Source organism: Cupriavidus sp. 207A1 (genome assembly GCF_057798955.1).
Genome location: NZ_JBYOJO010000004.1, coordinates 56,488 through 171,830 on the forward strand (window position 1 = coordinate 56,488; position 115,343 = coordinate 171,830).

Annotated in this window: 91 protein-coding genes and 2 pseudogenes (2 of these 93 only partly in view); 51 read left to right on the plus strand and 42 right to left on the minus strand. The window is 67.5% G+C overall.

Features of this window, described 5'->3' with window-relative positions; translation table 11 throughout:
• Nucleotides 1–1,330, minus strand: the 5' portion of a protein-coding gene (locus tag AC3FMM_RS08420; RefSeq protein ID WP_488686427.1) for a glycosyltransferase. Its footprint begins 815 nt before the window's first position; the window shows 1,330 of its 2,145 coding nt (coding positions 1–1,330); it begins with the start codon at nt 1,328–1,330; its stop codon lies beyond the left edge, outside the window.
• 337 nt (nt 1,331–1,667) lie between these two features.
• Between AC3FMM_RS08420 and AC3FMM_RS08425 the strand changes: the two genes are divergently transcribed.
• The 5 genes from AC3FMM_RS08425 to AC3FMM_RS08445 all read left to right on the plus strand — a co-directional run bounded on the left by AC3FMM_RS08425 (nt 1,668) and on the right by AC3FMM_RS08445 (nt 7,732).
• Entirely contained in the window at nt 1,668–2,657 is a 990-nt protein-coding gene (locus AC3FMM_RS08425; RefSeq protein ID WP_326346494.1) for a sigma-54 interaction domain-containing protein, read from the plus strand.
• 195 nt (nt 2,658–2,852) lie between these two features.
• A complete protein-coding gene (locus tag AC3FMM_RS08430) occupies nt 2,853–4,214 on the plus strand; it encodes an acyclic terpene utilization AtuA family protein (RefSeq protein ID WP_326346493.1) in 1,362 nt (453 codons plus the stop codon).
• A 26-nt stretch (nt 4,215–4,240) separates the two neighbouring features.
• Entirely contained in the window at nt 4,241–4,612 is a 372-nt protein-coding gene (locus AC3FMM_RS08435) for a DUF4387 domain-containing protein (protein WP_326346536.1), read from the plus strand.
• 109 nt (nt 4,613–4,721) lie between these two features.
• Nucleotides 4,722–5,750, plus strand: coding sequence for a tripartite tricarboxylate transporter substrate-binding protein (locus AC3FMM_RS08440; RefSeq protein ID WP_115713799.1), 1,029 nt, complete (start codon nt 4,722–4,724; stop codon nt 5,748–5,750).
• 125 nt (nt 5,751–5,875) lie between these two features.
• The gene (locus tag AC3FMM_RS08445) at nt 5,876–7,732 is read left to right on the plus strand and encodes an ABC transporter ATP-binding protein (RefSeq protein WP_115683534.1); all 1,857 of its coding nucleotides are present in this window, start codon (nt 5,876–5,878) and stop codon (nt 7,730–7,732) included.
• Nucleotides 7,733–7,764: 32 nt separating this feature from the next.
• Here the strand turns inward: AC3FMM_RS08445 and AC3FMM_RS08450 are convergent, their stop codons facing one another.
• The 4 genes from AC3FMM_RS08450 to AC3FMM_RS08465 all read right to left on the minus strand — a co-directional run bounded on the left by AC3FMM_RS08450 (nt 7,765) and on the right by AC3FMM_RS08465 (nt 12,285).
• Nucleotides 7,765–8,571: a sterol desaturase family protein gene (locus tag AC3FMM_RS08450; RefSeq protein WP_116314054.1), complete on the minus strand. Its 807-nt coding sequence runs from the start codon at nt 8,569–8,571 to the stop codon at nt 7,765–7,767.
• A 139-nt stretch (nt 8,572–8,710) separates the two neighbouring features.
• Complete coding sequence (locus AC3FMM_RS08455; RefSeq protein WP_115713802.1) at nt 8,711–10,090, minus strand: MFS transporter; 1,380 nt, start codon at nt 10,088–10,090, stop codon at nt 8,711–8,713.
• A 158-nt stretch (nt 10,091–10,248) separates the two neighbouring features.
• Nucleotides 10,249–11,523, minus strand: a complete 1,275-nt coding sequence (locus tag AC3FMM_RS08460; RefSeq protein ID WP_115713803.1) for an iron-containing alcohol dehydrogenase — start codon at nt 11,521–11,523, stop codon at nt 10,249–10,251.
• Nucleotides 11,524–11,559: 36 nt separating this feature from the next.
• A complete protein-coding gene (locus AC3FMM_RS08465; RefSeq protein WP_488686428.1) occupies nt 11,560–12,285 on the minus strand; it encodes an alpha/beta fold hydrolase in 726 nt (241 codons plus the stop codon).
• A 136-nt stretch (nt 12,286–12,421) separates the two neighbouring features.
• Here AC3FMM_RS08465 and AC3FMM_RS08470 point away from each other — a divergent pair, with 136 nt between their 5' ends.
• Entirely contained in the window at nt 12,422–13,135 is a 714-nt protein-coding gene (locus AC3FMM_RS08470; RefSeq protein WP_326346489.1) for a GntR family transcriptional regulator, read from the plus strand.
• A gap of 109 nt (nt 13,136–13,244) precedes the next feature.
• Here the strand turns inward: AC3FMM_RS08470 and AC3FMM_RS08475 are convergent, their stop codons facing one another.
• Entirely contained in the window at nt 13,245–13,571 is a 327-nt protein-coding gene (locus AC3FMM_RS08475; RefSeq protein ID WP_115713805.1) for a hypothetical protein, read from the minus strand.
• A 32-nt stretch (nt 13,572–13,603) separates the two neighbouring features.
• Nucleotides 13,604–14,485, minus strand: coding sequence for a helix-turn-helix domain-containing protein (locus AC3FMM_RS08480; RefSeq protein WP_115713806.1), 882 nt, complete (start codon nt 14,483–14,485; stop codon nt 13,604–13,606).
• 241 nt (nt 14,486–14,726) lie between these two features.
• On the opposite strand from AC3FMM_RS08480, the gene AC3FMM_RS08485 reads away from it, so the two are divergent.
• The 9 genes and pseudogenes from AC3FMM_RS08485 (at nt 14,727) to AC3FMM_RS08525 (ending at nt 24,778) form a co-directional block, all read left to right on the plus strand.
• The gene (locus AC3FMM_RS08485; protein ID WP_115713807.1) at nt 14,727–15,965 is read left to right on the plus strand and encodes an MFS transporter; all 1,239 of its coding nucleotides are present in this window, start codon (nt 14,727–14,729) and stop codon (nt 15,963–15,965) included.
• Between the two features lie 71 nt (nt 15,966–16,036).
• A complete protein-coding gene (locus AC3FMM_RS08490) occupies nt 16,037–16,885 on the plus strand; it encodes a dihydroorotate dehydrogenase electron transfer subunit (RefSeq protein WP_116314048.1) in 849 nt (282 codons plus the stop codon).
• The gene (locus AC3FMM_RS08495) at nt 16,878–17,828 is read left to right on the plus strand and encodes a dihydroorotate dehydrogenase (protein ID WP_116314047.1); all 951 of its coding nucleotides are present in this window, start codon (nt 16,878–16,880) and stop codon (nt 17,826–17,828) included. Before AC3FMM_RS08490 ends, AC3FMM_RS08495 begins: the two co-directional genes overlap by 8 nt.
• 16 nt (nt 17,829–17,844) lie before the next feature.
• A complete protein-coding gene (locus AC3FMM_RS08500; RefSeq protein ID WP_488686546.1) occupies nt 17,845–19,116 on the plus strand; it encodes a hydantoinase/carbamoylase family amidase in 1,272 nt (423 codons plus the stop codon).
• Nucleotides 19,113–20,156: a dihydroorotase gene (gene pyrC / locus AC3FMM_RS08505; RefSeq protein WP_116314046.1), complete on the plus strand. Its 1,044-nt coding sequence runs from the start codon at nt 19,113–19,115 to the stop codon at nt 20,154–20,156. Before AC3FMM_RS08500 ends, pyrC begins: the two co-directional genes overlap by 4 nt.
• A gap of 31 nt (nt 20,157–20,187) precedes the next feature.
• The gene (aspA, locus tag AC3FMM_RS08510; protein WP_488686429.1) at nt 20,188–21,609 is read left to right on the plus strand and encodes an aspartate ammonia-lyase; all 1,422 of its coding nucleotides are present in this window, start codon (nt 20,188–20,190) and stop codon (nt 21,607–21,609) included.
• A gap of 14 nt (nt 21,610–21,623) precedes the next feature.
• Nucleotides 21,624–22,301: an orotate phosphoribosyltransferase gene (locus AC3FMM_RS08515; RefSeq protein WP_116314747.1), complete on the plus strand. Its 678-nt coding sequence runs from the start codon at nt 21,624–21,626 to the stop codon at nt 22,299–22,301.
• 85 nt (nt 22,302–22,386) lie between these two features.
• Nucleotides 22,387–23,649, plus strand: a pseudogene (locus tag AC3FMM_RS08520) (malic enzyme-like NAD(P)-binding protein); the annotation flags it as partial.
• Nucleotides 23,650–23,710: 61 nt separating this feature from the next.
• Nucleotides 23,711–24,778 (plus strand): porin, encoded by a 1,068-nt coding sequence (locus tag AC3FMM_RS08525; RefSeq protein ID WP_488686430.1) that lies wholly within the window; start codon nt 23,711–23,713, stop codon nt 24,776–24,778.
• A gap of 49 nt (nt 24,779–24,827) precedes the next feature.
• Here the strand turns inward: AC3FMM_RS08525 and AC3FMM_RS08530 are convergent, their stop codons facing one another.
• The 4 genes from AC3FMM_RS08530 to AC3FMM_RS08545 are packed head-to-tail and all read right to left on the minus strand — an operon-like array spanning nt 24,828 to nt 33,338.
• Complete coding sequence (locus tag AC3FMM_RS08530) at nt 24,828–25,856, minus strand: tripartite tricarboxylate transporter substrate binding protein (RefSeq protein WP_488686431.1); 1,029 nt, start codon at nt 25,854–25,856, stop codon at nt 24,828–24,830.
• 42 nt (nt 25,857–25,898) lie between these two features.
• Complete coding sequence (locus AC3FMM_RS08535; RefSeq protein ID WP_488686432.1) at nt 25,899–28,370, minus strand: CaiB/BaiF CoA-transferase family protein; 2,472 nt, start codon at nt 28,368–28,370, stop codon at nt 25,899–25,901.
• Nucleotides 28,371–28,414: 44 nt separating this feature from the next.
• Complete coding sequence (locus AC3FMM_RS08540) at nt 28,415–31,732, minus strand: acetyl-CoA carboxylase family protein (RefSeq protein ID WP_488686433.1); 3,318 nt, start codon at nt 31,730–31,732, stop codon at nt 28,415–28,417.
• Between the two features lie 55 nt (nt 31,733–31,787).
• Complete coding sequence (locus AC3FMM_RS08545) at nt 31,788–33,338, minus strand: acyl-CoA carboxylase subunit beta (protein WP_473704846.1); 1,551 nt, start codon at nt 33,336–33,338, stop codon at nt 31,788–31,790.
• Between the two features lie 185 nt (nt 33,339–33,523).
• On the opposite strand from AC3FMM_RS08545, the gene AC3FMM_RS08550 reads away from it, so the two are divergent.
• The 5 genes from AC3FMM_RS08550 to AC3FMM_RS08570 all read left to right on the plus strand — a co-directional run bounded on the left by AC3FMM_RS08550 (nt 33,524) and on the right by AC3FMM_RS08570 (nt 40,694).
• A complete protein-coding gene (locus tag AC3FMM_RS08550) occupies nt 33,524–35,278 on the plus strand; it encodes a sigma-54 interaction domain-containing protein (protein ID WP_414248624.1) in 1,755 nt (584 codons plus the stop codon).
• A gap of 322 nt (nt 35,279–35,600) precedes the next feature.
• Entirely contained in the window at nt 35,601–37,199 is a 1,599-nt protein-coding gene (locus AC3FMM_RS08555) for an FAD-binding oxidoreductase (RefSeq protein ID WP_115713818.1), read from the plus strand.
• 28 nt (nt 37,200–37,227) lie between these two features.
• Nucleotides 37,228–38,451, plus strand: a complete 1,224-nt coding sequence (locus AC3FMM_RS08560; RefSeq protein WP_488686434.1) for a CaiB/BaiF CoA transferase family protein — start codon at nt 37,228–37,230, stop codon at nt 38,449–38,451.
• 61 nt (nt 38,452–38,512) lie between these two features.
• Nucleotides 38,513–39,496: a tripartite tricarboxylate transporter substrate binding protein gene (locus tag AC3FMM_RS08565; RefSeq protein ID WP_116314037.1), complete on the plus strand. Its 984-nt coding sequence runs from the start codon at nt 38,513–38,515 to the stop codon at nt 39,494–39,496.
• Nucleotides 39,497–39,671: 175 nt separating this feature from the next.
• Entirely contained in the window at nt 39,672–40,694 is a 1,023-nt protein-coding gene (locus tag AC3FMM_RS08570; RefSeq protein WP_115713821.1) for a LacI family DNA-binding transcriptional regulator, read from the plus strand.
• 151 nt (nt 40,695–40,845) lie between these two features.
• Here the strand turns inward: AC3FMM_RS08570 and AC3FMM_RS08575 are convergent, their stop codons facing one another.
• The 5 genes from AC3FMM_RS08575 to AC3FMM_RS08595 all read right to left on the minus strand — a co-directional run bounded on the left by AC3FMM_RS08575 (nt 40,846) and on the right by AC3FMM_RS08595 (nt 47,045).
• Nucleotides 40,846–41,820, minus strand: coding sequence for a Bug family tripartite tricarboxylate transporter substrate binding protein (locus tag AC3FMM_RS08575; protein WP_115713822.1), 975 nt, complete (start codon nt 41,818–41,820; stop codon nt 40,846–40,848).
• 23 nt (nt 41,821–41,843) lie between these two features.
• Nucleotides 41,844–43,529, minus strand: a complete 1,686-nt coding sequence (gene ilvD / locus AC3FMM_RS08580) for a dihydroxy-acid dehydratase (protein ID WP_115713823.1) — start codon at nt 43,527–43,529, stop codon at nt 41,844–41,846.
• Nucleotides 43,526–44,860 carry an FAD-dependent oxidoreductase gene (locus AC3FMM_RS08585; RefSeq protein WP_116314034.1) on the minus strand — a complete coding sequence of 445 codons (1,335 nt, stop codon included), beginning with the start codon at nt 44,858–44,860 and terminating at the stop codon, nt 43,526–43,528. The genes ilvD and AC3FMM_RS08585 overlap by 4 nt, the downstream gene beginning before the upstream one ends.
• Before the next feature lie 105 nt (nt 44,861–44,965).
• A complete protein-coding gene (locus tag AC3FMM_RS08590) occupies nt 44,966–45,973 on the minus strand; it encodes a LacI family DNA-binding transcriptional regulator (RefSeq protein ID WP_115713825.1) in 1,008 nt (335 codons plus the stop codon).
• A gap of 196 nt (nt 45,974–46,169) precedes the next feature.
• A complete protein-coding gene (locus tag AC3FMM_RS08595) occupies nt 46,170–47,045 on the minus strand; it encodes a LysR substrate-binding domain-containing protein (RefSeq protein ID WP_018008210.1) in 876 nt (291 codons plus the stop codon).
• A gap of 131 nt (nt 47,046–47,176) precedes the next feature.
• On the opposite strand from AC3FMM_RS08595, the gene argH reads away from it, so the two are divergent.
• Nucleotides 47,177–48,682 carry an argininosuccinate lyase gene (gene argH / locus AC3FMM_RS08600; RefSeq protein ID WP_115713826.1) on the plus strand — a complete coding sequence of 502 codons (1,506 nt, stop codon included), beginning with the start codon at nt 47,177–47,179 and terminating at the stop codon, nt 48,680–48,682.
• Nucleotides 48,683–48,743: 61 nt separating this feature from the next.
• Nucleotides 48,744–49,712, plus strand: coding sequence for a Bug family tripartite tricarboxylate transporter substrate binding protein (locus AC3FMM_RS08605; protein WP_116314032.1), 969 nt, complete (start codon nt 48,744–48,746; stop codon nt 49,710–49,712).
• Between the two features lie 105 nt (nt 49,713–49,817).
• On the opposite strand, the gene AC3FMM_RS08610 is transcribed toward AC3FMM_RS08605, so the two are convergent.
• A complete protein-coding gene (locus AC3FMM_RS08610; RefSeq protein ID WP_488686435.1) occupies nt 49,818–51,539 on the minus strand; it encodes an amidohydrolase in 1,722 nt (573 codons plus the stop codon).
• A 379-nt stretch (nt 51,540–51,918) separates the two neighbouring features.
• On the opposite strand from AC3FMM_RS08610, the pseudogene AC3FMM_RS08615 reads away from it, so the two are divergent.
• From AC3FMM_RS08615 to metC, 7 genes and pseudogenes are all read left to right on the plus strand, one after another.
• Nucleotides 51,919–52,176, plus strand: a pseudogene (locus AC3FMM_RS08615) (tripartite tricarboxylate transporter substrate-binding protein); the annotation flags it as partial.
• A 159-nt stretch (nt 52,177–52,335) separates the two neighbouring features.
• Entirely contained in the window at nt 52,336–53,166 is an 831-nt protein-coding gene (locus AC3FMM_RS08620) for a transporter substrate-binding domain-containing protein (RefSeq protein WP_414248699.1), read from the plus strand.
• Nucleotides 53,167–53,336: 170 nt separating this feature from the next.
• Nucleotides 53,337–54,080 (plus strand): amino acid ABC transporter permease, encoded by a 744-nt coding sequence (locus AC3FMM_RS08625; protein ID WP_115713833.1) that lies wholly within the window; start codon nt 53,337–53,339, stop codon nt 54,078–54,080.
• Complete coding sequence (locus AC3FMM_RS08630) at nt 54,070–54,882, plus strand: amino acid ABC transporter permease (protein ID WP_488686436.1); 813 nt, start codon at nt 54,070–54,072, stop codon at nt 54,880–54,882. The genes AC3FMM_RS08625 and AC3FMM_RS08630 overlap by 11 nt, the downstream gene beginning before the upstream one ends.
• On the plus strand, nt 54,869–55,741 hold the full coding sequence (locus AC3FMM_RS08635) for an amino acid ABC transporter ATP-binding protein (RefSeq protein WP_115713835.1): 873 nt from the start codon (nt 54,869–54,871) through the stop codon (nt 55,739–55,741). The genes AC3FMM_RS08630 and AC3FMM_RS08635 overlap by 14 nt, the downstream gene beginning before the upstream one ends.
• Nucleotides 55,738–56,361 (plus strand): cysteine dioxygenase family protein, encoded by a 624-nt coding sequence (locus tag AC3FMM_RS08640; protein ID WP_414248610.1) that lies wholly within the window; start codon nt 55,738–55,740, stop codon nt 56,359–56,361. The genes AC3FMM_RS08635 and AC3FMM_RS08640 overlap by 4 nt, the downstream gene beginning before the upstream one ends.
• The gene (gene metC, locus AC3FMM_RS08645) at nt 56,358–57,539 is read left to right on the plus strand and encodes a cystathionine beta-lyase (protein WP_488686437.1); all 1,182 of its coding nucleotides are present in this window, start codon (nt 56,358–56,360) and stop codon (nt 57,537–57,539) included. The genes AC3FMM_RS08640 and metC overlap by 4 nt, the downstream gene beginning before the upstream one ends.
• Before the next feature lie 29 nt (nt 57,540–57,568).
• On the opposite strand, the gene AC3FMM_RS08650 is transcribed toward metC, so the two are convergent.
• On the minus strand, nt 57,569–59,800 hold the full coding sequence (locus AC3FMM_RS08650) for a rhodanese-like domain-containing protein (RefSeq protein ID WP_488686438.1): 2,232 nt from the start codon (nt 59,798–59,800) through the stop codon (nt 57,569–57,571).
• Between the two features lie 223 nt (nt 59,801–60,023).
• Between AC3FMM_RS08650 and AC3FMM_RS08655 the strand changes: the two genes are divergently transcribed.
• Together AC3FMM_RS08655 and AC3FMM_RS08660 are read left to right on the plus strand one after the other, a co-directional pair.
• On the plus strand, nt 60,024–61,013 hold the full coding sequence (locus AC3FMM_RS08655) for a tripartite tricarboxylate transporter substrate binding protein (protein ID WP_488686439.1): 990 nt from the start codon (nt 60,024–60,026) through the stop codon (nt 61,011–61,013).
• 25 nt (nt 61,014–61,038) lie between these two features.
• The gene (locus tag AC3FMM_RS08660) at nt 61,039–62,676 is read left to right on the plus strand and encodes a rhodanese-like domain-containing protein (protein WP_414248607.1); all 1,638 of its coding nucleotides are present in this window, start codon (nt 61,039–61,041) and stop codon (nt 62,674–62,676) included.
• Nucleotides 62,677–62,736: 60 nt separating this feature from the next.
• Here the strand turns inward: AC3FMM_RS08660 and AC3FMM_RS08665 are convergent, their stop codons facing one another.
• The 3 genes from AC3FMM_RS08665 to AC3FMM_RS08675 form a co-directional block, all read right to left on the minus strand.
• On the minus strand, nt 62,737–63,165 hold the full coding sequence (locus AC3FMM_RS08665) for a RidA family protein (protein ID WP_115713842.1): 429 nt from the start codon (nt 63,163–63,165) through the stop codon (nt 62,737–62,739).
• The gene (locus AC3FMM_RS08670; protein ID WP_488686440.1) at nt 63,155–64,300 is read right to left on the minus strand and encodes a DSD1 family PLP-dependent enzyme; all 1,146 of its coding nucleotides are present in this window, start codon (nt 64,298–64,300) and stop codon (nt 63,155–63,157) included. Before AC3FMM_RS08670 ends, AC3FMM_RS08665 begins: the two co-directional genes overlap by 11 nt.
• An 85-nt stretch (nt 64,301–64,385) precedes the next feature.
• Nucleotides 64,386–65,045: an HAD family hydrolase gene (locus AC3FMM_RS08675; RefSeq protein WP_488686441.1), complete on the minus strand. Its 660-nt coding sequence runs from the start codon at nt 65,043–65,045 to the stop codon at nt 64,386–64,388.
• 111 nt (nt 65,046–65,156) lie between these two features.
• Here AC3FMM_RS08675 and AC3FMM_RS08680 point away from each other — a divergent pair, with 111 nt between their 5' ends.
• Nucleotides 65,157–66,104 carry a LysR family transcriptional regulator gene (locus tag AC3FMM_RS08680; protein WP_488686442.1) on the plus strand — a complete coding sequence of 316 codons (948 nt, stop codon included), beginning with the start codon at nt 65,157–65,159 and terminating at the stop codon, nt 66,102–66,104.
• A gap of 139 nt (nt 66,105–66,243) precedes the next feature.
• Here AC3FMM_RS08680 and AC3FMM_RS08685 read toward each other — a convergent pair whose 3' ends face one another.
• A complete protein-coding gene (locus AC3FMM_RS08685; RefSeq protein WP_115713846.1) occupies nt 66,244–67,068 on the minus strand; it encodes a substrate-binding domain-containing protein in 825 nt (274 codons plus the stop codon).
• 185 nt (nt 67,069–67,253) lie between these two features.
• On the opposite strand from AC3FMM_RS08685, the gene AC3FMM_RS08690 reads away from it, so the two are divergent.
• Nucleotides 67,254–68,156, plus strand: coding sequence for a LysR family transcriptional regulator (locus tag AC3FMM_RS08690; protein ID WP_115713847.1), 903 nt, complete (start codon nt 67,254–67,256; stop codon nt 68,154–68,156).
• A gap of 258 nt (nt 68,157–68,414) precedes the next feature.
• Nucleotides 68,415–69,359 carry a DUF808 domain-containing protein gene (locus tag AC3FMM_RS08695; protein ID WP_115713861.1) on the plus strand — a complete coding sequence of 315 codons (945 nt, stop codon included), beginning with the start codon at nt 68,415–68,417 and terminating at the stop codon, nt 69,357–69,359.
• Nucleotides 69,360–69,627: 268 nt separating this feature from the next.
• Here the strand turns inward: AC3FMM_RS08695 and AC3FMM_RS08700 are convergent, their stop codons facing one another.
• From AC3FMM_RS08700 to AC3FMM_RS08715, 4 genes are all read right to left on the minus strand, one after another.
• Nucleotides 69,628–69,768, minus strand: coding sequence for a hypothetical protein (locus tag AC3FMM_RS08700; RefSeq protein WP_172581850.1), 141 nt, complete (start codon nt 69,766–69,768; stop codon nt 69,628–69,630).
• A gap of 132 nt (nt 69,769–69,900) precedes the next feature.
• Entirely contained in the window at nt 69,901–71,103 is a 1,203-nt protein-coding gene (locus tag AC3FMM_RS08705) for a hypothetical protein (RefSeq protein WP_115713862.1), read from the minus strand.
• Between the two features lie 139 nt (nt 71,104–71,242).
• A complete protein-coding gene (locus AC3FMM_RS08710) occupies nt 71,243–73,171 on the minus strand; it encodes a CHASE2 domain-containing protein (protein ID WP_488686443.1) in 1,929 nt (642 codons plus the stop codon).
• Nucleotides 73,159–74,514 (minus strand): FecR family protein, encoded by a 1,356-nt coding sequence (locus tag AC3FMM_RS08715; RefSeq protein ID WP_147299351.1) that lies wholly within the window; start codon nt 74,512–74,514, stop codon nt 73,159–73,161. Before AC3FMM_RS08715 ends, AC3FMM_RS08710 begins: the two co-directional genes overlap by 13 nt.
• 215 nt (nt 74,515–74,729) lie before the next feature.
• Between AC3FMM_RS08715 and AC3FMM_RS08720 the strand changes: the two genes are divergently transcribed.
• Nucleotides 74,730–75,449: a Crp/Fnr family transcriptional regulator gene (locus tag AC3FMM_RS08720; RefSeq protein ID WP_111516780.1), complete on the plus strand. Its 720-nt coding sequence runs from the start codon at nt 74,730–74,732 to the stop codon at nt 75,447–75,449.
• On the opposite strand, the gene AC3FMM_RS08725 is transcribed toward AC3FMM_RS08720, so the two are convergent.
• The 10 genes from AC3FMM_RS08725 to AC3FMM_RS08770 all read right to left on the minus strand — a co-directional run bounded on the left by AC3FMM_RS08725 (nt 75,413) and on the right by AC3FMM_RS08770 (nt 90,546).
• The gene (locus AC3FMM_RS08725) at nt 75,413–77,842 is read right to left on the minus strand and encodes a glycosyltransferase family 4 protein (RefSeq protein ID WP_488686444.1); all 2,430 of its coding nucleotides are present in this window, start codon (nt 77,840–77,842) and stop codon (nt 75,413–75,415) included. The genes AC3FMM_RS08720 and AC3FMM_RS08725 overlap by 37 nt on opposite strands.
• A 48-nt stretch (nt 77,843–77,890) precedes the next feature.
• Nucleotides 77,891–78,916 (minus strand): glycosyltransferase family 4 protein, encoded by a 1,026-nt coding sequence (locus AC3FMM_RS08730; RefSeq protein ID WP_488686445.1) that lies wholly within the window; start codon nt 78,914–78,916, stop codon nt 77,891–77,893.
• Complete coding sequence (locus AC3FMM_RS08735; protein ID WP_488686446.1) at nt 78,913–80,511, minus strand: methyltransferase domain-containing protein; 1,599 nt, start codon at nt 80,509–80,511, stop codon at nt 78,913–78,915. Before AC3FMM_RS08735 ends, AC3FMM_RS08730 begins: the two co-directional genes overlap by 4 nt.
• Nucleotides 80,501–81,781, minus strand: a complete 1,281-nt coding sequence (locus tag AC3FMM_RS08740; RefSeq protein ID WP_326346461.1) for an ABC transporter ATP-binding protein — start codon at nt 81,779–81,781, stop codon at nt 80,501–80,503. Before AC3FMM_RS08740 ends, AC3FMM_RS08735 begins: the two co-directional genes overlap by 11 nt.
• A gap of 1 nt (nt 81,782) precedes the next feature.
• A complete protein-coding gene (locus AC3FMM_RS08745; RefSeq protein WP_115713869.1) occupies nt 81,783–82,562 on the minus strand; it encodes an ABC transporter permease in 780 nt (259 codons plus the stop codon).
• A gap of 35 nt (nt 82,563–82,597) precedes the next feature.
• A complete protein-coding gene (locus tag AC3FMM_RS08750) occupies nt 82,598–84,076 on the minus strand; it encodes a mannose-1-phosphate guanylyltransferase/mannose-6-phosphate isomerase (RefSeq protein ID WP_488686447.1) in 1,479 nt (492 codons plus the stop codon).
• Nucleotides 84,063–85,559, minus strand: a complete 1,497-nt coding sequence (locus tag AC3FMM_RS08755; protein ID WP_488686448.1) for a TolC family outer membrane protein — start codon at nt 85,557–85,559, stop codon at nt 84,063–84,065. The genes AC3FMM_RS08750 and AC3FMM_RS08755 overlap by 14 nt, the downstream gene beginning before the upstream one ends.
• Entirely contained in the window at nt 85,559–86,902 is a 1,344-nt protein-coding gene (locus tag AC3FMM_RS08760; RefSeq protein ID WP_115713872.1) for an HlyD family type I secretion periplasmic adaptor subunit, read from the minus strand. The genes AC3FMM_RS08755 and AC3FMM_RS08760 overlap by 1 nt, the downstream gene beginning before the upstream one ends.
• Nucleotides 86,903–86,913: 11 nt before the next feature.
• Nucleotides 86,914–88,686 (minus strand): type I secretion system permease/ATPase, encoded by a 1,773-nt coding sequence (locus AC3FMM_RS08765; protein WP_240987784.1) that lies wholly within the window; start codon nt 88,684–88,686, stop codon nt 86,914–86,916.
• A gap of 702 nt (nt 88,687–89,388) precedes the next feature.
• Nucleotides 89,389–90,546 carry a glycosyltransferase gene (locus AC3FMM_RS08770; RefSeq protein ID WP_116314009.1) on the minus strand — a complete coding sequence of 386 codons (1,158 nt, stop codon included), beginning with the start codon at nt 90,544–90,546 and terminating at the stop codon, nt 89,389–89,391.
• Nucleotides 90,547–90,670: 124 nt separating this feature from the next.
• On the opposite strand from AC3FMM_RS08770, the gene AC3FMM_RS08775 reads away from it, so the two are divergent.
• The 8 genes from AC3FMM_RS08775 to AC3FMM_RS08810 all read left to right on the plus strand — a co-directional run bounded on the left by AC3FMM_RS08775 (nt 90,671) and on the right by AC3FMM_RS08810 (nt 100,586).
• Complete coding sequence (locus AC3FMM_RS08775; protein WP_240991365.1) at nt 90,671–91,888, plus strand: glycosyltransferase family 4 protein; 1,218 nt, start codon at nt 90,671–90,673, stop codon at nt 91,886–91,888.
• Between the two features lie 98 nt (nt 91,889–91,986).
• Nucleotides 91,987–92,217 carry a hypothetical protein gene (locus AC3FMM_RS08780; protein WP_172581853.1) on the plus strand — a complete coding sequence of 77 codons (231 nt, stop codon included), beginning with the start codon at nt 91,987–91,989 and terminating at the stop codon, nt 92,215–92,217.
• Nucleotides 92,214–92,651: a GtrA family protein gene (locus AC3FMM_RS08785; protein ID WP_488686449.1), complete on the plus strand. Its 438-nt coding sequence runs from the start codon at nt 92,214–92,216 to the stop codon at nt 92,649–92,651. The genes AC3FMM_RS08780 and AC3FMM_RS08785 overlap by 4 nt, the downstream gene beginning before the upstream one ends.
• A 44-nt stretch (nt 92,652–92,695) precedes the next feature.
• Nucleotides 92,696–94,327 carry a DUF6311 domain-containing protein gene (locus tag AC3FMM_RS08790; protein ID WP_488686450.1) on the plus strand — a complete coding sequence of 544 codons (1,632 nt, stop codon included), beginning with the start codon at nt 92,696–92,698 and terminating at the stop codon, nt 94,325–94,327.
• A 5-nt stretch (nt 94,328–94,332) separates the two neighbouring features.
• Complete coding sequence (locus AC3FMM_RS08795) at nt 94,333–95,382, plus strand: glycosyltransferase family 2 protein (protein WP_488686451.1); 1,050 nt, start codon at nt 94,333–94,335, stop codon at nt 95,380–95,382.
• 985 nt (nt 95,383–96,367) lie between these two features.
• A complete protein-coding gene (locus tag AC3FMM_RS08800) occupies nt 96,368–96,742 on the plus strand; it encodes a helix-turn-helix domain-containing protein (protein ID WP_115713878.1) in 375 nt (124 codons plus the stop codon).
• A gap of 287 nt (nt 96,743–97,029) precedes the next feature.
• Nucleotides 97,030–100,218: a hypothetical protein gene (locus AC3FMM_RS08805; protein WP_488686452.1), complete on the plus strand. Its 3,189-nt coding sequence runs from the start codon at nt 97,030–97,032 to the stop codon at nt 100,216–100,218.
• A gap of 128 nt (nt 100,219–100,346) precedes the next feature.
• Nucleotides 100,347–100,586, plus strand: coding sequence for a hypothetical protein (locus tag AC3FMM_RS08810; RefSeq protein ID WP_115713880.1), 240 nt, complete (start codon nt 100,347–100,349; stop codon nt 100,584–100,586).
• A 51-nt stretch (nt 100,587–100,637) separates the two neighbouring features.
• Here the strand turns inward: AC3FMM_RS08810 and AC3FMM_RS08815 are convergent, their stop codons facing one another.
• The 5 genes from AC3FMM_RS08815 to AC3FMM_RS08835 all read right to left on the minus strand — a co-directional run bounded on the left by AC3FMM_RS08815 (nt 100,638) and on the right by AC3FMM_RS08835 (nt 105,270).
• On the minus strand, nt 100,638–101,561 hold the full coding sequence (locus tag AC3FMM_RS08815; protein ID WP_414248595.1) for an SMP-30/gluconolactonase/LRE family protein: 924 nt from the start codon (nt 101,559–101,561) through the stop codon (nt 100,638–100,640).
• Between the two features lie 17 nt (nt 101,562–101,578).
• A complete protein-coding gene (locus tag AC3FMM_RS08820) occupies nt 101,579–102,550 on the minus strand; it encodes a Bug family tripartite tricarboxylate transporter substrate binding protein (protein WP_488686453.1) in 972 nt (323 codons plus the stop codon).
• A gap of 85 nt (nt 102,551–102,635) precedes the next feature.
• On the minus strand, nt 102,636–103,571 hold the full coding sequence (locus tag AC3FMM_RS08825; RefSeq protein WP_414248594.1) for a hydroxyacid dehydrogenase: 936 nt from the start codon (nt 103,569–103,571) through the stop codon (nt 102,636–102,638).
• Complete coding sequence (locus tag AC3FMM_RS08830) at nt 103,568–104,251, minus strand: RraA family protein (protein WP_115683607.1); 684 nt, start codon at nt 104,249–104,251, stop codon at nt 103,568–103,570. Before AC3FMM_RS08830 ends, AC3FMM_RS08825 begins: the two co-directional genes overlap by 4 nt.
• Before the next feature lie 41 nt (nt 104,252–104,292).
• Nucleotides 104,293–105,270, minus strand: coding sequence for a Bug family tripartite tricarboxylate transporter substrate binding protein (locus AC3FMM_RS08835; RefSeq protein ID WP_115713884.1), 978 nt, complete (start codon nt 105,268–105,270; stop codon nt 104,293–104,295).
• Between the two features lie 96 nt (nt 105,271–105,366).
• On the opposite strand from AC3FMM_RS08835, the gene AC3FMM_RS08840 reads away from it, so the two are divergent.
• The 3 genes from AC3FMM_RS08840 (at nt 105,367) to AC3FMM_RS08850 (ending at nt 109,049) form a co-directional block, all read left to right on the plus strand.
• Nucleotides 105,367–106,140 (plus strand): IclR family transcriptional regulator, encoded by a 774-nt coding sequence (locus tag AC3FMM_RS08840; protein WP_115713885.1) that lies wholly within the window; start codon nt 105,367–105,369, stop codon nt 106,138–106,140.
• Between the two features lie 273 nt (nt 106,141–106,413).
• On the plus strand, nt 106,414–107,793 hold the full coding sequence (locus AC3FMM_RS08845; protein WP_115713886.1) for an amino acid permease: 1,380 nt from the start codon (nt 106,414–106,416) through the stop codon (nt 107,791–107,793).
• Nucleotides 107,794–107,888: 95 nt separating this feature from the next.
• Nucleotides 107,889–109,049, plus strand: coding sequence for a glycosyltransferase (locus tag AC3FMM_RS08850; protein ID WP_240991366.1), 1,161 nt, complete (start codon nt 107,889–107,891; stop codon nt 109,047–109,049).
• A gap of 9 nt (nt 109,050–109,058) precedes the next feature.
• On the opposite strand, the gene hpnA is transcribed toward AC3FMM_RS08850, so the two are convergent.
• A complete protein-coding gene (hpnA, locus tag AC3FMM_RS08855; RefSeq protein WP_488686454.1) occupies nt 109,059–110,066 on the minus strand; it encodes a hopanoid-associated sugar epimerase in 1,008 nt (335 codons plus the stop codon).
• 218 nt (nt 110,067–110,284) lie between these two features.
• Here hpnA and ispH point away from each other — a divergent pair, with 218 nt between their 5' ends.
• The 5 genes from ispH to hpnK form a co-directional block, all read left to right on the plus strand.
• On the plus strand, nt 110,285–111,292 hold the full coding sequence (gene ispH / locus AC3FMM_RS08860; protein ID WP_488686455.1) for a 4-hydroxy-3-methylbut-2-enyl diphosphate reductase: 1,008 nt from the start codon (nt 110,285–110,287) through the stop codon (nt 111,290–111,292).
• 20 nt (nt 111,293–111,312) lie between these two features.
• Entirely contained in the window at nt 111,313–112,485 is a 1,173-nt protein-coding gene (gene hpnH, locus AC3FMM_RS08865; protein ID WP_488686456.1) for an adenosyl-hopene transferase HpnH, read from the plus strand.
• Between the two features lie 10 nt (nt 112,486–112,495).
• Nucleotides 112,496–113,707: a bacteriohopanetetrol glucosamine biosynthesis glycosyltransferase HpnI gene (gene hpnI, locus AC3FMM_RS08870; RefSeq protein ID WP_414248592.1), complete on the plus strand. Its 1,212-nt coding sequence runs from the start codon at nt 112,496–112,498 to the stop codon at nt 113,705–113,707.
• Entirely contained in the window at nt 113,704–115,128 is a 1,425-nt protein-coding gene (gene hpnJ / locus AC3FMM_RS08875) for a hopanoid biosynthesis associated radical SAM protein HpnJ (protein WP_326346450.1), read from the plus strand. Before hpnI ends, hpnJ begins: the two co-directional genes overlap by 4 nt.
• Nucleotides 115,129–115,190: 62 nt before the next feature.
• Nucleotides 115,191–115,343, plus strand: partial view of a hopanoid biosynthesis-associated protein HpnK gene (gene hpnK, locus AC3FMM_RS08880; protein WP_473704682.1) — the beginning only. It continues 663 nt past the right edge of the window; only the first 153 of its 816 coding nucleotides appear in the window; it begins with the start codon at nt 115,191–115,193; the stop codon falls past the right edge of the window.

The window sequence follows — 115,343 nt, forward strand, 5'->3', positions numbered from 1 at the left end:
TGCTCGCGGCGGCCACGGCACAGAGCACCAGCAGCGGCGACAGCCATAGCCACATCTTGCCGGTCTGAGACATCTGCTTGTCGGTCACGACAAACGGGATATTTTTGCGGAACAGCCCGACACTGGTCGACATGAACGCAAAGAACCGCGCCATGGCGTACTGCTCGCTCAGGAACAGCGAGTTGTAGCCGCGCCCGAGTTCCAGGTGCACCAGGATCGAAAGCAGGTAATACAAGCAGAACAGCAGCAGGAAATTGTCCAGCGGCGAGATGATCGGCAGCACACCGGTCAGGAACACCACGGGTGGGGTCAGGAAAAAGATCAGCTTCTGCCAGCCTTCGAAGAAGAACAGTGCCGAGGCCAGGTAATTCAGGCGCTGCCCGAGGGTGAGCCCGCGGCTGAACAGGATGTTCTCGCGCCGGAACACCTGCATCGCCCCCATGCCCCAGCGCATGCGCTGCTTCAGGTAGGTGTCGATGCTATGCGGCGCCAGCCCGAACGCCAGCGAGTCGGCGTGGTATACGGACTGGTAGCCGAGCTTGTGCAAGCGGATCGCGGTGTGCACGTCCTCGGTCACCGTTTCCGTCGCGAAGCCGCCGATCCGCGCCACCGCGTCGCGCCGGATCACGGCACAGCTGCCGCAGAAGAACGCGGCATTGAGCGCGTCCTTGCCGCGCTGGATCACCTTGAAGAACAGCGCCTGCTCATCCCACACCCGCCTCTTGCCCAGGCGGTGGTTGAACGAATCGATGTTGAAGAAATCCTGCGGCGTCTGCACGAACGCCACGCGCGCGTCGCGGAAATAGCCCAGGGTCTTGACCAGGAAATCCTTGCGCGGCGCGTGATCGGCATCGAAGATCGCAATGAAGTCGCCAGTGCTGTGCCGCAGCGCATGGTTCAGGTTGCCGGCCTTGGCGTGGGCGTTATCGCCGCGCGCGAGATAGCGGCAACCCAGTTCCTGCGCCAGCGCGCGCATCGATTCGCGGCGGCCGTCGTCCAGCAGCCAGGTGACATGCGGATAATCCATGCGCATCACCGCCAGCAGCGTGCGACGGATCAGTTCGACCGACTCGTTATAGGTCGGCACAAAAACATCGACGCTGAGGCCCGGCTCGGGCGGCGGCGCTTGCCGCACCGACAGGCGGTACGTCATCAGCACGAACAGCAGGCCGCTGATATAGCCGTAGACTTCCGCCGCATAAAGCGGGAAGGAAAACAGCGGTGCCGCGAGGTTGATCGTGTCGACGCGCCAGGCCAGGTACGCCAATCCCACCAGCACGTACACCATCACAAGCACCCTGATCGACCGGGTGGGCTGTTCCGTGTTCATATTCTTGTTCTTTGCGCGCGTTGTTCTCACTGGACACGATGACGGGCTGCCAGGAAGGCAAGGGAGCAAGCGGAGTCGATACCGAGGGCATTGGCGAGAGGCCGAAACACCACCCCGTTACAGCATAGAAGATTTGGCACATTCAGTAAGTCGTGCACAGATCTGAAAAACGCTAATCTCAGAATTCAGTGTCTTTGCGGGTTGCATGCTCAGGTAGCATCCACTCTTGCCAGCACCAGGTGGCCACGCCGGCGTGGTCCACACGCCCGTTAAAAATTCTTCGCACGTGCCCGCTCCGTTGGATTTGGCGCGTTTTCCTGTCATCACCCCATGCGCAATGAATGCTCCCCTGGAACTCGTCGGAAACCATCCGTCGGTCGCCGCCCTGCGCGACCTGGTCGCGCGCGTGGCAAGAAGCCAGGCGCGTACCGTCCTGCTCTATGGTGAAACCGGAACCGGCAAGAGCCTGGTGGCGCGCCTGCTGCACCAGCAGTCGAGCCGCGCGGACGCCGAGTTCATCGATATCAATTGCGCGGCAATCCCGGGGCAGTTGCTGGAGTCCGAACTGTTCGGCCACGAACGCGGTGCCTTCACCGGCGCGGTGGGCAAGAAGGAAGGGTTGATCGAGGCCGGCAATGGCGGCACGGTGTTCCTGGATGAGGTGCGGGAGCTCGACCTGGTGATGCAGTCCAAGCTGCTGACGCTGCTGGATACCCGGCGCTTCCGCCGCGTCGGTGCGATCAGGCCGATCAGTGTCGACGTGCGCTTTATCGCCGCCACCAACAAGATCCTGCTCAGCGAGGTCAATGCCGGCAAGTTCCGCGAGGACCTGTACTACCGGCTGCAGGTCATCTCGATCAATATCCCGCCCCTGCGCGAACGCGGCGACGACATCCTGCTGCTCGCGCACAACGCGCTGCAGCGCTACAACCGCCAGTACGGCAGCCGCATGGAGCGGCTGGATCCGGAAGTCGAGCGCATCTTCCGCGCGTACCGCTGGCCCGGCAATGTGCGCGAACTGGAGAACCTGCTGGAGCGCATCTGCCTGCTCGAACCGGGCCACTGCGTGCTGCCGGCCCACCTGCCGGCGCGGATCCTGCGCGAGATGAACCGCGCCGCGGCGGCTCCGGCCGACCTGATGCCCATGACTGCTGCACCGGCCGGCCCGCTGGATTACCACGCCGCCACGGCACAGTTCCAGGCCAGGTTGATCGAACAGGCCCTGACGGCCTGTGGCGGCAATCTCGCCGAAGCCGCACGCCGGCTTGGGCTGAGCCGCCATGCGTTGCGGCACCAGATGGGCAAGCTCGGATTACCCGCCGGCTGACGCGGCGCGCACTTCGCGCAATGGCGTGGAATTCACGCCAAGCAGGCGCGTGAAGATCGCGCGCCACCCCCTGCCCTCGTCACAAGCCTTTGATCTTCAAGGGAAATTTCATCATCGCCCGGCTGGCACAGCTTCTGCGTATTGGGTGTCGCGTGACTCGCTTTAACGAAGCGACACCTAACCGGAGAATGTTGAATGCAGTCGCTGAAGATCATTTGCCCCAATGGCCATCTCGGCTTTGCCCCGCTGCGCACGGGCAGTTTCGAGATCGGCGTGGCCGCCGCACCGCACTACATCGCGGCCGATTCGGGCAGCGATGATGTCGGGCCGGTGCCGCTGGGCTCCGATACCTCCACCAGCCCCGAAGCGTGGCAGCGCCACGATCTCGAGCACATGCTGCTGGCCGCGCGGCGGCTGGGCGTGCCGATGATCATCGGTTCGGCCGGCGATACCGGCACCAACAGCCGCGTCGACCGCTATGTCCAAATCCTGCGCGACCTCGCGCAACGGCACCGCCTGCCGCGCTTGCGCATCGGGTACTTCTATTCCGAAGTGCCGAAGTCGCTGGTGCGGGAGCAAATGGGCGCGGGGGAAACCATCCGCGGTCTCGACGGCTTCGCCGACCTGACCTTGTCCGAACTGGACGCCACCGACCGCATCGTCGCCATGGCAGGCGTCCACCCGTACCTGGAACTGCTGCGCCAGGGCGTCGACGTGATCATCGGCGGGCGCAGCTCCGATGCCGCGGTGTTCGCGGCGCCGGCGCTGCATCACGGCTTTGCCGCCGACCATGCCTACTACCTGGGCAAGGTGCTGGAGTGCGCCTCGTTCTGCGCGGAGCCGTACGGCGGCAAGGAAACCGTGCTGGGCGAAATCACCCGCGACGACGTCCGCGTCACGGCCATGCATCCCGAGCAGCGCTGCACCATTGCCTCGGTGGCCGGACATGCCATGTACGAGCGCTCCAATCCGTTCGAGGAATTCGTCGCCGGCGGCAGGCTCGACATGAGCCAGTGCCGCTACGAGCAGCTCGATCCGCGCACCACCCGCATCACCGGCGCCCGCTTCGAACCCGCGCCGCAGGTGCGCGTCAAGCTGGAGGGCTCGGGCAAGGTGGGCGAGCGCTACGTGGGCCTGTGCGGCATCCGCGACCCGTACACCATCGCCAACGTCGACCGCGTCATTGCCTGGGCGCGCGAACAGGTGCGCGCGCGCTTCGGCGACACCGGCTATTCGCTGCACTACAACGTATATGGACGCGACGGGGTGATGGGCGAACTGGAACCGCTGCGCGACCGCCCCGGCCACGAGCTTTGCGTGATGGTGCAGGGCGTCGCGCCCACGCGCGAGATGGCGGAGGAAGTCGCGATGATCGGCCTGCGCCAGATGTTCTACGCGCGGCTGCCGGATGTGAAGGGCACCGCCGGCTCGGTGTCGTTCCCGCTGGACGAGGTGCTGCACGCCAGCCCCGCCTATCGCTGGACGCTGAACCATACGATGGCAGTGCGCGACCCGCTCGCGCTCTTCCCCACCCATGTCGTCGAAGCCGGCGTTTGACGCGCCCCGTTGCCAAGGAAGCCACCATGACCATTGCCAGCCACCCCTCGCCCTCCCCGGCCGCCGCGCCCACCGCGGCACCGGCGCAGCCGCTGCACGCGCTCGCCAAGACCATCCGCAGCAAGAACGCCGGGGTCAACAAGATCACCTTCGACATCATTTTCCGCGAGCAAGCCGAATATGAACGGGTCAAGCGATCGCGGGCGCTGACCCGCGAAAGCATGGCCGCGCTGTTTCGCGTGCCAGTCTCGCGCATTTCGGATTTCGTCGAGTACGAACCGGCCTTCGCCATCAAGTTCACCATGTACCGCGCGCAGCCCAGCGGCAGCGCGGGCGATGGCGATATCTTCGGCGCGCAGCAATATGCGCCGCTGCTGACGCTGGAGATCCCGGCCTGATCCTTTCGCGCGGCGTGCCGTGGTCCCGGGTGGTCCGGGCCGCGCGCCGGCCGCTTCCGCAGCGTGGCCGCGCTGGCTTGCTGCAACACGACGATTTCCGGAACGACGTATGGACAAGACCTGTTTCAAGCGCATCTGGCACCGGCTGGCATGCCGCCTGCCCGCAGCGGCGGCCGCGGCGGCGATGGCCGCCTCCCCGCTGCCTGCCACCGCTGCGCCGCCCGAGCATGCAGCCACGGTCCCGCCGCTGATGCGCATCGTGGTGCCGTTCTCGGCGGGCGCCAGCAACGACGTGATCGCGCGTGCCATCGCGCCGGCGCTGGCGAAACGCCTGGGCAACACCGTGATCGTGGAGAACCGGCCCGGTGTGGCGGGCGTGCTGGGCGCGGACTACGTGGCCAAGGGGCCGCGCGACGGCTCCGTGCTGCTGCTGACGTCGTCGACCTTCCTGACCGCTGCCGCCACGCAGGCGCGCTCGCCGTATGACCCGCTGGCCGCGTTCGCACCCGTTGCGCTGGTGGCCGACGGTCCGCTGCTGCTGGCGGTGTCGTCCACCAGCGCGGCATCCCGGTCGATCCGCACGCCGGCCGATCTCGTCGCCGCGGCGCGCGCCAGGCCCGGGGCCATCAGCTATGGCTCGGCCGGAGTGGGGTCGCTCGGCCAGCTCGCCACCGAACTGCTGTGCGACACCTCCAAGGTTCAGATGATGCACGTGCCGTACAAGGGCGCGGCCAACGCGCTGATCGACCTGGCCGCCGGGCAGATCGACGTGATGATGTCGAACTACAGCTCGATCGCCACGCAGATCAAGTCCGGCAAGGTCAGGCCGCTGGCGGTGACCTCCGCGGCGCCGAATCCCGCGTTTCCGGACTTGCCGCCACTGGCCGCGTCGGTGCCGGGCTATGGCATCGAGATCTGGGTTGGCGTGCTGGCGCCGGCGGGCGCGCCCGCGGCGCTGGTGCAGCGGCTCAATCGCGAGCTTGCCGAGATCGCCGCGTCGCCGGAGGTGCGCGCGATCCTGGAGCCGGACGGCTCGCGCCCGCTGGCCGCGACGCCCGCGGAGTTCGGCGCGCGCATGAAGCAGGACCTTGCGCAGTGGAAGCGCATCGCCGTGGAACGCAAGATCGTCGCGGAATAGGCGCGGCCCGCCCACGCCCTGCACCACCGCGCTTACGGGGGTAGAATCTGCGCCTCGCACCGAAGAAGGCCGCCCGGTCCGCATGCCGGCTGGATCGCGGGCCTTCTGCCGTTTCGGAGGACCCCGTGCTGCGCGCGTTCGAACGTCTGCTTGATCCTTTCCCTCCCGACGAGGCACCGCCGCCACCCAAGGGCCTGGCGGCCTTCCTGTGGGCCTGCACCCGCGGCACCCGCCGCTACTTCGTCGCGCTGGCGCTGCTGAGCGCCGGCGTGTCGATCTACGAAGCGTGGCTGTTCTCCTTCCTCGGGCAAGTGGTGGATCTGCTGGCGGCGTGGCAGGGTAACCGCGAAGCCTCGGCACAGGAGCAGCGCGTGCTGTGGGGGATCGGCATCGTGCTGGTGACCAGCATCGGGCTGGTGGCGCTGCGCACCATGGTGCAGCACCAGGTGCTGGCGATCAACCTGCCGCTGCGGCTGCGCTGGGATTTCCATCGGCTGATGCTCAGGCAGAGCCTGTCCTTTTTCTCCGATGAGTTCGCCGGGCGCGTCACCACCAAGGTCATGCAGACCGCGCTTGCGGTGCGCGAGGTGCTGTTCACCTTCATCGAGATCGTGCTCGCCATCGGCGTGTACTTCATCACCATCATCGCGCTGGCGGGCGGCTTCGATTTCCGGCTGATGCTGCCCTTCATCGGCTGGATCGCGCTGTTCGGCCTGGCCATGCTGTACTTCGTGCCGCGGCTGGGCAAGGTCGGTCAGGAGCAGGCGCATGCGCGCTCGTCGATGACCGGACGCGTCACCGACGCCTACACCAATATCACCACCGTCAAGCTGTTCTCGCACACCCGGCGCGAGGCGCACTTCGCGCGCGCGGCGATGGAGGATTTCAAGGAAACCGGGTTCCGGCAGATGCGTCTCGTCAGCCAGTTCGAGATCGTCAACCAGGCCCTGGTGGTGGCGCTGATCCTGGCGGCGGGCGGCTATGCGCTGTGGCTGTGGCACGGGGCCGAGATCGGCACCGGCGCGGTGGCCGCGGTCACGGCCATGGCGCTGCGCATCAACGGCATGTCGCACTGGATCATGTGGCAGATGGCCTCGTTGTTCGAGAACATCGGCACGGTGCAGGATGGCATTGCCACGCTGACGCACGTGGCCAAGGTGCAGGACGCACCGGGCGCGCCGGCGCTGCAGATCCGGCGCGGCGAAGTGGAATTCGACCAGGTCCGCTTCAACTACAACGGCGAACGGCAGGTGCTCGACGGCCTCAGCCTGACCGTGCGTCCCGGCGAGAAGATCGGGCTGGTGGGCCGCTCCGGCGCGGGCAAGTCCACGCTGATCAACCTGCTGCTGCGCTTCTACGACGTGGACAGCGGCCGCATCCGCATCGACGGGCAGGACATCGCCCGGGTGACGCAGGACAGCCTGCGCAGCGCCATCGGCATGGTCACGCAGGACACCTCGCTGCTGCATCGCTCGATCCGCGACAACATCGCCTACGGCCGCCCCAACGCCACCGAAGAGGAAATCCGCCACGCCGCCGTGCACGCCCAGGCCGATGACTTTATCCGCCAGCTGAGCGACCAGCATGGCCACACCGGCTACGACACGCTGGTCGGCGAACGCGGGGTCAAGCTCTCGGGCGGACAGCGCCAGCGCATCGCGATTGCGCGCGTGATGCTCAAGAACGCGCCCATCCTGCTGCTGGACGAAGCCACCAGCGCGCTGGACTCGGAAGTGGAGGCCGCGATCCAGGAAAGCCTCGACGAGATGATGGAGGGCAAGACCGTGATCGCGATCGCCCACCGCCTCTCCACCATCGCCGCCATGGACCGCCTGATCGTGATGGACCAGGGGCGCATCATCGAACAGGGCACGCATGCCGAACTGCTGGCGAAGAACGGCACCTATGCGCGGCTGTGGCGGCACCAGAGCGGCGGCTTCCTGGGGGAAGAGCAGGAGGAGGTGCCGGACTCGGTGGAGTAGCGCGGCGGGCGATCGGCAGGCACGCAGAGCGGCTAGGCGGCCATGGCCCGGCGTTCGTCTTCATCGAGCACTGGCCCGTCCAGCGTCACGCGCGAGTGGTCGGTGCGGAATTTCCGGATGATCGGCTTCAGCTCTTCCTTGACGTGCGCTTCGCTGTAGCCGTTGAACAGGTGCCCGAGCAGGCCGCGGCGCAGGTCGGACGTGCCCATGATGTAGTCAGCGATCGGGAACGTCAGGTTCATGTTGTACTTCATCATGATGCCCATGTTGTGATGGGCGGTGTGGTGGCGCCGGATCGTATTGATGAAGGGCATGTTGCGCACGAACCAGTTGTCGTGCACATGGCAGCAATAGTGGAAGGTCTCGTAGATCAGGTACTGCGCCACCATGGTGATGAAGACAAAGTAGCCGGCGTTGGCATTGAAGATCAGCGATGCCAGGTAGCCCAGGCCACCGCCGCCCACGCCGAGCGTTGCCAGCACGCGCCACGGGAAGAACACGATGCGGAATTCGCGCGTGGTGTCGATGGTGGGTTCCTGGTCGGTGAAGTACTGGTGGTGCTGGCGCGTGTGGCGCTCATAGATGGCGCGCAGCGCGAAGACGTCGATGCGGCGGTGCATGACATAGCTGTGCATGAACCATTCCACGAAGTTGCCCGCCAGGAATACCGGCAGGATCAGCGCCCACTCCCAGGTTACGTCGTGCAGCTGCTGGATGGCCCACCACAGCGCGCCGGTGCCGACGCCGTAAATCACGACGATATGCAGCAGGCCGTTGTAGAGCGGGCTGATATCGGCCTTGTATTGCTCCCTGAACTTGCGTTGGCGTTCCGTCATCATGATTGCATCTCCGTCAATCCGCGCCGCACTAACATATCAGTTGGATATAAAAATGCGGCGACCCAAAAAATGCCCCTGGTGGCCAGGGGCGCCAATGCAGGCGCGGCGGGACGCCGCGCGGCGAACCCGCGTCGAACCGTTAATGCGAGACTTCCTCCAGCGCCTTGCCGCGGGTTTCGACGCCCAGCAGCAGGACCACCGCTGCCGCCACCGCAAAGGACAGGGCGCCAAGCGTGAAGACACCGCCCTGCCCCGCCACCGGCAGCAGCACGCCGACCAGGTAGGGTCCTGCCAGCGAGCCGATGCGGCCGACCGATGAAGCAAAGCCGGAGCCGGTCGCGCGCGAGCGTGTGGGGTACAGTTCCGGCGTATAGGCATAGAGCACCGACCACATGCCGAACAGGAAAAACTGCATGCACAGACCCGCGGCGATCAACTGCTCCACCGGCAGCCGGTGCACGGCCGCCTGACCATAGGCATACGCGGCCACGGCGCTGCCGATCAGCATAAGCGCGCAGGTCGGCTTGCGGCCCCACTTTTCCAGCAGCCATGCCGAGAAGATGAAGCCGGGAATGCCGGCCAGCGAGATATAGACCGTGTAGAGCACGGACTTGGTCACGGCGTAGCCCGCTTGCTGCAGCAGCGCCCCGAGCCACGTGGTCAGTCCGTAGTAGCCCAGCAGTGCAAAGAACCAGACCGACCACAGCATGACGGTGCGGCGCGCGTAGGGGCCGCTCCACAGCTCCATGAAGCGCGCCTTGCGGCTCGGCGCCTGCGCGCCGCCGAAGGTGGCGGACACCGCCGGCAGCGGACGGCCCGAGGCGCGTTCCACGCGCTGCTCGATGCCGGCCATCACCGTATCGGCCTCCGACTTGCGGCCCACGTCTTCCAGCCAGCGCGGCGACTCCGGCACCATGCGGCGCACCACGAACACGAACACCGCCGGCACCGCCAGCGCGATAAAGATGCCGCGCCAGCCGATCACCGGCAGCAGCAGGTAGGTCAGCGCGCCGGCCGCGATAAAGCCGATCGGCCAGAAGCCCTCCAGGATCGCGACATACTTGCCGCGGCTCTTCGCGGGCACGATTTCCGACACCATCGACAGGCCGATCGGAAACTCCATGCCCATGCCGAACCCGAGCAGCACGCGATAGATCATCAGCGAGGTCACGCTGTCCGCCAGCCCGCACATCAGGCTGCCCACGCCCCAGAAGATCATGCTGACCTGGAACACCGGCTTGCGGCCGAAGCGATCAGCCAGCAGGCCGGCGATGGCCGCGCCCAAAAACATGCCGAGGAAGCTGGAACTGGCCAGCAGGCCGGCCTGCGCCGCGCTCAGGCCGAACTCCGCCTTGATCGAGCCCAGCACGAAGGTCATCAGGCCCAGATCCATCGAATCGAAAAACCACGCCGTGGCGATGATGCCGAACAGCGAGCGCTGGTAGCCGGTCATCGGCAATCGTTCCAGTCGCGCCGCGATACCGGCCTCCAGCCTGAGGGCGCCTGCAGACATGTCCATGGTTGTCTCCTGTGTCAATGAGACGCGCTCTGTGGTGGCGCGCTTTGTAATATATTAGTTGCACATTTCTGATGTGCAAGTAATGGTTTACCGCCAGGGCCAGGCAGCCGCTGGCGGCACGAGCGAGGAAAGCGCCGGATAAATCCCCTGTCAGCGCACTACGCCACCCGGCGCCGCTGCGCCGGAGCGTGCGTTTCAGCCGAGAGCGTGCCCGCCCACGCATTGCGGACGATGGCGGCATAGCGCGCGGGCACGTCCGGCACGGGGAAGGCCTTGGCCAGGCGCGTGACAGCCAGTGCATCGCGCACCAGCGCATCGATGTCGCCCTGCCCGATGCCGCAAGCCTGGAGCGTTGTCGGCAAGCCAACGGCTGCCACCAGTTCGCGCACCACGCCGGGCACCCGTGCCACGGCGATATCGGGATCGCAGTCGGAGACGTCCAGCAGGCGGGCCATCGCCAGCAATTCCTCACGGCGCACGTCGGCCAGCGCATCGAGCACGTACGGCAGCATCACCGCGTTGGTGGTGCCATGCGACAGGTGCGTCAGGCCCGCGACCGCGTAGGCAATGCCATGCACGGCGTTGAGTCCCGCGCTGCCATATGACAGCGCCGCATAGACGCTGGCGTAGCTCATGCCGATGCGCGCTTCGCGGTCAGTGCCGTCCTGGTAGCTGCGCAACAGGTACCGGCCGCACAGGCGGATCGATTCGTGCGCGAACAGCATCGTCAGCGCATTGCGGCCGCTGTAGCCGGGGTCCGCTTCGCCGCCGCGGTCAAAGCTGGCGGAATCGAGCGTCAGGCAGGACTCGATCGCATGGGTCAGCGCGTCGATGCCGGCATCCGCGGTAACCCGCGGCGGACAGGTGTAGGTGAATTCGGGGTCGACCAGCGCCACCGCCGGGCGCAGCCGGTTGTCCATGACCGCCACCTTGGTCGCGTTGTCCGGATCGACCAGGATCGCTCCGGGTGTCGCCTCCGAGCCCGTGCCGGCCGTGGTCGGCATCGCGACCAGCGGCAGGATCGGAGTGCCGGCGTCGATGCTGCCAAGGAAGGCGCGCACGGGCTTGCCGCCAGGCAGGGTCAGGCACAGCGCCTTGGCCAGGTCGATATTGCTGCCGCCGCCCAGTGCGATGACATGGTCGAGCGGCGCGCCGCCGAGCCGCTCCCGCACGGCCGCCGTGGCCGCATCGCACAGCGTGGTGGTGGGATCGGGCATGCCGCCGTCATAGACCAGCAGCTCGACGCCGTGCGCGCGGGCGCCGGCGACGAGTTCATCCACCCACGGTGTGCCACCGGTGAAGAACGTGTCCGTCACCAGCAGGCCACGGCGATAGCCGAGCCGGCGCAACAGCGCAGGCAGCTGCGTACGGCATCCAGCGCCCATGACCAGCCGCGCCGGCGCGCAGAAATATACGAGGTCTTCCACTCTCATGCTGTCTCCTTTGGGGGGATTTCGGCTGGTCGGGCGCTATGCCAGCTGCGCCGGCCAGCGTGCACGCAGATGGCGGGCGATCTCCCGCATGCGTTGCGTCAGCACGCCATGGCCGGCGCCCTGGAGCACGAGCAGTTCGGCGTCGGCAATGCCGTTGGCCAGCATCTCGCCGTGGGCGAGCGAACAATCGTCGTCTTCGCTGCCGTGGATGACCAGCGTCCGGCAACGTATCTGTGCCAGCGCGGCACGCTGGTCGGTGTGGCGGATCGACTGCCAGGTCCACGCCACGGTGCGATGGTCCGCTGCCTCGCGCAGCCCCAGCCGCCGTTCGCGCATGGCAATGGCTTCCAGCAATGCTTCGCTGGTCGCGGCATCGAACCATTGCACCGCGTTCAGCCGCGGCGTGCCGGAGACCAGCAAAAGCTCTGCAGGCATCGGCTGTTCCGGGTGCTTGCGTGCACCGGCAAGATAAGCCAGCGCCACCGATACGCCCAGGCTCCATCCGGCCAGCACGAACGGGCCGCGCACGAACTGGCAGAGCGTGCGGCGCAGCACTTCGGCACCGGCATCGAGCGAGCAAGCCTGGGCATCGGCCGGTGGCATCGCCTTGCCGCGCCCCGGCAGGTTGGGCAGGACGAAGGTACAGCGATCGACGAGCTGTTGCGCCAACGGCATCCACGCGTCGCGCGTGCCCTGGATGCCATGCAGGGCGACCACCGTCACCGGCCCCTGCCCTACGACCAGTACGTCATCGTCCGCCATGCCGCCTCCGCACACATCTAATATATTAGTAGGATAATAGCAGAAAGCAGGGCATGCGCAAGCCTGCGGACACCTGTGTACAGAAGCTGCGTATGGCTCATATACAATGGGCTTCCGAGCTCTCAAACCCTTGGCCATGAACGCAAAAACCGCTACCCGCCCGCGCGCCGCCGCGGCACCAGAGCCTGAAGAGGCAGCCAGCCAGCGCGGCAAGCTGACCGACCTGGCCTACGAGCAGATCGAGGAAGCGATCGTGACGCTGCAGCTGGCGCCGGGCAGTTCGGTATCCGAGCTGCAGCTGAGCGAAATGACCGGCATCGGGCGCACGCCCATTCGCGAAGCGATCCAGCGGCTGGCGCGCGAGCACCTGATCATGGTGCTGCCGCAGCGCGGCTTGCTGATCGCCCCGATCGACGTCGGCAGGCAGCTGCGCCTGCTCGAGACCCGCCGCGAGGTGGAACGCCTGATCTGCCGCAGCGCCGCGCGGCGCGCGACGCCCGAGCAGCGCGATCATTTCAAGCGGCTGGCCAGGGAATTCGAACAGTCCTCACGCAACGGCGACGATGTCGCCTTCGTCCGCGCCGATCGTGAATTCAACGAACTTTGCCTGGTGGCGGCGCGCAATGAATTTGCCGAGGGCGCCATGCGGCTGATGCATGGCCTGTCGCGGCGGTTCTGGTATCTCCACTACAAGGAAGCCGCGGACCTGCCCACCATGTCGAAGCTGCACGCCGCGGTGGCCTCGGCCATCGCGCGCGGCGAGGTCGATGGCGCCGGCACCGCGCTCGACGCGCTGCTGGACAATATCGAGGAGTTCACGCGGGCGACGGTGCTGGGGGACTATCGATAGGTCGCAGGGCGGGCACTCATTTCCGCCCCAGCCACCGTAGCCGCACCGAAGAACTGGCTGGCGAAGTCAGGACTGCCCGGCCCCACCGTTGACAAGCCCCATCCGGCCCTCAAAAGAGTTGGCGCCGGCCATCATAGTCGAGGACGATCCGGTTCATCGCGCCCAGCAGCTCCTTGTCCCCGCCGCTAAGCGACTGCTCGATCGAGCGCATATAGCCCAGCAACTGCGCCTGGGCGGCATTGGCCACATCGGTGGTAATCCCCTCGTCGTCATGCAGGATCACATACGACCGCGCAAAACCGTAGACCAGGAAGTACGCGGCGGCGTGGTCCGGATCGGCGGACATCAGGGCCAGCGATTGCTCCTTGACCTTGAGGAATGCGTCCGTCCCCGGCACGCTGCTGGCAAACTGCTCTGTAACCGTCTTGAAGTCCATGGATAGTCTCTCAGGGGAAAAAAACGAACCGCTCAGACCTGCTGCAGCATGCGCCGCAACAGTCCGGCACCATCGGGGCCCTTGTAGGCGCGTTGCCAGAGTGCCTCGACCATGTTTGTGTAAAGCGATACCGCTTCCGGCGCGGCCGTCACCGAGGCGATGCCCGCCGAAATATTGGGAAATTCGCCGAAGCGGAACGGACTGATGGCCACATAAGAGCCGGTCGGCCGCTCGAAGATCTGGAACGTGGCATTCGGCATGCTCTCGTTAACGATGCCGATCCGCATTCCCGCATGCTGCTGTTCCAACAACACCGCGATGCGCTCCACTTCCGCGCGCGCCGCCAGCGATCGCTCCATGCGCGTCGCGGGGGGCAGGTCCATCCGGCCGACCAGCCCGAAATGGACAAAGCGTTCAAGCTCGCGCAGCCCGATCAGGCTCAGGATCGGCGCCGGGTGCGAGGCATACGATTCCTTGCGCTCGCGCAGCAAGGCCATGACGGCCTGGATGCGGCCGTCGTCGTTGTCGCCGCTCTCCCTGAGCATCTGCTCCAGAAAGCGGTCATAGTCCGGCGAGGTCAGCAGGAACGAAATCGGCTCGAAGTGCGCAAGGATCCGGGTGGCGCCCTGCTCGAGCTGGCGCATGCGTTCGATGTAGGCGATGGCTGACGGGTAGTATTCCGTGCCCGCGCCGAGCAGCGATTCCAGCGAGGTATCGAGGATGCCGGCCAGGCGCTCGAGCGTCTCGATCTTGACGATCTCGCCCTTCTCCATGCGATATACCGCTGCGCGGGAAATGCCCAGCACCTCGGCAATCTGCTCGGCCCGCAGTTGCGCGCCCAGCCGGTAGGCGCGCAGCCGCGCGCCCAGTGCCTCGAAATCGATCCCGCCGGTACCGGTGGCGCGACGTTCCATGTCTGTCTCAATAATTAGATTGATGTCACTATAGCATGGTGCCGGCGCGGCGCACATCCGTCGCTGCGGGGTGTAGGGAAAAACCCGGAAATACCGGAAAAACGCTTGCCATGCCGCGCGAGGCCGCATAGTCTAAAAAAATAGATTTTCACTGATGCCTCGTCGATCCTTTGTGCCATTCGCCACGAGGAAAGCGGCGTAGTGCTTTTTGAGACCCATTCAGTCTAAAAATGGAGACAGCATGACAAGCCAGCCCCTCACCCAACCGGTCGCCGCGACGGAGGCGCCGACTTCGCCGTACGCGTGGAAAGCCCTGGCCGGCTCCGCCATCGGCTACGCCATGGACGGGTTCGACCTTCTGATCCTGGGCTTCATGCTGCCGGCGATCAGTGCCTCGCTTCTGCTGACCACCGGCCAGTCCGGTGCGCTGGTCACGTGGACGCTGGTCGGGGCCGTGGCCGGCGGCATCATTTTTGGTGCATTGAGCGACCGCTATGGCCGCGTCAGGGTGCTGACGTGGACCATCGTCTTGTTTGCGGTATTTACGGGCATGTGTGCCCTGGCCCAGGGCTTCTGGGACCTGCTGGTCTACCGGACCATTGCCGGCATCGGGCTCGGTGGCGAGTTCGGCATCGGCATGGCGCTGGCCGCCGAGGCGTGGCCCGCGAGCAAGCGCGCGCGCGTGTCGTCCTATGTCGCGCTGGGCTGGCAATCGGGTGTGCTGATGGCGGCGTTGCTGACGCCGTTGCTGCTGCCGCTGGTGGGTTGGCGCGGCATGTTCGTGATCGGCGTGCTGCCGGCGCTGGTGGCATGGTTCATCCGCAACCGGCTGCATGAGCCCGAAGTGTTCGTGCGCAGCGCACGCACGGAGAAGAAGCCCAATGCATTCAGGCTGCTGGTCGCGGATGGCAAGACCACTCGCACCAGCCTGGGCATCGTGATCCTGTGCTCGGTCCAGAACTTCGGCTACTACGGCATCATGATCTGGCTGCCCACCTACCTGTCCAAGGCGCTGGGCTTTTCGCTGACCAAGTCGGCCTTGTGGACCTCGGTGACCATCGTCGGCATGATGATCGGCGTCTATGTCTTTGGCCACCTGGCCGACCGCATCGGCCGCAAGCCGACCTTCCTGATCTTCCAGGCCGGCGCGGTGGCAATGGTGCTGGCCTATGCCAGGCTGTCCGATCCCATGACCATGCTGTGGGCCGGCGCCGTCATGGGCATGTTCGTCAACGGCATGATCGGCGGCTATGGCGCGCTGATTTCCGAAGCGTACCCGACCGCGGCACGGGCCACCGCACAGAACGTGCTGTTCAACATCGGGCGCGCCGTCGGCGGGCTGGGGCCCATCGTAGTCGGCGCCATCGCCGCGGCGTATTCGTTCCAGCTGGCGATCGCACTGCTCGCGAGCATCTACGTGATCGACATGATCGCCACCGTCTTCCTGATCCCCGAACTGAAGGGCGTGGAACTGGAATAACGCCGGAACCACGCACCAGCCATTGCTCCGCTGCGCCGCCCGGCGCAGCGCCATCCTCAGGAGTTACCAACATGTGTGCCACCGTGTGTAGCGCGGATTCCGCGGCTACCGTAGCCTCCTATCGCTGTCGAATCGTTGAACATGCCTGGGTCAACCAGCGCTACAAGTACATCCGGCTCGAATCGGAGGCCCCGCTCGCGGCGATGACCCGGCCGGGACAGTTCTACCAGCTCAGCTGTCCCGCCACCGCCGAAGCCCAGCCCTTCCTGCTGCGGCCGATGAGCGTCTATGGCGCCGGCCCGGAAAGCGGGCGCATCGAGTTCCTCTACAACGTCACCGGCATTGGCACACGCGCGATGGCCACGCTCCCGGTCGACGGCCATCTGGACATCGTCGGCCCGCTCGGCAACACGTTCACGTTCGAGCCCTCGTTCCGGCGCATTCTGGTGGTCGCGCGCGGCGTCGGGCTGGCGACGATGGCGCCGCTGATCCGCCAGGCTGCCGACGCCGGCACCGCCATCACCGCGATCATGTCGGCACGCAGCCCGGCCGACCTGATGGAAAAAGAGTTCCTGCGCGGCGCCAGCGCCGAGGTGCACGCCGTGTTCGATGCCGACGGCACCTCCTCGGTCGAGGCGGTCGAGGCCCTGGCCCGCCGCCTGATCGACACGCAACGTCCCGATGCGGTCTACACCTGCGGCTCGCACCGCCTGCTGATGCTGCTCCAGCGGGTACTGGAGGATCACCCTGGCGTCCAGGGCGAGGTCGCGATGGAGCAGCGCATGGCCTGCGGCATGGGCGTGTGCCTGTCGTGCGTGCGGCTGTTCGATTGCGATGGCGACAAGCAGTTCCTGCGCGTCTGCCGCGAAGGTCCCGTTTTCAAGATTCGCGAAGTGGTTGGGGAGGTGGAATTTGGCTAATCTGACTGTACGGGTTGGCGACCTGACGTTGCGCAACCCCGTGATGCCCGCATCCGGCTGCTTCGCCATCGAGTACCGCGAGGCGATGGATCTCAAGCGGCTGGGCGCGCTGGTCATCAAGAGCGTCTCGCCCAGGTCGCGCGCGGGCAACCCCACCCCGCGCGTGGCGGAAACCTTCAGCGGGATGCTGAATTCGATCGGCATTCCCAGCAAGGGACTCGACTACTACCGCCAGGAAGTCCTGCCCGCCTATACGCAATACGACACGCCCGTCGTCGTGTCGATTTCCGCCGATACGGCCGAAGAGTTCGGCGCCGCCTGCGAAGAGATGTCGTTGCCGGAAGTCGCCGTGATCGAGGCCAATATCTCATGCCCCAACCTGGAAGCCGACGGCATGGCCTTTGCCATGTTGCCCGAGACCACCTACAAGGCCGTCTCCGCGATTCGCCGCCGCACCCGGCATCCGTTCTGGGTCAAGCTGACGCCTAACGCGGGCAATATCGCCGCAGTCGCGCGCGCGGCCGAGGAAGCCGGTGCCGATGCGATCGTGATGGGCAACACCGTGCTCGGCATGGCGATCGACATCCGCACGCGCAAGCCCAAGCTTGGCAATGTCATGGGCGGCCTGTCCGGGCCGGCGATCAAGCCGATTGCCCTGCGGCTGGTGCACCAGTGCTATCGCGCCGTGCGCATCCCCATCATCGGCTGCGGCGGCATCCAGAGCGCCGAGGACGCGATCGAGTTCATGCTGGCGGGGGCGTCGGCGATCCAGGTCGGCACGGCCTCGTTCAGGGATCCCGGCATCATGCAGAAGATCATCGACGGGCTCGATGCGTATTGCGAGCAAGCCGGCATCGCCTCGATCCGCGACCTGACCGGGCAGGTGATCCTCGACCGCCAACTCAGCGACCGCTGGCTGCGCTTCGCGCAGCAGTCGGGCTGAGCAACCGGACATGTCCATGGATATCCTGGAACTCAAGCCGCTGGCGGAACAATTGTTCGCCGACATCGGCGCGCTGACGTTCGACGGCGTCGGCATTACCCGCGACAGCTATGGCGCCGGCGAATCGGCCGCGGCCGACCACCTGCGGCGCTTTGCCGGGCAGCACGGGCTGGACGTACGGAGCGATCGCGCGGCCAACCTCGTGTTCGCCCTGCCCGATGAAGACCCTCGTGCACCGGCCGCGTGGGTCGGCTCGCATGTCGACTCTGTGCCGCAAGGCGGCAACTTCGACGGCCTGGCGGGGATCGTCGCCGGCCTGCTGTGCCTGATCGCACGCAAGGCGCAAGGCGGGTCCGGCGCCGCACCGCTGCGCGTGATCGCCTTCCGGGGCGAGGAAAGCGCGTGGTTCGGCAAGGCCTATATGGGATCGGGCGCCGCGCTGGGCAAGCTTGGCGCGGACGACCTCGCGCTGAAGCACCGCAGTTCGGGCAAGACACTTGCCGATTGCATGGCCGCGGTCGGTGCCGACGTCGAGGCCATTGCGGCACAACAGCCCTTGTTTGACCGTGCGGCAGCCGCGGCATACCTGGAACTGCATATTGAACAGGGCCCGGTAATGGTGGCCCGCAAGCTGCCGCTGGCGGTGGTGCCCGGAATTCGCGGGAACATCCGGCACAACCGCATTACCTGCCTCGGCGAACCCGGCCATTCCGGCGCGGTGCCGCGCTGGCTGCGCAAGGATGCGATGTTCGCCGTGGCCGAGCTGATCACGCGGCTCGACGAACACTGGAAGGTGCTGCTCGAGCGCGGCATGGACCTGGTAGTGACCACGGGTGTGGTGTCCACCGACCCCGCGCAACATTCCATTTCCCGGATTCCGGGCAAGGTCGAATTCAGCTTCGAGGTTCGCAGCAAGAGCGTGGACACGCTGGAAGGCTTCTACCAGTTGCTGCGCACGGAGTGCAAGGCCATCAGCCGCGACCGCGGCGTGCATTTCGAATTCGACCGCCGTGTCGAATCGGCCCCGGCGACGATGGACCCGGCGCTGTCTGGCCTGCTGCGCGACGCGTGCGCCGGCGCAGGGCTGCCGACTGAAATGGTGCCGAGCGGCGCCGGACACGACGCCGCGCTGTTTGCCAATGCCGGCATCCCCACCGCCATGCTCTTTGTGCGCAACGAGCACGGCTCGCACAACCCGGACGAAGCGATGGACCTGGACGATTTCATGCTCGGCACCCAAGTCATGTATCGGGCACTCGAAAGCATCCGCGCCGGGAGGCAGCCATGACTGTGCAGACCCTGACCATCCGCCGTCCGGACGACTGGCACCTGCACCTGCGCGACGGCGACCTGCTGCGCGCGGTGCTGCCGGCGTCCGCCGGCCAGTTCGGCCGCGCCGTGGTGATGCCCAACCTGAAACCGCCGGTTACCACGGCGCAGGCGGCCATCGCCTATCGTGAACGTATCGTTGGCGCATTGCCGCCGGGATCCGCCTTCACCCCGCTGATGACCTGCTACCTGTGCGACACCACTGCTGCGGCGGAGATCCGCGACGGGTTCGACGCCGGTGCCTTTGCCGCCGCAAAGCTGTATCCCGCCGGCGCCACCACCCATTCCGAGTACGGCGTGACGTCGATCGACCGTATTGCGGGCGTGCTGGCGGTCATGCAGGACATCGGCATGCCGCTGCTGATCCATGGCGAAAGCACCGATCCGGCGGTCGATGTCTTCGATCGGGAAGCAGCGTTCCTGCAGGCCACGCTGCGGCCCCTGCTGGCCCGCTATCCGCGCCTGAAGGTGGTGCTGGAACACATTACCACCGCCGAGGCGGCCGACTTCGTCCTGCGCGACGCCAGCGGCAGGCTGGCCGCCACCATCACGCCGCAGCACCTGATGTTCAACCGCAACGCCATGTTCGCGGGCGGCATCCGGCCGCACTACTACTGCCTGCCGGTATTGAAGCGCGAGCGACACCGGCTGGCGCTGCGCCGTGCCGCGACCTCGGGCTCGCCGGCGTTCTTTCTCGGCACCGACTCGGCGCCGCACGATACCGAAGCCAAGCAATCCGCATGCGGTTGCGCGGGGATCTTCAGCGCGCCGGTCGCCTTGCAGGCCTACCTGACCGTGTTCGAGGAGGAGCATGCCCTGGATCGCTTCGAGGCCTTCGCCAGCGACAACGGCGCGCGCTTCTACGGCATGCCGCCGAACCAGGACACGATCACGTTACACCGCAGCCCCATGCACGTGCCGCAGCACGTCGAATTGCCGGACGGCCGGCGCATCCGCCAGTTCCTCGCCGGCGAGACGCTGCCATGGATGCTGGCCTAGCCCACGCCAACCCTAATCGGATCCCATCACCATGACCAATACCTATCGCACCGAAGCCGACCTGCTTGGCGAACGCCAGGTGCCGGCCGACGCCTACTACGGCGTCCACACGCTGCGGGCCTGGGAGAACTTCCAGATCAGCGGCACGCCCATCTCGTCGTGGCCGGAGCTGATCATTGCGCTCGCCTCGGTCAAGCAGGCCGCGGCCGAGGCCAATGCCGAACTTGGCCTGCTGCCCGCGAACCTGCGCGACGCCATCCTGGCCGCCTGCCACGACGTGCGCGAGGGCATGCTGCACGACCAGTTCATTGTCGACACGATCCAGGGCGGAGCCGGCACGTCGACGAACATGAATGCCAACGAGGTCATCTGCAATCGGGCGCTCGAGCACATGGGGCACGGCAAGGGCGAATACCGTTTCCTGCATCCCAACGAGCACGTCAACATGGCGCAGAGCACCAATGACGTTTATCCGACGGCATTGCGCATTGCCACGTACTTTGCCATCGAGCACCTGCTCGAAGCGATGGAAGTCCTGCGCGCGGCGTTTGAACGCAAGTCGAACGAATTCTCCGGCCTGCTCAAGCTCGGCCGCACCCAGTTGCAGGATGCGGTGCCGATGACGCTGGGGCAGGAGTTCTCGACCTACGCGGTCATGCTCGAAGAAGACATGGCGCGCCTGCGCGAAAGCGCCCTGCTGATCCGCGAGATCAACCTGGGCGCCACCGCGATCGGCACCGGCATCACCGCACACCCCGACTACGCGCCGAAGGCCTTGGCCGCGCTGCGCCGCATCACCGGCATCGACCTGTGCCTCGCGCCCAACCTGGTGGAAGCCACGCAGGATTGCGGTGCCTTCGTGCAGATCTCGGGCGTGCTCAAGCGCATCGCCGTCAAGCTGTCCAAGACCTGCAACGACCTGCGGCTGCTGTCCAGCGGGCCGCGCGCCGGCTTTGGCGAGATCAACCTCCCGCCGATGCAGGCGGGCTCGTCGATCATGCCGGGCAAGGTCAACCCCGTCATTCCGGAGGTGGTCAACCAGATCGCCTTCGAAGTGTTCGGCAACGACACCACCATCACCTTTGCCGCCGAGGCCGGCCAGTTGCAGCTCAACGCCTTCGAACCGGTGATTGCCGCCAGCCTGCTCCGCAGTTTCCGCCACCTGACCAACGGCTGCCTGACGCTGGCGCACAAGTGCGTCGACGGCATTACCGCCAACCCCGAACGCCTGCGCGAGACCATCGAGCGCTCGATCGCGCTGGTCACGGCGCTCAATCCCGTGATCGGCTACAAGAACGCGACCTCGGTCGCCGCCGAGGCCCATGCCAGGGGCACCACCATCCGCGAAGTGGTGCTGGCACGCGGCCTGATGTCCGCCGAGGCGCTCGACGAGGCCTTGCGCCCCGAAACCCTGATCCGGCCGCGTGCCGACAAGCTCGGCGGCAAGCCATGAACGAGAGCGTCCTCATGCCCCAACATCGAACCATGCCGACGCTGCAGGGGTCCGTCGGCCGCGCGCTGGTCGAGGCCGGCTGCGTCCGCTTTCGCGGCGACGAACCTTTTCGCCTGCCCTCGGGGTGGGCCAGCCCGGTCTATATCGATTGCCGCCGGCTGATCTCCTACCCGGCACTGCGCCGCGCGCTGGTGCAGCGCGGGGTGCAGCTGCTGCGCGAGCGCGGCCGCCTGGACGGCATCGACGTGGTCGCCGGCGCGGAATCCGGCGGCATCGCGTACGCCGCATGGGTGGCCGAGCTGCTCGACGTGCCGATGGTCTACGTGCGCAAGGAAGCGCGCGGCATCGGGCCCAGCGCGCAGATCGTCGGCGAGATCCGCACGGGCGAGCGCGTGCTGCTGGTCGACGACATGATGGCAGCGGGACGGTCCAAGGCCGTCTTCTGCGCCGCACTGTCTGAGGCCGGCGCCGTGGTGCGGGACCTGCTGGTCCTGTTCGACTACGGCACCTTCCCGACGCAAGCGGTCCTGTCGCGCTGGCAGCCAGCCGTCCATGCGCTGGCGACGTGGCGCGAGGTCCTCGACGCACTAAGCGGGTGCGGGGACGTCGCCGACACCGACCTGGCCGGATTGCAAGCCTTCCTGGCCGATCCGCCGGGCTGGTCCGGCAGGCACGGCGGCATCGCCGCGTAGCCCTCAACAACGGATTGTGTGCCGGCCGCTCGCCCGTCATCACGGGCGGTGGCCCCCTTTTGCCCAAAATTTCCCCGAACCCACCATGGACGACGCCTTCAAGCAAAGCGCCCTCGCCTACCACTGCACCCCAACCCCCGGAAAGATCTCGGTCACGCCGACCAAACCCCTCGGCAACCAGCACGACCTGGCGCTGGCCTACTCGCCTGGCGTGGCCGCCGCCTGCGAGGCCATCCACGCCGAGCCCCTGGACGCCCGGGACTACACCGCCCGCAACAACCTCGTCGGCGTGATCACCAACGGCACGGCGGTGCTCGGACTGGGCAACCTCGGGCCGCTCGCCGCCAAGCCCGTCATGGAAGGCAAGGCCTGCCTGTTCAAGCTGTTCGCGGATATCGATGTGTTCGACCTGGAGCTGGCGGAGACGGACCCTGGCAAGCTCGTCGAAGCCATCGCGATGCTGGAGCCGACCTTCGGCGGCATCAACCTCGAAGACATCAAGGCCCCGGAGTGCTTCCAGGTCGAACAGGCGCTGCGCCAGCGGATGCAGATCCCGGTGTTCCACGACGACCAGCATGGCACCGCCATCATCGCCGCCGCGGCGATCCTGAATGGCCTCAAGGTGGCCGGCAAGTCGATCGACCGCGTCAGGCTGGTGTGCTCCGGGGCCGGCGCCGCCGCGCTGGCGTGCCTGGACCTGCTGGTCAGCCTTGGGCTGCCGCGCGGGCACATCGCCGTGCTGGATTCGCGCGGCGTCATCCTGACGGACCGGCAAGCGCTAGATCCCAGCAAGCGCCGCTTCGCGCAGGAACCTGCCGTCTACGCAGCGCGAGCCCTGGGCGAGGCGCTGGAAGATGCCGACGTGTTCCTGGGCTGCTCCAGTGCGGGGGTGCTCAAGCCTGCCATGCTGCGCGGCATGCGCGAGAAGCCGCTGATCCTGGCCCTGGCCAACCCCGAACCTGAAATCCGCCCGGAAGCGGCGCGCCAGGCGCGACCGGACTGCCTGATCGCAACGGGCCGCTCCGACTACCCCAACCAGGTCAACAACGTGCTGTGCTTCCCGTTCATCTTCCGGGGCGCGCTCGATGTCGGTGCGACCACCATCACCGAATCGATGAAGCTGGCTTGCGTACACGCGCTGGCTGCGTTGGCCGAAGAGGCGCCCGGGCCTGAAGTCGCCGCCGCCTACCCCGGCAAGTCCCTGGTATTCGGCCCCGACTACCTGATCCCTACGCCGTTCGATCCGCGCCTGATCACCCGCCTGGCACCGGCAGTGGCCGAGGCGGCCGCCGACGCCGGCGTGGCGCGACGCCCGATCCAGGACATGGCGGCCTATCGCGCGCACCTGGCGGCGCGCCGCCGGCAAGTTTTTCCACACCACACCAACTGAAAACAAGCTGGAGGAGACCATGCAACGAAAACACTCGGCCCTGGCAGCGGCCGCCATGGCCGCGAGCCTTGGACACCCGGCCCTGGCCCAATCCGGCGTCACCCTGTATGGCCAGGTCGACGCCTTCGTCGGCAGCACCCGCGCCTCGGGCGGCGAGCGCACGGCCATCGTCGGCGCGGGCGGCATGCAGACTTCCTACTGGGGCATGCGCGGCACCGAAGATCTCGGTAACGGGCTCAAGGCGATATTCGACCTGAACGGGTTCTACCGCGTCGACACGGGGCGCTTCGGCCGTTCCGACAGCGACGGCTTCCTGACCCGCAGCGCCTATGCCGGGCTGCAATCATCGAAGTACGGCACGGTTCGGCTCGGGCGCAATACCACGCCATATTTCCTGTCGACGATCCTGTTCAATCCGCTGGTCGATTCCTACAACTTTGGACCGTCGATCTTCCATACCTATAGGACGGCGACCGATGGACGCGTGTTCGATCCCGGGATCATCGGTGACTCCGGATGGTCGAACTCGGTCGTGTACTCCTCGCCAACCGCCGGCGGCCTGACGGTGAACCTGATCTACGCGTTTGGCGAGCAGCCGGGCAGCAACGGCCAGAACAAATGGGGCGGCAACCTAACCTGGTTCAACGGCGCCTTCGCCGCGACGGCCGCCTTCCAGCAGGTCAGGTTCAACACCGTCCCCGGCGACGTGACAGCGCCCGCGGCCCTCGCCGGCTTCGACAAGCAGACGGCGGCGCAGCTGGGCGTGACCTATGACTTCGGGGTCGCCAAGCTGTTCGGGCAGGCACAGTACATCCGCACCGCCATCAACGGCGCCCAGGGCGATATCCGGCATGCGAACGGCCAGGTCGGCGCGTCGATTCCGGTCGGGGCGGGCAGTGTGCTGGCCTCCTACGCCTATGGCAACACACGCAACGATGTGGCGGGAATGAGCCGGCATACGGCCGGCATCGCCTATGACTACAACTTGTCAAAGCGGACCGATCTGTATGCCGCGTATTTCTATGACCGCGTAACAGGGCGGCCGCATGCCGGGACCATAGGGGCCGGCATGCGGCATCGGTTCTAGGGTCATTACCGCCGCGGAATCCGCCACTCCCGCCGCGCCGTCTGCCGGCTCAATCGAGCGTGATGGCTTCGCGCTGGATCACCGCCGTCCAGTTGCCTTCCTCCCTTGCCACGCGCTTCGCGAAATTGGCCGGATCTAGCATCACGACATCGCCTTGCTGGCCCAGCGCTGTCTTGGCCTTGCTGTCCTCGAGCAGCCCCTGCGCGACCGCATGGAGCTTCTGGACGATCTGCGGCGGCGTGCCGGCCGGTACCAGCATGCCGATCCAGAAGGTCACGTCGAAGGGCGAGATGCCAAGCTCCTCCAGCGTTGGCACATCCGGCAACTGCGCCATGCGCTTCGGTGCGCTGACGGCGAGGGGCTTGAGCTTGCCCGCTTTTATCTGAGGCAGCGCCGTCCACGTATCGAAGGCAGTATCCAGCTCACCGCTGATCACGGCCAGTTGCGCCTGTGCCGCGGACTTGTACGGAATGTGCGTGGTCTTGATCCTGGTGCGGTTGTTCAGCATGGCAAAGCTGAGATGCGCGATATTGCCCGGCCCGGCCGAGCCATAGCTGACCTTGCCGGGATGCTGCGTCGCGTAGCGCACCAGCTCCGGCACCGAACCGACCCCGTTCTTCTGCGACCAGTCAGGGTTGGTGACGAGGATGAAAGGCGCCTCGAGGACCAGGGTGACCGGCGTGAAGTCCTTCGGCGAATAGGTGCCCTTCTTGTAGATCTGCGGGTTGATGGTGATGCTGCTGGAGTTGGTCACCAGCAAGGTATAGCCGTCGGGCGCAGCCTTGGCGACCTCGCCCACGCCGATCAGTCCGTTCGCGCCCGCCTTGTTTTCCACCACCACAGGCTGGCCGAGGGACTTGGTCAGCCGCTCCGAAAGAACCCGGGCCACGGTATCCGTGAACGACCCCGCCGGAAAGGGAACGATCATCCGGATCGGCTTGTTGGGCCAGCCGGTATTCTGCGCCGCGGCCGGTGCGGCCATCGTGGTGGCCAGGATGCCAAGCGCGGCCGCCGCCACGCTGAGTTTGCCGGCCTTTGCGCCTGCCTGGCAGCGCTGGATCCATGTCGGTTTGTTCATGTCGTCTCCGTATCGTGATTGGTGTGCTGAATGCTTGCCGGCCTATGTCGTTTCCTTCGCGTGCTTTGGTTTCGCGACGGTGCCGGTGATGCCCTGTTGTGCCAGGCTTGCGATCCGGTCCGCGCTGAGCCCAAGCACGCGGCGCAGCACCGCTTTGGTGTGTTCGCCCAGCGTTGGCGCGACATGGCGGATGGGCACGGGGTCCGGCCCGGTCCTGAACCATGCGGTGCTGGCTGTGTAGGTGCCGATGTGGGCGCGCTCGACTTCGCGCCAGAACCCGCGCGCGCGCAGGTGGGGGTCCTGCAGCACCTGCGACATGGGCCGCACCACGCCCGCGGCGATTCCGGCCAGTTGCAGCTGGTGCATTGCCGCTTCGGCGTCGCGGACCACGCACCAGGACTTGATCGCCTGCTCGATCCTGTCCGCCTCGGCGCGCCGTCCCGCGGCCTGCGCCAGGCGGGGATCGGCGGCAAGGTCCGCCCGGCCGATCGCCCCGCACAGCGCGGGCCAGTCCGCATCGGTCACCGTCAGTACGATCCATGCATCGTCGCCTGCGCAACGGAAGCACCCATGCGGCGAATGCATCGGATGGCGATTGCCCTGCCGCGGCGACACGGCGCCGGTGACGGATTGCTCCAGCATGAACGGTGCGGCCATCGGCAGCATCGCCTCTACCTGCGACAGGTTGATGTGCCGCCCCTGCCCCGTCGTCTGCTGCGCAAACAGCGCAAGCAGGATCGCCGCGCCGCCGTTCAGGCCGCCGACAGGATCGCCATAGGCGTACGACGTCATGGCCGGCGGACCATCCGGGTGGCCCGTGTACAGCGGCAGCCCGCTGGCCTGCTCGAGCGTGCCGCCGTACGCACGGGTGTTGCTCCACGCGTTGCCGAGTCCGAAGGCCGGCATCGACAGCATCACCAGCCGTTCGTTCCTGGCGCGCAGTGCTTCGTAGTCCAGGCCGAGCTTTGGCAGGACCTCGGCGGAGTAATTCTCGATGACCGCGTCGGCGCTTTCGACCAGCTGCAGCAGCAACTGCTTGCCTTCGGGGCGCGTCAGGTCCAGCGTGATCCCCAGCTTGTTGCGGTTCATCAGGTTGAAGTTCGAGTTCTTCTCGTACAGCCTGTCCCGATAGAACGCCTCGGTGAAATTGGCGCCGCGCCACCAGTCGGGATAGCCGGTGCTCTCGACCTTGATGATCTCCGCGCCAAAGTCGGCCAGCGTCCGCGCCGCCAGCGGCCCCGCCCAGCCCATGGTCAGGTCGACGACGCGAATGCCCTGCAGCGGCAAGCGTTCGCCGGCCGTGCGCCTGAGGCTCAGGCGCGGGCGATGATCCAGTCCCGCGGTGCGGTAGTGCAGGCCATGCTCACCCTTAGCCGGCGCATTGCCGCCGGGCAGCGGCCCCGCCGCATCGAGGCGCAGCGGCACCACCGGGCCCTCGAACGAAGCGCCGCCCACGCCGACCGGCACGAAAGCGCCGCGCTGCCGGTGCACTGCCTGGCCAAGCAGGGTCTCCATGGTCGGCACGATCACGGCCGGATGCTTCTTGTCGCCCAGGATCTCGAACCACTGCCGCGCCGTGCGCGTCAGGAAGGCAGGCCTCAGCAGCGCGTCGATCTCGTCGGCGCGTTCCATCCGTTCCGGGCCGCTGGCGTAGCGTGGATCGCTGCCGAGGTCCGGAAGCCCGATGGCCTCGCACAGGCCCTTCCACTGCGGCAGCGTGTGCGTAAAGATGCCGATCCACCCTTCGGCGGTCTGGTAGATCCCGGCCGGATGCGTGCCGCAGAACCGGTTGACGCCAAGGCGCCGCAGCGGATGGCGCTGGTCCTGCACCATGCCCGCTTCCATCTCGACCACGCCGAAGATCGCTTCATGGGCGCTCAGCACATAGCGGCGGCTGCCCTGCCCGCTTCCGATCAGCGCCGCGACGGCGGCCGAGAATGCGCTCAGCCCGACCACGATCGCCGACTGCACGTCGTGCGGCATGTGCGGCGGCCCCTCCGCGGGGCCGCTGCCGTGCACGGCGCCGGCAAGCCCGCGGCACACGGCTTCGGCGCCGGCGTAATGGCTGTACGGCCCGCTCTCGCCGAACCAGGTCAGTGCCACCTCGATCGGCTCGTGCCGTGGCGTGTCGCCGGCCGCCCGCAGCCAGACCGGCGTGCCGAGAATGCCAGGGCCTTCAGCCAGCGCACGGGCGTCCAGCACCACGTCGCACGTCAGCGCCAGCTGCGCCAGCCACGCGGCGTCCTCTACGTCCCGGTCGTCGGCAGTAACGCTTCGCTTGTTGGTATTCAGCCACGCAAACAGCGCGCTTTCCGGCTGGCCGGCATCCGCTGCGCTGACCAGCGGCGGCATCCGCCGCCACGCGTCGCCCGCGGGGCTTTCGACCTTGATGACTTCGGCGCCGAAGTCGGCGAACAGCTTGCCCGCGTACGCCAGCGCGGGGCCGCTGCCGACCTCGAGCACGCGCAAGCCGCCCAGCGCCAGCTGCGCCGGGTCAAACCCATGCTTCATCATGGAAACCTCTTGTGCTGTGTGCAGCGATTGGTCGGGCACGGTGCTTACCACGCATCGATGAATCCGCGGCGCTCCCTGCGGCCGCGCAAGTCCGCCGAGGCGATGCCCTGGGCGATCCACTTGCGGGTCTGCGCGGGGTCGATCACCGCATCGATCTCGACCGCGGCCGCGGTGTTGATCGCGTGGCCGCGCTCGTAGGACTGGGCCACCAGCCTGTCGAACAGCGCCTTGCGCTCGGGACCATCCGGCACGGCCTCGAGCTCCTTCTTGAAGCCAAGCCTGACCGCGCCCTCCAGACCCATGGGCCCGAATTCGCCGGTCGGCCACGACACGGTAAAACTTGCCGAGCGGAAGCCACCGCCCGCCATGGCCATCGCACCCAGGCCATAGCCCTTGCGCAGGGTCACCGCCAGCAACGCGACCCGCAGCTTGGCCGCCGTCAGGAACATGCGCGACACGTGCCGCACCTGCGCCCGGGCCTCGCATTCCGGACCCACCATGAACCCCGGGGTGTCGATCAGCGAGATGATCGGCAGGCCGTGCGCATCGCACAGCTGCATGAAGCGCGACGCCTTGTCCGCGGCGTCCGCATCGATGGCGCCGCCAAGGTGATAGGGGTTGTTGGCCATGATGCCGACGGGCTGGCCTTCCACGCGGGCCAGCGCGGTGTGGATGCCCGCGCCGAAGCCGACGCGCAGCATCAGCACGCTGCCGACGTCGGCGATGCCCTCGATGGCCTTGCGGGTGTCGTACACGCGCAGCCGGTTCTCCGGCACGACATGGCGCAGCGCCAGCGCTTGCGGCGCGCTCCAGTGCGCCACGCGCCCCTGGAACATCGACAGGTAGTGCTTCGCCGCCTGCACGGCCTGGGCCTCGTTGTCGACCAGGATATCGACCACGCCGTTGGCAACCTGCACCGATGCGGGACCGACCTCCTCCGGACGGAAGACGCCGAGGCCGCCGCCTTCGATCATGGCCGGACCCGCCATGCCGATATTGGCCGACTTGTCGGCAATGATGACGTCGCAGCAGCCGACGAAGGCCGCGTTGCCGGCGAAGCAGCGCCCCGAGACAATGCCCACCACCGGCACATTGCCGCTCAGCTCGGCAAAGGCGGCGAACGACGGCTGGTACAGCCCGGACACCGAAGGGAAATCCACGTCCCCGGGCCGGCCGCCACCGCCTTCGCCGAACAGCACCAGGGGCAGCTCGTCGCGCAGCGCCACCTCGACGATGCGGTCGGTCTTGATGTGGTTGCGCTTGCCCTGCGTGCCGGCCATCACCGTGGCGTCGTAGGCCATCACCGCGCTGCGTGCCCGCTCCTTGCCGACCAGTTCGCCGTTGATATGGCCGATGCCGGTGATCAGGCCATCGGCCGGGGTGTTGACGATCAGGTCCTGCTGGCTGCGGCGCGACGCCTGCGCGGCAAGGGCCAGCGCCCCGTATTCGACAAAGGTATCCGGATCGCACAGGTCGGCAACGTTCTCCCGCGCGGTGCGCTGGCCGCGCGAGCGGCGCCTGGCGACGGCATCGGGGCGCGCGGCGTCATCCAGATAGGCATGCCGGTCCAGCACGCGCTGCAGGTCCGCGCGGATCGCATCGGGATCGGCCTGCTGGGCGGCGGCCACGGCGATGCCATCGGCCTCGAGCTGCTCCAGCACGATCAGCACCTGGTTTTCCGCAGCCAGTGCGCCCGGCTCCAGCCGCAGGTCGACCACGCGCCCGCCGCATTCGGCGACGATGGCGTGCTCCATCTTCATGGCGTCGAGCACCGCAACCGTCTGGCCGGGCTTGACGATCTCGTCCAGCGCGACGCCAATCTCCACCACCCTGCCCGTCAGCGGCGCACGGACCGCCACCAGGCCCTCGCCGATTTCTTCTTCCGCATCGGCGGGGCGCGGCGCGGGCGCCTGCGCAGCACGGGCCGCGCCGCCCAGCAAGGCTTCGTGCGCGCGTCCGGCCTGCGCCATGGCCTCCGCCGCCGCAGTCAGTTCGTGCACGATCGCCTCGAAGTGCCGGGTATGGACGTCCTGCGCGAGGAAATCGGCGCGCTGCACCAGCGCACGCAGCAGGTGGAGGTTGGTCGGCACGCCGGCGATGCGGAACTCCGCCAGGCTGCGCTGCAGGCGCCGTACCGCCGCGTCGAATTTCGGCGCTGCGCTGGTGACGATCAGCTTGGCCAGCAGGGTGTCGAAATTGGGCGACGGTTCATAGCCGGTGTAGCCATGGGAATCGACGCGAACGTCCGGGCCCGAAGGCGGATCGAAGCGCTCCAGCCGGCCAAGCGCGGGACGCGCCAGCCCTTGCGCATCGGTCATCTCGGCGTTGATGCGCACCTGGATGGCATAGCCGCGGGCTGGCGGCGGCGCAGCGGGATCCAGGCCGAGATCGGTGAGCGCCTGCCCCGCGGCGATGCCGATCTGCAGCGCGACCAGGTCGACGCCGGTGACCTGCTCGGTGATGGTGTGCTCGACCTGCAAGCGCGGATTGGCTTCGATGAAGACAAAGTCCTTCTGCTCGCCCGATTCGGTTTCCTCGACCAGGAACTCGAAAGTGCCCAGGCTCTGGTAGTTGACGCGGCGCGCCAGCCTGAGCGCCGCCTTGATGATCTGCTCGCGCAGCTGCGGCTTCAGTACCGGGCTCGGGGCAATCTCGACCAGCTTCTGGAAGCGGCGCTGCAGGGTGCAATCGCGTTCGCCGAGGGCAATCACGTGCGCGCCGTCGCCGGCGATCTGCACTTCGATATGGCGCGCGCGCGCAACCAGCCGCTCGGCGTAGACGGCATCGATGCCAAAGGCCGAGCCCGCCTCGGAACGGCAGCGCGCATAGGCTTCGGCCAGGTCTTCGCGCCGGCGTACCACGCGCATGCCGCGGCCGCCGCCACCGCCGACCGCCTTGATCACCACGCCCGCGCCGCCTTGCTGGTCGAAGAAACTGGCGATGTCTTCCAGCGAGGCCGCGCCGCGCGTCGCCGGCATGACCGGCACGTCGCTGTCGGCCGCCAGTTCAAGCGCTCGCCCCTTGTCGCCGAACAGCGCGAGCTGCTCGACGGTGGGGCCGATAAAGCGGATGCCGGCGTCCTGGCAGGCCTGGGCAAAGTCGGCCCGTTCGCTGAGGAAGCCATAGCCCGGATGGATCGCATCGCAGCCGCATGCCTTGGCCGCGGCGATGATGCCTGCCATGTCGAGGTACGCCCCCGGCCCGGCGCCGTCGAGGGCGACGGCCTCGTCGGCCAGGATCCGGTGCAGCGCGCCCTGGTCGTCCTGCGAATAGACCGACACGGTCCCGATCTCGAGATCGCGTGCGGCGCGCAGCACGCGCAGCGCGATCTCCCCTCGATTGGCGATCAACAGCTTCTTCAATGCAGTCTCCTCTCTGTAATTCGATGTCCGTGGGTGCCCGAGTCCAGCGCCGCGCTCAGGGCCGGATGCCAAAGCGGCTGATCCCGGCTTCGCGCAGCGGCGCCGCCAGGTTGGCGAACTCGCACAGCAGCGCGCGGGTGTCGCGCGGGTCGATGATGTCCTCGATGACGAAGGCTTCCGCGCTGCGGAACGGCGAGGTCAGGCTGCGCACGCGCAGCTCGATCTCGGCGCGCTTCTGCACCGGATCGTCGGCGCCTTCGATCTCGGCCTTGTAGGCGACGTCGAGGCCGCCTTCGAGCGGCAATGCGCCCCAGTTGGCGGAAGGCCAGGCATAGCGGAAATTGAAGCGCCCCATGTGCTGGTGGGCGGCTGCCGACACGCCGTAGGCACGGCGCAGTAGCACCGAGCACCACGGCACCGTGGCCTGGTAGAGCGCCGACAGCGCGCGCACGCCGTAGCGCATGATCCCTGCCTTTTCGGCGTCCAGGCCTACCTGGAACCCGGCCGTATCGACCAGGTTGACCACCGGCAGGTGGAAGGCCTGGGCCATGTCGACGAAGCGCGTGAATTTCTCGGCGCTGTCGCTGTCCCAGCTGCCGCCATGGAAGGACGGGTCGCTGGCGATCAGCGCCACCGGCCAGCCATCCAGGCGGGCCAGCGCGGTGATGACGGCGCAGCCCCAGTGCCTGCCGATCTCGAAGCAGGAGTCGGCATCCACCAGGGCCTGCAGGATCGGCCGGATCTGGTAATCCGCCCGGCTGTCCCGCGGAATCGCCGACAGCAGCCATTGGTCGCGGCGCGCGGGGTCGTCCCCGGGATCCCGGCGCGGCGGCAGCTCAAAGACGGAAGGCGGCAGATAGGACAGGAATTGGCGCGCGCGCGCGAAGGCCTCCTGCTCGGTGCCGACCTCATCGTCCACCACGCCGTTGCGGGTGTGGATCTGGCTGCCGCCCAGCTCGTTCTTGCTCAGCGCCTCGCCCACGCGGGCCACGACCGAAGGCGGGCCCTCGCTGAACAGTTGCGAGGTTTCCCTGACCATCACCGAATAGTGGCTGGCGGCCACCCGCGCCGCGCCCATGCCCGCGACCGAGCCCAATGCCAGCGACACCACCGGCACCACCGACATGTTTTCCACCACGTGTTGCCAGACCTTCATGGTGGGGATCAGGGTATGGCCCTTGATCTCGATATTGCGCACCGAACCGCCGCCGCCGGTGCCGTCGACCAGCCGGATCATCGGCAGCCGCAGGTCGTGCGCCATCTTCTCGGCGTGGACCAGCTTGTCGCCGACTGCGCCCTCGTTGGCACCGCCGCGCACGGTGAAGTCGTCCCCCACCAGCACCGCCGGCCGGCCGCCGACCTGCGCGCGGCCCATCACGAGATTCGACGGCACCAGGTCCACCAGCCGCCCGTTGCTGTCGTAGCGGCCGCTGCCGGTCAGGCCCCCGACCTCCCGGAACGAGCCGGGGTCCGCCAGGGCATCGATGCGCTCGCGCACCGTCAGCTTGCCGGCCGCCCTGTGGCGCTCCACCTTGCCTTCGCCGCCCATCCGGGCGGCGAGCCGTCGACGGTGGGCCAGTTCATCGATTTCGGGCTGCCAGCTCACTGTCTTCCCCCGTGTCTTTGCGTGATACATGTATTGCCAACATCTCGCAGGAGACGTGCCAGCCTGCTAAAACTCATTCACCCCTTGATTACATTGAATAAATTCTTTGCCCTCAGTACGATGTCCCCAATGACTACACGACGTGTCCATACCAGAGGCACGCACGGAGACACAACGTGTCCTCAATGACGACACAAGACGCCGACAAGCTGGCACTGGGCGTGCTCATCTGTGCGCGCGACGGTACTCGCGAGGCAGCGCTCGGTGCCTGTACCGACCCCACCATCGCCGACGCGGCGTTCGCCGCGTGCGCCCGCGCAGGCGCACCCGGTGCGGGACGCAGGCTGTTTCCCGTCGACGCCGCCGACCAGCGCTTCATCGGCTTGTCCCTGGAAGACGGCGACCACCAGCTGATCGTTCTGCATCGCGCCGATACCCAGGCCGTGCTGCTCGACTTCCTCGGCACGGTGCCGTTCGCCGGCGCGATCCTGGACTACTTCCTGAACGACCCGTACCAGGCCATCACCGTGGTCGACAAGGCGGGACGGGTGCGCTTCATCAGTCCCGTCCATGAGAAATTCCTGGGCCTCGACACCGGCGGCGGCATCGGCCGGCCGGCCGCCGAGGTCATCCCCAATTCGCGGCTGCCGCAGGTGGTGGCCAGCGGCAAGGCGGAGATCGGGCAGTTGCAGCAGCTTGACGGCGCCACCCGCGTGGTCAACCGCATGCCGATCCGCCAGGACGGCGAGGTGGTGGGCGCCATCGGGCAGGTCATGTTCAAGGGGCCGGAAGCGCTGGTCCGCATGCACAAGGAACTGGTTGAATTGCGCTCCGAGGTGGCGCGCTACCAGCGCGAGGTCGATGGCCTTCGCCATGGCCTGCACGCACCGCAACCGACGTTCGGCCTGATCGGCGAAAGCGCGCCGATGCAGCGCCTGCGCCGCGAAATCCAGACCGTGGCCCGCCTTGACGTGCCGGTGCTGATCCTGGGCGAAAGCGGCACCGGCAAGGAACTGGTGGCCCGCGCCATCCACGGCGCCGGAGCCGAGCCGGCCAGCGCGCGGCCGCTGGTCAGCCTGAACCTGGCGGCCCTGCCCGCAACGCTGATCGAGTCCGAACTGTTCGGCCACGCGCCCGGCGCCTTCACCGGGAGCCAGCGCCAGGGACAGGCGGGCAAGCTCGAACTGGCGGCGGGCGGCACGGTCTTTCTCGACGAGGTCGCCGACATCCCGATGGAAATGCAGGTCAAGCTGTTGCGCGTGCTGGAAGACCACATGGTCGAACGCCTGGGTAGCCGCCGCGCGCAGCGGGTCGAGTTCCGGCTGGTCTCGGCCACCAACCGCGACATTCCCGAGCTGATCGACGCGGGGCGATTCCGCCTGGACCTGTACTACCGGCTCAGCGGCGTGGTGCTGCGCATTCCCGCGCTGCGCCAGCGGCGCGAGGACATCCCGGCGCTGCTGCAGCATTTCGTCGACGCCTTCTGCACGCGCAACGCCATGCCCGCGCCCGGCATCGACCACGAAGTGGCGCGTTACCTCGCCGGCCAGCCATGGCCGGGCAATGTGCGCCAGTTGCGCCAGCGCATCGAGGAGGCATTGGTGTTCTGCGATGGCCGGACGCTGCGCGTGGCGGACTTTGCCCGCGGCGAGTCGGCGCGCGGGCTAGCGGGACCGCAAAGCCAGCCCGCCGTGCATGCGCCCGCGGCTGCGGATCCCTACGAGACGGCCGCGACGGACGACCTGCCCTTACCCACTGCCGCACAGCGCTCGCCTGCCGAGCCCGCCGCGGGGATGCGGGAACTGGCCTATGCCGCGGTGACCGAAGCCGTCGCGCGCCACGGCGGCAACAAGAAACGCGCGGCCGAGCAGCTGGGGATTTCCCGCTCGCACCTGTACAAGATCCTGGAGCGCGGGCCGCACGCGTCGCGATCGAAATAGGGGCGTATCCGGATCCCAGAGAAAATGTCCCGGCAAGGCCGGGCCCATGCTGTGGCTGAGAGCCTGACTGGCGCAGCTGGCTCTTCTACACCCCGTGCCCTAACCGCTTCCATCCCTTGCCCCCCTTCTCGCCACGTCTTCCAGCGTCGTCCCGCTTCTGCTGAACATCCCGTTTTTCGCCCTTGACTTCATTCTGCCCTCGCCTACACTGATGTAATCGATTGCATTGCAGGTTTAGCGGTCTATGCTGCGGTTTCGCAGTATTTTTTGCACGAAAATGTAATCGATTACATTGCGCCGAAACCACACTGGAGACATCGACATGCAGGAACGCCGTCGGAAGTTTTATGGCTGGGGCTACGAAGGAGACACCGTCACGCCGCAGGAAATCTCGGAGTTCGAGGCCGCGTGGAGCCGGTTGCTGGGGGTCGAGCAGTTCGAGGCCATGCCCTTCCCCACCGCGGACGAAATCGAACTTCGCGCCCCGCGCGTACAGCCGCCTGCAACGCTGCGTGAGATCTGCACGACCGACCACTACGAGCGCCTTTATCACACCTATGGCGCCGGTACGATGGACGTGGCGCGGGCCATTCGGAAGGAGTTCCCGAATCCGCCAGACGTGGTCGCGTATCCCCGGACCGAACAGGACATCGTCGATCTCTTCGACTGGTGCGGCCGCCAACAGCTTGCCGTCGTTCCCTACGGCGGCGGCTCCAGCGTGGTCGGCGGGGTGAACCCTCCGGAGCACGATCGCTACCGGGGTGTCCTCACGCTCGACCTCAAACACTTCGACAAGGTGCTGGAAGTCGACCAGACTTCGCAAGCCGCGCGCATCCAGGCCGGCGTGCTCGGGCCGAGCCTGGAACGCCAGCTCAAGCCCACCGGGCTGACCATGCGCTTTTTCCTGCAGGCATGGGAATTCTCGTCGCTGGGGGGCTGGATCGCGACCCGCGCCGCCGGGCATTTCGCCACTGCATACACGCAGATCGACGACCACATCGAAAGCCTCAAGGTGGTGACCCCCGCAGGCAATATCGAGTCGCGCCGCTTTCCGGTATCGGGCTCGGGCCCCAATCCCGACCGGCTGTTCCTGGGCTCGGAGGGCGCGCTTGGCATCATTACCGAGGCCTGGGTCAAGCTGCACCGCCGCCCGGTCTACCGCAAGCAGATCACGGTGCGCTTCCGCGATTATGCGAAGGCCGTGGAGGCGACACGGCTGCTGTCCCAGTCTGGCCTGAACCCCGCGAACGCGCGCTTGGTCGAGCGCGAGGAGGCAGCCTACACCGGCTCCAGCGACGGCACCTATGACATCCTCGTGCTGGGCTTCGAGTCGGCGGATCACCCGGTCGATGCGTGGATGGCGCGTGCGCTGGAGATCTGCGCGGCGTGCGAAGGCGATTGGGAGACCGCTGCAACCAGCGAGGAAGGTGCCGATTCGGCCACGGCAAGCTGGCGCAACAAGTTCCTGCGCGGCCCCTATCTGCGCGAGTACGCCATTGCACGCGGCGTCATGCGCGAAACCATGGAAACCGCCGTCACATGGGACCGCTTCACCGCACTTCACCAGCACGTCAAGAAGGAGACGCATCGCATCATCCGCGAAGTGACGGGCCGCCCCGGCTCGGTGACGTGCCGCTTCACCCACCTGTATCCGGACGGCCCCGCGCCCTACTTCACCTGGTTTGCCTATGGGGACAAGGCCCGCATTCCCGAGCAGTACATGGCAATCAAGCGGGTGGCGGAGCAGGCCATGGTGGACGCCGGCGGCACCGTCACACACCACCACGCGCTCGGACGGGACCATCGCCCCTGGTATGACAAGGAGCGGCCCGAGCTGTTCTGCACCGCGCTGAAGGCGGCCAAGCAAGCGTTCGACCCGAAGCAGATCCTGAATCCCGGCGTGCTGTTCGACCCGAGCTGAAGCCCGGGCATTCACAGGAGGCAAAACCATGGCAGGACCTTTGGAAGGCATCCGGGTGCTCGACCTGAGCCGCATCCTTGCGGGACCGTGGAGCACCCAGTTGCTGTCGGACCTCGGTGCCGACGTGATCAAGGTTGAGCGGCCCGGCAGCGGGGACGATACGCGCGCCTGGGGGCCGCCCTTCCTTGCCCGGGAAGACGGCACCCCGACGGCTGAGTCGGCCTATTTTCTTTGCGCCAATCGCGGCAAGCGCTCGATCACCGTGGACGTCAGCAGCGAGGCGGGACAGGCCGTGCTCCGCGAACTGGCGAAAACGGCCGACGTTTTCGTCGAGAACTATAAGTGCGGCGACATGCGGCGCTATGGCCTGGACTACGACACGCTGGCGGAGCTCAATCCACGCCTGGTGTACTGTTCGATCACCGGCTTCGGGCAGACCGGGCCGTATAGTCACCGGGCCGGCTACGACTTCGTGGTGCAGGCCATGGGCGGGCTCATGAGCATCACCGGCGAGTGCGATGACCGCCCCGGCGGCGGGCCGCAGAAATGCGGCGTACCGATCTCGGACCTGATGACGGGGATGTACGCATCCGTGGCCATCGTCAGCGCCTTGTTCGAACGGGTCGGGAGCGCACGCGGCCAGTACATCGACATGAGCCTGCTCGACACGCAGGTCGCGTGGCTTGCGAACCAGGCGTCCAACTACCTGGTAGCGGGTGCCGAGCCACGACGTTGGGGGAACGCCCATCCGAACCTCGCGCCCTACCAGTCGTTCGCGACCAGCGATGGCGCGCTGATCGTTGCCGTCGGCAACGACCGGCAGTTCGGCGCCCTGTGCGACGCACTGGACCTGGGCGAACTGGCACGCGACGAGCGCTACGCGACCAACGCCGCGCGCCTGAAGCACCGCGAGAGCCTGGTGTTCTTGCTGGCGGAGCGATTCCGTGGCCGCGACACGGCAGGCTGGCTGGACAAACTGGAAGCCGCCGGCGTGCCGTGCGGACCGATCCATACGATTCCGCAGGCCTTGTCGGATCCGCAAGTGCAGTCGCGCGGCATGGTGTTCTCGCTTCCCCATGGAAGCGGAGCGATCGCGCCACAGATCGCCAACCCAATCAAGTTCTCCCGCTCCACTGTCGAGTATCGGCGTGCGCCGCCGGTGCTCGGCGAGCATACGGACGACATCCTGAGCCGCGACCTCGGCTGGTCCGCGGACCGGATTTCGGGATTGCGCCGGGGAGGAACGATTTGAAGCGCAGGTAGCACAAGCGCGATCCCGAAGCAGGATCGCATCAGGAGACAGGAGACCCATCATGCATCGATATCTACGACAAGCGTCCGCCGCCCTGCTTTGCCTGGCAGCGATCTCCGCCTCGCCGCACGCGGCGGCCAAGGACTGGCCCGCCCAGCCGGTCCGGGTGGTCCTGCCCTATCCGCCCGGGGGCGCTTCGGATGTCACCGCCAGGCTGCTGAGCGCAAAGCTTAGCCAGGCTTGGGGAGAATCGGTCGTCATCGAGAACCGGCCGGGCGCCAACGGCATCATCGCCAACGAACTGGTAGCGAAATCGGCCGCGGACGGATATACGGTGCTGATGGCCAACCTTGGACCGAATGCCATCAATCCTGCGGTCTATTCGAAACTGCCTTATGACTCGGTCAAGGATTTCGCGCCCGTGATCCTGGCGACCACGGTTCCGCTGGTCATCGTCACGGCGGCGAACTCCCCCATCAAGGATCTGAAGCAACTGATCGCGATGGCCAAGGATAAGCCTGGCGAGATTACCTTCGGCTCGGCAGGCAACGGGGCGAGCAACCACCTGGCGGGCGAGCTGCTCAATACCATGGCGGGCGTCAAGATGGCGCATGTCCCTTACAAGGGCGACGCACCCTCGCTGACTGACGTGCTGGGCGGGCAGATCCATGTCGCGCTGCCGACGGCGCTGGCCGGCATGCCGCAGGTCAAAAGCGGCAAGCTGCGCGCGCTTGCGGTCACCAGCAAGAAGCGCCTACCGTCCTTGCCGGATGTTCCCACGGTAGACGAAGCACTGGGCATTAACGGCTATGAGGCCGTATCCTGGGGCGGCTTCATGGTGCCGACGGGCACCCCGGCGGCCATCATCACCAAGATGAATGCCGAGTTCAACAAGGCGCTGCAATATCAGGACATCCGGGAGAAGCTGCTGGCTCAGGGCGCCGAGATCGTCGGCGGCACGCCGGAGTCATTTGACGCCTTCCTTCGCGCCGAACTCGCCAAGTGGAAGAAGGTTGCGGACTCTTCGAAGGTGCGGCTCGACTAGCCGCGGCAAGCGCCGGTCGCATGGCCTCGACCGGCGCTTGCATGGCGTTCCTGACCAGCGGACTTGTCCCTCGACGATACAATGCGGCGTCGGGCTGGGCCGCCAGGGCACCCTTGGACGGGCTCATCCTTCACTCCAACCTTGCTCTTCCCTTCGTTTTCGAGGCATGCCGAATATGGTCAACGTGAAACAGGTCGCTCTCCTTGCCGGCGTGTCTTCCGCCACCGTATCGCGCGCGTTGTCGGCACCTGAACTGCTGCGGCCTGAGACGCTGAAGCGCGTGCAGGAAGCGATTGCCAGCCTCGACTACGTGCCTTTTGCCGCTGCCCGGATCCTGCGTTCGGGACGGACCATGTCCATCGGCATCATCGCCCCGACGCTGATGAACGAACTGTACGCCAGAGCCGTGGACAGCCTGGAGAAGCAGCTCGAAGCGCTCGGCTATACCGTTCTTCTGACGTGCCATCGCGACAACAGCGAAATCGAGTTGCGCTGCGCGCGGGAAATGCTGGAGCGGCGCGTGGACGGCATCGCCATCATCGGCTCGCAGCACCACCCCGACGTCTTCTCGCTGATCCATAAGCACAATGTCCCCTATGTGCTGATGTGGGCAACGGATCGCGAAGGCAGCCATCCGACGGTTGGCTACGACAACCGGCTCGCGATGCGGCGGCTGACCGCCTATCTGGTAAACCTTGGGCACCGGGAATTCGCCGTCCTCCCGGGGCCGCTGCATACCCAGCACCTGTCGGTCCAGCGGCTCGAAGGCGTCAAGGACGTGCTCAGCGAACATGGCATCGCACTGCGCGAGGAACTGGTCCTGCCCACGCCCTATGAGGTCGAGCCGGCGCGCGCCGCGGCGCGCGCCTGCCTGACCAGTCCACATCGGCCTACCGCACTGATCTGCATAAACGACTTCATCGCGGTCGCCGCCATCGCCGAGTGCCGCGCCCTGGGCCGTTCCATTCCGGACGATATCTCTGTGACCGGTTTCGGGGACTGGCAGGTCGCAGAACTTATCACGCCGACCCTGACAACCATGCGGTCGAATCCCGTGCGTATCGGGGAACTGACCGCGCGGAACATTATTGCGCAGATAGAAGGCGCGGCACGGCGGGACGATCTGCAGGACGAATTCGAGCCGGAGCTGATCGCTCGGGAAAGTACTGCTGCGGTGAAAATCATAGCGGCGCCTTAGTCCCGTGCGGGCGCGGAAAACAGCGCCCCAAATCGTAGAGGGGACTTTGGGCTTGCCGCTTTGCCGATGTCCCGGACAGCGCGACGGGACAAACGCAATCGGCCCTTGAGACCAGACCAGGTCTCAAGGGCCGTTCGCATTCCGGGCTGGCTTATTCAGCGACCACCTTTGCCGACTTCGCGACAGCGCCCCACTTGTCGGTTTCGCTCTTGATATAGCGGGCAAACTCGTCAGGCCTGGTTGCCACCACTTCGGCACCAAGCGTCGCCAACTGGCTCTTCACTTCCGGCATGGCAAGCACCTTCATCAGGGCGGCACTCAGTTGCTTGATGATTTCCGGCGAAGTTCCGGCGGGTGCAACGAGACCGCCCCACGAAGAGGCGTCGAATCCCTTAAGCACGGATTCATCGATTGTCGGTGCATCGGGGAACGCCGGCACGCGCTTCTTACTTGCCACAGCGATGAGCTTGAGCTTTCCTCCAGTCACGAAAGGACGCGCAGCGACGGCCGTAGTGAACATCATGGACACCTGCCCGGCCATCACATCGGTCAGAGCCGGGCCATCGCCCTTATAGGGCACGTGCATCATGTCCGTCTTCAGCCCAGAGTTGAACATCTCGCCAACCAGGTGATTGGAGGAGCCATTGCCGGCCGACGCAAAGGTGTACTTACCCGGATTGGCCTTGACTTCTGCCACCAGCCCCTTGATATCCGCCGCCTTGACCTTCGGTCCGGCCACCAGCACGATCGGCACCGTGGTGGTTTGCCCGATTGGGGCGAAGCTCTTGTTGACGTCGTAGCCGAGGTTCGGGTAGATCGACTGGCTGATCGCATTCGGGCCGACGTTCGCCATCAGCAGCGTATAGCCATCTGCCGGCGACTTGGCCACCATCTCGGCCGCGATATTTCCGTTTGCGCCGGGCCGGTTCTCGACCACAAAGGTGGCACCGGTGACTTCCTTCAGCTTTTCGCTCAGCACCCGCGCGGTCGTATCGGATGCGCCACCCGGCGGGTATGGCACAACAATGCGCACAGGCTTATCGGGGTAGGCTGCCATGGCGATACCTGAGGCCAAGGCCGAAGCCGCGATGGCCGCACGACACGCAGTTTTGATCAATGCATTCATGATGTGTCTCCTCCAAGTCTGGTTTATCGAGGATGGATGGGAATCAGTACCGCGCCCCTGGCGAGCGGCTTCACCGTCTTGCTGTAGATGTTCAGCCAGCCTTGCTCCGCAGCCCCCTGGATGGGTGCTGCGTCGACCCGACGCGAAGCCATCTCCTTCTCGTCGACAAGCAAGTTGATCTGCCGTCCGGGAATGTCGATCTCGATCTCGTCGCCATCCCGGACAAGAGCCAAAGGGCCACCGGCTGCGGCTTCGGGGCACACCTGACCGACCGCGACCCCTCGGTTCAAGCCAGATAGCTGGCCATCGGTCACGACGGCGACCTTGCCGTTGAAGCCCGCGCCTTCGACGGCTGCGACGAATGACGACGCCAAGGCCACGCCTGGACCACCAATCGGCCCCATGCCACGCAGGCACGCTACGGTCCCCGCCGTGATACGTCCCTCCGCCAATGCCGCGATAGCTTCCTCCTGAGAGTGAAACACCATCGCTTTGCCACGAAAGCTCTCCGCCTTCTCGCCGGCATTGCCGAGCTTGAGAATGCTACCCTCGGGTGCAAGTGATCCCTTCAGGATGACCAGCGACGGTTTCGTAGAGACAGGATTGTCCAACGTGCGCAGGATCGACGGCGAAGGCGCCTCGTATTCGTCGAGAATTGCCTGCCACGTCTTGCCGGAGACCGTCAGGCACTCCTGCTCGATCATAGAGGTTAGACGCTTGATCGTCGCAAGGGTGCCACCGGCCGCTTCAAGCTCCTCCGTACGGTGCGGACCGTTGGGCTTGACGGTCGCAAGCAACGGCACCTCGCGGCCAAGCCGGTCAAACAGATCGTAGAGATCCACATCCGTGCCGGCTTCCTCCGCAACACCTTGCAGGTGGCGCAGCACGTTGATCGACGTCGACAGTGCCAATGCGACGCGCACGGCGTTTCGGAAGGCCGCCGGCGTCAGAATGCTGCGAGGCGTCAGACCTTCATTGACCATCTCGACAATGCGTGCGCCGGCGGCTCGGGCCTGGTCGACCATCGCCGGAGAGTTGGCCAGGACCGGACTGGCACCTGGCAGCGTCAGACCCAATGCCTCGCAGACGATGTGCATGGAGTTGGCAGTCCCAAGACCCGCGCACACACCGGGACTGCGCACGGCGCGCTTGCACATGCCGTCCAGGTCCTCGAAGGAGAGTTGACCAGTCACGTGCATGCCGACCTTCTCGAACACATCTTCGATGTCCACATGCTCGCCCTTGTACTGACCACTGGCCTGATAGCCGCAAATCACCACCAGTGTCGGAATGTCTAGCCGCGCAGCGGCCATCATTTGTCCGGGCGTCGTCTTGTCGCAGGAAGCCAGGCAGACCATGCCGTCGAGTTGTGCGCCCTCGACCTGCACCTCGATGTCGTTCACGATCAGGTCGCGGGACGGGAGGATGTAGCGGCCCTGCTTGCCTGCGCTGGTAATGAAGTCGCTGGGGGCGGCGGTGCGGACCTCGAAGGGTACGCCCCCTGCCGCGCGGATCGCCGCCTTCACGTGGGCGGATACGCCATCGAGGTGACTGAAGCAGCTCGACAGCTCCGACGAGGTGTTGACCACGGCAATCTTCGGCTTGTCCAGATCGGCATCGCTCAGTCCCAGGGCTTGCCACTGGGCCTTGCGCAGTGCCCAACGGGTCGTACCCGGGGCGAAATTGCTACGGTATTTCGGGGAATTCATTGCAAGGCTCCAAGGAAGGCACCATTGTTTTCCAGCACCTGCTGGATATCGGACGCCGGAACATGGTGAACGCTGATGCCGCGTGCCGCTGCCGTTGCAGCGGTATGTCCGGCCGCTTCGCCCATGGCGAAGCATTGCGCGGTGACTCTGATCGAGGCCTGCGCGCCATGAGTGGCCGATGCACAACGGCCAGCCACCATCAGGTTGTCGAAGCCTTCCAGCAGAAGCGAACGCAGGGGAATCTGGAAGTACGTGCCAGGCGGCAACCAGATCCATTTGGTCGCCCTGCCCGCAGCGTGGTCCTCCATTGGCCATGCACAGCACCCGATGGCATCGTCGAAGCGCGCTCCTTCGAGAACATCCTTGTCAGTGAGGACGTAGCTCCCGACGGTACGCCGACTTTCACGGATGCCGATCACCGCGCCCGTATCCATGACGAAGGCCGACTCGAATCCCGGCACGTACTTCCGGAATGCCTTCAGGTATGTGCAGACTTGTTGCCGCCCCGCAATCTCTGCCCGTGACATGACACTAAGGTCGAACGGGTTGGGCGATTTGCCGTCCACCGCCACTTTCGTGATGTTCAGATGCGCAAGCCCTGGCCGTTCGGCAAATACGCCGCCTGCGGTGCGAGGAAGGTCGTAGCCGTCGGCGACAGCCCGCTCAAGCCTTTCGCGAAGAGCCGGACGGCTCAAGCGGGCCAGCGAGTCGGTGTCTACGCCGCCGAACCGCACCATGGTGGTAGGAAACTGAAGATCGCCTTCCGAAATTTCGAAAGGCGCGCCGGCGAAGTTCACCAGGTCGGCATCGCCAGAGCAGTCCACGAACGACTTTGCCCGGATGGCGAGTCGCCCTTCCTTGGTCTCGATCAGCACGGCGTCCAGTTCGCGCTCTTTCATCGCGACCCCAACCACCAGTGCATGAAACAAGACCTCGACCTTTGCTTCCTGGACGAGTTGATCGAGGGCGACCTTCATGGCGAACAGGTCATAAGGCAGCGAAGCTGTCTCGAGCCATCGAGTCGTTTCCCCGAGGCCGTCAAGTGACCGCAGTCGCTCGATGACTTCGTTGCAGAACCCACCCACAATCTGCTGTATCTCTGTATCCGTGACCGCGTAGAGCCCACAGATGCTGCCCAGGCTCACCGACGTCAGGGTGCCGCCTAAAAAGCCTTCGCGCTCCAGAAGCAGTACCTTGGCACCCGTCCGCGCCGCGGCAATGGCGGCGGCTACCCCAGCAGCGCCACCTCCAACGACGCACACGTCTGCAGTGCGAAACACGGATGTCGACCGAGCAGGCTCGGACACCGCACCAAATGAATACGTAGTCATTTTTCCCTCAAAAAAACGCGTGATGCGGCTTCCCGCCGGTCAATCACGCTTTCCCACTAGTTTGGTTACGTAGTCATTATAAGCGCAATCGTAAAACTGCCAAGCTCAGGATGTTGTGCGTCGCAATACGAGATCATTAGGGAGCACAAAGGTGTACGGGGCCAGCTCCGGCGTAGTCATACGACGCTGGAGCCGGTCTACCACCTGCTCGACCATGGCAGGCAAGGGTTGCTGGACAGTGCTCAAGCTGATGCACTCCCACCTCGCCATGGGAATATCGTCATAGCCGACGATCCAGAGATCGCCCGGGACTTGCTTGCCACTGCGACGGGCGGCATCCAGCACACCGATCGCAACAATGTCATTGGTGCAGAACACTGCATCGACATCAGGGCGTTCAGCGAGCAGTGTCTGCATCGCCCGAAAGCCATACTCGTAGCTAAAGTCGGCGGCATCGGCCCGCACAAAGGCGTTCCCCTGGCTCAACGCGCCAAGCCCTTCCATGAAGCCTCGCTCGCGTTCGCGGATCGTGCTTGCCTTGGAACTCTTGCTGGACGCGGCCGAGATCAAGCCAATGCACTTTCTGCCCGCGGACACGAAATAGTCTGCAACCCGGCGGCCGCCGGCATAGTTGTCGCTCACGATGGTGTCGAACAAGTCGGTTCCGACAGAGCGATGGATCAGGATGATCGGCTTCTCGGCCGCGACTCGGGCCAGCATCTCCCTGGATTCATCCAGCGCGGCGGCAAAGATAACGCCATCGGTAGCGCTCTCGGCGAGCGCACGCACCGTTGCCTCGTCCATCTTTCCTTCGAGCTCCCAGACCGTTGTGCGGAAGCCCCGACTAGCGAGCCGATCAACTAATAGTTGGAGCAGCATCGGGTACAACGGGTTAGACAGGCTCGCGATCACCACCGCAACCGTCCCGCTGCGACGCGTCTTCATCTGTCGAGCTGCCGCACTGGGCGAATACTCGTAGTCTTGTATGACCTTTAAGACCCGCGCCTTGGTCTCCGGCTTCACCGATGGCAAATCCTGAAGCACACGGGAGACGGTGGTTTGTGAAACCCCTGCCAGGTTGGCTATGTCGATGCTGGTAAGCCGCTTGCTCATGGTGAGGTAGGAATTGCACACATTGCTGTCAATGCCCCGGATTCTAAACGAACCCTTCGAGGCCGCCCCGACACCGGAAGTGCCGCTGGTCCACAGGCCATTTTCACAATGAACTCATGGCGGATCCGGCCACCACGCACTGGCGATACTGACATGTACGGGAACGAACGGAGCCATCCCTCCAGCAGTTTTCAGCCTAGCCAGTAACTTTCCGCAAGCACGCCAGGAACCATTGCGCCAGCGCCGGCACCGGCCGCTGCGGATTGAACAGGATGTGGCTCTCGAAAGCGATCACCGGCTCGAACGGGATCGCCTTGACACCCGCCGGCTTCAGGCTGCGCACCACCAGCGGGTTGACCACGCTGACGCCCAGGCCCATGCCCACCATGGTGCAGATGGTGGCCGCGTAAGGCGTCTCCAGGGTCAGCACGCGCCGGTCTGCCGGCACGAACGCGGCGTCGACCGTGGCGCGGGTGCCGTCGCCATGCGTGAGCGAGATAAAGCGCTCGCCATCGAGGTCGCTGGCGTGCAGGCGGCGCTTGCGCGCGAGCCGGTGCGTCGCCGGCACGATGCACACGCCGTCCTCGCGGCGCAGCAACTCGCTGCGGATGCCGGTGGTTTCGGCCAGGTACGACACCAGCCCGATATCGCAGAAGCGCGCCGCGGTCCATTTGGCCACCGTGGGCGAATCATTGGTATGCACGGCGATCGGCACGTCCGGATAGCGCTCGCGGAAGGCCAGGATTGCCTGCGGCATCACGCTCATCGCGATCGACGGCACGGTGCCGATGCGCAGCGTGCCCACGCCGGATTCACGGATCGACCGGGCCGACGCGCGCAGGCTGTCGAGGCCGACGAAGGAGCGCTCCACATCGAGAAACAAGGCTTCGGCTTCGTCCGTCGGCGCGAGCCGGTTGCCGACGCGCTCGAACAGCCGGAAGCCCGCCTCGCGTTCCAGTTGCCCGATCACGCGACTGATGTTGGGCTGCGAGGTATGGAGCTGCGCGGCGGCTTCGGTCATCGAGCGCGTCAGCATGACGGCGCGGAACGCTTCGATCTGCTTGTAGTTCATGGCTGGCGACGGTTGGGGTCAGCGGTTTTCGTGCAGCATATCAAATCCGTATGGGCATGACGGAAATACTGATTTGACGATATATGCGACGGATTTCCATACTGGCTCCATCGTTTCGGAGATCACACAGCATGGAATCCAAAGTCAGCCGACGCCTGACCCAGCCCACCGCCGCCGAGGTATGCGAGCACATCTACCTGCCCCGCCTGATGCGCGAATTCGGCAGCGGCTTTCGCTACCTGACCGATATCAACCAGGCCCACCTGCTGATGCTGCATGGCACCGGGCTGGTTCCGGCTGACGTTGCCGCGGTGCTGGCGCAGTCACTGCTGCGCATCGAAGCGGAGGGGCCTGCCGCCGTGCCGCTGGATCCTGCGCGCGAGGACGCCTACTTCAACTACGAAGCCCACCTGATGCAGATGGCCGGTGCCGACGCCGGCGGCAGGCTGCATGTCGCGCGCAGCCGCAACGACATCCTGGCCACGCATGACCGGCTGCGTGCACGCGACCTGGCGCTGGACATCCTGGAAGCGATGCTGGCGGTGCGCACGGCGGCGCTGGAGCGGGCCGACGCCCATGCCGCGGTGGTGATGCCCGGCTATACGCACCTGCAGGCGGCCCAGCCGATCACTTATGGCTACTACCTTGCCGGCTTTGCCGAGTCGCTCGGCCGCGATATCGCGCGCATGGAGCAGGCGCTGGCGCGCCTGGATGCCTGCCCGCTCGGCGCCGGCGCGCTGGCCGGCACCGCCTTTGCGATCGATCGCGCGGCGACGGCGCACTGGCTGGGCTTCTCCACCCATGCGCCGAATTCGCTCGACGCCGTGGCCTCGCGCGACTTTGCCTGGGAGATGCTGGCGGCGATCACCGTGGGTGCGGTCAGCTGGGGCCGCGTGGCGCAGGACCTGTACGTCTGGGCCACGCCCGAGTTCGGCCTGATCGACTTCCCGGACAGCGTCGCCGGCACCTCCAGCATCATGCCGCAGAAGAAGAACCCGGTCGTGCTGGAATACCTGAAGGGCAAGGGCGGCCACATGCTCGGCCTGCTGACCGGCGCGCTGGCCGCTCTCAAGGGCAGCCATTTCACGCACTCGGGCGACGGCAACCGCGAGAGCATGCGCGGCTTCTGGGAGGCCGGCGACGAATGCCTGCGCTGCCTGTCGCTGCTGCGGCTGGTGATCGCCAACGCCACGCCGCAACGTGCCGGCATGCTGGCGCGCGCGCGCCGCGATTTCTCCACCGCGACCGACCTGGCCGATGCGCTGGTGCGCGAGGCCGACATGTCGTTTCGCCAGGCGCATCACATCGTCGGTGCCGTGGTGCGCGACGCGCTCGACCAGCACTTGCCCGCCGACGAGATCAGCGCCGACATGGTCGATGCCGCCGCGATGCGCGTCGCCGGCCGCGCGGCCGGACTGGATGCCGCCGCGGTCGCCCGCTGCCTCGACCCCGAACAGGGCGTCGCCGCGCGCATGGCCGCCGGCGGACCCGCGCCGGTACTGGTCCGCGACAACATCGCCGCCCAGCGCGCCGCCACGCATCATGCCCGCGAATCCCTTGACGCCACCCGCGCCCGCCTCGACGCCGCGCGCGCGGCGCTGAAGCGCTCGCTCAACCACCTCGCCTCACAAAGCTGAGCCGCGCCGCACACCGCAGCCGGCATTGCCCTTATCCTTGTCCCACGGAGACCCTGCCCCCATGAAGAACCTTGCACATGCCCTGGCTGCCACCTGTCTGACGCTGGCGACGAGCCTGGCCACGGCCGGCCCCTACCCCGACAAACCCATCCGCATGGTGGTGCCCTTTCCGCCCGGCGGCACCACCGACCTGCTCGGCCGCGTACTGGCCACCCGCTTGTCCGAAACCCTCGGCCAGCAGGTGGTGGTGGACAACCGGCCGGGCGCCGGCGGCACCATCGGCTCGGACCTCGTAGCCAAGGCGCCGGCCGACGGCTACACGCTGATGTTCGGCACGGTGGGCACGCAATCGATCAACGCCACCCTCTACCGGAAGCTGCCGTTCGATCCGCAGAAGGATTTCTCGCCGGTGGCGCTGTTCGCCGGCGTGCCCAACATCCTGGTGGTCAATCCGAACGTGCCGGCCAGGAACGTGCGCGAGCTGGTCAGCTATGCCAAGGCCAACCCCGGCAAGCTCAATATGGGCTCGGCCGGCAACGGCACCACCAACCATCTGTCCGGCGAACTGTTCAAGTCGATGGCGGGTGTCGAGATCGTGCACGTGCCGTACAAGGGCAGCGGCCCGGCGATGGCCGACCTGCTTGCCAACCAGGTGCAACTGATGTTCGACAACCTGCCGGGCTCGCTGCCGCATGTGAAGGCCGGCCGCCTGCGCGCACTGGCCGTGACCAGCGCCACGCGCTCGCCGGCGCTGCCCGACGTGCCGACCATGGCCGAGGCGGGCATTGCGGGCTATGAAGCCGACGTCTGGTTCGGCGTGGTGGGTCCGCGAGGGTTGCCGCCCGAGGTATCCACGCGCTTGTCGCAGGAAATCACGCGCATCGCGCAAGACAAGGCGATGCGGGACAAGCTGGTGCAGGCGGGGGCCGCGCCGCTGACTTCGACGCCGGAGCAGTTCTCGGTGCTGATCCGCCGCGATACGGACAAGTGGGCGAAGCTGGTGCGGGCGTCGGGGGCGAGTGTGGATTGACGGGGATTGGTGTGGCTAGCGACCGGCACGACGTCTCGATTGTCGCCAGCAAGCACGACGGCCCGAACGGGCCGACGTGAGCTTGCTGCCTGATTCCGGCTCGACTCAGAAGGCCGGAACCGAGGTGCCATTGTCGCGGTACACCTGGCGACCTCCGACATAGGTGGCAGTGGCGTGGAGATGCTGGATGTCAACCTCAGGCACCGTCAGATAGTCCCCCGACAACACCACAAAGTCGGCCAGCTTGCCCTGTTCGATCGAGCCCTTGGTATCAGCCTCGCCGTTCAGGTCGGCATAGTGGATGGTGAACATGCGCAGCACGTCGACGCGGCCCACGCGCTCGTCCGGACCATAGACACCGTCTGTGATCGTGTCGCGGGTAATGAAGTGATACATTGCCCAGAACGGATTGACCGGCATGTTCGCGGAATCGGTGCCGCCGACGAGCTGGAATCCGGCATCCATGAAGGTCTTCACGGGGGTCACGTGTTCCGCCCGGTCGTGTCCCCAGTACTTCGACAGCACCGGTGCGGCAACGTACAGGTGGGCCTGCACGGACAGCCTGGCGCCCAGGGCGCGCACGCGCTCGAGCTGTTCCTTGCGGACCACGAAGGCATGCTCGATGGTCCAGCCCTTGACGGCGCCCGGGCTGGCCTTGTGGAGGTTTTCCCACGCCGTCAGGACCTGGTCCAGCGCCGCATCGCCAACCACGTGCACGGCCACGCGGTACCTGTTGCGGAAGAGTTCGCCGACCACCTCCTGGTACGCCTGGCCGGAAACCAGCGGCAGCCCGAAGAACGTTCCGCCCTTGCCGTACGGTTCGCTGTAAGGCTGGCTCATGTAGCCGCCTTCGAACCCGCCATCGACCGAAGTCTTCGCGCCCCAGATGCGCACCCATTCGTCGCCGGAGCCCGCCGGCAGCGGGGCCGAGGCAATGATCGACTTGATCTGCGAGGCCGAGTTCACCGGCGCCATGGCGTTGAGCAGCAGCTGGAAGCGCAGGCTTAGCTTGCCCGCGGCCTGAAGCTGGCGGATGACGGCGTAGGCCGAGGGCACGTCGGTGCCCGTGAACATGCCTGGCACGCGCACGCTGGTCAGCCCCAGCGCATTGAGTTTGTGCTGCATGTCTTCCAGGGCCGCCGCGTCGAAGGTTGGCGGCGCGGGCAGCGTCATCAGCGAGCGCGCGTTGTTAATCAGTACGCCGGTCAGTTGGCCGTTGCTGTCTTTCTGGATGATGCCGCCGTCGGGCGACACCGTGCTCTCGGTGATATTCCACTTGGCCAGTGCCGCGCTGTTGAGCATGGCCGTCAGGCCGCCGCGGTGCAGCACCAGCGGGTTGTTCGGGGCCACCGCGTCGACCTCTGCGCGCGTAGGCAGGCGCACTTCTTTCAACTGGGCCTCATGCCAGTCGGAGTTGCTTTGCAGCAGGTCGCCGGGCGCATGGCTGGCAACGGCCTCGCGCACCGCAGCCAGCACATCGTCGATCCTGCGCGTGCGCGACAGGTCGATGCCCGGGCCGCCGCCTGCGCCATGCAGATGGCCGTCGCTGAGGCCAGGGATAATGGTGCGCCCACCCATGTCGACCACACGCGTGGCGGGGCCGACATGCTTGCTCAATTCAGTCGACGATCCGATCGCCAGGAATTTCCCCTCCTTGACGGCGAATCCCTGCGCTACGGTATTGGCGGCATCGACGGTCAGGACTTTGGCGTTGGTGTAGACCGTATCTGCGGCAGGCTCGGACGAGCCCTCGCATCCCGCAAGCGGCAATACGATGACCGCCAAGCCGAGCCAGCCCGGCACTCCCCTGCTCCAGCTGAGTTTCATTGCTTGCTCCCCTTTCCTTCTTGTTGGCAGGTGCTATGCCAGCGTCACCACCGCTCGCCGGCAACCGGCACGAAGAGCCGTCCCGTCGTGTGACCGCCCTTCGTCATTTAATTTAGGTTACGATGTTTTATATTTCAAATATTTTCGCGGATGGCTCGATCCCGCCGAGGCGTTGCCCTGCCTGCCGACACTACTAGTCCATCGTGTGTGGCGACGGGCAAAACCGTCGTCGAGAAAGATGTCGCCGGGATGCCGACTTGCGTGGTCAGCGTCCGCCTTCTGCCGACCACCAGCGGGAAGTGGAAGGAACGGATCCGGCTGCGCTGGAGCCCTGGCAACGAGCAGATGATCTTCAGGGTGCGAGGGCGTGACTGGAAACATGTACAAGCAGCGCGGCAGAGTGTGCACCGTGACCACGGTGGTGACCGTGGCCTTGACCTCCACCCGCCATTTCAAGTCCATACTGGACAACCTCGTCATCATGTTGCCGCACATAAAGGAAGGCAAAGTGCGCGCGCTGGCCGTGGCCTCGGAGCATCGCCTGCCACAACTGCCCGACGTGCCGACACCCGCCGAGCTCGGCTATCCGCAGCTGAACCTCAGTTCGTGGACCGGCATCGCGGCCCCGGCCGGTACGCCGGCGCCGGTCCGCAAGGGGCCTGACCTCCGCAAGGCTGGTGCAACCATGTCCGGTCCGCATTGGGCCTCGCACCTGTATATCCATATCCGAAAGCCTTCTTTGTTTGCTGGGGCGCAGGGCGATAGCATCGTCTCCTCCTTGTTCTTATGCTCAGACATGCCCGCGCTCCCGTTCCTTCGCCTCGCCGCTGCCGCGGCACTGTCCTGCCTTACCATCAACGCCGCCTGGGCAGATGCCACGCTGGATCGCATCAAGCAGCGCGGCAAGGTCTCCATCGGCGTGCTCGTCGGCGGCAGCCTGTTCGGCTCGATCGATCCCGTCACGCAACAGCCCGTTGGCTGGAATCCCGACCTGGCCCGTGACCTGGCAAAACGCCTGGGCGTGGAAGCCGAACTGGTTCCTGTGCAGCCCTCCAATCGCGTGCAGTTCCTGCAACAAGGCAAGGTGGACCTGCTGATTGCGTCGATGGAATACAACCCCGAGCGCGGCGAGCTGCTGGGCTATGCGCCAACGCCGTTTTACCGCGTCGGCGGGACCGCAGCGGTGTCAAAGCGCAGCGGTATCGCCAAGTGGGACGACCTGCGCGGCAAGACCGTCTGCGCGTCGCAGGGCAGCAGCTACGTCAAGCCGCTGCAGGAGCAGTACGGCGCGCAGGTACGCGGCTTCAAGACCTCCGCCGAATCCTTGCTGGCTCTGCGGGGCGGCCAGTGCGTGGCCGCGGTCCACGACGCAACGCTGATCCACCCGCTGGTCCGCAGCAATGCCGACTGGACCGACTACGCCGCGCCGATTCCCACCGAGATCCTGCCTGCGCCTTCGGTGGTCTGGACCCGCAAGGGCGAGACGGACACCATCGCCGCAGTGGACAAGATCGTCCAGGAATGGCACCGCACGGGCTGGCTGATCGCCACGGAAAAGCGGCTTGGCATCACGCCGCCGCAGCCTCTGCTGCCCGAACTGCAAGCACGCTTCAAGAACGCGTCCTGAGTGGGACCCTCGGGCCCCTGCGTTACGGCGCCCTTCTGCTATGAAAAGAGTCTTCCTTCCATCCCCGGCCATCTCGCCGGGCGACTTCGCCGTCTTTGCAGAGCGTGAAAGGCCATGAAGGCATGCCGACCTGGCCATGCGCCGCAGCCGGCGCAAGCGGAGGTGGCGGCATGACCGATATCCTCGCCTCGGTTGTCGCCACGCTCAAGCCGCTGGGGCTTGACTATGCCTTCGTTCTCGACGCGGGTGAACGTTCAGCGTTCCTGCGTGGCCTGGTCGTGACGCTGGAGCTTTGCCTGCTCACCATTCCCTGCAGCCTCGCCGCCGGCATCGTGCTGGCGGCGATGCTCACCTCGGGCCGCCGCGCCCTTGCCGCGCCGGCCCGCGCCTTTGTCGAACTCACGCGCAACACGCCCACGCTGGTGCAGCTCTACTGCGCGTTCCTGGTGCTCAACATGCTGATTACCCAGCAGCTGGCCAGCCGCGGCACCGGCAATCCGCTGACGCCCTTCGTCTGGGTGGTGATCGTGGTCTCGCTGCACAAGGCGGTGTTCCATGCCGAGGCGCTGCGCGCCGGTATCGAGGCGGTGCCGCGCATCACGCTGGAGGCGGCGCGTTCGCTGGCCTTCTCGCGGCGCCAGTTGCTGCTCCAGGTCGAACTGCCGCTGGCGGTGCGCTTTGCCTTGCCGGCACTGGTCAACAACGTGGTGGACCTGGTCAAGATGACTGCCGTGGCATCGGCCATCGCAGTCGGCGACGTGACCTATGAATCCATCATGATCTGGACCCAGCGCGACAACGTGCTCGAACTGCTGTTGCTGATCCTGGCCTGGTTCGGCCTGCTGACCTGGCTGGTCAGCCGTGCAGGTCGCTGGCTGGAAAGCCAACTGAGGATGCCCGGCTATGGCCAGTGAATCGATTCTCCCGGCCGCCAGCGGCCGCCCGCCATTGCAGGCGCGCGCGCTGCGCGCCCCCTGGTGGCTCGCATGCGCCGCGGTGGCGGCATTGCTGCTGTTCTGGACCCTGGCCGACAGTACCCCGGCGGCGCTGCGCAGCCTCTGGACCTGGACCCCTGCGCTGCTGCGCGGGCTGCTGGCCAATATCGAGATCAGCGTGTTCGCCATGGCGCTCGGCACCGTCGCCGGCCTGCTGATCGGCGCGCTGTCCTTGTCGTCGCATGCAGCGCTGCGCGGGTTCACGCGCACCTGGGTGCAGGCGTTTCGTAACGCGCCGGTGCTGGTACTGGTCTATTTCACCACCTATGTGTTCCCGTTCGAGCTGCACCTGGTGCACTGGACGTTTCCGTTCCCGGACTGGCTCAAGGTCGTGCTGGGCCTTGCGTTGCCGGCGAGCGCCAACGTTGCCGAGATCTTCCGCGGCGCGATCCAGTCGATCCCGAGCGCGCAATGGGAAGCGGCGCAGTCGCTCGCCTTGCGCCGCCGCCAGATCTTCCGCCTTGTGGTGCTGCCGCAGTGCCTGCGGCGCATGCTGCCACCATGGATGAACCTGTACGCCAGCATCACGATGAGCACGTCGCTGGCATCGCTGGTCGGCGTCCACGACGTGGTCGACACCGCGCAGGTTGCCAGCAACACGGTGGCGCGCACCGACTTCACGATCCTGGTCTACTTCAGTCTGCTGGTCCTGTTTTTTGCTTACTGCTACCCGATCGCGCGCGCGACCCGTGCGCTGGAACGCCGCCATGAACGCCACTGAGTCCTTCCTGCGCCGGGACACCGGCAGCCACGCGGCGACCCCGCTGGTACAGCTGCGCGACGTCCACCTGAGCTTTGGCGCGAACGCCGTGCTAAGCGGCATCGACGTGGACGTGCGCCGCGGCGAAGCCGTCACCATCATCGGCCCGTCCGGATCCGGCAAGAGCACGATCCTGCGCTGCATCACCGGCCTGCTGCGGCCGCAGCGCGGGCAGATTCGCGTCGGCGACACCGCCGTCGAGACCTTGCGCGGCGAGGATGAGTTCATCGCATTGCGCAAGCGGGTGGGCTTCGTGTTCCAGCAATACAACCTGTTCCCGCACCTGACGGTGCTGGAGAACCTGGTGCTTGCCCCGACCCGGGTCATCGGCCGGCCGCGCGCAGATGCCGAGCGCGAGGCGCGGGCGCTGCTCGCCAGGGTGCGGCTGTCGGACAAGGCCAGTGCCTACCCGGGCGAGCTCTCCGGCGGCCAGCAACAGCGCGTTGCGATCGCGCGCGCGCTGGCGATGCAGCCCGAGCTGATCCTGTTCGACGAGGTGACCTCGGCGCTCGATCCCGAGACCGTCGGCGAAGTGCTGACCGTGATCCGCGAGCTTGTCGAAGATGGCATGACCTGCGTACTGGTGACGCATGAAATGCGCTTCGCCGCCGAGATCAGCAACCAGATCTACTTTACCGAGGCTGGCCGCATCGTCGAGCACGGCCCGCCGGCCCAGATCTTCGGCAAGCCGCAGCACGAACGCACGCGCGCGTTCCTGCGCCGCGCGCTGGGCGCGATCCCGCGCCTGCCGGCCGAATTCGATGCCGCCTTCGCGCCGGCGCCTTCCCCCTTTCCCGCTGACGGAGTCTCCGCACCATGAGCCATTCTTCTCCCGCCGAACGTCAGGCGGCCCGCCGCAAGGCAGTGGCCGCCGCACTGATCGACATCCGGCGCCTGGCTGCCGGCCAGCCCGACCGCGCGGCGCTCGATGCCGTGGCCGCGCGCCTGCAGGCGCTGGCGGCGCAGCGTGAACTATTCACCCGCGAGGACTTTCCGCCCCCGGCGGATACGGCCAGCGGCGCTTCGACGCGCTACCGCCTGAACCCCGATGACGGCGACGACGCCGCCGCGCTGTACCTGAACTCGATCCGTCCGGGCAAGACCACCATCCCGCACAACCACGACACCTGGGCCGTGATCGTCGCCGTGGAAGGCCGCGAGTTCAATCGGGTCTATCGCCGCACCGACGACCGCAGCGACCCGGCCTTCGCCCGGCTGGAAGTCGCGCGCGAACTGACGGTCGAGCCCGGCACGCCGATCGCCTTCCTGCCTGACGACATCCACAGCATCCATGTGGTTGGCGATGCGCCGACGCTGCATTTCCACTGCTATGGCCGCCCGCTTGAAACGCTGACGGGCCGTTACGGCGTGCATCCGGAAACTGGTGAAATCGTCAATTACAACGCCACGCAGATGCAGCCGAGCAAGGTGATGGCATGAGCGAAGCGGGCAGACATACGCGCTTGCTGCATGCGGGGGCGCCGACGCTGCGCGACGGCGCAGGCCCGGTCAATGTACCCGTGGTGAGAACCAGTACGGTGCGCTTTGCCAGCCAACAGGCGCTGGAATCGCGCCAGCACTGCCGTGCCGCAGGCGAACGCATCGCCTCCTACGGCCGCCACGGGCTGGACACGCATGAGGCGCTGGAAGACGCGCTGACCACGCTCGAAGGCGGGCATCGCGCATTCCTGGCGCCCTCCGGGCTGTCGGCGATCACGCTGGTGCTGCTTGCCCTGCTCGGCCCCGGCGACCATGTACTGGTCTCCGACAGCGTCTATGCGCCCGTGCGGCGCGTCGACAAGACGCTGCTGCGGCGCCTGGGGATCTCGGTCGAATACTTTTCGCCGGCGCATGACGACCTTGCCGCGCTGATCCGGTCAGAGACCAGGCTCGTCTATCTGGAATCGCCAAGCTCGTTGCTGTTCGAGGTGCTGGACCTGCCAAAGCTGGCCGCGGTGGCGCGCGATCGGGGCGTGCCGGTGGCCGTGGACAATACCTGGAGCGGCGGGTGGTTCCTGCAGCCCCTGAAGCTCGGCGCCAATATCTCGATCCAGGCCGCGACCAAGTATATTGCCGGGCATTCCGACGTGATGCAGGGCGCGGTGGTGGTGGACAGCCCCGCGCTGGCGGAACGCGTCGCCACCGCGCACGAGGCGCTCGGCCTTGCCATCGGCGCCGACGACGCCTACCTGTCGCTGCGCGGCCTGCGCACGCTGCCGTTGCGCCTGGCCCAGCACCAGCGCAACGCCACCGAGGTCGCGCAATGGCTGCAGCGCCATCCCCAGGTGGGCCGCGTATTTTACCCGGCGCTACCCGAAGACCCTGGCCATGCGCTGTGGCAACGCGACTTCAGCGGCGCCAGCGGGCTGGTGTCGTTCGCATTCCAAGACGCCGGGGCGAGCGCGGCCAGTGCGTTCGTCGACGCGTTGCGGTGGTTCTCGATCGGCGCCTCCTGGGGCGGGTATGAAAGCCTGGCGCTGGTCGCCCCGCCGGAACGGCTGCGCGAACACCGGGCCTGGCAAGGCAATGCACCCGTGGTGCGGCTGCACGTCGGACTCGAAGACACACAGGACCTGCTGGCCGATCTGGACCAGGCCTTCCACCTCACACTGGCGTGATATGGGCTGCGCGCGCCGTGGTTGGATTTTCAGTGCGCCAGCAACCGGATGCCGATGTCCCCCTCGCGCTCGAGCTGCGCAACCAGGCCGATCTCCCAGTCCAGGTAGGCGCGGAAGCCCGCGTCGCGCTGCGCCACATCGGCGTGGTGGTAGGGGCTGTACCAGTAATCGTCCTCGCCGGTCAGCACGCCCTGCGCGCCGCTGCCGGTGGATAGCCCTGCGGCCGTCCAGGCCTGCGTGCCGCCGGCCAGGAAGCGCACGTCACGGCCGCTGCGCGCCGACAGCTCCGCCGCCGCGATGCGTGCGAGGACGCCGTCCGACGACGTGATCAGCACTACGTCATCGGCGCGAATCCGGGCAATCAGCGCCTCCAGCCGGTCTGGCACGGCGAACTGTGCGCCGGCAACATGGCGCTTCTCATAGGCGGCGCGGCGCTCGACGTCGAAGATGCGCGCACGGCCCGCCTGCAACAGCGCCTCGGCCTGCTGCACGGACACCGACTGGGCTGCCGGCCGCGACGACAACACGCGCAGCGGCTCCGGGCCGGTGTCCACCGCGGCGTCGGCCGGCGGGGCATACACGAACACCTCATGCGCGCCCAATTGCGCCAGCCATGCGCCGGTGGTCAGCGCCCGCACACCATCCCAGTCGGCAAGCACGATCCGCGCATGGCGCGTTGCCGCGTATTCGTCCGTCGCCTGCACCAGTTGCCCGCCTGGCGCCCAGCGCCAGCCCGGCAGGTGGCCCGCCTCGTATTCGCCTCGCGTGCGCACATCGAAGCGATACAAGGTGTGCTGGCCGGCTTCGCGCTCCAGCCGCGCCAGGCCGGCATCATCGAGACGGCGCACGCCGGCGCGGCAGGCCACGGCCTCGGCACGGGCCCGGGCGGCGTCACGGGTCGCGCGGGCCGGCTCGGGCAGCGGCGTATGGCGTCCGTGCGCCAGCGTGCGGCCATTCAGCAGCCAGGCCATGGTGCCGTCCTTGAGCGAGACCACGGGGTTGGGCACCCCGGCGTCGATCAGCGTCTGGGCACCAACGATGCTGCGGGTGCGCCCCGCGCAGTTGACCACGACCAGCGTTTCGGGGCGCGGCGCCAGCTCGCCGATGCGGTAGACCAGTTCCGCGCCGGGCAGGCTGTGCGCGAACGGCAGGCTGAAATCGGCAAATTCCTCGGTGGTGCGGCTGTCTACCACCACCAGGTCATCGCCGCGCTCGAGGCGCTGCTGCAGTTCTTCGGCGCTGATCCATGGCGTGTGCTTCTGGTGCTCGATCACTTCGCCGAAGGCCTTGCTGGGCACGTTGCTGCCGCTGAAGATCTCGAACCCGGCCGCCGCCCATGCCTGCGTGCCGCCGCTCAGCACCGACACGTTGCGCCAGCCCAGGCGCAGCAGCTTGGCCGCGGCCTGGTGCGCCAGGCTATCTCCGCCATCGCCGCCATCGCCGCCATCGGTCAGCACGATGCGGGTGTCGCGGCGCGGCACCAGCCGGTCGGCCAGCAGCTCCAGCCGCCACAACGGGGCGGAGGCCGCAAGCAGCAGATGCCCGCGCACGAAGACCCCGGTCTCGCGCACATCCAGCAGCGCGATCTCGTCGCCGTCGGCCAGCGCCGCCTTCAGCGCGATGGCGTCGATGGCGGCATGGGCGATATGCCTGGGCGGCCCGAAATGCCGATAGCTGCCGCCCGCGGCGCCTTCGAACACCACGCGCCCACCCAGCCGGTCCAGCGCCAGGCCATAGAAATGCAGGTGCAGGCCGGGCTCGTTGCCAACCAGCTCGATGGTATGGACGTCGTCGGGCAACAGCGTGACGGAGCTGCCGCTGACGACATCGCTGCGGCCGGTCTCGGTCAGGCGAGCGCGTGCGGGGTCGTCGGTGGCCTCGCGACGATAAAAGACATTGCGCTCGTTGCCGGTGATGCCGGCAATGATGGCCCAGGTGGTGTGGTCATGCGGTGGCTGCGCCTTGCCAGGCAGCCCGGCCGACACGTACAGCGCATAACGGCCATCGAGATCTTCGGAAAGGCGATAGACCTGCGCGGGATTGTCGGCCGAAACCGGAAACTGCGCCGACGGGAACAAGTCGCGTTGCGCGCCCAGCCGCTCCAGCGCCCGCGCCACCGTCTGCAGCGTCTCGCGGTCGGCAGGCTCTGCTCGCTCCAGCAACTGTCTTGCCTCGGCGATGAATGCGGCCACGGCCGCGTGGCGCCGGCTGGCAACGTCGCTGCCCGGCACCGCTGATGGGGAAAGGTTCTGTTGGGTCATGCGGCGACTGTAACGCCGCGACCAACGGGGTGCCAAAGAAGGCTTTCGCGTATCGACATGCTGTCCGCTTCCACCCCGACCGGCCGTCGCCACCACGCACACCGCATATCCATAGGCTCAAACATTCGTTGGTGCGGTTCGGCCGGCTTCGTAAGCTTGACGGTCCGATTGGCCGTCATGCAAGCACCCACGACGGCCTGCAGGCTCTCCCCAGGTCATCACCATGCTCCGCCGCAACGTTCTCCGCGCCCTCCTCCTTGTGCTTTCGCCAGCGATGCTGGCTGCCCAGCCGCTTGCGGCAACCGCCGCCGACGCCGCGTTTCCCGCGCGGCCGGTGCGGATCGTGGTACCGGTGGCGCCCGGCGGCAGCGCTGACAAGCTCGCGCGCACCCTTGCCACCCGGCTCAGTGAAGTGTGGCAGCAGCCGGTGGTGGTGGACAACGTGGTCGGCGCCAGCGGCACCATCGGCGCGGCGCAGGTGGCCAAGGCCCGTCCCGACGGTCACGTGCTGCTGCTTGGCGGCGAAGGCGTGACGCTGAACGCCTCGCTGTACAGGAACCTGCCGTATGACACCAGCCATGCCTTTCGTGGCGTCACCAAGGCCGTGGTGAACCCGCAGGTGCTGGTGGTCAGGCCGGACCTGGGGGTAAGGAGCTTCCAGGATTACCTGGCTCTGGCGCGCCGCAAGCCGGGGGAACTGGCACTCGGGCTGCCTGGCAATGGCGGCATCGCGCACGTCGCGCATGAGATGCTGTCGCGTCAGCTGGGCTTCAAGGTCAACTACATTCCCTATGCCGGTGGCGCGCCGGCTACGGTGGACCTGCTTGGCGGCCACATCGACGCCACCTTGATTACCCTGGCTGCCGTGACCGACTATGTCAGGGCAGGCAAGCTCACGGCGCTGGCGGTCACGACGCCCTATCGCTCCAGGGCACTGCCGCAGGTGCCCACGCTGGCCGAAGCCGGGGCTGCGGGATTCTCCGTGGAGAGCTGGCAGGGACTGCTGGTCCCGGCTGCAACCCCGGCCGCCGTGGTGGACCGTATCAGCCGCGATGTGGCGGCGGTGCTGCACGCACCCGCCACGCGCAGCCAGCTCGAAGACGCGGGCTATGTCGTGGTCGCGTCGTCGGCGCAGGAACTGGACGCCACGCTGTCGCGCGACCTGCCCCGATACGCCGCCGTGATCGCCTCATCGGGCATCGCCTTGCGCTGACAGCGTACATCCCCCATTGACTGACATGATCCATACCATCGACGCCACCACGCTGCGCAAGTGGCTGAATGACGGCCAGTCGCTGGCCCTGTTCGACGTGCGCGAGCATGGCCAGTACGGCGAAGGCCATCCCTTCTTCGCCGTGCCCCTGCCCTATAGCCGACTGGAACTGGAAGCTGGCCGCCTGGCCCCGCGCCGCACCGAGCGTATCGTCCTGTTCGACGACGGTGCCGGCGACGTGGCAACGCGCGCGGCGCGGCGGCTTGCGGCACTCGGCTACGCTGACGTGACGCTGCTGGCCGGCGGTGCACCAGCGTGGGCGGCTGCCGGATACACCTTGTTCAAAGGCGTGAACGTGCCATCCAAGACGTTTGGCGAATGGGTCGAGCAGATCCAGCACACCCCGCATCTGAGCGCCGATGCGCTGGTCGCACGCCGTGCCGCCGGTGAACCGTTCGTGCTGGTTGACGGCCGTACCGACGAAGAACACCGCAAGATGACCATCCCCGGCGCGCTGGGCTGTCCCAACGGAGAGCTTGCGCTGCGCCTGCCGGCGCTGCTGGCTGATCCCAACACGCCGGTCGTCGTGCATTGCGCGGGGCGCACGCGCAGCATCATTGGCGCGCAGACGCTCTTGAACCTCGGCCTGCCCAACCCGGTGCTCGCGCTCGAGAACGGCACGCAGGGCTGGTATCTCGCCGGTCATGCGCTGGAACACGGCAGCGAGCGGTTCGCCGACGCCGTACCCTCCGCCCCGGTGCTGCAGGCTGCGCGCGATCGATCCGCCCGGCTGCTGCAGCGCTTCGGCCTGCCGTCGCTGTCGACGGCGCAGGCCCAGCAATGGCTGGATGACGACCGCCGTACGACCTACCTTTTCGATATCCGCACCGCGGAAGAATTCGCCCGGCGCTCGATCGACGGCGCCGTCCACGCCCCCGGCGGGCAACTGATCCAGGCCACGGACCGCTACATCGGGGTGCGCGGCAGCCGTGTCATCGTGTTCGACGATGACGGTGTGCGCGCCCCGGTGACCGCCAGCTGGCTGCACCAGCTTGGCTTTGAGAGCGCCGTCCTTGCGCAAGGCGTCGATGCCGCGGTCACGGTGCCGGCGAGGCCGCAGCCGGATCTTGGTGCGGGCCCGCGTGTACTCGGCGTCGATCAGCTGCGCGCGCTGCACGGCGAGGCCGCGGCGCTGGCGGTCATCGATCTGCGCGAGAGCGCTGCGTTCAATCAGGGCCACGCGCAAGGCTCCGTCTGGTCGATCCGGCCGCGCCTGCTGCAAACCTTGCAGTCGCTCGGTACAACGCCGGACGATCCGGTGGTATTGCTGGCGAGCGAGGCCGAGGTGGCCGCCCTGGCGTGGAAAGATCTGCTGGATGCGGGCTATGCCAATGTGTTCCGCACCGAGGCGGGCTACCAGACGTGGCTGGCGGCCGGCCTGGCGCAAGCCGTCGAGGCCGAGCCGTTGCCGCCGGCGGCGCGCATCGACTATCTGTTTTTCGTGCATGACCGCCACGAGGGCAACCAGGATGCCGCCAGGGCGTACCTGGCCTGGGAGACCGGGCTGATCGCCCAGTGCGCGGCTGATGAACTGCAAGGGTTCCGCGTTCCGGCGGATACGCGCAACCCGTCGTCCGAGGCGGGCGGGACAAAGCGCGCATAGCAAAAACCGGAATACGTCACGCTTCGGCGGCGATTTTCCTCGCCAGGCCAGCCGCTCCCATCAAGAGTTCGCGGCATCGCGCAACACGACCGCCACCGCTTCCACCTCGACCTTCAAGCCGAAGTGCAGCGCGCCAGTCGGCACCACGGCCCGCGCGGGCCGCGCCGCTCCCGCCCACGCGGCATAGACTTGGTTGAAGGCGGGCCAGTTCTCGATGCTGTCGACATAGACGCGCACCTGGGTCAGCCCCTCGATGCCGCTGCCCGCGGCAACCAGTGCTGCCTCCACATTGGCCAGCGCCTGTTGCGCCTGCGCCTCGAACGAGGCGTCGACGAGCTTGCGTCCGTCCGATGCGAGCGGGAGCTGGCCGGAGACGAAGACCATACCGTTGGCGACCGTGGCGTGGCTGTAGTGCCCCCCGGGCGCCGCCAGCGTGGGGGGCTCAATGGTCCGCACCGCGCTATTCCGTTCGTTGCGATCACCAGCCATGCAAGCGGCTCCATTGGGTGAGCTCGCCATCCCCGGCGAGAGCCTGATACGTTGGGAACTGCGCACCGGTGGCGCAGGCATGGTTGGGCAGGATGCGCAGCAGCGTGCCGATCGGAAAGCGCGTGGCGATGTCGGCGTCCGTCCCGCCTTGGCGCGACACGATGCCATGTTCCTGATTGGCGCCGCTGAGGATGTGGCCTGGAATCACCGCGCCATCGACTCCGCACACCTGGCCATAGCCGAAGTCGTGCTTCTGCTTCTGCGTGCCGCGGTCGCGGCTCATGGCCATCCAGCCAGCATCGACGATGGCCCAGCCCTTTTCGGCCTGGTGGCCGATCACGGTGGTCAGCACGCTGAGCGCGACGTCGTCCGTCGCACACACGCCCACGTTGCGCATCACGAGGTCGAAGAAGACGTAGACGCCGGCGCGCACTTCGGTCACCGCCTGCAAGCTGTTTGCGCAGAGGGCCGTGGGTGTCGAGCCCACGCTGACCACCGGGCAAGGAAAACCGGCGTTGCGCAGCCGCTCGGCGGCAAGCGCGCAGCCGGCCCGTTCCTGCTCGGCCATCGCGGCCAGTGCCTCGGGCGTGTCCAGGTCGTAACTGGAACCTGCGTGGGTCATCACGCCACCGAGGCGCGCACCACCTTCATGCAGTACGGCTGCGACGTCCAGCAGCGCCGGCTGGTCCGGGCGGATGCCGGAGCGGTGGCCGTCGGTATCGATCTCGATCCAGACTTCGAATGCTTCGCCATGCTCCGCACCGAAGGCAACGATGGCGCGTGCCGAATCCACGCTGTCGGTCACGAGCTTGAGGTCACAGCCCCGCCGGCGCAGCGCCAGGGCTTGTGGCAGCTTGCTGGCAACCATGCCTACACCGTAGAGGATGTCGGTGATGCCGTCGTCAAAGAAGTGCGCCGCCTCTTTCAGCGTCGACACAGTGATGCCGCTGGCGCCCGCCAGGATCTGCGCGTGCACGACCGGCGAACACTTGCTGGTCTTGACATGCGGGCGGAAACGCACGCCAAGCGCGTCCATGCGCGTCTGCATGCGACGGATATTTCGGTGCATGCGCACGGTGTCGATGATTGCTGCAGGGGTTTCCAGGCTCGTCAGCGATGCGGCGGAATGGGTCATATCGTCCTTGATGCGTTCAGTCCAGGAACTGGCTCTTTGCCTTCAGCGGCTCATCGTGGAAGGCATGCCTGTCATGTCGGCCTCCTTAGCGGCTTGCAGCATGAAAGGAGCGCAGCCACGGCAGGGCGGGCGCCAAGGTCGAAAACTCGGCTTCCGGCGCCGGCGCGCCGGCGGGCAAGGCCAGCCCGACGCGGTTGTGCCAATACGTGCGCAACCCCACCGCCGCCGTACCGAACATGTCGTAGCCGGAACCCGCGACGAAGGCAGCATCCGCTGCCCGCGTGCCGAGCTGCTCCAGGGCCAGTCGATAGGGGCGCGGATCCGGCTTGTAGTAACCGGCTGCTTCGGAAGTGACCACGACATCCCAGTCGATGTCCAATAAGGCGCAAGCGCGGCGACCCAGGTGTTCGGAGCAGTTGGTCACCACTGCCAGCTTGCAATGCGGCCGCAGCGCCTGCAGCAGCTCGCGGGCGCCGTCCCACGGCGGCAATTCATCCCAGTGCGCTTCGAGCGCCTGTGGTGCGGTCCCCGGCAGGCCGACCTGTTCGGCTGCTTCCCTCACCAGCTGTTCGTAGCCCACGTAGGCGCCACAGCCGTAGGTCCTGCGCAGGTACTCGGCACGCCAGGCCCGGCCTGCGGCTTCAGAGCCGGCGGCGGCGTTCCAGACGGTCCACGAGTCCAGCAGCGCGGTGAGAAGGTCGAACAGCACGGCACGAGGCCAGGCGGGCGCAGTGTTAGGGTCCATGAGTTACTTTTGCGAAGGCGGCTTGCGCATGGTTGTCAGAGGTCCCCAATGTAGAAGCGATATGGTGACTTGTGGTTAAATTTTGGAACATCAATCGTTAAGCTGAAGTGAATGATCCAGATCGAGGACTTGCGGCTGGTCGAGACGCTCGCTCAGTCGCCTTCGCTCAGTGCCGCGGCGCGCGCGCTGAACGTGACGCCGCCGGCGTTGTCCGCGCGCCTGCGCAAGCTGGAGTCGACGCTCGGCCTCGCGCTGGCCACCCGCACTGCCCGGCGGCTGAGCCTGACGCCCGAGGGCGAACGCTTCGCGCGGGAGGCCGCGGCGCTGCTGGCTCAGCTCAATGCGCTGCCCGAATCTTTCCGGCGCGAGGACAGCCGCCTCACCGGCACGCTGCGCATTGCCGCCCCCTTCGGCTACGGACGGCAACATATCGCGCCGCTGCTGGCGCGCTTTGCGCAGGCCCACGCTGGTTTGCGCTTGCAGCTGGACCTGCGCGAGACCCCCTGGCCCGACCGACACGACTCGGATGCCGTGATCCACATCGGCGCCGTGCGCGACTCATCGTGGATCGCCCGCACGCTCGCGCCCAATGCGCGCTGGCTGTGCGCCAGCCCGGCCTACCTGCGCCAGCACGGCACGCCCGCAGCGCCGCGCGAGCTGCTCGCGCACGCCTGCATCTGCATCCGCGAGAACGACGAGGACGTGACCCTGTGGCGCTTCCGACGACCCGGTGCCGGCGCCGGGCGGCGCCCGTCGGCGCGCGAGACCGTGCGTGTAGTGCCCGCCTACACCAGCAATGACGGCAGCATTGCACGCCAGTGGGCGGAACTGGGCCTGGGGCTGGTGCTGCGTTCGGAATGGGATACGGCCGACGCGGTCGCGCATGGCCGGCTGGTGCGGGTGCTGGCCGACTGGGAATGCGACAGCGCGCCGGTGACATTGCTGGTGCCGACACGGCGCGGACGTACGGCGCGCGTGCAGGCCCTGATGCAGTTCCTGGAACAGGCGTTGGGAGGCGGGAAGCGGGAAAAGGCGCGCAGGGGCACGCCCGGGGCATGACGAGCGAGCCGGCCGACGTCCGCCTCCGGCCGGCTAGCGCAAATACGGGCACGCGCGCGGCGCGCACTTCGAGGCGGACATCACTGCGGTAGGGTACGGCCAGGACTGCATCGGATCCATGCCCCGCAGCCGACCCGGCTCAACGTTTCTGCCCCTGCCCCAGCTCCGGGGGCGCCGGGGGCGGCAGCGGCGTGGCCACGGGCTCCAGCCCGGTGCTGCTGACGATCGACGCCGCCGCCGGCGAGGCCAGGAATCGGATGAAGCGGGACGCTGCCGCGCTTTGCCGGCCCGCGACCGTTCCCGCGGAAAAGAACACCCTCTGCTGCAGCTCGGCGGGCAGCGGCCCCACGTAGTCCAGTTCCTTGAAGGGCAGCAGCTCGCTGACCTGCTGGAAGCCGATCTCGGCATCGCCCCGCGCCACCACGGCGCCGACGCGCTCGCTGTAGATCTTGCGCGCCTTGTCCTGGACCTGCTCCGCGACGCCAAGCCGGGCGAACAGCTCGGTGGAGAGGTAAGTCCCGCTGGCACTGGCGGAATAGGCGATGGACTTCGCGTTGAGCAGGGTCTGCTTCAGCGCCTCGGCCGTGCTGATATCCGGCTTGGGCGTGCCCTTGCGCACCGACATGCCGATCAGCGAGCGCGCCAGGTCGACCCGGCTGCCGGCGGCCACCTTGCCTTGCTCGACCAGCTTGTCCAGGCCCGAGTCCGCCAGGATCACGACATCGAAGCTCTCGCCGCGCGCCAGCCTGCTGGGGATGGAGTCGGGCGCATTGCCCATCGACGCGCCATACGCGGTGATGACACGGTCCTGCGTGGCGGCCTCGTACAGCGGCACCAGTTGCTGGTAGGCCGCGGTAAAGCCGCCCGAGGTGATCACGCGGATCTCGTCGGCCCAGGCCGGCGCGGCCAGCCATAGCACGAATATCAGCAACGCGTGCCTGCCGGCAAGGGTCTTCAGTCTCATGTTGTCTCCTGTGGCTCCATATCGCTGGCCCTGCGGCGCGTCGTCTGGCTGCCTTCAGGCTGTCGGCGTACAACCATCGGGCCAGGCCGCGCGGTTTGATCGCGTCGCCACGGCGCGCTCGGGGCATTGCAAGGGTAGTCACGCGAGACTATTCTGTGAATTGCAATGTTCTGATCGTTTCATGCATGCCGCGCATCAATTTCGCCCTGGAAGATTTGCAGGCCTTTGTCGCAACCGCTGAAAAGGGCAGTTTCCGCATGGCGGCCGAAGCGCTGCATATTTCGCAACCCGCGCTGAGCCGGCGCATCGAAAAGCTGGAAACAACGCTGGGTTCGCGCCTGCTGGACCGGACCACGCGTCGGGTGGAGGTGACCCAGGTCGGCCGCCAGTTCCTGGAAGAGGCCCGCGCCGCGCTCGATATCCTGGACCACGCCGTGTTCCGGCTCGGCGATGAAGCCGCGCTGCAACGCGGCCTGGTGACCGTGGCAGCGATACCGTCCGCTGCCCTGCATTGCCTGCCCCATGCGATCCGCGCGTTTGCCGGGCGGCATCCCGGCGTGCGCGTGCGCGTGGTCGACGAAAGCGCCAGCAGCGTACTGGCCAGCGTGCTGTCCGGAGAATCGGACTTCGGCCTTAACTTCATGGGCGCGCAGGAGCCCAATATCGACTTTCGCGCCATCCGCGCCGAACGCTACCGGCTGGCAATGCGCCGGGACCACGCATGGGCCGGCCGCGAACGCGTGGCCTGGCAGGAACTGGCCGGACAACGGATGGTCAGCGTGTCCCGGCACAGCGGCAATCGCGCCCTGATCGAGAACGCCATCGCCCATCTGGAACAGCGGCCGACCATTCACTACGAGGCCAACCACGTCGTTGGCGTGCTCGCGCTGGTCGAGGCCGGCCTGGGCATGGCCGTGCTGCCCGGCATGGCGGTGCCGCCGGATCATCCACGGCTTTGCGCCGTGCCGCTGGTCGAGCCGGATGTAGACCGCGTACTGGCGCTGATACGCCGTCGGGACAAGCCGCTGCAGCCCGCCGCGCAGGCGTTGTACGAGACCATCTCGTTGTCGATGGCGGGTGATGCCTGACGAAGGGGCCGGTCGGCGAGGTGCTCGCCGGTGCCGGACCGAAGCCATGTTCTACAATCTCGCCGGCTGCACCGGAAACCACACGGTACCGACGGCCCGCCCCATGCGTCATGGCCACCATCGCCGACGCCAGGCGGCGAGCCGCTCAACCGGCGGCCGGTACGAAACCTGCTTGCACGACCCACGACACCGAGGAGCATGACCGGATGACGAACTGGCTGCATGAGCGGCAGCACTGCCGCGCGCGGAGGCCCTGACATGGCGGGTTCAAGCTTGCTGGTATTGATCGACGACATCGCCACCATCCTGGACGATGTCGCGGTCATGAGCAAAATGGCGGCCAAGAAGACCGCGGGCGTGCTGGGCGATGACCTGGCGTTGAACGCGCAGCAGGTCAGCGGCGTCAGGGCGGAGCGTGAACTGCCGGTGGTATGGGCGGTTGCGCTGGGGTCGATCCGCAACAAGGTGATCCTGGTGCCGGCGGCGCTGGCAATCAGCGCCTGGGCGCCCTGGGCCGTGGTGCCGTTGCTGATGGTGGGCGGCGCGTTTCTTTGCTACGAAGGCTTTGAAAAACTGGCACACCGGTTCCTGCACAGCAAGGCCGAGGACGCCGCACACCACGCACGTGAAGTCCAGGCCGTCTCGGATCCCGCCGTCGACATGGTGGCGTTCGAGAAAGAGAAGATCAAGGGCGCGGTCCGCACCGACTTCATTTTGTCGGCGGAGATCATCGTGATCTCGCTGGGCACCGTCGCCAACGCTCCCTTCGGCCAGCGGCTTGCCGTCCTGTGCGCGATCGCGGTCATCATGACGGTCGGCGTCTATGGCCTGGTGGCCGGCATCGTCAAGCTCGACGACGCGGGCCTGTACCTGAGCAAGCAGGCGTCGGCGGGGCTCCGCGCGCTGGGGCAAGGCTTGCTCAGGCTGGCACCGTGGCTGATGAAGACCTTGTCGTTTGCCGGGACGGCGGCGATGTTCCTGGTGGGCGGCGGCATCCTGATGCACGGCATTCCGGCGATGCACCACGTGACCGAAGCCACGGCGCTGGCGGCGGCAGGAGTGCCGGCAATCGGCGGTGTGCTGGCGGTGCTGGCGCCGGTGTTGCTGGACGGCATTGCCGGCATCGTCGCCGGCGGGCTGGTGCTGGCGGCGGTAAGCGTGGTGAAGGCCGGCATGCGGGCGTTGCGGCCTTCGGCGCGCTAAGTGCGGCGGCCGCGCGCACTGTCGATGCGGCGGTGACCCCACCTTGGTGGGATCTCGCACAGAACTGCCTGACGGTGTGACAGGCATCACCGACGTGGCCGGCATGCCCGCCTAGAATGCCGCGTAACGGTCGTCTACACGGCCGTTAATCCCCGCATTTTCCGCCAGTTGCTCCCCGGGCACTGGCGGCATTTTTTGCGTGCTGCGCCAGCCTGCTGAGGTTGGAACCCGTGCCAGCCACGCCGCCAGGCGCACGGCAGCGTCCGGCTCAGCGCATCCAGTAGCCGACAGCCAGCGCCACGGCAACCGCCAGCACGATAAGGACAGGCACGGTGCGGTTGCGGCGGGCCCGCCGCGGATAGCGATGGAATTCGCCCAGGCCGCCGTTGGTCAGTTTTTCCCAATCCATGAGACGCGCAAAGTTTCCATGTCAGGCGCAGCAGGCGATTGTGGCAGCGCGGGCCGCATGAAAATGTGTCCGCCGGCACAATCTCCGCCAGAACCGTCTCTGCCTGCGCCATCGCGAATTCCGCCGCGCCGCTCAGAAGTCCATCAGCACGCCGGTGCTGACGGTCCCGGCGCGATAGCGGAACAGGGGGATGGAATCGTCCGATTGCTGGTACAGGCCCTGGATATAGAACGAGAGATCCGGCGCATGGCGATAGGTGTAGCGCAGCAGGACCTGGCTGAGCACCTGGCGGCGGCGCGTGTCGCCGAACAGCGCGCGAAAGTACGGCTGGCGATCGCGCAGTTCCTGGCGCTGCGCGAGCGCCACCACCAGGTGGCGCGGCTGTGGCAGCCATGTCAGGTTCGCCAGGATGGCGTAGCCATCGCGGTCGCCGCCCGCGCGCTCGTAGCGCGCGAGGTCGCGGATGAGGCCGACGGCGGCCGACACCTGCAGGTTCGGAGCGAGGTCCAGGCGCCCGCGCAAACGCAGGTCGTGGCGGCGCGCATCGAAGGCGTGGCCGTCGGGATAGCGGTCGAGCGCCATGCTGGTATCGATGCCGACCCGGTAGGGCCTGCCGGCCAGCTGGCGCTCCGGCAGCCAGTAGCCCAGCAGCCCGCTGGCGCCATACTGGTAAGGCCGCCCGCCTAGCCAGGTATAGCCGAGCGCGGCCTGCCCCTCCACCAGGCCGGCGCCGGTTTCGCGGCCATAGTGGGCGGCCAGGCTTGCGCCGTACTGGCTATAGTCCTGCCGCTGGGCGTATTGGCGGAGCGAGGCGCCAACGGACACGTTCAACCCTTCGACCCCGCCGGTTCCCCAGTTCACGCTGCCGTCCATGCCGGCAAAGCGGTCGGCCTGTGCCAGCTGGGACGGCTGCAGCAACAGGTATGGTACCGGCGCCCCGGGCGCCAGCGGGACTAGCGGATCCCCCGGGCCATAGTTGGCGTTGGTGGTGTAGCCGGCCAGCAGTGAAATCTGGCCGCGCAGGCGCGGGTCCGGGCGCTTGCATCCACCCCGCACATAGGAGTCGATCAGCACCCGGATGGCCGGCGGCACATCGGTGCCGGCCTGCAGCTGGGAGAACTGCGTGAAAGCGCGTTCGCGCTCGCCCAGTTCGCACAGGGCAATGGCGATATCGAGCCGTGCGCCGGCGTGCGGCAGGGGCAGCCGCTCGACATCGAGCAGCAGCTGCCGTGCCGCGTCGAAGTCGCCGTCGCGCATCGCGCCATGGACGCGCTGGTAGAAGGACTCGTAGGCGCCGCCCGCGTCAAAAGCCGCCGCCGGCAAGTCTGCCCCCATGCTCGCGGGGGATCCCGGCTGGTGCGGCGCCGCCCGATCGGGCATGGCCGGCCGCGCGGGAAGCAACGGCTGGGCCGCGGCACCGCACGCCCACACCAGCATTGCGCACAGACTCGCCCGCGTGCACCGGGCACGCGCATCACGCAACAGCCGGCTCCGACAGGTCGAAAGGCTGTGGGCACGGCCGCCCGCGGACCGCGTAGATCTGCTCGGCCCGGCTGCGTCCGCGCAGGCGCGCGCGACCAACCGGCTTCAGTACGTGGCCTTGTGCCAGCGCCGCGGTCCCCTCGCCCACCAGGAGGTCGGCCGAGACCGCCTTGCACAGGTCCTGGAGCCGCGACGCGATGTTGACCGTGTCGCCGATGGCCGTATAGCTCTTGCGCAGCGGCGAGCCGATCTCACCCACCACAGCGTCGCCGCTGTGCAGCCCGATGCAGACCCGCACCGGCGCCAGCCACGGGCATGCCGCCTGCAGCCGCGCGTTCAGCGTCGGCATGCCGGACAAGATGGCGCAGGCACAGGCCAGGCCGCGATCCGCGTGATCGGGCTGGTCGAGCGGTGCGTTCCAGAACGCCATCACCGCATCCCCGATGTACTTGTCGACCGTGCCGCCAGCGGCATGGATCTGCGCGGTCAGCGCTTCCAGGACGATCTCGGTCACCTTGACCAGCCGCTCCGGCGCCATGGTTTCGGCCAGCGCGGTGTAGCCCTCCATGTCGGCGAACAGCACGGTCACGGTCCGGCGCATGGGCAGCATCGCCTCGTAGCCGCGTTCGCGCAGCAGGGCTTCCATCACCGCCGGCGGCAGGTAGCGGCGGAAACGGCGCTGGAACTGCCGCGCCTGCGCGCGCGCCAGCGCCCACTCAGCGGGCGCCTGCAAGACCAGCAGCAGGATCGCGGCCACCACGGGCAGCACCGCTGCGCGCCCCGCGGCGCCCGGCGGCAATCCCAGCAGCACCAGCAGCCATAACCCGGCCATGCCGGTCAGGGCGCCATAGGTTGTCAGCAGGTTGCCGCCGCGCGACAGCCACGCTAGCGTGAGCACGGTAGCCACGGTCCAGGCCCAGCCCAGCCACGGCAACACCAGCCGCGGCGAGGGCGCGGCAGCCTCGGCCAGCAGCCAGTCGAGCATTTCGGCATGCGCCATCACGCCCGGCAGGCGGGGGTCGTGCGGGCTGACGACATGGTCCGACAGGCCCAGCGCCGACGCGCCGACCAGCACATAACGTCCCGCCAGCGCCTGCGCCGGCACGCGCCGGGCCAGCACGTCGACCGCGCTGAATACCGGGAACCCTTCGCTCGCGTGGCGCCACGGAATGGGCACGAAGCCATCCGCCTCCCTGGCCTGCGCCAGCAGCGGCGCCAGCGTGGTCCATGGCAGCGCCGCGGGCAAGCCGGGCCTTGCGCACAGCAAGGCAGCCGCGGCCAGCATCGGATACTGCTGCCCGGCATAGCCGATCAGCGGCGCCATGCGCCGCACCACCCCGTCGGCGTCCACCTGGGGCGTGATATGGCCGACGCAATCGCCGGCAGCGGCGGCGAAGAAGTTGCCGAGATGGCCCGTCGCCGCCGGGGCCTCTGCCAGCCCGCCCCGCGCCGACGGCTCGGCGGGCCCCGGCAGCGCGCCCCCGGGGTGGCCGGCGCGTGCCGTTTGCTGCGTCAGGTAGAAGGCCTGTGAAAACACCATCCGGTGCCTTCTGGCGAGCGCAAGCAGGGCGGCATCCGCTGCGGCGTCCCGCGGTTCGGGGAACACCATGTCCAGGGCTACCACGCGGGCTCCGTGCCGGGTGAAGAGTTCTCCCGCCAGCCCGGCCACGACCTCGCGCGGCCATGGCCAGGGGCCGACGATGTCCAGGCTGGCCTCGTCGATCTCGACCACCGCGACATGCGCCGACTGGCCCGCGGACGGCCCCAGCCGCCAGCGCAGGTCGGCCATCAGGTCCTCCAGGCGGTGAAACCAGCGCGGCGACCACATGCCGCTGCCGAGCAGCGCGCAGGCGCCCAGCACCACGGCAAACAGACCCGGACGCAGCCAGTCGCGCGGCGTGGCCGCGCCTAGCGCCCCCAATTTGTCGCCCCGACAGCGGTCTGCCCGGAGGCGCCGATCTCGCTGCTGAACACGTAGCCGGCCTGCGCCGCATCGGTGCCGGCCAGCGCGCCGCGCACGGTGGCGTTGCCGGCCGCCTGGTCGCTGCGCAGGATGCCGTCGCCCGTCACCGAGCCTTGCGCCCGCATCTGGTGGCGGAGCTGGCCGGTGCTGACGGTCAGGCTTGTGTCGAAGCGGCGCTTGCCGAAATCGATCACCAGCGAGGGATCGGCGACGGTCGCCGCGGTCGCCTTGCCGTCGCCCACCACGTAGGCCTCGGCCCCCTTCAGCTGGAAGCCGAACACGCCCGTGACCGGCATCGTCATCGGCTCGCGCGTGTCGCGCACCATGGCGAAGGGGCCGAAGCCGCCCATCGCCACAATGTCGCGCACGCCGGCGCGCAGGTTGTCCAGGCTGGTATCCGCGGGCAGGTTGGCCAGGGCCTGGTAGCGGCCCCAGAACAGCTTCTGCGCCTCCGGCGGGGCGGGCGGCGGCGGGCGCACCACCGGCGGCTCCGGCACGGGCGCGGGAGCCGGGCGCGGCTCGGGCAGCGACCTCACGGCGTCGCCGAATGCGATCTCGTTGGCGGTGACCACCGCCGGCGCGCTCACCGCCGAGGTCTTGACCTGTCCGCCGGCGACGCTCCCCTCGTCCTTGCCGGGGGGCGCCACCGCCTCCGGCGACAGGTGCTGGAACTGCGGCCCGAGCAGCGTCGGCTGGGTCTCGCCATGGCGCAGCTGCAGGATGCTGCCGCCGGCCTGGCTCGACAGCCCCATGCCGCCATCGCACGGGCCCATGTCCGCGGGCCGGCAGCCTGCAAGGAACGGGGACATCACAATGCCGCCGGAACGCACGCTGGCACGCGTGGTGCGGGCGTCGGTGAAAACCGAGAAGTCGGTGCCGCGGATGCCGATCGCCGCCACCGGGGTGTTCATGCGGAAGCGCTCCCGCGCCGCCTGGGCGCCTTCGCCGGAGATGGTGCGCACCACGCCGCGGTTCAACCTGAGCTTGATCCGGGTATTGGCGGGCGCGGCGCTGTCGTAGGCGTAGGCCTCGATGGTCAGGCTGGAGTTCGGGCGCAGGCTGACAAAACCGCGGTCCACCGTGTTGACGTAGACATAGCCGTCGCTGCCGGTCTCCAGCGTCACGCCTTCGTGCAGCGCGCTGCCGGCCTGCAGCGGCTGGCGCTGGCCGTGCGCCTCGACCCAGGCGCTGCCGGCCACCACCGCAATCTTGCCCACCTCGGCCGGTCCCTGCGCCCATGCCAATACCGCCCAGCCGATCGACAGGCAGCCGATCAGCATTCCCCGGATCATCGTTTTCATTGCAACCCCTTCTGACTTCGGTGCGGCCCTGGGGACGCACGCCGGCCCCTGTGCGGGTCGCCCCGGAGGCTCCCGCATCGTCGACAGGCTGGCGATGATGATGACCGAGCCATGCCCGGTGCTTTGTGACAGGAGTCACAAACGCGGCCAACGCGGACGTGTTAGCTTGGATGTGGGGTGACAGCTATGTAACGTCCATGTCTAGAATTTCAGCAATGAAGCCGCTTGAGCTGCTCAGGCGACAACGTCTCCTGGCCGGCCTGGATGACGAAACGCTGCTCGAGCTGCAGGCCGAGATCCGGATCCAGCGGTTTCGCAAGCGGGAATTTGTCGTTCACCACGGCGCCGCCGGCGATTCGCTGATGATGCTGCTGAGCGGCCGGCTGCAGGTCATCGCACTGGCGGAGGACGGGCGCGAAGTGGGGCTCGATTTCGTCGAGCCCGGCGACTATTTCGGGGAGCTGTCCATCATCGACGGCCTGCCCCGCTCCGCCTCGATCGTCGCCAGCGTCGATTCGCTGGTCGGCTTCCTGCCCCGGCAGAAGGCGAAGTGGTTGTTCTACAACCACCCCAGCGTGATCGAGACACTGCTGCAGAAGCTGTGCAACACGATCCGCCAGGCCTCCAGCTACCGTTCGATGCTCGGCATGAACCGGGCCTACTCGCGCGTCTATGCGATCCTGATGAGCGCCGCGCGCAACCCGACCGGCAACCTGGTCACGATCGAGAACCTGCCCAACCAGCAGGGCATCGCGATCATGGCCAATGTCAGCCGCGAGACCGTGTCGCGCGCGATCCACGCCCTGGTCAGCACCGGTATCGTCCAGAAAGACCTGCGCCGGCTGATCGTGCGCGAGCCGGTCATCCTGGAAAAGCTGGCCAAGGGCGAAGCCGAGATTCAGGTACGCAAGAAACCCGAGGCAAAGGCGGCGTAGCGTTCGCCGATCTTGCGCCAGTCGCCGCTCGCGGCGACCTTGGCGCGCGCCGACGCAACCAGCGCGCCGTGGCGGCCGGCGTCGAGCGCGTGCGCGGCGCACAAGGCGCCGGCGAGGTCGTCGGCCTCGATCGGCACGAAGTCCTCCCACGCGGTCAGGCCGCTGCCGCGCGCGCCGAACGCCGTGCTCAGCACCAGCAGGCCGCTGGCCGTGTACTCGGCCAGCTTGAGGTTGGTGCCGGAGCCGGCCCGCACGGGATTGAGGCCGTAATCGGCCAGGCCGAGCCACAGCGACTTCTCGGCCGCATCGACCACCCCGAGCATGGCGACATTGCCGGGCCGCGCATCGGCGTCGATCATGCCGCAGACCGAGCCCATGATGGCAAAATCCAGCCCCGGACTGCGCGCGGCCGCCGCCAGCACCAGCAAGGCGGCTTCGAGATTGGGCCCATGGGCACTGCCCATGAACAGGGCCAGTGGCCGTTCCTTGCCCAGGCGGTGCCCGCGGGCGTGGCGCTCGGCAACCGCCACGAACGGCGTCTCGGCGATCTCGATGCCGTTGGCCAGCACCGCCACCGGCGTTCCGTCGAGCTGGTACAGCTCGCGCAGCCGCTCGGCATCGAGTTCGCTGCAAGCGGTCACGCCGCACGCCTGCTCGGCGCACTGGCGCTCGAAGTGCCGCACCAGCTGTGCCGCCCACGCGTGCCGGCCATACATGCCCGCCTTCAGGTCGTACTCGACATTGTGCGCCTCGTACAGGTGCGGACGCGGCACGCCGGCAGCCTGCAAGGCGGGGAAGCCGTACGGATGCGCGCAAACCGACAGCTCCGCGGTGCGCAGCTGCTCGCGCAGCGCCTCGAGCCACTGCGGCACGCTGTCGGGATGCATGGCGGCGACCAGGTCGCCCGCCGACACGCCAAGCTTTTGTTCGAGGTCGCGGGCCTGCTCGCGCAGGCGCGGCGTCACCGGCACCACCTCCTCCACCACCCCCGGCGCCAGCGGCCTGGCATGGCGCGGCATGGCGGTGTCGGCCAGGTTGACGAAGCGCACCTCGAAAGCCTGCGCCAGGTGGCGGTACAGGCCGAACAGCCGCAGCTTGCCGCCGCTGACCACCGGCTCGACCGGGAACGTATTGACCACCACGATGCGGGGCTTGGCCGCGCTTGCCACATGCGCCGCGCAGGGCGCCGGGGCGCACGCCGCCGCAGCCGCGGGGGCGGCACCGGACAGCAGCCAGTCGCCAAAAGCCTGCCAGTGGATTGCCGCCGCGCGTTCGCGCGCGCGTCGGCCCATCGTGGCGACGCCGGCCGGGTCCGCCGCAAGCCGCGCGATGGCCGCGCCGAGCGACTGCGCATCGGGGGCCGCGATCACGCCATTGACGCCATCCTCGATCAGCTCGGTGGGTCCGCCGCTGTCGCTGACGGTCAGCACCGGCCGGCCGCACAGCATCGCCTCGAGCGTGATCAGGCCATAGTCCTCCTGGTACGGCACGAAGGGCACGAATGCCGCGCGGGCATAGGCCCGGGCCAGTTCCGCATCGGTGAGCCGGCCCAGGAACTGAATGCCGTCGTGGCACGCCGCGCGCGCGCGCAGGGCCTGTTCTTCCGGGCCGGCGCCGGCGATGCGCAGCGGCAGCGTCGCGCCGCTGCGCTGATAGGCATCGATCAGCAAGTCGATACGCTTGCCACCCACCAGCCGGCTCGCGGTGAAGATGCCGGCGTCGTCCGGCAGCGCGGCTGGCGCCAGTCCTTCCAGCCCGGTCGGGTGATGGCACACCTCGACCTGGCAGCCGGCCGGAAAATGCGAGGCACGCTCGCGCACCGTGCGCGAGATCGCCGCGTAGCGCCGGATATGGCCGGGCTGCATGCCGATGCGGTCGAGCAGGTGCACCACCGCGCGCGCGAACGTCCCGGGAAAATGCAGCAGTTCCGGCGGCGCATCCGCGCGCGTCAATGCGGCCAGCAGGGTCTCGGCCACCTCCGCGGCATCCAGGTTTTCGCCGCCGTGGCCCGCCAGCAAGGCTGCCTCGAGTCCCGGCGGCAGCCGCAGGCGCGCCACCGCGGCGGCGTCCGGCGGGCGCGCCAGGTGCGCCGGGCAAGTGTCATAGAGGCCGCGCAGCTTGTGCTGCAGGTAGACCATATGGTTGGGATGCCGGACCATCCACGCCGGGTACTTGGTGCTGATGACGAGGTCGAAATGGCTCAGGTCCAGGCGGGCGAAGGTGCGGTAGCTGCCGATCAGCTCGATCAGGTTGCGCTCCGGGCTCGGCAGCTTGATCAGCTCGGCCACCACGCCCGCACGCCGGTTCAGTTCGCGCAGCATGCCCCACCAGAGGTTCTCGGCGCCGCCGATGATAAAAGGCACCGGACTCGGTGCCACGATCGCTACTCTCATGTGTTCCGCTCTACCATGATGTGGTCAGTTGTCTTCACGGTGGGCCGCTCACGAGGTCAGCGTCGCGACCACGTGTTCCCAGCCGATGCCGCGCGCCAGCAGCATCTGGCGGCCCGCCACGCCCATCTCGGCGGCCTGCGCCGGACGCGCCGCGATGGCCTCCAGCGTCGCGGCCAGCGCGTCCGGGTCCGGCGGCACCACCCAGCCGTTTTCCCCGTGCCGCACGAACTCGAGCGGCCCGCCGCCGTCGCTGCAGACCACCACCGGCTTGGCGGACAGCATCGCCTCGAGCGTCACATAGCCGTAGTCTTCGTCGCGCGCGGGAAAGCACACGGCAAGGGCACGGGCGTAGAAGTGCAGCTTCTCCTGTTCGCTGATCTCGCCCAGCAGCGCCACGCGGTGGCCCACGCCGAGCGCCTCGATCCGCTGGCGCAGCATTTCCATCTGGCCGCCGGTGCCGGCCAGCACGATCGACAGCCCCCCACGCAGCCGCGCGGCGGCCTCGACCAGCAGCGCCTGGCGCTTGAGCGTCTCGAGCCGGCTCGGCATGAAGACGAACGGCAGCGCCGCTTCGCAGCGGAACCGCCCCACCAGCGGCGGCGGGTGATAGAGCGGCTCGGCTTCGATCTGGTTGTACTGCCACAGCCGCTGCGCCACGCGCTGCGAGTTGGCGAAGCGCCGGCGGGTGCGGGCAAGGCTGGCGTTGTCGAAGGCGATCACACGCTCGCGCAGGCGCCGCAGCGGCGGCGTGGCCGCGGCTTCGGCATACAGGTCGTACACGGCGCGATGCTGGTGCATCACCCACACGTGGTGATCCGGGTGCGCAAGCCCCCAGCCCGGAAACTGCAGGCTGATCACGCGGTCGATCTCCACCCCGTTGGGGCGATGCATATCGAGCGCGGCTGCGTGCGCCATGGCCTGCTCCACGGCGTGCTCCGGCCCGAAGCGAAACGGCAGCCGCAGCACCTCGAGCGTGTGCCCGGCCTCGCGCAGCGCGGCGGCGAGATTGGCGATGTGGTACTCGGCGCCGCCGTGCAGGAACGGCACCAGGTTCGCGGTCAGCAGGATCTTCACGGTGCGGCGGCTTCGTGCGGCGGCGCCGGCGTGGCCGTCGGCAGCAGCGGCTTGCGCGCGATCATGGCGTAGTCCTGCGGTCCGCACAGGTGGCCGTTGACGCGTTCGGTCAAGGGGTCGTCGCCGGGCACCTTGGCCGCTGCCGGATAGGGATTGAGCCGCAGCACCTGCGGCGCCTCGAAGCCGTGGAATGCCAGCAGGAACGACAGCGACGTCGGCGTGACCGGATTGCGGTGGGAGAAGTCGTGATAGAAGGTATGGCTGCCCACCAGCAGGTTCTCCGGATTCGGCGTCTCGATCAGGATCGAGCCGCCCGGCGCCAGCACCCGCGCCGCGTTGGCGATCATCGCGTACAGCACTTCGAAAGGCAGATGCTCGACCACATGGAACGCCGTCACCGCGCCCAGCGCGGCGGCCGGCATGCGGGCCATGGCCTCTACGCCATCGCAGGCGTCGACCTCCAGGCCGCGGCCGCGGCAGAACGCCACCATGGTGCTGTTGAGATCGACGCCGCGCGCCGGAATGCCACGCTCGGCCAGCAGTTCCAGCCATTCGCCGCGCCCGCAGCCGATGTCCAGCACCGGGCCGGGTGCCGCCTTGCGCAGGGCCTCGATCCAGTCGTCATAGGCGGACAGCTTGCGGCGGATCTCTTCGCGCGAGCCGCGGTTAGCGTTCTCGAAGGCCATGTAATAGGCTTCGATCTGCGCGCGCAGGTCCGCGCCGGGCGCGGCCTCGCCATGCACGTTATCGCCACCGCCGTGGTGGGGCAGCAGGCCCGGCACGGGCGGCGCGGTGCGGCGCTCGCCCATGCGCGACAGGCGCTCATGGGTCAGCTCGGCCGAGAGCTTGTCGAGCTGGTCTTCCAGCACGTCGAGGCGCGCGCGTGCGTCGCGCTGTTCGCGCAGGGCATTCAGCACGCTGCCCGCGACCGCCTCGATCGGCTTGCGCCAGGCGCGCTGCGCGCGCAGCATGCCGTCGCGTTGCCGCTGCAACGCATCGGCAAGCCAGACCCCCGCCGCCTCGCGGCTGGCCAGGCGCTGCTCGTAGCGGCCGAAGGCGCGCCGCGCCGGTCCGCCCAGGCCCAGCCGTACCGCGACGCGGGCCGCCAGGTACCGTGCCAGCAGTCCGGCGCCGCCGGCCAGCCGTACGCTGCGGCGACGGCCCTCGGCCGAGCCGCGCAGCTGTGCCACGACCCACAGCCGGCTGCCGGTCAACGCCAGCACCGCGGCGTAGTGCGCGGCGCCGGCGTCGTCGGGCTCGCGTCCCAGCAGCAGGCGGTAGGCCTGCCCGACAAACTCCGCGCGCGGGATCGACAGCAAATGGACCGGGTGCAGGACACCGTCCGCGCCGGCATAGCCCAGTTCCGGCAGCGCCGGCTCGGGCAGGCTCAGGTAGTCCGCGGACAGCGGATCGAGCGCGCTGGCCTTGCCATCGGCCGCGGCGGCCTCGGCGCGCACGCGGGCGACCAGCGCCTCCAGCGCCGCGCGCGCCTGCTCCCGCGCCTGGTCCGCGCAAGCGGCGTCCGCGCCTGGCGCGGGCCTGGCCGGCGCGACCGGTTCAGTGGGCTCGGATGGCGCATATCGCTCATGAAGCAAAGGGAATCTCCTTGTCGGCACCGGCACCGGCGCGCACGCCCTGCGGCGTCTGGCTGAAGCTGACCGGCAGCTCGCACACCCCGGCGAAGGCGCAGGAACCAAATGCCGATACTTCGAACTCGAGTGCGTTGTCCAGCCAGTGCTGGCAGTTGTGAAGGTGGGTCAGCTCCGAGTGGACCGCGAGCGTGACCGAATAGCTGCCCGGCGCCAGCCGCACCGGGAAATCGAAGCGGCATTCCGACACCGTGCCGCGGCGGAACTCGACCCGGCGCCCCAGCAGTCCGGTATTGGTGCCGAACATGTCCTGGCCGAAGCGGTCGCGCAGCAGGAAGCCGACGTTCAGCGCCACGTTGTCGTCCGAGGCCACGGCAAGCCGCAGGCTGACCGCATCGCCGCAGACAAACTTGCGCGATGCCCGGCCTTGTCCGTCATGCAGCGTGGCGGCCACGATGCGCGTGCGCCGTTGCCCGTAGTCGCGGTCGCCATCGCCGTCGTCATCGCGCGCCGTCATCTGCATGTCGGCGGGCACCCCGGCGATCAGCCGGAAATAGCGGCTCACGGCCTGCTCCGGCGGGCCGTCGAACAGCAGCCGGCCCGCTTCCAGCACCACCGCGCGATTGCAGACCAGCTTGATCGCGTTGACATCGTGCGAGACAAAAAGAATGCCGCCACCCTGCTCCCGGTACTCGCGGATCCTGGCGATGCACTTCTGCTGGAAGCGGGCATCGCCGACCGACAGCGCTTCGTCGACGACAAAGCAGTCCGGATCCGCGTGAATGGCGATGGCAAAGCCAAGGCGCATCGTCATCCCTGACGAGTATGTGCGCACCGGGGCATCGATGAACGGCCCCAGCTCGGAGAACGCGATGATGGCATCGCGCTTGCGCCGCACTTCCGCCGCGTCCATGCCCAGCAGCCGGGCATTGACGTCGATGTTGTCGCGCCCCGACAGGTTGGGATCGAACCCCGTGCCCAGTTCCAGCAAGCCGGTGACCCGGCCGGCATGCCGGACCGTGCCGGCATCGGGCAGCAGTACCCCGGTGACCAGCTTGAGCAGCGTGGACTTGCCCGCGCCGTTGCGCCCGATCACCCCGACTGCGTCGCCCGGCCGGACTTCCAGGCTGACGCCATCGAGCGCCTGGTGGTCGCGATGGCAGGCCCGGCGCAGCAGCGCCTCCCTGAGCCGGTCCGCGGGTGATGCGTAGAGGCGGAACGCCTTGCTGACGCGCGTCAGCGCGAGCAGCGGCGCCGTGGATGCAGTGCCCGGCATGTCAGAGCAAGTCCCGTAGTTCGCGTTCCAGCCGCCGCTTCATCCAGCGCGCGGCCAGCAGCAACGCGGCCGCCAGCAGCGCCAGTGCCGCCAGCGGGGCCGGCGCCGGCAAGCGGCCGCCGAGGATGATGACGTGGACCGCGTCGATGGCCCAGTACGCCGGGTTGAGCATCAGCAAGCCGCGCGCCCATGGCGGCAGGATCTCGGGCAGGTAGACCACCGGAGTCATCCAGAAGCCGAACTGCAGCGCGACCACCACGATATGGCGCACGTCCGGCAGGAACACCTCGAGCATGCCGAGCACGATGCCGACACCGTAGGCGAACGCGCCCAGCAGCCCGACCACCGCCGGCAGCGCCAGCCAGGCCGGGTTGAACGGAAAGCCGATCACGGCCAGGTAGGCGGCATAGAGCGCCATCGATATGCCGTAGACCACCAGTTCCACCGCGACCACGTGCAGGGGCATCAGCCCCAGGCTTACCGGTACCTTGCGGATCAGGTGTGCCTTGGCGGTATAGACCGTGGACAGGCGCGACAGCGTGTTGGCGAACAGGTTCCACGCCAGCATCCCGCCGATCAGGTACACAGTATAGGCGTAGGGGCTGCCGTCGCTGCCGAGCCGCGCCCGCATCAGGTGCGAGAACACGGTACTGAACACGATGATAAGGCACAGCGGGTGGATGATCAGCCAGGCCATGCCGAACAGCTGGCCCTGCTGGCGGTCCACCAGCTCCTGCCGCGCGAACAGCAGCATCGTTGAAAGTGCCTCGCGTCTTGCCATGGTCCTTGTTCCCTCGTCTGCGCGACCGGCCCACTTCAGGCGTGGTGCGCCGAAGCCGGCGCACGGCCATAGTTGTCCTCGAAGCGCACGATGTCGTCCTCGCCCAGATAGTTGCCGCACTGCACTTCGATCAGCACCAGCTCGCCGCTGCCGGGGTTGTGCAGCCGGTGCTTCTGTCCCGCGGGAATGTAGGTGGACTGGTTGGCCAGCAGCCGCGCGTGCTGCGTGCCGTTCTCGACCAGCGCTTCGCCGGACACCACGATCCAGTGCTCGTAGCGATGCGCGTGCAGCTGCAGCGACAGCGACTGGCCGGGCGCGACCACAATGCGCTTGACCTTGAAGCGCTCGCCCTCCACCAGCACGGAATACGCGCCCCAGGGCCGCCGCACCGTCCGATGGTGCCGGTAGGCGTCATGCCCTTTGCGCTGCAGCGCCGTGACGATGTGGCGTACATCCTCGGCATGCTCGCGGTGCGCCACCAGCAGCGCGTCCTCGGTGTCGACGATCATCAGGTTGTCCAGGCCGACGGCACCGACCACGCGCTCGCTGCGGATAAAGCAGCGGCGGGTGTTGTGCAGCACGGCCTCGGCGCTCACGCTGTTGCCCTCGCCATCCTGCGGCAGCAGCGCGCTCACGCTCGACCACGAACCGACATCGCTCCAGCGCATGGTGTTGCGCACCACGGCCACGCGCTGGGAGCGCTCCATCAAGGCAAAATCCAGCGACTGGGCGCGCACCGCCTCGAACGCCACCGGGTCAAGCTCGAGCGACAGCTGGTCGCCGGCGCGCAGTTCGCGGCCGCCGCGGACACTGCCGGCAGCCTGGTCGACGATATCCGAGGCGTAGCGCTGCAGCTCGGCCAGCACGGCGCCGGCCGAGAAGCAGAACATGCCCGAGTTCCACAGGTAGTCGCCGCTGGCCAGGTAGGCCTTGGCCAGCTCCAGCGCGGGCTTCTCCACGAAGCGGCACGCCAGGTGCGCCGACTCGCCCGCCGCGCCGATGCGCGGCCCGGCCTGGATGTAGCCATAACCGGTTTCCGGCGCGGTAGGCGCCACGCCGAACGTGGCCAGCCACCCCTGCCGCGCCACCGCCGCCGCCGCCGTCACCGCTTCGACGAAACTCTCCAGCGGCTCGATCAGGTGATCGGCAGGCAGCACCAGCATCAAGGCATGGTCGCCGTGCCGTCGCGCCACCCAGCTCGCTGCCGCGGCAATGGCCGCGGCGGTGTTGCGGCCGACCGGCTCGAGCAGGAAGCTGCATGGCATGGCTCCCGCGGCGCTGCGCGCGAACGTGTCGCGAGCGAGAAAGTAGATGTCGCGGTTGATGACGGTCACTACCTCCTGCACGCCCGGCAGGGCCGCCACGCGGTTGAACGTCTTCTGCAGCAGACTTTCGCCATCCGCCAGCGTCATCATCGGCTTGGGAAAGGTCTCGCGCGAGACCGGCCAGAGCCGGGTTCCGGCGCCGCCGGAAATCACCACCGGGACCAGTACCGGCAGATCAGTGTTGTCCATGTCTGGGTTCTCCAAAGGGCTTGGTGGCGGCCGACGCATCCGGGGCGCGGCTTGCGGTTCTGCGCTCTTGCCGCTCGGGCCGCTCGGGCCGCTCACGCTGCACCGTCGCGGCGTGGCCCGAAAACTGCGCACTGGCTTCGCGCACGTCCTGCTCGGTAAGCAGGCCCGCCGCAAACCGCAGCCGCAGCCGCGTGACGACGTTGGTATAGCGGGCGCGGGCCAGGTTGCGGCGCGCGGTATGCAGCTGCTGCTGCGCATTGAGCAGGTCCAGGTTGACGCGCATGCCCGCGGCGATGCTCAGGCGCGTCGCGCGCAGCAGTTCCCGCGCGGCCTGTTCCGCCTGCTCGTAGGCGCCGACCTTGACCACGCTGCTGAGGGCCAGGTCGAACTGCTTGCGCACTTCGTCCGTGACCTCGGTACGACGCCCGTCGAACTCGGCCATCGCCTTGCGGTAGCCGGCCTCGGCCTGGCTGACCTGGGCGCTGACGGCACCGCCGCTGAACAGCGGCACGGCCACCTGCAGGCCGACGTACGCGGTGTCGTACTTGGTGTTCAGCGTGTTGACGGTTTCCGACTTGTTCTCGCCGTAGCTGGCCACCAGGTCGACCCTGGGCAGGTGGCCGGCACGCGCGCGGCCGATATCCTGCCGCGCCGCCTCCACGCCGTGCTCGCGCGACTGCAGCTCGGGATTGTTGGCGATGGCGGCATCGGTCCAGTACCCGATATCGGCCGGCACCGGTCCCAGCGCGCGGAACTCCGGCGACAATGTCGCCAGTAGCCGGTCCTGGCCGCCCTCGCTGGCTCCGAGGATCGCGTCCAGGCGCTTGCGCGCGGCGGTCAGGCCGTCGCGTGCCTCGATCACCTGCGCCACCGCGAGGTCGAGCCGGGCCTGCGTCTCGACGATGTCGGTGCGCGTACCCTCGCCCTTGTCGAAGAAGCGGTAGTTCTGTTTCAGCTGTTCCTGCAGCGCGTCGCGCTCCGCTTCGGCCAGCGCGATCACGTCGTAGGCCTCCAGCACCTCGGTGAAGGCCGTGGTTACGCGCAGCGCCAGTTCCTGGCGCCGGCTGTCGAACAACGCCGCGCTGGCCTGCGACTGCGCTTCGCCCTGGCGGAAGCGCGACCAGTAGTCCCAGTTGAACAGCGGCTGGCGCAGCTGCACCGCGCCGCTGTAGCTGCGATAGAACTCGGTGGTGGTCTGGTCGCCGAGGCGCGGCCCGGCATAGCGGGTGATGTCCGAACGGTTGCGCGCCCAGTTGTAGGTGAACTGGATCTGCGGCAACAGGAAGGACCGCCCGATCACGCGGTACTGCTCGCCGGCGGCGGCCTCTTCGACCGCCGCGCGGAAGCGGGGATCCTGCGCGAGCGCCAGGTGATAGGCATCGAACAGCGACATGGCCTGCGCGGCGGCGCCACCTGGCGCGCACAGCAGGCAAGCGGCGGCGAGCGTGGCCAGCACGCCGGTTCCAGCACGAACGACGCGCATCATTCCTCCGTCAGCGCCGTTCTCGCGCGATCGGCCACCGGCTTGAACAGATAGCTCAGCATGGTGCGCTCGCCGGTCTTGATGAAGACCTCCACCGGCATGCCGGGCCGGACCTGGTGGCCGGCGAGCCGGTCCATGCCGTCCGGCGTCACCTGCGCGCGGATCTTGTAGTACGGCGCGCCCTCTTCTTCGGTCAGGCGGTCCGCCGACACCACCGAGACCGCTGCCGGGATACGCGGCGTGCGGCTCTGGTTGAACGCCGTGAACATCAGTTCCACCGGCAGGCCGCTGGTGACCTTGTCGATCAGGTTGACCGGCACCCGCGCCTCGACTTCGAGCGGCTCGCCGTCCGGCACCACGTCCATCAGCCGGGCGCCGGGCGCGACCACGCCGCCCTGGGTAAAGATGGCCAGCCCCACCACCGAGCCCGACACCGGCGCGCGCACCTGCGTGTTGGCGACGTCGAAGTCAAGCCCCTCCAGCCGGCTGCGCAGCATGCGTACATCGCGCTGCGCTTCGCCCAGCAGCGTCCGCACCTCCTTCTGTTCCTGCTCGCGGCGAAGGCTGGCGCGTATGCGCAGTTCGGTGAGCTGGCTCTGGGTGCGGCCGATGGTGCCAAGATCTGCCGAGATCTCGCCGTTGACCTGCGCGTAGAGGCGCTCGGTGTCGAGCAGACGGTTGCGTGGCATGTAGCCTTCGCGCGCCAGCTCACGCATGTTTTGCAGCTGCTCGCGCAGTGCGGCCAGCTGCTGCTGCTTGTTCTGGCGCGCATCGCGCAGCCCGCTCAACTGTGATTGCAGCCCGGTGATGCCCTCGGCAATCGTGCCAAGCTCCTTCTGCAAGGCCTGCCGGCGCGAGGCAAAGAGTTGCCGCTGCACGGCGATCACCTCGGCCACGCCCGGATCCGATGCCGCCTCGCGACCGATCTCGCCGAAGTCGATGTCGGCAAGGCCGTCGCGCTCCGCCAGCAGGCGCGCCTCGACCGCACGCGCGGTGAGCAGCTGCGCACGCGTCGCCTCGGCCTGCGCGCGCGCCTGCGTATGGTTCATGGTGACCAGGACCTGCCCGGTCCTGACCTTGTCGCCGTCCTTGACCAGGATCTTCTCGACAATGCCGCCGCTCGGGTGCTGGACCACCTTGCGGTTGCCCGAGACGATGACGGTACCCGCCACCGGCACGCCCTTGTCCAGCGGCGCCAGCGCCGCCCACAACAGGAAGCCTCCCAGCCCGGCGGCGATGACGGTCCAGCCGATGCGGCTGTAGCGGCGCGCGGGAACCGCGGGCGCAGATGGCTGCGCGGCGGCGACGGCCGGCGGCAGCGACGATGCATGATCGAAAGGCATGGCGATTCAGGTCAGGAATGTGAGCCGGCGGCACGCGCGGGCTCGCCGCGGCTCGCCAGGACTGGCTCGGCGCCGCGCGCCGGCTTGCCGCCCGCTTGCGGCTGTGCCCGCTGCTGCATCGCGCGCAGCACCTCTTGCGTCGGGCCGAATGCATGCGAGGTACCGTCCTGCAGCACCAGCAGCCGGGTCGTCACGGCCAGGACGCTGCTGCGATGGCTGACGATGACGACCGTGGCGCCGCGTTCGCGGCACAGCGTGATCGCCCGGGCCAGCGCCGCCTCTCCGGCTTCGTCCAGGTTGGAGTTCGGCTCGTCGAGCACGATCAGCGCCGGCGAGCCATACAGCGCGCGCGCCAGCGCGATGCGCTGCTTCTGCCCGCCCGACAGTCCGGCGCCATCCGGGCCAAGCTCGGTGCCGTAGCCCTTGGGCAGTTTCAGCACCATGTCGTGCACACCGGCAAGGCGCGCGGCTTCGACCACAGCCTCGGCATCAAGCTCGCCGAAGCGCGCGATGTTCTCCGCCACCGTCCCTGCGAACAGCTCGATGTCCTGCGGCAGATAGCCGACGAACGGTCCCAGTTCATCCTTGTTCCATTGCCAGACATCGGCGCCGTCGAGCCGCACCTCGCCCGCCAATGGCGGCCATACGCCAACCAGCAGGCGCGCCAGCGTGGATTTGCCCGAAGCGCTGGGACCGATCACGCCAAGCACCTCGCCCGGCGGCAGCGCGAAGTTGACGTTCTTGAGCACCGGCGCGGTGCCCGGCGCGCCGCCGACCAGCCGCGCCACGGCGAGCTGCCCGCGCGGGCGCGGCAGCGACATCGCGCTGCGCCGCGCCGGATTCGCCGCCAGCAGCTTGTGCAGGCGCTCGTGGGCCGCCCGCGCCGCGCTCCACTGCTTCCAGCCGCCGATCACGCCCTCGACCGGGCTCAGGGTCTTGCCCATCAGGATCGAGGCCGCGATCATCATCCCGGCGGTGATCTCGTTGTCCAGCACCAGCAAGGCACCCACGCCGAGCACCATCGATTGCAAGGCGATGCGCGCGAAGCGGGTCCACGCGCCGACGATCGACGCCTTCTCGCTCGCCTCGCCCTGCTTGCCGAGAAAGGCTTCGTGAATGCGCAGCCAGCGCGCCTGCAGCGGCCCCAGCATGCCCATTGCCTCGATGGCCTCGGCATTGCGCAGCGTCACCGTGGCCGATTCGGCGGAACGCAGCGACAGCCGGCCCGCTTCGTCCAGCGGCTGGCGCGAGATGCGCTCGTTGATCACCGCCAGCGCAATCAGCACGGCGGCGCCGCACAACGCAAACAGTCCGAGATGGAAGTCGAACAGGAAGATCACGCCCAGATAAAGCGGGAACCACGGCGCGTCGAAGAACGCAAACAGCGTGGAGCCGGAAATGAACTGACGCAGCGTGGTCAGGTCGTTGAGCGCCTGGCCGGCGATGTAGCCACCCTGGCGCAGGTTGGTTTCGAAGGCGGCGGTGTAGACGCGCCGGTTGAGCTGGGCGTCAAGCTGGGCACCGACATGGATGGCCACCTGGCTGCGCACGTACTCGAGCACGGAAATCAGCGCAAACAAGCCCAGCGTGATGGCGCTGAGCATCCACAGCGTGGTCTCGCTGCGGCTTTGCAGCACGCGGTCGTAGACCTGCAGCATGTAGAGCGACGGCACGAGCATCAGCAGGTTGATCACGGCACTGAACACGCCGATATTGCGCAGGGCACTCTTGTGCGCGCGCAGGGCTGTCAGGATTTCACTGCCGGGAGGCGCGGATTGGCTCATATGGATTGCGGATACACCTTAAGCACTGCGGAGAATGGCACCTGCCGGGGGCTGGTCGCGTTGTGACGTGGTGTCACAAAGCAGGTGCGAATTCTGGATGAGGGCTGGGGTGGTGCTTGTGACGTTCATCACAAAATTGTGTGAGGTGGGTCACGGTTGGTTTTGTTTTGGTGGGTGAGAGGTTTTCCTTAGGTAATGCGGATGGCTGTCGTCCTTGGCTGGCGCGGCTGTTTCGCCGGCGTAGCCGGCGACCTACTTCTTGTCCGAGCGCCAAGAAGTAGGCAAGAAGCGCGTCGCCTGAGCGGCTGGCTAAGGCGGCGTTGGTGGTTCGAACGGTGGTGACTTGCGGTGAAGCGGTTGGTGGTTCGACGCTGCTGACGCTACCTGGATGTGCCTGGCGTTCGAGGTCGGATGGACGAACCCGACTTCAGGTCGGTGGCCGCCTGCGAACGGCGTTGTTGGTAGGACGCCTTCGGCTGCGCTACGCGCACGCCCTATCTCAGGCCTTGGGCTCGGGCATGGAGTGCGTCGCTGCGCTCGCACGCGCTATCGCGGGCGATCCCTCTGGTTCTTATTGCCCTCTTGTTTTCTCCCGCACGCGGGAGAGGGGCGGGGGTGAGGGCCGGCGCATCAACGGAGTACGCGACCAGAATCCGCAAGGCGTTCGCTATCCCAATTCGTTGACGCATGCTGGCCGCAACCTCACCAGCGCCGAAACTCCGGTTCGCCCGCCGGCGTTGTCACCGCGCCGTCGCGCAGCACGCTCTCGTAGAGCGCGTGGTAACGCCGCCGCATCGTGCTGGCGCTGAATTTTTCGACGAAGCGAGCGCGGGCGTTACGGCCGAGGGTTGCGGCCAGGCTGGCGTCGGCGTGCAGCCGCGTGAGCGCGGCACGCAGGGATGCCGGATCGGCCGGCGGCACCACGTAGCCGGTGTGATCGTGCACGTTGACATAGCTGCTGCCGGTGCCGATCTCGGAAGACACCAGCGGCTTGCCGAACATTGCCCCTTCGAGCAGCGTGACGCCGAAAGCTTCGGCCCGCAGGTGCGAGGGGAACACCACACCCCGGCACAGCGACAGCAGCGCATGCTTGTCGGCATCCGGCAGCACGCCGAGGAACGTCACGTTGTCGAGCCCCAGCGCGACGGCCTGTTGCCTCAGGGCGTCTTCCTGCGGTCCGGTGCCGACGATGACGACGCGGAACGCCGCGTCGCGGCACGCCTGCATCAGGATATGCAGGCCCTTGTAGTAGCGGATCACGCCCACGAACAGGAAGAAGCCCTCCCCCACGCGTTCGCGCCACATGGCGACGCGGGCGGGGTCCGCCTCGCATTCGCTGGCATCGAGGCCGATCGGGATGGTGTGCACGCGCGCGCGATGGCGGCGCAGTACGTCGCTGGTTTCGAGGTAGTTGGGCGAGGTGGCGACGATGGCCTGCATGCTGCCCAGGAAACGATGCATCAGCGGCGCATACACGGGCATCAGCAGGCGCTGGCGCACGATGTCGGAGTGGTAGGTGACGAGCGCCGGCACGCGCACACCCGCGGCAAAATGCAGCACGTCGCCAAAGGGCCATGGGAAGTGGTACTGCACGACATCGGCCCACGCCACCGCGCGCCGGAACTGCGCCAGCGCACTGAACGAGATCGGCGTCGAGGCTGGCGACAGGTGCGCACGCGCGCGCGTGACGCGCACGCCGTCGATCTCCAGTTCGCGCTGCGCGCCACCGCCATGCCGGCTCAGGGTGAATACCTCGTGCGCCAGGCCGTCGGGTTGCCTGCGCGCGAGCTGGCGGATGACCTGTTCGATGCCCCCGTACGAGTCCGGGTAGTACACCTTGAAGACGTGCAGAATATTCATGTCAGTGTGTGGCTTGGCATCCGGCCCTGGTCGGCGCTGGTGGCAGAGTCTCTCGTGGCGCGCACCCGCGCAGTGTGATGGCTGTCACAGAACGGCGGCCACCGGCTCGCTATGGTTGCGCCTCATGCCCCTGTCCTCCTGCTTCCTGGCCCAGCCGCTGTGCGTCGCGGTGGGTGCCGTTTCGCTGTCATCCCCGCTGACCGGGATCGGCCAGTACACGCGTCACCTGGTGCGCGAGCTGGCGGCGCTTGGCGCGGCGCCGCACTGTTTCCTGGGCACAGGCTGGAGCGAGGCCCGCAGCGCCAGCGCTCACGCCGGGGCCGATGGGCTGGCGCCGCACAATGCGGCGCGCCCCGCCGCATGGCGTACCGCGGGGCGGGGCCTGCTGCGCCGCTCGGGGCTGGCGCATGCCGCCTCGCGCGCGTGGCAGGCGCACCGGTTCCGCGCGGGCCTGCCGCGCGAGGCGGCGCTCTACCATGAGACCAACTTCCTGCCCTTCTGCTACGGCGCGCTGCCGACCGTACTCACGGCGCACGACGTATCGTGGCTGCGCTATCCGGAGACCCATCCCGCTGCACGGGTCGACCTGATGCGCCGCCAGTTTCCGCGCGCGCTGACGAGGGCCGACCGCGTCATCGTGGTGTCCGACTTCGTGCGCGCCGAGTTGCTGGCACTGTGCGAGGTCGACCCCGGCAAGGTCAGGGTGGTCCACAACGGCGTCGCGCCGGCGTTCCGGCCCCTTGCGACCGACGTGCTTGCGCCGGTGCTCGCACGCCAGGGTCTGCTGCCCGGCCGCTATCTGCTGGCACTGGGCACCCTGGAGCCGCGCAAGCGGCTTTCAACGGCGCTGCGCGCGCACCAGCGGTTGCCGGCCGCGCTGCGACGCCATATGCCGCTGGTGCTGGCCGGCATCAAGGGCTGGCTGACCAGCGAGCTGGAGCGCGAGATGGCACCCGCCGTGGCGCGGGGCGAGGTTCGCGTGGCGGGCTATGTGCCCGACGCGGATCTGCCGAGCCTGGTCGCCGGCGCCTGCGCCATGGTCTACCCGTCCATCTACGAAGGCTTCGGCCTGCCGCCGCTTGAAGCCATGGCCTGCGGGGTACCGGTCATCTGCTCGGACCGTTCGGCGCTGCCGGACGTGGTGGGTGATGGCGGGGTTTTGCTGGACCCGGACGACATCGATGGCTTCAGCGCGGCAATGCTGCGCGCCTGCGAAGACGCGCACTGGCGTGCGGCCATCGGCGCACGCGCCCTGCGCCGCGCCGCCGGCTTCAGCTGGCAGCGCTGCGCGCGCGAAACCCTCGAGGTCTATCGCGAACTGCTCGCCACGGGGCGCGGGTGACGGCACGCGGAGGAATGTGACACCCATCACGGAACGGGTGCAGTCCGCCGGCTACGCTTGCCGCTTTGACCCAGCGAGAAAAGCAAGGCAGCCAGAGCATGAGCCACGCCATTCAGTTCGACATCATGGTGGACGGGTTTCGCATTCCATGCACGGCTTCCGCCGAGGCCGGTTCGCAGGCGCGCCGCTCGGCCGGCGGACCGGCCGCGGATATCGACACCGCGCTGGCCCGGCTGCAGCACGCCGCACGCCTGCGCTTCCTGCAGGGTGCTGCACCGCCGGTAGTCGTGCTGCGCGAGCATCTGCATGCCACCGGAGCTTGCCCGTGACGGGTCAGCACCGGCACGGCGGCGTGCATGCGCTGCCGGTGCGCACGACCTTCGGCCGCTACGTGGTGACCGGCTGCGCGCTGTTGCTCGCGGATATCGCGCTGTTCCTTTCGCTCACGCATGCCGGTGTCGCGCCGGCGGCGGCGCAGGCGGCGAGCCGTGGCGCCGGCGCCATCATCGGTTTCGTCGCGCACAAGGGCTATTCCTTCCGCCATAGCGGGTTGGATGCGCACGGGCTGCTTTGCCAGGGCGGTGGCTACGGCGTGCTGACGCTCGCCGGCGTGGCGCTCTCGCCGGTGGTGCTGACACTGGCACTGCAACTCTGTGGCGAGCGGCTGCTGGTGGCCAAGCTGGCGGCGGAAGTGGTGATGGTCGTCCTCAACTTCGTTGCGATGCGCTGGCTGTTCCGTGCGCGTGCGGCCGGTACGCCATGATGGCCGGCGCCTTGCGCGTGGCTCTCCAGCGTGCGTCAACTGAATTGACGCTCGGTCGGCGCATCGCCGTTGCGCTGCTCACGGCGCTTATCCTTGCCCCCGCGGTGCTGTCGCCGGCAGTGATGCTGGGCACTGATCCGGCCCTGCGTTTTCCGCAAGGCGACCAGGCACAGGCGCTGGCCGGCGCCTGGTACTACTACGCCGATAGCTGGCGGCTGCCGCTGTTCTCGATGCGCGTGCCCGGCCTCGACGGCCTGCGCAGCGTGATCTTCACCGACAGCATTCCGCTCTTTGCCCTGGCCGGCAAGCTGTGGTACCGGGCCGGCGGCGCGGCGCCGGAACTGACGCCCGCCTGGCTCTGGATCTGCATGCTGGGACAAGCCTGGGCAATGACATTGCTGCTGGACCGGTTGGGCCTGCGCCAGGCCGTTCACGTTGCCGCCGGCACCGTACTGGCCCTGGTCATGCCTGCCCTGCTGTTCCGTTACTGGATGTGGCATCTGGCGCTGTGCGGCCAATTCGTCCTGATCCTCGCGCTGGCGCTGGCACTGCGCCCGCCCGCGGCCATGGTGCGCACGCCGCTGGACTGGAGGTGGCCAGCCCTGCTGGTCGTGGCACTGGGCACCCATCCCTACCTGCTGGCCATGACCTTGCCGTTCTTCCTGCTGAGCGCACTGTGTGCGGCGTTTGCGCGGCAGCCTGGCGCGGCGCGCGGCGCGCTGGCGGCCGTCGGCCTGACCCTGGGCGTGCTTGGCTTTGCGCTTGCGCTGGGCGGCTATCTCGGCCAGGGCCTGGTGCGCGGCAGCGAGGGTTTCGGCATCTACTCGATGAACCTGCTCGCGCCGTTCGGCGCGATGGGGAAGAGCGGCCTGCTGCCGGGCAGCGGGCATTTTGCGCGCGGCACGCCGGGCCAGATGGAGGGATTCAACTACCTCGGCCTGGGCCTGCTGGCAGGCCTGCTGCTGGTGGCGGGAGCCGCCTGCGCGGGCCGCGGCGCTCCGCTGCGCGCCGCGGCCCGGCGGCAATGGCCGCTGCTGGCGCTGCTGGCCTGCCTGACGCTCTACGCCTTGTCCACCACTGTGTATGCCGGCGGCTATCGCCTGTTGCGCTACGACTGGCCGGCGGGCCTGCAGGGCCTGAGCACGACCTTCCGCGCCTCGGGGCGCTTCTTCTGGCCGGTGGGCTATGCCATTGCCGCCTTCGTGCTGTATGGGCTGGCGCGCTGCTACCGTCCGCGCACGGCCGCTGCCTGCATGGTGGCCGTCGCCGCACTGCAGTGGCTCGACACCGCGGTGCTGCGCTCGGTCGCCGTTGCCGAGAAGCCCATGGACCCGGTGTCATCCGACCCGCTGGTCGGCGCGCTGGTCGGGCGCCATGCCGCGCTGGCGTTCCATCCGCCAGTGGGCTGCTCCGACGACCGAGCCGCCATGCATGGCGGATTCGCCCTGCAGCTGCTGGCCGCGCGTGGCGGCCTCGCCATCAACAGTCTCTCCGGCGCACGCCAGCAGACCGACTGCACGCGCTTCGCCGCGGCCCTGTCCGGACAGGGGCTTGCGCCAGGCGTGCTGGTCGTGCTCGGGCCGCCGTATGACACGCAGTACATTGCCGGGCGCGGGTGGACCGCCCATTGCCTGGCCCGGCATGGTCTGCACTTCTGTAGCTCCGGCATCAGGTGATCCCCATGCACACCAGCGAACCGACGGAGCTGTCCGTCATCATCCCCGCGTACAACGAAGCGGCCAGCCTGCCGCTCGCGCTGCCCCGTATCGTCAGCGAACTCGCACAGGCCGTCTCGCGCTTCGAGATCGTGATCGTCAATGACGGTTCCAGCGACCAGACCGCGGCGGTTGCCGACGAGCTGGCACGGCGCCACCGGTACGTGCGCGCCATCCATTTTTCGCGCAACTTCGGCAAGGAGGCGGCACTGGAAGCGGGGCTGGCCTGTGCCCGCGGCCGCGGCCTGCTCTTCATCGACGCGGACCTGCAGCATCCGCCCGCGCTGATCCCGCAGATGATCAGTGCCTGGCGCGCCGGCGCCGATGTGGTCAATGCGCGCAAGCGGCATCGCGGCGAGGAGCACGCTGCCTATGCCACGGCGTCGCGCCTGTTCTACCGGATGTTCGAGCGCGCCACCGGCTTTTCCTTCGAAGGCGCCAGCGACTACAAGCTGCTCGACCGCCAGGTAGCCGATGCGCTGCTGCGCTGCCCGGAGCGGGACCGCTTCTTTCGCGGGCTGGTGGCGTGGGTGGGGTTCCGTCAGGTCGATATCCCCTTCGACGTGGCGCCTCGGGAAGCGGGGCATTCCTCATGGTCGGTGGCCGGCTTGCTGCGCTATTCGCTGCGCAGCCTGGTGGCATTCTCGTCGCTGCCGCTGCAGGCGGTCGCCATCGCGGGCTTCGCCGGCGTGGTGCTGAGCTTCCTGCTGATCGTGCAGACCGTGGCGCGCTACCTCAGTGGCAATGCCCTGGACGGCTTTACCACCGTGATCATTGCGCAGGCAGCGTTCAGCAGCCTGTTGCTGCTCGCAGTGGGCGTGCTGGCCGTCTATCTGGCACGCGTCTATGACGCGCAAAAACAGCGCCCGTCGTTCTTCGTGCGCGAGCCTGACGAAGGTTTGCGAAGTGGCATCGTGTTGCGGGACATGGAGATTCAGCCGGCACCGCCGCGCGCGCGGACGCCCGTAGGGGCTTGTGATACCGATCACAGCCGGGTGGATCGCGAGCTTCTATAGTGGGTCCTGTTGGCGCAATGACCCCGCCAACTTTCCCGTTATCGCCAGGCTGCCCCCGCACGCCTGGCATCTTTTTTTGTGGGAAGGGAGCGGGTGGCGCGGTGGGTCGCCTGCGGCTGCGCCGCACGCGCCCATCATCTCGGGTCAAGCGCACGGGCACGGAGCGCATCGCTGCGCTCGCACGCGTTATCGCGGGTGAGGCCACAGGCCTGCTCTCTTGCTTGTTTGCTCCCCTCTCCCGCTTGCGGGAGAGGGGCGGGGGTGAGGGCAGGCGCATCTGCGAAATCATGCGCCCGCCATGCTCAGTGTGAACCCCGCCTTGTTCGTCGCGTTGGCCTTGGCTTGGCAGCAGGCCCTGAATGTGGATGCCGGCTGACCGGCGCGACTGTGACATGCTGATTGGGGAAGAGCCGCTCGGCTGCCTCTTTGGCCTGCATGCAGCTCAGGTACTCCCCATTGAAGACGACGGCAAATTCTCCGACATGCTGCTCGATCGCCCAACCCGTTTCCGTACGAACTACTATTGTTATTCGTTCAACCACCTTCATTCCCCGTCGAGCCGTGCTTTGCATCACGGTCTTTTTCGTTGGTAAAGCAAAAACCTCAATACACAGACCAAGGCAGTATTGCTATCGATGCGCCCATGCCCCGGGCACATCGTTCGGACATTGCCGGCACAACATGGTGCCCGCAATCGCGGCCCCGCTCATCACCCAAACATGGGTAACCTGCGCGTCGCCGAAATCCGGTATTGACATGGCATGTTTGCCATAACCGATGAATTTGCAATAAATCTCAGACGAATTATTAAAGTCATTTCGTCAGAAAAGCAAGACAACTTGCGGCGAGTTCGATAGACACCCCACCAAAGGGGACGGCGGCGGCAATGCTGTGACACCTGTCACATCCCCGTGCGCATGCCATCGGCTAGCCTTGCCTTTCGACAGGCACGCACCACCCGGTGCGCTTCTCAGGGCAAGCCGACATGCATGAGGTGGAATTCATCGAGTACGAGGGCCGGCGCTTCGTGCTGGTTCCCGAGCGGACGTGGAAGGACATCAGGGGCTGCATCCAGCGGCTGCTGGAGGAAGCGGGAAAGGATGCCGGTACCGCGACTTCGTTCTGCCCGCCGCTGCTGGTGCAGGCCGCGATTTCCGCCGGCAGCTCCGAGCTGCGCGCATGGCGCCGCTTTCGCGGCTTGCCGAGTTCTCAACTGGCCGAGCGCGTCGGTGTAACGCGCGCCTATATCTCGATGATCGAGACCGGCCGCCGCCGGCCCGCCGCCGACTTGCTGCGCCGGCTTGCGCGCGAACTCGAGATCCCGGTCTGCGCACTGGCAACGAGCCACGGCGCCGGGTAGCGCGTCACGCCAACGGCGCGTTGGCGTCGTTCTCCACCGCAAGCGTTTCGGCGCACCGATGCATGGCCTCTGCCTTTGCGCGTTTTTGTGGCCCCAGTCACTGATTCGACGTGCGCATTTTCGGATACTGCCCCCCGACGCGTTTTGCAGCGTGTCGCAGCCTGCACTGCCAATGTCGTTGACCTTGCAGGCTGCAACGGAAGCGAGATCCGGATTTCGTACTGGCCCGCGCCGCGGGATGGCAGGCCGAAGTCCAGATCGCTTGTTTTTATTCCCAGGAGAACACTATGGCAGCATCTGCCTACTACGATCAGGTACAGAAGGTCTACGTCGCCTACTACGGCCGCCCGGCCGATCCGACGGGCCTGGAGTTCTGGGCCACCAAGCTGGACGGTGTCGGTGGCAATCTGAACGCGATCATCGATGCCTTCGGCAATTCGGCCGAGTCGACTGCGCTGTATGGCGGCCAGACCCACGGCGAGAAGATCAACGCGATTTACCAGCAGATGTTCGGCCGTGACGCCGAACCGGCCGGCCTCGCCTTCTATACCGGCCTGCTCGCGGCAAACCCGCCCAAGGCCACCCTGGCCAGCATCGCGCTGGACATCGTCAACGGCGCGCAAGGCAGCGACAAGGTCGCCATCGATGCCAAGCTGGCCGCGGCCGAAGGCTTCACCACGGCCCTCAACACCACCACCGAAATCCTGAAGTACAGCGGCGACTGGGCCGCGCAGCAGGCGCGTGACTGGCTCAAGCCGGTCGACCAGGCTGGCGAGGGTGGCAACCCGCAAGCCGCGATCGACAAGATCGTCGCCGGCCCGGCACCGCAACCGGGCAGCAAGGTGCTGACCACCGCCATCGACACCATCACGCTGGGCGCCGCCGATACCGTGACCGGCGGCACCGAGACCCTGACCCAGGGCGACTCCATCACCGGCCCGGGCAAGGTCGTGCTGAGCCTGGCTGCCAAGCAGGATCTCTACTCCGGCACCACCATCGCCGGCGCCAGCAAGGTCACCATCCAGCCGACCGGCGATGTCGCCGTCACCACCAAGAACTGGACCGACATCCAGCAGGTCGTGGTCGAGAAGGTCAAGGGCGACGTGAGCCTGGAAGACCTGCAGGGCGCCGCCACGCAGTATGACCTCGTCGACGCGATCCAGGCCGAAGACAAGATCACGCTGAACTTCGACGGCCAGCAGATCCAGGGCAAGGAAGCCAACGTCTCGGTCAAGGAAGTCAACGCGACGGTCGAGATCAACACCGATGCCGGCTTCGACGTCGAGACCATCAACCTGACCATCAACGATGACAAGGCTGGCTTCGAGTCGAACCTGACCGACCTGATCGGCGACGGTACCAAGACGCTGAACATCAAGGGCGGCCAGGCCGGCCTGAACTTCGGCATCAAGGGCGCGCTGGACTCGACCCTGACCACCATCGACGCCTCGGGCGCACTGGCCAACCTGAACCTGAACATCTCGGAATCGGACCAGCAGGTCAACGTCAAGCTGGGCTCGGGCAACGACGTGCTGAACGTCGGCGACTCGCTGCGCACGGGTGACGTGATCGACGGCGGTGCCGGCGCCGACAAGGTCGTCGCCGTGTTCGATGCCAACGCCACGGTCGCCGAAGCCAACCGCGCGCCGACCATGAGCCGCGTCGAGACGCTGGACGCCACGTTCCTGAACGCGGTCCACCTGGACGGCACCAACATCAACGACCTGGCCACGATCAACCTGAAGGCCTCGACCGGCCGTGCCGACTTCAACAACTTCGACAGCACGCTGAAGACCCTGAACATCCAGGGCAACCTGGCGCAGGGCGTCGAAGTGGATTACGACGGCCAGGCGCTGACCACGCTCGATATCAACATCGAAGGCACCACCAGCGCAATCGGCAACGCCGGCAATCCGTCGGGCATCCGCGTCATCAACGCCGACAAGGTGGCGCTGAGCCACAACGGCAGCGAGAGCGTGGTGATTTCCCGCGGCCTGCAGGTGGACGACTCGTTCTCGGGCCGCTACACCACCGACCTGTCGATCACCAACAACTCCGCTGGCAACCTCACCATCGATGGCAACAACTTCACGGACAGCGTCATCCTTGATGGCGACACCGTGCAGCGCCTGAACATCAAGTCGACCGGCCTGGGCGACCTGTCGCTGGGCAACCAGTTCGAAAGCCTGATGGATGAAGCGACCAACCTGCAGCACCTGGTCGTGGAAGGCGCCACCGACAGCGACATCGAGATCGGCCGCGTGGGTGATGCCCGTGCCGCCGGCGACCTCGAAACCGTGAAGCTCAGCACCGGCATCAGCACCGAGTTCACCTCGTGGGGCATCGATGCCGCCGGCGCTGACAAGCGCGCCACCATCACCAGCATCGACATTGCTGCCGCGGCTTCGGGCCATATGCACCTGCTCGGCGGCTTCGAAGGCGGCGAATGGCTGCAGGCTGCATCCGTCAACCTGATGAAGGTCGACGTAGCTGCCGGCGCTTCGGTGAACGGTGACGCCAGCGGTACGGTGTGGGCGAATGGTCAAGGCTATGCCGGCCTCGACATCCCGGTCGGCTACTCCAGCCTGGTGCGCCTGGACCTGGACGAGCAGGCCGGCGCCGACAGCAAGCTGATCCTGTCGGGTTCCGGCGAGGTCACCGGCTTCGCGTTCGAGGACAACAACTTCGCCACCATCGACGCATCGGCCCTCAAGGGCAGCGGCGTGACGATCGTGATGGAAGATCCGTCCGACGCGGCAGCGTTCACCTTCATCGGCTCGGGCCAGCGTGATGTGGTCTACGCCTCGAACAGCGCCGATACGCTCAACGGTGGCGCCGGCGACGACACGCTGTTTGGTAACGGCGGTGCCGACGTGATCAACGGCGAAGCGGGCGACGACGAGCTGTTCGGCGGCGAAGGCAACGACACGCTCGACGGCGGCGCAGGCGATGACTTCATCGCCGGCGGCCTCCACGCCGACGTACTGACCGGCGGCGCGGGCGCGGATTCGTTCTACTTCAACTTCGACCAGAACCACCTGGCCGAGGCTGGCAAGTCGACGAACCCGGGCGCGGCGGCCAAGCAAGACGTCATCACCGACTTCAAGGTGGCCGAGGACACCATCCTGGTCGACGTGTCGAACCCGCTGGCCCAGGGCGACTACGCCATGTACGTGACGAACGCCCCGGGCGGCAACGGCCTGCCGGCATTCGCCTTCTACATCGGCGACGGCCTGGATCCGGTCAACGTCGTGATCCGCGTGGGCACGTACAACGAAGACGGCTCGTTCAACTACAACGCCAGCGGCACCGACCTGCAACTGCTGTTCAACACCGAAGGCGAGGCGTTCAACCCGCTCGACTTCACGCTGAACAACGGCGCCCAGGCCTTCGTACAGGCCGAGCACGAAGTCGCGCTGCTGGGCGCGGCGAACCAGCTGGGCAGCCTGTCGACGTCGGACCTGGTCTGGGTCTGATCGTTACCCGGTAGTTGTAGCTTGCAGTGGGAAAGGGCTGGCCGCGGGCCAGCCCTTTTTTCCAGTCGGATTGCCGCGCACTGGTCCCCATGCGTCCCGCGACCGTATGCGCCCGCTCGCCTTATCGTATGAATGTCCGCTTCATCATGCCCGATGCCGCTCCCGCGCAGCCCCCTTTCGTACTGGTCATGCGCGAAGACGACGGCGGATGGCACGTCCGGATGCTGACGGATGGCTTCGTCGTCTCGCTGACAGAGACTTTCTCCACCAGGCAGGAAGCTGTCGCCGCGGCGGCCGAAGCCTTCCCCAGCCTGCAAATCGATATCGGTGCGCCGCCGGCCAAGGCACACGGTCAAACGGACCCCTGAGACCCTGAGGCGCCCGCTTGCCGACGATGCGCCGGGCACCCATGGCAATCGTCAGGCCACAACCCCGCCATGCACCGGCGCACCGCCTTCGGGCACCTCCGCACTCAGAATCGTCCCCGTGGTGGATTCCGTCATCAGCAGCGTCTTGCCGTCAGCGCCGCCGAAGCACAGGTTGGTCAACGACGCGCCGACCGGCGTGCGGATGACTTCGACCGGCTCGGCGCGATGGTTCAGCACCCAGACATAGCCAAGCCCCGGATTGGCCACCAGCAGGAACCCGTCCGCGCGCATGGCGAGCCCGTCCGGACCGCTCGGTCCGTATGACGTGAAGAACCGGCCCACCTTGCTGACGGAGCCGTCGGCCTGCAGCGGCACGCGCCACACGCAGTTGCCCCGCGTCATGGCGACATACAGCACCTTCTCGTCGGGCGACAGCACCAGGCCATTCGGGCTCGGCGCATTGTTCAGCAGCACATCGAGCTTGCCCGCGGGCGACAGGCGGTAGACGCGGCCGGTGGGATCGTGCATGCCGGTCTGGCCCTGGTCCGTGAAGTACAGGTTGCCCGCCGAATCGAAGGTCAGGTCGTTGACACCGCGGAAGCGCTCTGAATTCCTGCGCTCAAGGAACGGCGTCACGGCACCTGCCTCCGGGTCCAGCCGCATCAGCCCGTTGCGGTAGTCGGTGATCAGGAAGTCGCCGCTGGCCAGGCGCTTCATGCCGTTCGGCTCGCCGTCGTACTCGGCCACCAGTTCCCAGCTGCCCTGCAGCGATATGCGGAACACGCGGCCATAGGGAATGTCGGTCACCCACAGGTGGCCTTCCGACCAGACCGGGCCTTCCAGGAATGACTCCGTGACCGCGCCGCCGCGATTGGCCAGCGACCACGCGTTGTCCCGATCCTGCCGCCGGAACGATTGCGGCAGGCGGGTAAGCACCGTGGCATCGCGCACGGTGGGTTGCTGAAGAAGGATCATCGTGGTTGCCAGTGCGATTACTGCTTTTCGATATTGGCCTTCTGCGCAACGGCCGCCCATTGCTCGGTTTCCCGCTGGATCAGCTGTGCAAACGCGCTGCTGTCCAGGCTGCCCGGCTGCGAGCCCATTTGCGCCAGGAACTGCTTCATGTCAGGCGACTGCAGGGCCTTCTGCACCTCTGCCTGCAGCCGGGCGATCACTTCCGCGGGCGTTCCCTTCGGTGCCGCCAGGCCTGACCAGTTGAACAGGCTGAATGTCGGCAGCCCGGCATCCGCGAAGGTCGGCACTTCCGGGAACACATCGAGCCGGCGCTTGCCGCTGATGGCAAGCAGGCGCATCTGGTTGCCCTTGACCGGCGCCAGCGCGGTCGGCGTGGACACCACCAGCAAGTCGACGCTGCCGCCCAGCAGGCCGACCATGGCTTCGCCGGCACCCTTGTACGGAACGTGCATCAGCCTGATGCCGGCGGCCTGCTGAAAGGCTTCCGCAGAAAAATGGGGCGAGCTGCCCGGACCGCCACTCCCGAATGTCACCTCGCCCGGATGCGCCTTGGCATATCGGATCAGCGACTCCAGGTCCTTGAAGCGCGAATCGGCCTTGACCCCGACCACCACCGGCGAGAACGCGAACGGGGCGATCGGCACCAGCGCGGTCTGGTGGTCCCAGTTCAGTTTCTTGAAGACGTAGGGCAGCGTGGTGTAGGAGTTGTCATTGGCCAGCAGCGTATAGCCGTCGGCCGGCGCCTTGACGACCAGCGTGGTGCCGATGGTGCCGGAAGCGCCCGGCTTGTTCTCGACCACGAAACTCTGGCCGGTCTGCTCGGTGAGCTTCTGCGCCACCTTGCGGGTCACCACGTCAACGGCGCCGCCCGGGGGATTCGGCACGACAATGCGCACGGGCTTGTCGGGGTAGGCCGCCAACGCCGGCGCCGCACTGGCGGTGGCGATCGCGGCGAGCACTGCAAACAGACCAAATTTGCGATGAATCATCGTTGTCTCCTGGCAGCGGCCGGTCCGACTGCCCGCCGGCCGCCATGCCTGTATTGTTTTGACCGGTGAAGCGTCGAAGCCTCGCCTAGACCGCCGCGGCAGAGCCCTGCAGCACGGCAAGCACGTTGTTCGCGGCGCCCACGCCCATGTTCACGTATGCGGCATCGCTGACGCCGCCGATATGCGGCGACAGGATGACGTTCGGGAGGTTCTGGAACGGATGCGGCACGGCCATCGGCTCGACGGCGAAGCTGTCGAGGCCCGCCGCGTAGAGCTTGCCGTCGAGCGCCTCGGCCAGCGCCGGCTCGTCGACCAGGCCACCGCGGGCGGTGTTGACCAGGATGGCGCCGTGCTTGAACAGGGCCAGCGTCTCGCGGTTGAGCATGCCGCGGTTTTCGTCGGTCAGCGGACAGTGCAGCGACACCACGTCCGCTGCCTGGTAGAGCTGCGGCAGCTCGCTGACCAGCGCGACGCCGGCGGGTGGTGTCTTCGCATAGGGATCGAAGGCGATCACGCGCATGCCCATGGCCACCCCGGTCACCGCGACGCGGCGGCCGATCTCGCCCAGGCCGACGATGCCCAGGGTGCGGCCATTGAGTTCGATGGTCTTGTGGATCGACTTGTCCCAGTGGCCCGCGCGCATGCGCGCGTTCAGCTGCGGCACCGACTTGGCACAGGCGAGGATCAGCGCCCAGGCGTGTTCGGCCACCGCGGCGGCATTGGCGCCGACCGCGGCCTTCACCGCGATGCCGCGCGCGGCCGCGGCCTTCTGGTCGATCACGTCGATGCCGCTGCCGTGCTTCGAGATCACCTTCAGGGCCGGCGCCGCATCCATGACTTCGGCCGTCACGCTGCCATAGCGCACGATGATGCCGACCGGGTTGTGCTGCCGCGCCAGCGCGACCAGCTCGTCGGTCTGCGGCTTCTTGCCCGCGAACACGATCTGGTAATCGCCAAGCAGCGCGAGCGCTTCCGGTGCCAGGTCCGCACCCGTGACGATAATGACGTCCTTGCTGGTCACAGGGCTTCTCCCTGCTTCAGGACGCCGGCCGTCACCAGCGATGCCAGCAGCCACGGCGCGGTGGTATTGCCCTCCTTGATCTGCGCGATGCGCATGGCTTCGGCCTCTTCCTTCTTCGCCGCGGCATCGAGCAGCGCCTCGATCTTGCCGCGCTCCACCACGACCAGTCCATCGGCATCGCCGCAGATATAGTCGCCCGGGTTCACCGTGACGCCGCCGACGGAAATCGGGTGGCCGATGCGGCCGCCGACTTCCTTGGTCGGGCCATTGGGATTGGTGCCCACCGAGAAAACCGGGAACTGCATGTCCTCCAGCTCGAGGCTGTCACGCACGGCGCCATCGATCACGACCCCGGCGATCCCCCGCTGCCTTGCGGCATGCATCATGATCGTTCCCATCAGCGCGGAGGTCTGGTCGCCCTTGCCGTCCACCACCAGCACATCGCCGGGCTGCGCCAGCGCCAGCGCGGCGTGGATCATGAGGTTGTCGCCGGGACGGACTTCCACGGTGAAGGCGGGGCCGGCGACCTTCATGGTCGGACGCAGGGCGCGGATGCGGCCATGCAGGGCGCCGCGGCGTCCGCCGACATCCGACAGGATCGCCGGCTGGAAGCGCGCGGCACGCTCGACCACGGCGGCGGGCACGCGTTCGAACGATTTGATGATGTTGGGCAAGCTCATGGAAAACTCCAGCAAGATGAGAGGGATAGGGTCGAAGTCGATCAGTCCAGCTTGGTGCCGGAGGCCTTGATGACCGCGGCCCAGCGGCCGATGTCCTGCCTGATCAGCGTGGCGAACGCTTCGGGCGTGCCGACCAGCACCGAGGCGCCTTGTTCGTTCAGCTTCCTGGCCAGCGCCTGGGACTGCAGCGCCTTGTTGAATTCCGCATTGAGCCGCACGACGATGTCCTTCGGGGTCGCGGCCGGCGCGACGAAGCCGAACCAGGTCGCCGTCTCGAAGCCGGGATAGCCGGACTCGGCCACGGTGGGAACCTGGGGCAGGTCGGGCAGGCGCTTCGCTGACGTCACGGCCAGCGGCCGCAGCTTGTTGTTCTTGATGTGGCCGAGCAGCGTCGGCACGGACGCCATGTACAGGTCCACCTGTCCGCCCATCAGGTCGTTGACCGCCTGTGCCGCGCCCTTGTACGGGACGTGGGTGAATTTGACTTTCGCGGTGCTTTGCAGCTGCTCGCCACCCAGGTGGGCAACGGTGCCGTTGCCCGGCGAGGCAAAGTTCAGCGATGCGGGCTTGGCCCGGGCGGCCTGGATCACGTCCTTCATGGTCTTGTAGGGCGAGTTGACGTGCGTCACCAGCACCAGCGGCGCGGAGGCGACCAGGCTGACCGGCGCCAGGTCCTTCAGCGGGTCATACGGCAGGTGTTCGTACAGCGAGGCGTTGATGGCCAGGTTGCTGGTCTGCCCCATGGCGATGGTGTAGCCATCGGCCGGCGCCTTGGCCGCCGCGTCGACGCCAAGGTTGCCGCCGGAGCCCGGCTTGTTTTCCACGACAAAGACCCAGCCGGTCGACTTCGCCACGGTATTGGTCACCTCGCGCGCGATGATGTCGGTGCCGCCGCCCGCCGGGAATGGCACGATCACGCGGATGGGCTTGGCGGGATATGGCGACGCGGCATGGACGCTGGCGGATGCCATCAGCAGGCTGGCAAGGGCCAGGAGGACGCGGCGGGATGTGGACTGCATGGATGTCTCCGAATCTGGTTTCGTTGTGCTTCGGATTGTGGTGCATCGTTTCACGGCATACAATGCCGTTTCACACCGTGCACCGCATTTCGTGCCATGAACCTCAAAAGTGATTCACACAACTCCCCATCCGCCGATGAGGGTTCCGGCGCCGTGATCGCCGTGACGCGCGCGTTGCGCGTGCTGGAAGCCTTCGGCGTCAACGACCCGCAGCTGTCGCTGGCCGAACTGAGCCGGCGCACCGGCATCCACAAGACCACGGTGCTGCGCCTGGCGCGCACGCTGGCGGCGGACAACTACCTGGTGCAGAAGGAGGACGGCAACTGGCGTCTCGGCCGCGCCGCCGGCTGGCTGGGCGCGTGCTACCAGGCCACCTTCAACGTGCAGGAAGTGGTCGAGCCGGTGCTGCGCGAACTGACCATCAAGACCGGTGAAAGCGCTTCGTTCTACGTGCGCGAGGGCCAGCAGCGAACCTGCCTGGTCCGTGTCGAAGGCCCCCAGGCCATTCGCCATCACGTCAGGATCGGCGCGGCGCTGCCGCTGGACAGCGGCTCGCCGGGGCGGGTGATCCTGGCTTTTTCTGGCGAACCAGGGGAGCTTTACGAGATGATCCGGCGCCGCGGCTTCCACCTGTCGCTCGGCGAACGCGAGCCCGAGGTCTCCAGCGTGTCGGCGCCGGTGTTCGGATTGCACTGGCGCCTGCTGGGCTCGATGTGCATTTCCGGGCCGACTTCCCGGCTTGGCGAAGCGCGGCTGCTGGAGCTGGCGCAGACCGTGGTCGACGCCGCGAACAAGCTTTCCTATGCGATGGCGGGCAGTCAGCGGCCCGCGCTGCCAGGCGACAGGCAGCCGGCAACCTGGCATCCCTGACTGGCCCGTCCCGCATTCCCGGCCGGCCACCGTGCCACCCCCCTGCGCGCCTTCCGCGGCCCATGCCATGTCATTGCGCGGGGCCGCCGGCATCCCGCGGCGCCAGCAACTTTTCCTGCATTTCAGCACGAATTCAGCAACAAATATCCCCGTTATCTGATTAACCTGCCGGCTCTTTTCCGTTTGCGTGCGCCGCAGACGCAAAAGTTCTCTGCCCCCGCCAGCCCCACAAGGGCTGGCGCGGCCATTCAGATCACACGGAGACAACGAACAATGAGTGCAAGCGCAGAACATCTGCAACGCGGCCTGGGCGAACGCCATATCCGGCTGATGGCGCTGGGATCGGCCATCGGCGTGGGCCTGTTCCTGGGCGCCGGCAATGCCATCAAGATGGCGGGCCCGGCAATCATGCTGGCCTACCTGATCGGCGGCGCGGTGATCTTCCTGATCATGCGCGCGCTGGGCGAGATGGCCGTGCACAACCCGGTGGCCGGCTCGTTCTGCCGCTACGCGCAGGACCACATGGGGCCGCTGGCGGGCTACCTGACCGGCTGGAACTACTGGTTCCTGTGGCTGGTGACCTGCGTGGCCGAGATCACCGCCGTGGCCATCTACATGGGCATGTGGTTCCCCGACGTGCCGCGCTGGATCTGGGCGCTGGCGGCGCTGGCGGCGATGGGCTCGGTCAACCTGATGGCGGTCAAGGCCTATGGCGAGTTCGAGTTCTGGTTCGCCATGATCAAGATCGTCACCATCGTGCTGATGCTGATCGGCGGCGGCGCGATGATCGTGTTCGGCTTCGGCAATGGCGGCGTCGCCACCGGCATCTCCAACCTGTGGGCGCACGGCGGCTTCATGCCGAACGGCGCCTCGGGCGTGCTGATGTCGCTGCAGATGGTGATGTTCGCCTACCTCGGCGTCGAGATGATCGGCCTGACCGCCGGCGAGGCGCGCAACCCGAAGAAGTCGATCCCCGATGCGATCAACTCGGTGTTCTGGCGCATCCTGATCTTCTACGTCGGCGCGCTGTTCGTGATCCTGGCGCTGTACCCGTGGAACGAGATCGGCGCGCAGGGCAGCCCGTTCGTGCTGACCTTCGAGCGCCTGGGCATCAAGACCGCCGCCGGCATCATCAACTTCGTGGTGCTGACCGCGGCGCTGTCGTCGTGCAACGGCGGCATCTTCAGCACCGGGCGCATGCTGTACAACCTGTCGCTGCAGGGCCAGGCGCCGGCGGCCTTCGCCAAGGTGGACCGCAACGGCGTGCCGCGCCGCGCGCTGCTGGTGTCGATCGCCGCGCTGCTGGCCGGCGTGCTGCTCAACTACCTGGTGCCGGAGAAGGTCTTCGTCTGGGTGACCGCGATCTCCACCTTCGGCGCGGTCTGGACCTGGGCCATCATCCTGGTCACGCAGATCCAGTTCCGGCGCTCGCTCGCGCCGGCCGCGCGCAAGGCGCTGGCGTTCCGCATGCCGTTCTGGCCGTATGGCTCGTATATCGCGCTGGCCTTCCTGGCGCTGGTGGTGGCGCTGATGGCCTACTTCCCCGATACGCGCGTGGCGCTGTACGTGGGGCCGGGCTGGCTGGTGCTGCTGACGATCTGCTACTACGCGCTCGACATGCGCTCGCGCGGTCCGGTGAGCTACCGCGCCTGAGCCAACGGCGGGTCCGCGCCCCACCGGCGGGCCCGCGCCCGCCGGCTGGCCATCGCCTAAAATGGCCCCCGAACCATGCCACCGCAGGGGGCCGCATGACCGAGACCACCGTGCCCGGCGCCGCCATGGCGCTGTCGCTGCTGTCGCTGGCGATCTGGGGCCTACTGCTGTTCGGGCGCGCCGGCTTCTGGCGCGTGCGCAAGCCACCGGCCGCGCCGGCGCCGGCGCATTGGCCGCAGGTAGTCGCCATCATCCCCGCGCGCGACGAGGCCGAGGTCATCGGCAGCGCGGTGGCGGCAGTGCTGGGCCAGCGCTACCCGGGCCCGCTGGCGCTGGTGGTGGTGGACGACCACAGCGCGGACGGCACCGCCGATATTGCCCGCGCCGCCGCGGCCGTCACCGCGCGGCCCCACTCGCTCACCGTCATCGGCGCGCGCGAATTGCCGGCCGGCTGGAGCGGCAAGGTCTGGGCGCAGTCCGAGGGCCTGGCCGCCGCCGACCGCATCGCGCCGCAGGCACGCTATGTCTGGCTGACCGATGCCGACATCCGCCACGGCCCGGGCGTGCTGGCCGGCCTGGTGGCGCGCGCCGAGGCGGAGCGGCGCGACCTGGTCTCGCTGATGGTGCGGCTGCGCTGCGTCTCGGCGTGGGAACGGCTGGTGGTGCCGGCCTTTGTCTTCTTCTTCGCCAAGCTCTACCCCTTTGCCCGCGTGCGCGATCCGCGCAGCCGCGTTGCCGCCGCGGCCGGCGGCTGCATGCTGGCGCGCCGTGCGGCGCTGGCGCGCATCGGCGGCTTTGCCGCGATCCGCGGCGAGCTGATCGACGACTGCAGCCTGGCCGCGCGCATCAAGCCCGGCGGCGCCATCCGGCTCGACCTGGCCGACGACAGCGTATCGCTGCGCCCCTATGACGACTGGCGCAGCCTGTGGGACATGATCGCGCGCAGCGCCTACACGCAGCTGCGCCATTCGCCGCTGTGGCTGGCGGGCGCGCTCGCCGGCATGGTGCTGACCTATTTGGTGCCGCCGGTGCTGGCGCTGGGCTGGCGGGTATGGCCGGCATGGCTGGCCTGGGCCGCGATGGCGCTGGCCTACCTGCCGATGCTGCGCGAGTACCGGCAGCCGTGGTGGCTGGCACCGCTGCTGCCGGTGACGGCGCTGTTCTACCTGGGCGCGACGCTCGACTCGGCGCGGCGCTACCGGCTGCGGCGCGGCGGCCAGTGGAAGGGCCGCAGCCAGGCCCCGTTGCGCCCCTGAGCCGGCGGCTCAGGGATGGCCCAGGTATCCGTGCGCGCGGAACCACGCCAGCGCGTCGCGCAGCCCCTCCTGGTACGGGCGCGGCTGATACCCCAGTTCCTTGCGCGCCTTGTCCGAGGTAAAGAACATCCGGTAGCGGGACATATTGAGTCCATCGACAGTCAGGAAGGGCTCCTTGCCGGTCAGCCGCGCCGCCGCTTCCGCGCCGTAGGCCAGCGGATACAGCGGCCAGCGCGGCAGCTGCAGGGTCGGGGGGCGCCGGCCGCACAGCTGGGCGATATCGCGCAGCATCTGCTGCAGCATCACGTCCTGCCCGCCCAGGATGTAGCGCTCGCCGGTGCGGCCGCGCTCCAGCGCCAGCAAATGCCCGTGGGCCACGTCGTCGACGTGGGCCAGGTTCAGCCCGGTATCGACAAAGGCCGGGATCTTGCCGGTGGCGGCCTCGACGATGATGCGGCCGGTCGGCGTGGGCCGCACGTCGCGCGGGCCGATGGGGGTGGACGGGTTGACGATGACCGCGGGCAGGCCGTGTTCGGCGATACATTGCTCGACCACGCGCTCGGCCAGGACCTTGCTGCGCTTGTAGGCGCCAATGGCTTCATGCGGGCGCATCGCCGCGGTCTCGTCCACCGGTGCCTGGGCGCCGGCGACGCGCAGCGTCGCCACGCTGCTGGTATAGACCACGCGCTCGACCCCGGCCCGCTGCGCGGCCTCCATCACCGCCAGCGTGCCGTCGACATTGGTGCGCACGATGTCTTCCGGGTCGCGCGCCCACAGCCGGTAGTCGGCGGCGACATGGAACAGGTAGCGCACGCCCTGCAGCGCCGCGGCCACCGCGGCGGCATCGCGCATGTCGCCCTGTGCCACGTTCACCGGCAGCCCCGCGAGGTTGGTGCGGGGGCTCTGCGGGCGCACCAGCACGCGCACGCGCCAGCCGCGCGCCAGCGCCTGGCGCGCCACCGCCGAGCCCAGGAAACCCGCTGCACCTGTCACCAGCACGTCATCGTTTTTGGTCATCAGCCCGTTTCCCCGTAAGGCGGCGTCGCCATGGCCGGCCCGGCGCCGGCCATGGCGGCGCCAGACAAAGCCGGCGTGTCGGGTATATAGTAACCACCGTGCGAGGAAAATGTGATCCGCGGCGGATCTCCGGTGGGTCTGGCTCGATACCGGCATCGTTTTCCGTTGCGCGATCCCAAACACTGAAACCCGTAGCAAAAGGGTCGGGGGCCTACTCCATGCAGGTGATTCTTGCTCAGCCCCGGGGCTTCTGTGCCGGCGTGGTGCGCGCGATCGAGATCGTCGACCGCGCCCTCGTCAAGCACGGTGCGCCGGTGTTCGTGCGGCATGAGATCGTGCATAACAAGCACGTCGTCCAGGGACTGAAGGACAAGGGCGCGCGTTTCGTCGAGGAACTGGACGAAGTGCCGGCCGGCGCGGTCACCATCTTCAGCGCGCACGGGGTCTCGCGCGAAGTCGTCGCCGATGCCCGCCAGCGCCAGCTGCATGCCATTGACGCCACCTGTCCGCTGGTAATCAAGGTCCACACCCAGGGCCGCCAGTACGCCGCCAGCGGCCGCACCGTGATCCTGATCGGCCATGCCGGCCACCCCGAGGTCGAAGGCACCATGGGCCAGATCCCCGGCAAGGTGATCCTGGTGCAGAACGAGGCCGACGTCGCCAAGCTAGACCTGCCCGACCACACCCCGGTCGCCTACGTCACCCAGACCACGCTGAGCGTGGACGACACCCGCAACATCATCGCCGCGCTCGGACGGCGCTTCAGCAACCTGGTCGGTCCCGACACGCGCGACATCTGCTACGCCACGCAGAACCGCCAGAGCGCGGTGCGCGACCTGTGCAAGCTGGCCGACGTGATCCTGGTGATCGGCGCGACCAACAGTTCCAACTCCAACCGCCTGCGCGAGATCGGCACCGAAAGCGGCGTGCCCAGCTACCTGATCGCCGAAGGCAGCGAGCTGGACCCGGCCTGGGTGCGCGACGCCAACGTGGTCGGCATCACCGCGGGCGCCTCGGCCCCCGAGGCCATGGTCGAAGACGTGATCGCGGCGCTGCGCCGGCTGGGCCCGGTGGAGGTCACCACCATGGCCGGGCGCGAAGAGCATGCCGAGTTCCGGCTGCCGGCCGAACTGGCCGACGTGAAGCCACCGGCGGCATCGGCGGAGGCCGGCACGGACACCGCGCCCGACTGCAGCGATGCCGCCAACGAGAACATTGCAGGCTGAACCAACCAGAGGAAGCTGTCGTGGCCATTCCGCTCCTGCAGGTTGCCCGCGTGGGCGCCTATATCGTCGGCAAGCACCTGTCGCGGCAGAAACGCTATCCGCTCGCGCTGATGCTCGAACCGCTGTTCCGCTGCAACCTGGCGTGCTCGGGCTGCGGCAAGATCGACTACCCCGATCCCATCCTGAACCAGCGCCTGTCGGTGCAGCAATGCCTCGAGGCAGTGGACGAGTGCGGCGCCCCGGTGGTGTCCATCGCCGGGGGCGAGCCGCTGCTGCACAAGGACATGCCGCGGATCGTGCAAGGCATCATCCGGCGGCGCAAGTTCGTCTACCTGTGCACCAATGCGCTGCTGATGGAAAAGAAGCTGGACCAGTACCAGCCCAGCCCGTATTTCATCTGGTCGGTGCACCTGGACGGCGACCGCGAGATGCACGACCGCTCGGTGTGCCAGGAAGGCGTGTACGACCGCTGCGTCGAGGCGATCCGCGCGGCCAAGGCGCGCGGCTTCCGCGTCAATATCAATTGCACGCTGTTCAACGACGCGCAGCCCGAGCGCGTGGCCAGCTTCTTCGATTCGGTCAAGGCGCTGGGCGTCGATGGCATCACCGTGTCGCCGGGCTATGCCTATGAGCGCGCGCCGGACCAGCAGCACTTCCTGAACCGCGGCAAGACCCGCCAGCTGTTCCGCGACATCCTCGGCCGCGGCCGCGCGGGCAAGAACTGGGCGTTCAGCCAGTCGACGCTGTTCCTGGACTTCCTCGCCGGCAACCAGACCTACCACTGCACCCCGTGGGGCAACCCGGCGCGCACGGTATTCGGCTGGCAGCGGCCGTGCTACCTGGTGGGCGAAGGCTATGCCGCGACCTTCCGCGAACTGATGGAAGAGACCGACTGGGACGCCTACGGCACCGGCAACTACGAGAAATGCGCCGACTGCATGGTGCACAGCGGCTATGAAGCCACCGCCGTGGCCGACACCTTTGCCCATCCGCTCAAGGCGCTCGGCGTCAGCCTGCGCGGCGTGCGCACCAGCGGCCCGATGGCGCCGGACATTGCGCTGGACCGGCAGCGGCCGGCCGAATACGTGTTCTCGCGCCACGTCGAGATCAAGCTCGAGGAAATCCAGCGCGCCCGGCCGCCCGCGCAGCAGCCGCGGCCGGCCGAGGCGCCTGCCAGCGCCGCCACGCACTGAAGCCATTGCCATGGCCGCCGGACTTGCCAGCATCCTGCCCGGCGCAGCGCTGGTCTGCGTGGCGGCTGGCTATGCACTGGCCGCGGCCTGGCTGTCGCGACGCAAGCCTGCGCCACGCGGCGCCATGGCCGCCACGCCGGTCAGCGTGCTCAAGCCGCTGTGCGGCGCCGAACCCCGTCTCTACGCCAACCTGGCCAGCTTCTGCCGGCAGCGGCATCCGTGCTTCCAGCTGGTGTTCGGCGTACGTGCCGCGGACGATCCCGCGATCGCGGTGGTGCAGCGGCTGCGGCGCGACTTCCCGGACTGCGACATCGCACTGGTGATCGATCCGCGGGTGCACGGCAGCAACCTCAAGGTCAGCAACCTGGTCAACCTGTCCGGCGCGGCCCGGCACGATGCGCTGGTCATCGCCGACAGCGACGTCGCGGTGGCGCCGGACTACCTGGCCCGCGTGACGGCGCCGCTGGCGGATGCCGGCGTCGGCGTGGTCACCTGCCTGTACCGTGGCCATGCCATCGGCGGCTTCTGGTCGCGCCTGGGCGCGCAGTTCATCGACGACTGGTTCGTGCCGGCGGTGCGCATCGCCCACGCGGGCGGCTCGCGGCGCTTTGCCTTCGGCGCGACCATCGCGCTGCGCCGCGATGCGCTGGCGGCGATCGGCGGTTTCGAGGCCTTGCGCGACCGGCTGGCGGACGATTTCTGGCTGGGCGAGCTGACGCGGCGACTGGGCTTGCGCACGGTGCTGTCGGAGGTGATGGTGTCGACCGATATCACCGAAGACAGCTTTACGCTGCTGTGGCGGCATGAGTTGCGCTGGATGCGCACGATCGCCTCGCTGAACCCGGCGGGCTATGCGTTCAGCTTCGTCACGTTCACCTGGCCGATGCTGGCGTTGGGCGTGTGGCTGGCGCCGCTGCCGCTGGTGATCGCCGCGGCGGCCGTCGGCATGATGGCGCGCAGCGTGCTGGCGGGTGGCGTCGCGGGGGCACTGCGGGCGCCGTTGCGCGATGGCTTGTTGCTGGCGTGCTGGGCGCTGGCGTTGGCTGGCAAGCGGGTGTGGTGGGGGGAGCAGGTGCTGTCGGTCCACGACAGGCACCACTCCGGGCGAGCGCCGGCCCTCTCCCCCGCCCCTCTCCCGCAAGCGGGAGAGGGGCGAAAACCGACGAAGCCCGTCCCTGACACCCAACCTTTCACCGGCATCCATACCAAGAGGCCGTTATGAAAAAAACCCTTTTTCTGCAGGCCCCGTCCTTCGACGGCTTCGATGGCGGCGCCGGTTCGCGCTACCAGGCCAAGCGAGAGATCAAGTCGTTCTGGTATCCCACGTGGCTGGCACAGCCGGCCGCACTGGTGCCCGGCAGCCGCGTGCTCGATGCCCCGGCCGACGGCCTGACCGCGCAGCAGACGCTGGAGATCGCCGCGGACTATGAACTGGTGATCATCCACACCAGCACGCCGTCGTTCCCCACCGACGCAAAATTCGCCGAGGCGCTCAAGCAGCGCCATCCCGGCGTGATGATCGGCATGGTCGGCGCCAAGCCCGCGGTCGATCCCGGCGGCACGCTGGGCGCGAGCGACGCCATCGACTTCGTCTGCCGCGAGGAATTCGACTACACCTGCCAGGACGTGGCCGCGGGCAAACCGCTCAAGGAAATTCTCGGGCTGTCCTATCGCCTGCCGGACGGCTCGCTCGAACACAACGGCCAGCGGCCGATGATCGAGGACATGGACGCGCTGCCGTTCGTGGCGCCGGTCTACCAGCGCGACCTCAAGATCGAGAACTACTTCATCGGCTATCTGAAGCATCCTTACGTGTCGATCTACACCGGCCGCGGCTGCCGTTCGCGCTGCACCTTCTGCCTGTGGCCGCAGACCGTGGGCGGGCATCGCTACCGCACGCGCTCGGCCGCAAGCGTGATCGCCGAGGTGAAATGGATCAAGGAGAACATGCCCGAGGTCAGGGAGATCATGTTCGACGACGACACCTTCACCGACTTCAAGCCGCGCGTGGAAGAAATCGCGCGCGGGCTGGGCCAGCTGGGCGTGACGTGGTCGTGCAACGCCAAGGCCAACGTGCCGTACAGCACGCTCAAGGTCATGAAGGAAAACGGGCTGCGCCTGCTGCTGGTGGGCTATGAGTCCGGCGACGACCAGATCCTGCTGAACATCAAGAAGGGCCTGCGCACCGACATCGCGCGCCGCTTCACCGAAGATTGCCGCAAGCTCGGCATCCAGATCCACGGCACCTTCATCCTGGGCCTGCCGGGCGAAACCCGCGAGACCATCGAGAAGACCATCGAGTACGCCAAGGAAATCAACCCGCACACCATCCAGGTCTCGCTGGCCGCGCCCTACCCCGGCACCACGCTGTACCGCCAGGCGGTGGAGAACGGCTGGCTCGAGGAGAACAAGGTCATCAACCTGGTCAACGACCAGGGCGTGCAGCTGGCGGCGATCAGCTACCCGCACTTGTCGAAGGAGGACATCTACCACGGCGTCGAGACCTTCTACAAGCGCTTCTACTTCCGCCCCGGCAAGATCTGGGAAATCGTGCGCGAGATGCTCGGCAGCTGGGACATGATGAAGCGGCGCCTGCGCGAAGGCGTGGAGTTCTTCCGCTTCCTGCGCTCGCACGAGGCCTGATCCTGGCCCGGGCCCTTTCCGGTGCGGCAACCGGTGCGGCACCCGCTGCCGCACATCGCGCGCTGATCGTCACCGCCGACGACTTCGGGCTGCACCCGGCCGTCAACGAAGCGGTCGAGCTGGCCCATCGCGACGGCGTGCTCAACGCCGCCAGCCTGATGGTGGGCGCGCCCGCGGTGGCGGATGCGGTGGCGCGCGCGCGCCGGCTGCCGGCG

What these genes read in the sequence shown, in the direction of transcription:
- AC3FMM_RS08430 (WP_326346493.1), top strand. Translation starts at nt 2,853, where the DNA reads ATGCAGTCGCTGAAGATCATTTGCCCCAATGGCCATCTCGGCTTTGCC.
- AC3FMM_RS08535 (WP_488686432.1), bottom strand. Translation starts at nt 28,370, where the DNA reads ATGATGAAGCATGGGTTTGACCCGGCGCAGCTGGCGCTGGGCGGCTTG.
- AC3FMM_RS08425 (WP_326346494.1), top strand. Translation starts at nt 1,668, where the DNA reads ATGAATGCTCCCCTGGAACTCGTCGGAAACCATCCGTCGGTCGCCGCC.
- argH (WP_115713826.1), top strand. Translation starts at nt 47,177, where the DNA reads ATGGAATCCAAAGTCAGCCGACGCCTGACCCAGCCCACCGCCGCCGAG.
- ilvD (WP_115713823.1), bottom strand. Translation starts at nt 43,529, where the DNA reads ATGAATTCCCCGAAATACCGTAGCAATTTCGCCCCGGGTACGACCCGT.
- AC3FMM_RS08530 (WP_488686431.1), bottom strand. Translation starts at nt 25,856, where the DNA reads ATGAACAAACCGACATGGATCCAGCGCTGCCAGGCAGGCGCAAAGGCC.
- AC3FMM_RS08755 (WP_488686448.1), bottom strand. Translation starts at nt 85,559, where the DNA reads ATGCGCGTCGTTCGTGCTGGAACCGGCGTGCTGGCCACGCTCGCCGCC.
- AC3FMM_RS08435 (WP_326346536.1), top strand. Translation starts at nt 4,241, where the DNA reads ATGACCATTGCCAGCCACCCCTCGCCCTCCCCGGCCGCCGCGCCCACC.
- AC3FMM_RS08775 (WP_240991365.1), top strand. Translation starts at nt 90,671, where the DNA reads ATGCCCCTGTCCTCCTGCTTCCTGGCCCAGCCGCTGTGCGTCGCGGTG.
- AC3FMM_RS08845 (WP_115713886.1), top strand. Translation starts at nt 106,414, where the DNA reads ATGAGTGCAAGCGCAGAACATCTGCAACGCGGCCTGGGCGAACGCCAT.
- AC3FMM_RS08815 (WP_414248595.1), bottom strand. Translation starts at nt 101,561, where the DNA reads ATGATCCTTCTTCAGCAACCCACCGTGCGCGATGCCACGGTGCTTACC.
- AC3FMM_RS08575 (WP_115713822.1), bottom strand. Translation starts at nt 41,820, where the DNA reads ATGAATGCATTGATCAAAACTGCGTGTCGTGCGGCCATCGCGGCTTCG.
- AC3FMM_RS08820 (WP_488686453.1), bottom strand. Translation starts at nt 102,550, where the DNA reads ATGATTCATCGCAAATTTGGTCTGTTTGCAGTGCTCGCCGCGATCGCC.
- AC3FMM_RS08585 (WP_116314034.1), bottom strand. Translation starts at nt 44,860, where the DNA reads ATGACTACGTATTCATTTGGTGCGGTGTCCGAGCCTGCTCGGTCGACA.
- AC3FMM_RS08455 (WP_115713802.1), bottom strand. Translation starts at nt 10,090, where the DNA reads ATGGACATGTCTGCAGGCGCCCTCAGGCTGGAGGCCGGTATCGCGGCG.
- AC3FMM_RS08745 (WP_115713869.1), bottom strand. Translation starts at nt 82,562, where the DNA reads ATGGCAAGACGCGAGGCACTTTCAACGATGCTGCTGTTCGCGCGGCAG.
- AC3FMM_RS08840 (WP_115713885.1), top strand. Translation starts at nt 105,367, where the DNA reads ATGAACCTCAAAAGTGATTCACACAACTCCCCATCCGCCGATGAGGGT.
- AC3FMM_RS08675 (WP_488686441.1), bottom strand. Translation starts at nt 65,045, where the DNA reads ATGGACCCTAACACTGCGCCCGCCTGGCCTCGTGCCGTGCTGTTCGAC.
- AC3FMM_RS08565 (WP_116314037.1), top strand. Translation starts at nt 38,513, where the DNA reads ATGCATCGATATCTACGACAAGCGTCCGCCGCCCTGCTTTGCCTGGCA.
- AC3FMM_RS08490 (WP_116314048.1), top strand. Translation starts at nt 16,037, where the DNA reads ATGTGTGCCACCGTGTGTAGCGCGGATTCCGCGGCTACCGTAGCCTCC.
- AC3FMM_RS08640 (WP_414248610.1), top strand. Translation starts at nt 55,738, where the DNA reads ATGAGCCATTCTTCTCCCGCCGAACGTCAGGCGGCCCGCCGCAAGGCA.
- AC3FMM_RS08805 (WP_488686452.1), top strand. Translation starts at nt 97,030, where the DNA reads ATGGCAGCATCTGCCTACTACGATCAGGTACAGAAGGTCTACGTCGCC.
- AC3FMM_RS08515 (WP_116314747.1), top strand. Translation starts at nt 21,624, where the DNA reads ATGCCCCAACATCGAACCATGCCGACGCTGCAGGGGTCCGTCGGCCGC.
- AC3FMM_RS08780 (WP_172581853.1), top strand. Translation starts at nt 91,987, where the DNA reads ATGAGCCACGCCATTCAGTTCGACATCATGGTGGACGGGTTTCGCATT.
- AC3FMM_RS08635 (WP_115713835.1), top strand. Translation starts at nt 54,869, where the DNA reads ATGAACGCCACTGAGTCCTTCCTGCGCCGGGACACCGGCAGCCACGCG.
- AC3FMM_RS08465 (WP_488686428.1), bottom strand. Translation starts at nt 12,285, where the DNA reads ATGGCGGACGATGACGTACTGGTCGTAGGGCAGGGGCCGGTGACGGTG.
- AC3FMM_RS08460 (WP_115713803.1), bottom strand. Translation starts at nt 11,523, where the DNA reads ATGAGAGTGGAAGACCTCGTATATTTCTGCGCGCCGGCGCGGCTGGTC.
- AC3FMM_RS08685 (WP_115713846.1), bottom strand. Translation starts at nt 67,068, where the DNA reads ATGAGACTGAAGACCCTTGCCGGCAGGCACGCGTTGCTGATATTCGTG.
- AC3FMM_RS08770 (WP_116314009.1), bottom strand. Translation starts at nt 90,546, where the DNA reads ATGAATATTCTGCACGTCTTCAAGGTGTACTACCCGGACTCGTACGGG.
- AC3FMM_RS08765 (WP_240987784.1), bottom strand. Translation starts at nt 88,686, where the DNA reads ATGAGCCAATCCGCGCCTCCCGGCAGTGAAATCCTGACAGCCCTGCGC.
- pyrC (WP_116314046.1), top strand. Translation starts at nt 19,113, where the DNA reads ATGACTGTGCAGACCCTGACCATCCGCCGTCCGGACGACTGGCACCTG.
- AC3FMM_RS08795 (WP_488686451.1), top strand. Translation starts at nt 94,333, where the DNA reads ATGCACACCAGCGAACCGACGGAGCTGTCCGTCATCATCCCCGCGTAC.
- AC3FMM_RS08725 (WP_488686444.1), bottom strand. Translation starts at nt 77,842, where the DNA reads ATGAGAGTAGCGATCGTGGCACCGAGTCCGGTGCCTTTTATCATCGGC.
- ispH (WP_488686455.1), top strand. Translation starts at nt 110,285, where the DNA reads ATGCAGGTGATTCTTGCTCAGCCCCGGGGCTTCTGTGCCGGCGTGGTG.
- AC3FMM_RS08475 (WP_115713805.1), bottom strand. Translation starts at nt 13,571, where the DNA reads ATGGACTTCAAGACGGTTACAGAGCAGTTTGCCAGCAGCGTGCCGGGG.
- AC3FMM_RS08625 (WP_115713833.1), top strand. Translation starts at nt 53,337, where the DNA reads ATGACCGATATCCTCGCCTCGGTTGTCGCCACGCTCAAGCCGCTGGGG.
- AC3FMM_RS08850 (WP_240991366.1), top strand. Translation starts at nt 107,889, where the DNA reads ATGACCGAGACCACCGTGCCCGGCGCCGCCATGGCGCTGTCGCTGCTG.
- AC3FMM_RS08810 (WP_115713880.1), top strand. Translation starts at nt 100,347, where the DNA reads ATGAATGTCCGCTTCATCATGCCCGATGCCGCTCCCGCGCAGCCCCCT.
- AC3FMM_RS08760 (WP_115713872.1), bottom strand. Translation starts at nt 86,902, where the DNA reads ATGCCTTTCGATCATGCATCGTCGCTGCCGCCGGCCGTCGCCGCCGCG.
- AC3FMM_RS08485 (WP_115713807.1), top strand. Translation starts at nt 14,727, where the DNA reads ATGACAAGCCAGCCCCTCACCCAACCGGTCGCCGCGACGGAGGCGCCG.
- AC3FMM_RS08720 (WP_111516780.1), top strand. Translation starts at nt 74,730, where the DNA reads ATGAAGCCGCTTGAGCTGCTCAGGCGACAACGTCTCCTGGCCGGCCTG.
- AC3FMM_RS08480 (WP_115713806.1), bottom strand. Translation starts at nt 14,485, where the DNA reads ATGGAACGTCGCGCCACCGGTACCGGCGGGATCGATTTCGAGGCACTG.
- AC3FMM_RS08830 (WP_115683607.1), bottom strand. Translation starts at nt 104,251, where the DNA reads ATGAGCTTGCCCAACATCATCAAATCGTTCGAACGCGTGCCCGCCGCC.
- AC3FMM_RS08570 (WP_115713821.1), top strand. Translation starts at nt 39,672, where the DNA reads ATGGTCAACGTGAAACAGGTCGCTCTCCTTGCCGGCGTGTCTTCCGCC.
- AC3FMM_RS08715 (WP_147299351.1), bottom strand. Translation starts at nt 74,514, where the DNA reads ATGAAAACGATGATCCGGGGAATGCTGATCGGCTGCCTGTCGATCGGC.
- AC3FMM_RS08595 (WP_018008210.1), bottom strand. Translation starts at nt 47,045, where the DNA reads ATGAACTACAAGCAGATCGAAGCGTTCCGCGCCGTCATGCTGACGCGC.
- AC3FMM_RS08670 (WP_488686440.1), bottom strand. Translation starts at nt 64,300, where the DNA reads ATGACCCATTCCGCCGCATCGCTGACGAGCCTGGAAACCCCTGCAGCA.
- AC3FMM_RS08690 (WP_115713847.1), top strand. Translation starts at nt 67,254, where the DNA reads ATGCCGCGCATCAATTTCGCCCTGGAAGATTTGCAGGCCTTTGTCGCA.
- AC3FMM_RS08800 (WP_115713878.1), top strand. Translation starts at nt 96,368, where the DNA reads ATGCATGAGGTGGAATTCATCGAGTACGAGGGCCGGCGCTTCGTGCTG.
- AC3FMM_RS08605 (WP_116314032.1), top strand. Translation starts at nt 48,744, where the DNA reads ATGAAGAACCTTGCACATGCCCTGGCTGCCACCTGTCTGACGCTGGCG.
- AC3FMM_RS08620 (WP_414248699.1), top strand. Translation starts at nt 52,336, where the DNA reads ATGCCCGCGCTCCCGTTCCTTCGCCTCGCCGCTGCCGCGGCACTGTCC.
- AC3FMM_RS08705 (WP_115713862.1), bottom strand. Translation starts at nt 71,103, where the DNA reads ATGGGGGCAGACTTGCCGGCGGCGGCTTTTGACGCGGGCGGCGCCTAC.
- AC3FMM_RS08630 (WP_488686436.1), top strand. Translation starts at nt 54,070, where the DNA reads ATGGCCAGTGAATCGATTCTCCCGGCCGCCAGCGGCCGCCCGCCATTG.
- AC3FMM_RS08700 (WP_172581850.1), bottom strand. Translation starts at nt 69,768, where the DNA reads ATGGATTGGGAAAAACTGACCAACGGCGGCCTGGGCGAATTCCATCGC.
- AC3FMM_RS08610 (WP_488686435.1), bottom strand. Translation starts at nt 51,539, where the DNA reads ATGAAACTCAGCTGGAGCAGGGGAGTGCCGGGCTGGCTCGGCTTGGCG.
- AC3FMM_RS08555 (WP_115713818.1), top strand. Translation starts at nt 35,601, where the DNA reads ATGCAGGAACGCCGTCGGAAGTTTTATGGCTGGGGCTACGAAGGAGAC.
- AC3FMM_RS08450 (WP_116314054.1), bottom strand. Translation starts at nt 8,571, where the DNA reads ATGATGACGGAACGCCAACGCAAGTTCAGGGAGCAATACAAGGCCGAT.
- AC3FMM_RS08680 (WP_488686442.1), top strand. Translation starts at nt 65,157, where the DNA reads ATGATCCAGATCGAGGACTTGCGGCTGGTCGAGACGCTCGCTCAGTCG.
- AC3FMM_RS08665 (WP_115713842.1), bottom strand. Translation starts at nt 63,165, where the DNA reads ATGGCTGGTGATCGCAACGAACGGAATAGCGCGGTGCGGACCATTGAG.
- AC3FMM_RS08560 (WP_488686434.1), top strand. Translation starts at nt 37,228, where the DNA reads ATGGCAGGACCTTTGGAAGGCATCCGGGTGCTCGACCTGAGCCGCATC.
- hpnI (WP_414248592.1), top strand. Translation starts at nt 112,496, where the DNA reads ATGGCCGCCGGACTTGCCAGCATCCTGCCCGGCGCAGCGCTGGTCTGC.
- AC3FMM_RS08835 (WP_115713884.1), bottom strand. Translation starts at nt 105,270, where the DNA reads ATGCAGTCCACATCCCGCCGCGTCCTCCTGGCCCTTGCCAGCCTGCTG.
- AC3FMM_RS08650 (WP_488686438.1), bottom strand. Translation starts at nt 59,800, where the DNA reads ATGACCCAACAGAACCTTTCCCCATCAGCGGTGCCGGGCAGCGACGTT.
- hpnA (WP_488686454.1), bottom strand. Translation starts at nt 110,066, where the DNA reads ATGACCAAAAACGATGACGTGCTGGTGACAGGTGCAGCGGGTTTCCTG.
- AC3FMM_RS08740 (WP_326346461.1), bottom strand. Translation starts at nt 81,781, where the DNA reads ATGCCGGGCACTGCATCCACGGCGCCGCTGCTCGCGCTGACGCGCGTC.
- AC3FMM_RS08590 (WP_115713825.1), bottom strand. Translation starts at nt 45,973, where the DNA reads ATGAGCAAGCGGCTTACCAGCATCGACATAGCCAACCTGGCAGGGGTT.
- AC3FMM_RS08440 (WP_115713799.1), top strand. Translation starts at nt 4,722, where the DNA reads ATGGACAAGACCTGTTTCAAGCGCATCTGGCACCGGCTGGCATGCCGC.
- AC3FMM_RS08470 (WP_326346489.1), top strand. Translation starts at nt 12,422, where the DNA reads ATGAACGCAAAAACCGCTACCCGCCCGCGCGCCGCCGCGGCACCAGAG.
- hpnJ (WP_326346450.1), top strand. Translation starts at nt 113,704, where the DNA reads ATGAAAAAAACCCTTTTTCTGCAGGCCCCGTCCTTCGACGGCTTCGAT.
- AC3FMM_RS08525 (WP_488686430.1), top strand. Translation starts at nt 23,711, where the DNA reads ATGCAACGAAAACACTCGGCCCTGGCAGCGGCCGCCATGGCCGCGAGC.
- AC3FMM_RS08500 (WP_488686546.1), top strand. Translation starts at nt 17,845, where the DNA reads ATGGATATCCTGGAACTCAAGCCGCTGGCGGAACAATTGTTCGCCGAC.
- AC3FMM_RS08660 (WP_414248607.1), top strand. Translation starts at nt 61,039, where the DNA reads ATGATCCATACCATCGACGCCACCACGCTGCGCAAGTGGCTGAATGAC.
- AC3FMM_RS08655 (WP_488686439.1), top strand. Translation starts at nt 60,024, where the DNA reads ATGCTCCGCCGCAACGTTCTCCGCGCCCTCCTCCTTGTGCTTTCGCCA.
- AC3FMM_RS08695 (WP_115713861.1), top strand. Translation starts at nt 68,415, where the DNA reads ATGGCGGGTTCAAGCTTGCTGGTATTGATCGACGACATCGCCACCATC.
- AC3FMM_RS08750 (WP_488686447.1), bottom strand. Translation starts at nt 84,076, where the DNA reads ATGGACAACACTGATCTGCCGGTACTGGTCCCGGTGGTGATTTCCGGC.
- AC3FMM_RS08550 (WP_414248624.1), top strand. Translation starts at nt 33,524, where the DNA reads ATGACGACACAAGACGCCGACAAGCTGGCACTGGGCGTGCTCATCTGT.
- aspA (WP_488686429.1), top strand. Translation starts at nt 20,188, where the DNA reads ATGACCAATACCTATCGCACCGAAGCCGACCTGCTTGGCGAACGCCAG.
- metC (WP_488686437.1), top strand. Translation starts at nt 56,358, where the DNA reads ATGAGCGAAGCGGGCAGACATACGCGCTTGCTGCATGCGGGGGCGCCG.